Below are 82,995 nucleotides of genomic sequence, written 5' to 3'. Positions count from 1 at the left end.
AGTCCGGGATGACGACGGTGGCTGTTGGGGCGCACTGATGTCGGGCATCCCCTTGTCGTCATGCCGGCGCAGGCCGGTATCCAGTTCTGCGTTTTATACGAAGTACTGAAGTAGCTCCCGCACGGTGGTATCTGGATCCCGGATCAAGTCCGGGATGACGACCGTGGACAAATCCCCCCGTCGTCATACCGGCGCAGGCCGGTATCCATCGACCACTGAGCCTCGCAACCACTTCGCAACTGGACCCCGGATCAAGTCCGGGATGACGACGGTGGCTGTTGGGGCGCACTGATGTCGGGCATCCCCTTGTCGTCATGCCGGCGCAGGCCGGCATCCAGAAGCCACTCCCAGAAATCACTGGGGATCATGCTTACCTCCCAGCCCACCGCCCTGGTGGACGGTGCCAGAAAAACTGCGCAGAATAGGTCGATTCACTGGTAAACCGTAGCGGTGCATCCAGCGTTCAGAGAAAACAGCTGGCATTAAAACAAGAACAATTTTTATTTATCGTTATAAAACAGGGAGAGAGTGATGCCTGGCACCAATTCGCAATGGAACCCGATCAGTAAAGGCCTGCACTGGCTCATCGCTATTCTGGTGCTCTGTGCCTGGGGCTCGGTGGAACTGCATGAGTTTTATGAAAAGGGTGACCCCATGCGGGAGTGGTGGAAGACCCTGCACTTTTCCATCGGCTTCTCGATCCTGCTGCTGATCGCCCTGCGCCTGTACTGGCGCAGCACCCACCCCAGGCCGGAAATGCTGGGCAAGCCCTGGGAGCGCACTCTGGGGCAGATCACTCACGCCACCTTCTATTTTCTGCTGTTTGCGATGCCGATCCTCGGCCTCAGCATGAAGCAGTTCGCCGGTTCGGATACCACCATCTTCTGGTTGTTCGATATTCCCAGTGTTGTCGAGCAGAACCGGGATGTTGCCAAGCAGCTGGCCTTCCTGCACAAAGAGCTGGTGTGGAATATCCTGCTGGTGCTGATCTGCCTGCACGTCGCCGCGTCACTGTGGCACCACTTTGTCGAAAAGGATGCGACCCTGCGGCGGATGCTGCCGGGCCGAGAACGCAGCTAAAAACCATCCATGACGAACCCGGATCACATGGCGCCGGTGCGCCCGCCCTGCGGGTCCCGGTAAGAGGACATTAGGTAACTCCCAATCGTCATACCGGCGCAGGCCGGTATCCATCGACCACTGAGGCTATTTGCCTCTCGACAGCTGGACCCCGGATTGAGCCCGGGGTGACGACGGTGGGTGTTGGGGCGCACTGATGTCGGGCATCCCCCTGCCGTCATGCCGGCGCAGGCCGGTATCCATCGACCACTGAACCTCGCACCCACTCCGCAACTGTATCCCGGGATCAAGCCCGGGTTGACGACAGTGGGCTAGCAACAAAATCCAGCCATAAAAAAACGGGTGATCTCTCACCCGTTTTTTTGCTTACTCGCCGCGCTTCACTTTGCGGTGCCTCGGCTTACCTGCCCCGGGTTTCCCCGGGCCGCCCTTGCCGGGACCGGAGCGGGGGGGCTTGCGCTTGCCGCCTTTCGGGGGCTGGCCGCCCTTCCCTTCTTCGAAGCGGGAAATATTCAGCACACGACCAGAAACCCGCACGGCTTTCAGGTGCTGGAAGATTTCCTTCGGCATGCCCTCGGGCAGATCGACCGTGGTGAATTCCGGGTAGATCTCGATGCGGCCAATGTAGGAGCTGTCCAGCTCCACTTCATTGGCGATGGCACCAACGATGTTGCCCGGACGCACCCCGTGCTCACGGCCCACCTCGATACGGTAGCGCTCCATGCCCTCGTCCGGCGCAGGCATCTTCTTGTCTTTCTCGTAACCACCCTGCTTGCGCTGGCGCGGTTCGAAGCTGTCGTCGCGCTCGCGGCGCGGTTTCGGCTCCTGCTCCTTGATAAACAGCGGCTGGTCACCCTGGGCCATGGCGGCCAGGGCCGCAGCTACCTGCAGGGGATCCGTCTCGGTCAGGGACAGGTATTCCTCCACCAGTTCGCGGTAGGGTGCCAGGTCAATGGAGCCTTCCAGTGTGCTGGTGATGCGCTCGCGGAAGCGCTGCATCCGGGCAGAGTTCACAGCCTTGGCGCTGGGCAGTTCCAGCTGCTCGATCGGCTTCTTGGTCGCCTTCTCGATAACGCGCAGCATACGGCGCTCGCGGGGCGCCACGAACAGGATGGCATCGCCCTCGCGGCCGGCGCGGCCGGTGCGGCCGATGCGGTGGATATAGGCTTCGGTGTCGTAAGGAATGTCGTAGTTGATGACGTGGCTGATGCGCTTCACATCCAGGCCGCGCGCCGCCACGTCGGTAGCCACCACGATATCCAGCTTGCCGCCCTTCAGCTTCTCGATCACCTGCTCGCGCAGGTTCTGCGCCATGTCACCGTTCAGGGCCGCACTGGCAAAGCCGCGTGCAGCCAGCTTGTCGGCCAGCTCCACGGTACTGTTCTTGGTGCGCACGAAGATGATGGTGGCATCCACCGGCTCCGCTTCCAGGATACGGGTCAGTGCATCCAGCTTGTGCAGACCACCCACCGGCCAGTAGCGCTGGCGGATGGTCTCGGCAGTCTCGGTCTTGACCTTGATCTTGACCTCAACCGGATCCTGCAGGTGATCGCGGGCAATACGTGCAATTTCCCGCGGCATGGTGGCGGAGAAGAGCGCGATCTGGCGCTGCTCCGGCAACTGCTCCAGCACCCACTGCACATCGTCGATAAAGCCCATGCGCAGCATTTCGTCGGCTTCATCCAGTACCAGTGTCTTCAGGTTGGAAAGGTCCAGGCTGCCGCGACGCATATGGTCCATGACCCGGCCCGGGGTACCCACCACCAGCTGCACACCGCGCTGCAACTGCTTGATCTGGCCGCGGTAGTCCGCTCCACCGTAGATCGGCGCCACATGGAAACCCTTCAGGTTCTGGGCGTAGGACTGACAGGCCTCCGCCACCTGGATCGCCAGCTCCCGGGTTGGCGCCAGCACCAGCGCCTGGGGCCGCTTATTGCTCAGATCCAGCTGCGCCAGCATCGGCAGCGCAAAGGCCGCGGTCTTGCCGGTGCCGGTCTGGGCCTGGCCCAGCACATCGCGGCCGTCCAGCAGCGAGGGAATGGTCTGGGCCTGGATCGGCGAAGGGGTCTCGTAGCCCAGTTTCTGGATGGCACTGAGGATTTCGGCAGGCAGGTTGAGCTGGTCGAAGCCAATCGGCTCGGGAGTATCGGTCATTTCGGAATTCACTTGAGGCTGCAGTGGGGCCCACGAACAATCGGCTGGGGCCAGGTGCGGCGGGGGGTCAAAAGGCCGCGCAGTCTAACAGGTTCGGCTACAACTGACAGCCTATTTTTTGACCACCCCTCTGGAAGGCCCCGGATCCCGGGGCATTTGCCCACCCTGGACACCCAGCCACCCGCTCAATTCAGCAACGTTGGCGACTCCGACGGCACCGCCCGGTTGGCCAGCGCCTGGCAGACCTGGCGGATACCCCGGTTCCAGTGCGGCAACGGATGACCCAGGGCCTCCGTCAGCTTGCTGCTGTCCAACGCGGAATAGGCCGGTCGCGCGGCCAGAGTCGGGAACTGGTAGCTACTGATTTTCTTGACCCAGGGCGCCGGGTCCAGCAGGCCCGCCTCTTCCGCTTCGGCGAAGATGTGGCGGGCAAACTCATAGCGGCTGCAGGGCTCCGGCGAGCTGCAGTGGTAAAGCCCCCAGGGCAGGTCGCCGAACTCTTCATAGCGCTGCACCAGTTCGGCAATGGTGGCGGCGATATCGCCGGCATAGGTCGGGCATCCCACCTGGTCACCCACCACACTGACCGTCGTCCGCTGGGCACCGACCCGCAGCATGGTGGTGAGGAAATTACCCGGCCGTCCACTGAAGACCCAGCTGGTGCGCAGGCAGATATAGCGCGGGTGTACGGCGCGGAGCAGGCGCTCACCTTTCAGCTTGCTGGCGCCATAGCTGTTGATCGGGTTGACCGGGTCATCTTCCCGGTAGGCCCGTGAACCCTGGCCATTGAAGACAAAGTCCGTTGACAGGTGGATCACCGGGATATCCATGGCGGCACAGATCGCCGCCAGAGAACCGACGCACTCGCCGTTGACCATGGAAGCCATGTCGGGGGTCTTCTCGGCGCCCTCCACATCCGTGAATGCGGCCGCGTTCACCACCACATCCGGGCGTGAACGCTGCACGCAGGCAGTCACCTGTTCCGGGCAGGAGAAATCGGCCCGCTTGCGGGACAGAGCTGTCAGGTCCCAGCCGGGTTGTTTCAAGGCATCCCGGCAGGCGCGGCCCACCTGGCCACTGGCACCAAAGAGAAGGATCTTCACGGCGTTGCACGCTCCCTGTTTTCGTTCTTAAGTTTTTCAAGCGTCGGCCAGGCAGCGTCCTGTTCGGAGAGAACCGGCGCGGCAATGGGCCACGTGATCGCCAACTGCGGGTCATCCCACGCCACCCCGCACTGATCTGTCGGTACATAATAGTCGGTACATTTGTACTCGACGTCCGCTGACGCCGAGAGCACCTGGAATCCGTGTGCATAGCCCGGCGGTATCCACAATTGCCGGTGGTTGTCCTCACTCAGGTGCACGCCAACCCACTGACCATAGGTCACCGAGAGCGGATCGATATCCGCCACCACATCGTAGATTTCGCCGCGCACCGCGCGCACCAGCTTGCCCTGTGGGCAGCGCGCCTGGAAATGCAACCCGCGCAACACCCCCTGGGCAGAGCGGGAGTGGTTGTCCTGCACGAATTCCAGCCCGGCACTCAGTGCCAGGGCGCGCTTGTAACGGGCCAGCTGCCAGGTTTCGACGAAAAAGCCCCGCTCGTCGCCGAAGACCTGGGGTTCCACGATTTTTACGCCGGTCAGTGCCGTCTCGATGATCTCCATGACACCCCTACCCCATCAGTATTCCAGGAGATCGACGAGGTATTTGCCGTAACCGCTTTTCATCAGCGGCAGCGCCAGCGACTGCAGCTGGTCGCGGTCGATCCAGCCACGGCGCCAGGCCACTTCCTCCGGGCAGGCGACTTTGAGGCTCTGGCGATGTTCGATGGCCTGCACGAACTGGCTCGCCTCCAGCAGCGAATCGTGGGTACCGGTATCCAGCCAGGCGGCGCCACGGCCGAGGATCTCCACGTTCAGCTCGCCGTTGTCCAGGTAGAAGCGGTTCAGGTCAGTGATTTCCAGTTCGCCCCGGTGCGAGGGCTTCACTTCCTTTGCCAGGTCCACAACCTTGTCGTCGTAGAAATACAGGCCGGTGACCGCATAGCGGGAAGCCGGGTACTCCGGTTTTTCCTGAATATCGATGGCGCGGCCAGAATCGTCGAATGACACCACGCCGAAGCGGTGCGGATCCTTGACCGGATAGGCAAATACCGTGGCCCCGTGCTCCTGCTGTGACGCCCGCTCCAGCGTGGCCGTCAGTCCCTGGCCGAAGAAGAGGTTATCCCCCAGCACCAGCGCGCAGGCATCACCATCGATAAACTCCTCGCCGATGATGAATGCCTGGGCCAGCCCGTCCGGCGACGGCTGCACCGCATACTGCAGGTTAATGCCCCAGCGGCTGCCGTCACCCAGCATCTGCGCAAAGCGCGGGGTATCGTCCGGGGTCGAGATCACCAGCACGTCGCGTATGCCCGCCAGCATCAGGGTGGTCAGCGGGTAATAGATCATCGGCTTGTCGTAGACCGGCAACAGTTGCTTGCACACACCCCAGGTAATCGGGTGCAGGCGCGTGCCGCTGCCACCGGCGAGAATGATCCCTTTCATCCGCGCACCTCCTCGCTCACCGGGCTGACGCCGAGACGCTCACCGGCATAGACGGGCGTGCCGGTACGGCGCCACCAGGCCTCGTTCTCCAGGTACCAGAGCACCGTCTTGTAGAGGCCAGTCTCGAAGGTTTCCGCCGGGGTCCAGAAGAGTTCACGGGCGATCTTGCTGGCGTCGATGGCATAGCGGCGGTCATGACCGGGGCGGTCGGTGACGAAACAGATCAGGTCGCGATAACGGTTTATCCCGAACGGCCGGTGCGATGTGACCTGTTCGAGGATGTCACAGATGCGGGTAACTACATCCAGGTTGCGGCGCTCACAGTGGCCGCCAATGTTGTAGGTCTCGCCCACCTCTCCACGGGTCAGCACCCGGTACAGTGCGCGGGCATGGTCTTCCACGTAAAGCCAGTCGCGTACCTGACTGCCATCGCCGTAAACCCGCAGCGGTTCACCTGCTAAGGCATTGGTGATGGTGAGAGGGATGAGTTTCTCCGGGAACTGGTAGGGGCCGTAATTGTTGGAACAGTTACTCAACACCACCGGCAATCCGAAGGTTCGGTGCCAGGCCCGCACCAGGTGATCGCTCGCAGCCTTGCTGGCGGAATAGGGCGAGCTCGGGTCGTAGCGAGTCGTTTCCGTGAAATACCCCTCCGAGCCCAGGTCGCCGAAGACCTCATCGGTGGATACATGGTGGAAACGAAACTTCTGCCGCGCCTCCACATCCAGACCATTCCAGTAACTGCGCGTCACTTCCAGCAGGGTACAGGTGCCACTTACATTGGCACTGACAAATTCCGCCGGTCCGTCGATGGAGCGGTCCACATGGGTTTCCGCCGCCAGGTGCATCACCGCATCCGGCTGGAACTCCGCAAAGCAATGCTCCAGTAATTGCCGGTTGCGGATATCCACCCGGGCAAACTGATAGCGGTTCTGACTCATGGCGCCGCCGCCGGCCACCAGCGGGATCGACGCCAGGTTGCCCGCATAGGTCAGCGCGTCCACATTCAGCACGCTGTTGCCGGTTTCCCTCAGCAGGAAGCGCACCACCGCACTACCAATAAACCCCGCGCCACCCGTCACTAAAATTCGCATACATTCACCGCCAGTAATTCGTGCCACGCGCTCACCGCGTAGCTGGTACTCGTGTGCAACCTTGTATATAGACCGGCCCCTGCGGCGATGCCGGGGTAAAGGGGGAAGTCAGGTGGGGTGAGGTGTCGGAGAGAAAGGGAATGATTTTTCGGCGCCAGTAGCGGCTATGAGTCGAGCTGGATGACACGGCGCCAAGGCGCCTGCCCTGCGGGTCAATCACAAAACGATTGCTCACTTCGGCGTTCCCACCTCCGTGTCCGGATCAAGTCCGGGATGACGACGGTGGGTTTCGGGGAAAAGTGTGGTCGTACAACCTCAGTCGTCATGCCGGCGCAGGCCGGCATCCAGTCACCACCGGGCTCTGTCGCAACCACCGCGGCTGGATCATAACTGGAAAGGAAACAAAAACACGCGAAAGTAGAGACTAACAATCAATCCCCAAACCCAAACTCCTCACTGCCAAACGCATACCGCACCCGCTCCTGCAGCAGCAGCCAGGCAAAGGCGGAATTGGTGACCAGGTAGCGTTTCCACATGCGGCGGGGTTCCTGGATTACGCGGTAGAACCACTCCAGCCCTGCCCTCTGCATCCACTCCGGTGCGCGTTTGACTTTTCCGGCCACGACATCGAAAGTGCCGCCGACCCCCATCACAAAATCAACCCCCAGCCGATGCCTCCACCGGTTGATGAAGTTTTCCTTCAGGGGGGAAGTGATCGCCACAAACAATAGGCGCGCGCCGGATTGGCGGATTTTTTCCACCACCGCCTCTTCATCGTCCCAGAAGTAGCCATGGTGATAGCCGGCAATCTCCAGCCCAGGATGCTCCTGGCGCGCGACCGCCGCCGCCCGTTCGACAACATCCGCTTTCGCGCCGAGGAAAAACACCGGGAAACCCCGCTCCGCGCTCATGGCCAGCAATTGCTGGAACAGGTCCACGCCCGCGATCCGCTCTTCCACATGGTGGCCGAGAAAGCGTGCGCCCCAGACCACGCCCATGCCATCAATATTGATCAGGTCACAGGCGGTCACTGAGTCCGCCAGTGCCGGATCGTGGCGCGCGTGCACCAGCTTGGCCACATTCACCACCACATGCTGGGTGAAGCGTTTCTGGGCGACGCGATCGCCAATGATGGAAACCGTCTCCTCCATGGAGGACACATCCAGTGGCATCTGCAGCAGTTCAATACGCTCCAAGGCTGGCTCCCGGGTTTGCTTTTGATGGGGCTGCGCCGCCGGGAAAGCGGCGCGGCGAAAAAATCAAGGGATTGTCAGACCGCTTCCGCCACCTGCCGGGTCTCGGTGCGCACCGGGCTCTCCAGCACATCCAGGCTTTCTCCATGGGAATAAATTTCTGTCAGCCACTGGCGCAGGTTGCCCAGGGAGAACTTCGACAGTGCCTTGGGGTGCCCCATGGCGACGAAGTGGGTCTTGTCGTGATTCAGTGCCTGAAGATAGGCATCGCAGAGCAGCGAGGACTTGTATCCATCCACCGAGACCGGAATATGGCTGCTCTGCGTCAGCTTGCGGAGCAGCTCCCGGCGCCCGTTGGGCATGGCGCAACCATCCCCCAGCGGATGGTGTTGGGAAAGATCCCCGAACAGGCGGTTCAGCGCAAAGCGCCAGAAAAACATTGGCCGCACACTTACCGAAGAGATGGGCAATTCCGTAAAGGCGCCATCGCGCACCAGCCGGCAGGGCTCCGAGTCAAACTTCCAGCTGCCCAGATTGGGGGAACTGGAAAAATCGAACAGGTGCGGCGCGTGCAGGCTCAGGCCACCACTGTATACCGTGCAGTCCACAGTGATGCCGTTGTCGCGCAGGAAGCCGCCGATATGTTGCCAGGGCTGCACACACCAGCCGCCGGCGCGGAAGGCAAACACTTTGCGCTTCAGGTGCCGGTTCAGTTCCGCGGTACACTCCCCGATAATCTTCTCGGTTTCCTCGCGGCTCCAGTCACCGAGCCGGTAGCGGCGCGTATCCAGCTGCCACTCCTGGCCGTCGTAGGTGGAGTCATACCAGTGCGGGTGCAGGTGCAGCTGCATCTGGTGACCCGCCTGCTCCAGCGTGCGCAGCTGCTGGACCACGGCCGAATAATCCTGCGCGGCCTTCTCATGAATCTGGGCGTAATAGCGCAACCGCACCAGGTAAGCGGCGTCTACAAAAAAAACCGCGCGGGCATCGAACGAATTCAGGACTTCCAGTAACTGGTTGGTGGCATCGATCAGGCAGGCTCTCGCCGTGCCGGTCCGGGGGCCAAAGAAGAGTTCATAGTCCAACGTCAACAGCGTCTTCATGGGGGCAATCGTTCCTTAAAATTATCGCTTGCTTCCTGCAGGGCTTTTTGTCTGGCGTTATCGGTCCGGAATTTTCAGGTCAGGCGAATACTCCGCGCGTGTCGATGGCCGCCTTGGCACTGAACAGTGACGGATCCAGATTGCGGAATTCCCGGTGGTCCACCAGCACCACCACCACATTGGCGTTCTCCAGTGCCGCCGTCAGCCCCACCAGCCGTACGCCGCGTTCGGAAAGGCAGGCGGGTAACTCCTTGATGTTGGGTTCCACCGCGACCACATCCCCTACCCCCCGGTCCGCCAGGTTCTGCACGATGCGCATGGCCGGGCTCTCGCGCAGGTCGTCGATATCTGCTTTAAAAGACAGGCCGAGGCAGGCGATGATCGGCTCCTTGAACTGCTCCGCCACCTTCAGCACCTTGTCCACGACATAGCCGGGCTTGCTGTCATTGACGGTGCGGGCAAGGCTCAGCAGTCGCGCCTGTTCCGGGCAGCTGCTGACGATGAACCAGGGATCCACGGCGATGCAGTGGCCGCCGACACCCGGTCCGGGATTGAGGATGTTCACCCGCGGGTGCCGGTTGGCCAGGCGGATCAGGTCCCAGACATTGATTTTCAGCTGGTCGCAGATCATCGACAGCTCATTGGCAAAGGCGATATTCACGTCGCGGAAGGCGTTCTCGGTGAGCTTGGTCATCTCGGCCGTGCGCGCGTTGGTGACCACGCACTCGCCTTTCACAAACACTCTGTAGAGTTCCAAGGCCGCACGACTGCAGGCCGGGCTCAGCCCGCCGATGATGCGGTCATTGGAAACCAGCTCCTGCAATACCTTGCCCGGCAGCACCCGCTCGGGGCAGTGGGCAACGCGGATATCGGCGGCGTCGCCGCGATCATGGGGAAACGTCAGGTCCGGTCGCGCCTGTTGCAGCCAGCGGGACAGCTGCTCCGTCGTCCCCACCGGCGAGGTGGATTCCAGCACCACCAGGTTGCCCTTTTGCAGCAACGGCGCAATGGTTTCCGCCGCCGCGTGGATATACGAGAGATCCGGCTCCCGTGAATTGCCCTGCTCCGATTGGCGGAAAGGTGTGGGCACGGCAATCAGGAAGGCATCGGCGGCCTCGGGCACCTGGGTGGCGCGCAGCTTGCCGGTGTTGACCGCCGCCTGCACCACGATGTCCAGGTCCGGCTCGACGATGTGCACGCGCCCGGCGTTGATGGTTTCCACCGCGCGCTGGTTGATATCGACCCCGACAACTTCCACCCCCCGGGACGCAAACACCGCCGCCGTCGGCAACCCGATATAACCGAGGCCGATGACGGAGATTCGTTCAAACTGTGTATTCGTGGACATCCGCGAGTATTCCCTCCACTATTTTTTCGCAGGCGAATCCATCGCCATAAGGATTGTGGGCCCGGCTCATGGCCTGGTATTCATTCTCGTCATCCAGCAGTGAGCGCACCGCGCCCACGATTTTTTCCACATCGGTACCCACCAGCTTCACGGTACCGGCAGCCACCGCTTCCATGCGCTCGGTGGTATCCCGCATCACCACCACTGGCTTGCCCAGCGACGGCGCCTCCTCCTGGATACCGCCGGAGTCGGTCAGGATCAGGTAGCTCTGGTTCATCAGGTAAACGAAGGGGAGGTAGGTCAGCGGTTCGATCAGGTGCACATTGTCGAGGTCCGACAGCAAGCGGTTCACCGGCTCCCGTACCCGCGGATTCAGGTGCACCGGGTAGACCACCTGTACATCCTCGCGCATGGCAATCTCACGGATGGCGGCGCAGATGTTTTCAAAGCCCTGTCCGAAGCTCTCGCGGCGGTGGCCTGTCACCAGTACCAGTCGCTTGTCTTTGTCGAGGAAAGGAAACTGGTCCGCCAGCTTGCGGCTCAGGGTCTCCGACTGTTCAATGCGCTCCACCACTTCCAGCAGGGCATCCACCACGGTATTACCCGTGACCTGAATACTGTCACCGGGGACGGATTCATTGACCAGGTTTTCGCGCGACAACTCCGTCGGCGCGAAATGATGCTGGGCGATGGCGCCAGTCAGTCTGCGGTTGGCCTCTTCCGGCCAGGGGCTGTAGATATTGCCGGTGCGCAGTCCCGCTTCCACATGGGCGACAGGAATCTGGCGGTAGTAAGCGGCAAGAGACGCCGCCAGCGTGGTGGTGGTGTCGCCGTGGACGAACACCTTGTCGGGCAGGAAGTCGTCCAGCACTTCCCGCATTCCCAGTAAAACCCGGGCTGTTACCTGGTAGAGGTCCTGCCCCTTCTGCATGATGTTCAGATCGTAATCCGGCTCGATCTCAAACAGCGCCAGCACCTGGTCCAGCATCTCCCGGTGCTGGCCGGTAACACAAACCCTGACACTAAAGCGGTCATCCTGCCGCAGCGTCCGCACCAGCGGCGCCATCTTGATGGCCTCCGGGCGCGTACCAAAAACCATTAACACCTTCATCTATTACCACCACCCCAGGCGAAAACTCCGACACAACTCGCAATGCCGCCGACCGGTGATTTCCTTTTCAGCGGTGCGACACACGGCACAAGAATTTATATAGCTGCGGACGACGAAACGCGCCTGCGGATCGGGCAAGGTCAGGTTGGTACGGATGCCTCATTTATAAAAAGGGGACATACGACCGCATTAAGAAGAGTTTTATGACGGAATTGTCAGATGATTCTTTGGCAGGGAGTGACGAGTGCCAGAAGGGATGATTCAGCGATAAATCGCAATAAATTGTGCAGGGAAATAAAACTGGATACCGGCCTGCGCCGGTATGACGACAGGGGGAGACCGACCCCAGCGCGCGCTGTCTCCACCATCGTCATCCCGGACTTGATCCGGGCTCCACAAACCACGGAGCCCGACACACCACAGCAGGCCGATTCAAACCACAGACGGGATGCCGGCCTACGCCGGCATGACGAGAGAGGGATAACGAACCACAGTACACACCGACACACGCCAACCCCCCACCGTCGTCACCCCGGACTCGATCCGGGGTCCAATGACCACTGAGGGCGAGCACCTGCAGCACTTCGATTAAAGCGCAGAACTGGATGCCGGCCTGCGCCGGCATGACGATGGAGAGGCACGTGGCCACCGCGCACGCCAACCCCCACCTGCGTCACCCCGGCGTAGGCCGGGGTCCAGGAACCCACGGAACGCGACGCACTACAACAGTCCGATTCAAACGACAGCCTTGATGCCGGCCTGCGCCGGCATGACGACAGAGGGATAACCAACCCCAGCGCACCTCGACACCCACCGCCGTCACCCCGGCGCAGGCCGGGGTCCACAAACTACTGAGCGCGACGAACTACAGCAAGCCTATTCAAATGACAGACTGGATGCCGGCCTACGCCGGCATGACGACAGAAGGGTAACCAACCACAGTACGCGCAGACACACGCCAACCCCCACCGTCGTCACCCCGGCGCAGGCCGGGGTCCAGGAACCACGGAACACGACGCACCACAACAGGCCGATTCAAACCACAAACTGGATGCCGGCCTGCGCCGGCATGACGACAGAGGTGTAACCGACCACAGCACGCGCCGACACCCACTGTCGTCACCCCGGACTCGATCCGGGGTCCACATACCACTGAGTGTGAACACCTGCATTACTTCGCATAAAGCGCAGGACTGGATGCCGGCCTGCGCCGGCATGACGAAAGAGGGGTAGCCGGCTACTGTGCGTTGTAATACCCACCCTCGTCACCCCGGCGCAGGCCGGGGTCCACAAGCCACTGAACGTGACGTCCAGCAACAGCCCGATTCAAACGACAGACTGAATACCGGCCTGCGCCGGCATGACGCCAGCGGTGGGCCTGAGAAGCCAAACTAGAAAGGAAACACCACCGGCAACAGCAACAGCACCGTGATGGCGTAGGAAATCGTCAGCGGTAACCCCGCGCGCACAAAATCACGCAAATGGTACCCCCCCAGGTTCTGCACCATCAGGTTGGTCTGGTAGCCGAACGGCGTGAGGAAACTGGCGCTGGCACCATAGGCCACCGCCATCACGAACGGCATCCAGCTGACACCGAAACTCTCCGCCAGGCTCCACGCCAGCGGAAACGCCAGCGCCGCCGCTGCGTTGTTTGTCATCAGTTCCGTCAGTGCCAGGGTCAGCAGGAAGATCCCCACCAGCGCCACATACGGCCCGGCACCCTGCAGGGACTGGCGGAAGCCGCTGGCCATGGCATCTGCCAGGCCGCTGCCGGTAAACGCCTCGGCCAGCACCAGTGCACTGGCGATGATGGCCCAGATCTGGAACGGGAAGCGCCGCTGCAATTCGCTGGTGGAAACAATGCCAAGGGCAATCATGGCGCCCAGCAGGATCACCAGCCCCTTCAACAGCGAGAAGTAGCCCATTGCCGCGCCGGCAATGACACCGGCAAAGCCGAGCCCCAGCAGCCAGTTATCCCGCCGCGGCAACTGGCGCTGTACCTCACTGCCACTGATCACGTAGAAGTTCTTGCTGATGTTCAGGTGATGCTTGAAGTCCGGCCCCTCGGCCAGCAACAGGGCATCCCCCGCCTGCAGCTCGATTTCACCGAGCTTGCCAGAGAGCCGGTCACCTCCCCGGCGCATGGCCACCACCGCCGCATCGAAGCGGGTACGGAACTTGGCGCTTTTCAGGCTCTGGCCGATGAGGCTGGAGGTGGGAGTAATCACCACCTCGGTCAGGTCCATGTTCAGCGCTTCGTCTTCCAGCGCGAACAGGCGCAGGCCCTCGATGTCCTGCAGCCGCCCCAGGTCCCGCACATCGCCACTGAAAATCAGCTTGTCACCGCTTCTCAGAACTTCGCTCGGGGACACCGGGCTGATCACCTGCCCCCGGCGCACGATCTCAATCAGGTACAGGGTCTCCAGCTGGCGCAGCTGGTTCTCCTCCACCGTCTTGCCATCCAGCGGCGAGTCCGCCACCACCTCCGCTTCCAGCAGGTACTCGGTCAGCGGCTCGTCGGCAACCGCCTTCTCCGGCAGTAAGCGGTTGCTCACAAACAGCACCACCAGACCAACGAGCGCGATGGCAGCGCCGATGGGCAGGAAGGCAAAGAAGTCCAGCCCCGGCATGCCCCGGTCCAGTACGAAGCTGTTCACGATCAGGTTGGTGGAAGTGCCGATCAACGTCATGGTGCCGCCGAGGATGGCGGCATAGGACAGCGGCATAAGCAGCTTGGCCGCCGGGTAGCGGCGCTGTGCCCGTACGCTGGAGGCCAGGGCGGCAACCACGGCGGTATTGTTGAGGAAGGCAGAACTCAGCGCCGTGGCACCGGTGAGTTTCAGCAGGCTGGTTTTCAGGGAGCCGTTGATCAGGCCATCCGAGACCGAGCGCAACCAGCGCGCCTTTTCCAGCCCCACGGAGACCAGGATCAGGACCACCAGCGTCACCAGGCCCGGGTTTACCGCTTTTTGCAGCGCGGACTCCACTGGCACCAGCCCGGTAAGGAAGCACACACCCGCAGCAGAAGCGAATACCAGCGACGGACGCACGCGACTGAAAATCAGGGCGGCAATGACCAGGGCAAAGAGCCCTGCTACAAAAATCTGAGTGATGGTCATAAAGCGCGAATGCCGGTCCGGCCGTCCCTGTGGTTATTTTTTGCTCTCGCGTCGGAGGCTAATTATGCCAAAACTGCCAGACCGGCCCAATGTGGTTTTGGTTCTGAGGTTATTCCGCTGCCTGAGATGAGCAATGCGTCATGTTCAGGCCACGCTGCAGCCCGTTGGCTCCGAGGACTCTGGATACCGGCCTGCGCCGGTATGACGACAGGAGGTATCCCCCGGCCACAGCACGCGCCAGCCACCACCGTCGTCATCCAAACACGATCCGGGTCCACCAGCCACTGAGCGACGCTACCGCAAAGCACCCCTGACCTGTTCCGTACCCTCTGGGCCTGGAAGAATCTCTAGCGCCTTTAGACCTACTTTGGAGGTTATATGACCTACTTCTTAGGTCATGGAGATTAGAGAACCACGAGGCACCGCCTGAATTCCAACACTGGATACCGGCCTGCGCCGGTATGACGATAAGGGGAATATCCAGCCACACAAGTCCTCAACTCCCACCATCGTCATCCCGGCGCAGGCCGGGATCCAGTGGAGCGGAGTGAGAGACGCGGGGCCTCGTACGGAGTGAGCGAATGCTGGGGACTAACTGACGATCAGCTACCCCGACAAACCGCGAACGAAGGTTTCGGCTCGGGCGCCAGGGCGAGGGTGCGGCAGGCGGAGACTTTCCGGGCGTATTGCACCACCAGCACGCTGACTAGACCACAACCCTGGATACCGGCCTTCGCCGGTATGACGACAGAAGGGGCGGTCTAAGGACAGAAGGGCCAGCCCGACTAAAGAGCGACCCACACCCCTGGATACCGGCCTGCGCCGGTATGACGATAAGGGGAATATCCAGCCACACAAGTCCTCAACTCCCACCATCGTCATCCCGGCGCAGGCCGGGATCCAGTGGAGCGGAGGGAGAGACGTGGGGCCTCGTATGGAGTGAGCGAATGCTGGGGGCTAAATGACGATCAGCTATCCCGACAAACCTTCAAGACCGGCTTGGGCTCGGGCGCCAGGGCGAGGGTGCGGCAGGCGGAGACTTCCTGGGCGTACTGCTCTACCAGCCGCTGGATTTCCGGCCGGCTGCGGTGGTCGTTGAGGCCGCGTAACAGGTGGCGCTCCAGTAGCGGGCGCTGTTCGAAGGGGTATTGCTGCTTGAGGGCGTACTCTGCGCGCACGATGGCCGAGTGCACTGCGGGAATATAGGGCCCCATCTCGTCGGCCCGTTCCATCAATGTCTGCAGCTCCTCGTCCAGCTCGCCCAAATTGAGCTTTACATTGATCATCTCGGCCCAGGTATCCGGCCACAGCGGGCGCAGGGCGGCGGCTTCTTTGTACAGGGCGAGTGCAGCGCGGTAATCGGCGGTCCTGCCCTCGCCTTCCTGCAAGCCATAGGCACGCCATTCCAGTAAACGGGCTTTAAGGGAGAGCTGGTAGGGGTTGTCTTCGTGCAGGGCAATGGCGCGGCCGATGGCGGCGAAGGCCATTTCGAGATCCGGCTCGGAAGAAACCTTGCCGTTCTCGCCCCAGCGCTTGAGGGTATTCTCCACGGCCACCACCTGCAGGTGCGCCATACCCCAGGACCCGGCGCGCCAGGCGAGACCGATCAGCACCAGCAGCAATACACCGGTGACGAACAGGCGGGGCCTGCTCACATCCCGGTACCACTTCTTATACCAGGGCGTGCGCCGGCGGCGTTTGCGTTCAGCTGGCATCGCGCGTCTCCACACCGGCAAGCACAAAATGCCCGGCGGCTATACGACTAGGGTTATGGCGCACCAGGTCCCACGCGCGGGATTCACCCACTATCGATTCGGCAGCACGGCGGCCCTTGTCCAGCACCGGCGGGCGGCGGACTTCGTGGTGGGCGTCGGTGGCCAGAATGGTGACCAGATCTTCTTTCAGCAATTCCGCCGCGCGCTGCTCCGGCCCCTCACCAAAGTCCCCGGCCACTGCACCGGCTGTCACCTGGAACAGGCAGCCCAGCCGCGCCAGCGGCAGCACCTTGTTGAAGTCCCGCAGAATGTCTTTGTTGCGCTCCGGGTGGGCGATCATCGGGCGGATGTTCTGCTTCAGCAGCCAGCGGATCAGCTGCTCAGTACCGGGCGGAATATGGCTGTGGGGGAGTTCCAACAGCAACACGCGGTCACCTTCCCACTTGCCGAGGAAAGGCACCTGACCACTGGCCACCATGGAGAGGATCTCATCGGAAAGGCGGATCTCCGCCGCCATCCCCAGCTGCAGGGGAATGCCCTCTTCCGCCAGCTTTGCTTTAAAAGCCGCGAAAGTGTCGCTGATGCTGGCGAGGGTGTTGTCCCAGCGGCCGGGGTGGATATGAGGGGTGGCCACGCAGTGGGTGATGCCGTCATCCACTGCCATGCGGGCCAGTTGCAGCGCCTGCTCAAGATCCCGGGCACCGTCATCGATGCCCGGCAGCAGGTGGCAGTGCAGGTCGATCATGCCACTTCCAGATCTTTCTCACTGGCCTTGGCGGTGGGCTTGGCAACCTGCGGCTTTGCGGTGGCACTGTAACTGCCGTACTCGCCGTCGTAGCCGTAGTAGTCACCGTAGTAAGTGGCCTTGTTGGAAGTATCCAGCTGGTTCAGTACCACGCCGTCCACCTTCGCACCTACTTGCAGCAGGCGGCCGATACCGTTGGTGACCATCTTCTGACGGGTGCTGTCGGCTTTCACCACATACAGCATGGAATCCGCCACGCGGGACACGATCAGCGCATCGCTCACTACCTGCGCGGGCGCGGTATCGAGGATCACGCGGTCGTACTTGTCCATCAGCACCTGCAGCGCCTTGGTGAAGCGCGGGGAAGACAGCATCTCCTGCGGATTCGGCGGTACCGCACCGGCGGGCATCACATCCAGGCCGCTCTTCTCGTCGTGGTGGATACACTCGCCCAGGGTACTGCTGCCGGCGATCAGGTTGGACAGGCCCGGGTGGTACACCGGCAGGCCAAAGTCCTTGCCGACTGAAGGACGGCGCATATCGGCGTCGATCAGCAGCACCTTTTCCATCTGCGCCAGGGCAAAGCCCAGGTTTTCCGCCACGGTAGTCTTGCCCTCACCTGGTACGGACGAGGTGACGGAAATCACCTTGGCCGGGGTCTCGAGGTGCGAGAGCACCAGGCTGGTACGCAGCGTGCGTACCGCCTCGGCAAACTGGTGGTGGCTGCTGTCGAAGAAGGTGGCCAGGCTCAGGCGCTCGTCCTTGTCGTGCTTCACCCAGGGCAACATGCCGATCATGCGCTGGCGCAGTTTGTTTTCCACGTCGTCCGGGTTGCGGATGCCGTCGTTCAGCGCCTCGATCAGGAAGGCCAGCATCACGCCGAACATGGCGCTCACCACCAGTGCCAGGGCCACAATCAGCTTCTTCTTCGGCTTGGCCGGTTCACGCGGGGATACCGCCGGGTCCATCAGGCGCGCGTTGGCGGCCTCGAAACCGGAGGTCTCGCTGGTCTCCTTGAAGCGGGTCAGGAAGGCGTTATACAGCTGGCGGTTCACTTCCACTTCCCGCTTCAGCTCGTTGTAGCGGGTCTCCTTGCGGGAGATCTGCTGGTACTCGCCTTTCGCCTGCGCCAGCTCACGCTCCAGTGCACGTACGTCGGCCTGCGCGGTCTGGTAATCGTTCTGGATACCGCTGATCAGCTGGCGCACTTCGCTGCGCAGCTTGTCCTGTACGGATTCGAGCTCGTCGCGGGCGGCGATCATTTTCGGGTGCTTGGGCCCGTAGCGGCGCGCCAGCTCGGACACCTTGCGCGAAGCCTCGGTCTCAGCCTGCTTGATGTTGGCAATCACAGAGTGGTTGAGCACTTCCGGCAGGCTCGCCAGTGCATCGATATCCGTACCGCGGCTCTGAACCAGCGCGTGGATGCTCTCCGCCTGCTTCAGGTCCCTGCGGGCATCAATCAGCTGGGTGGTGATCTCATTCAGTTCCTGCGCCGCCAGGCCCTGTACGCCGGCCACATCCACCAGGCCCTGGGACTCCTGGAACGCCTGCAGTTGCGCTTCGGACGTTTCCAGCTTCACCCGCAGGTCTTCCAGGCGGTCGTTCAGCCAGGAGGTGGCCTGCTGGGTCATGTCCAGCTTTGCTTCCAGGTGGCTGTCGATAAAGACCGCCGCCACGGTATTGGCAATTTCGGCGGCCAGCTGGGGGGATTCAGATTCAAACGTGATCTTTACCAGCTGGGTGTTACGCACCGGGGAAATGGTCAGGTTTGCACTCACCGCATCGGTCACGCTCTCCAGCTTACGCTGGCGTGCTTCCTCTTCGCTCACGATCTCATTGGAAGCCAGGAACGGCAGCCAGCCCTTCACCTTCTCTTTAAAAGAAGGCTCTTTCTGGTCCGGGTCGAACAGCGGGTGCTCGGTCAGGTTCAGCCGTGCCACCACCTGCTCGGCAATGGTGCGCGATTTTAAAATCTCGAACTGGGTCAGGAAGTATTCCTTGCGGCTGGAATCCAGTCCGTACACTTCCTCGATGGAGAGCGCCTTGGGCTGCTCAGCCTCGATCATCAGGGTGGCGGTGGCCTGGTAGCGGGGTGTCATGGAGAACACCACCATCGCCGTCAGCATGGCCACGGCCACTGCCAGCGCGGCAATACGCCACTTGAACCGGTCCACAATGCGCCAGTACTGGCGCAGGTCTATCACTTCCTCCTGAAGTAAGCGCTCCTGCTGCATGTTGTTGTCTTGCGCGTTCATGTTTTACCTCAGAAGAAGCTCTGCTCCACGGTGATCACATCGCCGGGGCGCAGTTGGGTATTCAGGCTGACTTTGACCGGTGTCTGGCTGGGGTCATCCCCGCGCACCACAAAAATCTTGGATTCCGAGGCACGCTCGGTAAAGCCCTGGGCCAGCGCCGCCGCCTTGCTCACCGTCAGGCCCGGCTGGTACGGGTAACCGCCCGGTCTTTCCACCTCACCGTGAATATAAAAGGGGCGGTACTCCAGGATGGACACATGCACATTGGGGTTCACCAGGTAATCCCCTTTCAGGCCCTGGTGAATGCGCGCTTCCAGCTCGGCCACCGTCATGCCGTTGACCTTCAACTCGCCGAGGAACGGATAGTTCACCAGGCCGCTGTCGCTCAGCTGGGTTTCCACCGTCAGGTCATCCTCGCCATAGACGTTGATGAGGATCTTGTCCCCGGAGCCCAGGCGATAGTTGTTCTCCAATGTGTTCTCACTGATGGCCAGGACCGCCGTCGCGCCCAGCGCCAGCCAGAGAACGGAGAAAACGGGGAGGATGGGGAAAAGGGAGCGCACGGCGCGCAGTGCGCGCCGCCCCAGTGTGCTTGTGTATCCCATAACGGTTACCAATAGTTACCTCAATCGTGCCAAACCGCTGCGCGGGCTAAACCGGCTCTCACCCGAACCGGATTACAGAGTCGCCCGGAAGCCAAAGGTGGTCACAGCGCGGTCGTAGTCATAGCCGACCTCGGTGCTGTCCTGGCTGCCGGTGGCATAGCCCAGGGTAAAGGTCAGCCAGCGGCGCATTTCATAGTTCGCCTTGACGGACGCACCGCTCACATCCTCGGTGCGGTCAATGCCCTCGTAATCCATGTTCTGGTTGTACAGGGTCACGTCGGTGGACAGGCGCTCGGCCCAGTCGTGGCTCCACGAGGCAGCCAGCACTTCCACATCGGCAAAGTTGCCGGCACCGCGGGCCTCTTCAAAGCGGCTGGCGGCAGTGAATTCGAAGGTGCTGTAGCTCTTCGGCTCCCACATCACACCGATTTCCCATGCCGGCGCGGCGAAGTCCTCACGGGTGGGCTCGTCAAACTTCTTCGAGCGCGCACCCAGCTTCACGGTACCGGTGGTCTTGGCGGTGCCTTCCCAGGTCATACCGAACAGGATCTTGTTCTCGGCGCTGTCGCGGCTGGTGTCGTCCACCCGCACCTCGTCGTAACCGATCTGGCGGTGGTTCACTTCGGCCAGCAGCTTGGTCTTGCCACCTGTGTTGTAGAAGAAACGAGCCGCACCGTAATTGGCACCGTAGTCGCGGCCACTGACCAGCGCGTCGGCTGCGAAGCCGTCCACGAACTGGGTCGGGTCATAGTCACGGGCGCTGGTGCCTAGTTCCAGCTCCAGGTTGCCACGGGCGCTCTCGGCACCGAAGCGGTAGGTACCGTTCACATCGGTCTCGGAGAAACGGTCCGGCTCCGCCAGCAGCAGGCCGAAGCCCTGGGAGTAACCGGTGCCGCGGGCCTCATGCAGGTCCAGGTAGCTGGCAGCCAGGCTGAAGCGGTTGCGGTCGTTCATTTCCCAGCTGGCGTCTGCTTCCAGCGCGTGGTCGGTGTAGTTGTCCGCATCGCTGTCCTGGTAGTCGCCACGGGCCAGGGTGTAGCGCAGGTTGTATTCGGAAGTACCGTTCTCGGCAGACAGCAGGAAGCTCGGCTTCAGCTCGGTCATCCAGCTGTCAGTCTGGTTCTCGTCGGTATGGATGACGTTGTCGTCGTGCAGCAGGTTCACATCCAGAACCGGCGTGAACAGCACGCCCTTGCCCAGCTCGATCGCGCCGGCTTCACTCTCTGCCACGGCAGAGGTCGCCCCCACAGATACAGCCATGCCGATGGCCAGAGAAAGTCTCGCTTTTGTCATCGTAATTATTCCAACAGTCCCTAAAAACAAGTTATGCACCGCCGGCTGAGCCGTGCGGTGCCCCAACAATTCCAGTTTTACATGGCCGGTTTTCTGGCCGGCCTCAATCTCTGTGCGCCCACGCCGGATTCAGTAAGCATTCTTCCCGGTAAAGCCCTTGAAGATGGTCATCAGCACGATACGGATGTCCAGCCACAGTGACCAGTGGCGAATGTAATGCAAATCATGCTCCACCCGCTTGCTCATTTTCTCGAGCGTGTCCGTCTCGCCGCGCCAGCCGTTCACCTGGGCCCAGCCGGTAATGCCCGGTTTTACCTTGTGCCGCAGCATGTAACCGCTCACCAGCTGGCGGTACTCCTCGTTATGGGCCACCGCATGGGGGCGCGGGCCAACGATGGACATACGCCCCTGCAGCACATTGATGAACTGCGGCAGCTCATCCAGGGAAGTGCGCCGCAGGAAGCGGCCAATCGGCGTTATACGCGCATCACCCTTCTGTGCCTGCACCACTTTGTCACCATTGTCCTGCGTGGTCATGGAACGGAACTTCCACACCTTGATGGCACGCCCGTCCAGGCCATAGCGGTGCTGCTTGAAAATCACCGGCCCCGGTGAGGTCAGCTTGATGGCCGCCGCAAGCACCAGCATCAACGGTGAGATCAGCACCAGAATAACGGATGACAGCACCAGGTCCTCAAGCCGTTTCAGCCAGCTGTTCAGGCCCTCGATGGGCGTATCGTAAACACTCAGCAAGCTGGAATCCCCCACCTGGCGCCAGCGGGCGTGCAGCAGGTTGCTCACAAACAGGTCCGTCAGCAGGTGCACGGTGGCGGTGGTGTCTGCCAGCTGCTGCAGGATACCGGCAATGCGCAGCTCTTCCCGCATGGGCAGGGCGATATACACCAGGTCCAGCTCACCAGCACGGGCCGCGGCCACCGCATCTTCTACATTACCCAACAGCCGCACCGGCTCCAGCTCCAGCATGGACTGGCTGCAGGCATCACTGCCTTCTACCTGGTAAAAGCCCTTGATGCGGATACCCAGCTGTGGCTCATTGCCCAGGTTACGGGCCAGGCGCAGGCCGGCCTCGGTCACACCAATCACCGCCGCGCTGCGGGTGTTATAACCGTGGGAGCGCAGGTAGAACAGCAGCTGGCGCATGCCGAAGCGCCAGGCACACAGCAGCACCAGCGTTGAGCCCCCCCAGGTTCCCACGATCAGGCGCGAGTAACCCACACTGGTCTTGGTGAAATAACCCAGCACCAGCAGCACTGCCCCCAGCGCACACCAGGCAAAGGCTGTGTAGGCTACCATCTGCAGGTAAGTGTCCGCTCGCCAGGAGCGGTAGAGGTCCACAGACTCCGCCATCAGGGCAAAGCCCACGGCCGCAATCAGCCCCAGCAGCATCCACTCGGTGGTGATGCGATGGCCAAATGCCGTAATGCAGGTAAACAGCACGCCCAGAATCAGCGCGCCATCCAATAAACGGTACACAGCAGCCAGGCTACTCTGGTGGCTGCGAATCCAACCTTGCCCCACGAAATCCCCCGAAAATAATTCCCTGCCAGTATCCCTGGTCACCCCTCCAGCGGAGGTTGGCCGGGCCGCACCGCAGACAGATCAAAATCTGTACTGCCCCCCGGGTGCGGCTCGCCTCAATGACCCCTGGCTCGCCCTGATGGGCTTCTTTTTTTGCGTCCCAAATGATGCCACAGGCGCGACACCTTTCAACACAAAAATGAGAGATAGATCACTATATTTTTCTAATTTTGCTGAATACTTACCCAATCACGACATTTTTGTCGGCAGGCGACAGGACAAAATTGCTGACCAGCAAGCCCGCCATCCAGCCCAAAAGAACACCAAGGCCGTTCGCCAGCATATCCATACCATCCATGGTCCGGCCCGGCAGCATAGACCCCTGCCACACCTCGATGCCCATTCCAACCGCGACCAGCAACCCCATACCGAGCAGCGGGCGGGCAAAGCCCAAAATCCACAGCGCCCCCAGGGCCGCAAAGGCCCCAAAGTGCAGCATCAGGTCAAAGTGAGAGACCACCTGTGGTACCGGCGTAGACTTCAGCCCGGCAAAAAGCGCCACGGCCAATAAAAGTACAAACAAGCCGCGAGCAATAATTTTAATCACGCCACCCAACCTCAAGACATAGCCCTTTTGGGCTATATCGATAACAAGCCATTACACGGCCCCAGCCATGGAGCCCACATCATCACCCTCCAAAAGAGGAGGCTTACTGTGCCCTACTAATGACACAGCCGAAACTATCTAAACGCTGGTAGTAGCCTACCCACAAGCAAAACAACCACAGCGCCAGCCTCCATCCATGCCGTCACCCCGCACCTCTGTCGTCACCCCGCACCCCTGTCGTCACCCCACGCCTCTGTCATCTCCTCGCACCTCAGTCATCACCCCGACCCCTGTCGTCACCCCGGCGCAGGCCGGGGTCCACAACCCACAAGCCGCGGACACCAAACGACAACATCTACAAGCGCAGAGTGTTAACAAGAAGAGAGACGAACCCAGAAGCAATGCGTATGCCAACGCACAGCCCCTGATCAGGAAACTGACAACCTAGCGATTGTCTACCGCTGCGCAGCTCTATCCAGATACCACTTGGAATGCACATGCACCGCCGGATCAGCCAACATCTGGTCCCTGGACCACCACCGGTACCGACCATGCTGCTGCTTGGGCAACTCTTCCAACGGAATATCCAGCTCCAACTGGTACCCAAGCACCACATAATGGGTGGAAAACTCCTTAGCAGAGAAATTGTCACTATAGAAATGCTCGTATGGCCCAAGAAACTCAGCTTCAGCCAAAGGAACTCGAACGCCTAACTCTTCCTCAGTCAGGCGTTCAAAGGCCTCCGCCATCGACTCATCCTTAACGATCCTCCCACCAGGCACAAACCAGTACCCCTGCGCAGGACGGTTCAGCCGCTCACCCAGCAAAATGTCTCCTGCAGAGTTACTCACCACAAGATCAATTGAGACCAGCGGTGTCGAAGACACCACTGTCTTGAAAGTTTCTTCAGGTAGCTTCATCGACAGTGCCTAACCCCTGAAACTGTCCTGATTTTCCAGGAACCACGCATAAGTGGACTTGAGCCCCTGCTCCAGGGAAATGGAGTATCGCCAACCGAGGTCCGCCAGCCGGCTAACATCCATCAGCTTACGGGGTGTCCCGTCTGGTTTTGAGGAATCAAAGACAATCTCACCCTCAAAACCAACGACCCGCGCCATGGTCTCCGCCAGTTCACGAATCGTACAGTCCTCACCTGTCCCCACATTGATGTGAGACAACATCGGCTCAGTACAGGACTGATAAACCTCACCAGACAGGTTCATCACATGCACACTGGCTGCAGCCATATCATCCACATGCAGGAACTCCCGCATCGGATTGCCACTGCCCCAGACCACAACCTCGGCATCCCCGGCCAGCTTGGCCTCATGGAAGCGACGCATCAGCGCCGGAATCACATGGGAGTTTTCCGGGTGGAAATTATCGTTCTCACCATATAAGTTGGTTGGCATCACACTACGGTAATCCCGACCGTACTGGCGGTTGTAGGATTCGCATAGCTTAATGCCGGCAATCTTGGCAATAGCGTAGGGCTCATTGGTAGGCTCCAGCACACCGGTCAACAGTGCACCTTCGGCCATTGGCTGCTCAGCAAACTTCGGGTAAATACAGGAGGAACCGAGGAACAGCAGCTGCTGCACACCGGCGCTGTGCGCGGCGTGGATGATATTGGCCTCGATCATCAGGTTTTCATAAATGAAATCCGCCGGGTAGGTATTGTTGGCCACAATGCCCCCAACCTTCGCCGCCGCCAGATACACCTGATCTATCGCCTCGCGGGCAAAAAACTCCCCAACCGCCTGCTGGTTCACCAGATCCAGCTCGGCGCGCGCGCACAGCACCAGCTCGATGGAAGGATCATTCTGCAACTGGCGCACAATCGCCGAACCCACCATCCCGTGGTGCCCGGCGACAAAAACTCTCTTCTTATCAGCCATAAAAGAAACTCAATCTAGAACTCAAAAATACCTAACCGTCATCCCGGACTTGATCCGGGATCCAGCTCCACAAGACCTAGACAGTCTCTCTTATTCCATCGCCACACTGATATCAAAACCGTGCTCTTTCAGCAGAGCATGCCGCTTAGCCTGATCCAGGTCATGCGCAACCATCTCCGCACACATTTCCTCGACGGTGATCTCCGGCTCCCAACCCAGCTTCTCCTTGGCCTTGGAGGGGTCACCCAGCAGAGTCTCAACTTCGGCAGGGCGGAAGTAACGCGGATCAACTTTGACGATGACATCACCAACATCAACAGCTGGAGCCTTGTCGCCGTCGACCGCCACAACGGTAGCGACCTCATTTTCGCCTTTGCCAGTGAATGCAAGTTTGACGCCTAGCTCAGCGGCGCTCAAGCGAATAAATTCCCGCACAGAAATTTGCTTACCAGTGGCAATAACGAAGTCCTCTGGCTGCTCCTGCTGCAGCATCATCCACTGCATGCGGACGTAGTCCTTGGCATGGCCCCAGTCGCGTAGCGCATCCATGTTCCCCATATACAGGCATTTCTCCAGGCCCTGGGCAATGTTTGCCAGACCACGGGTGATCTTACGAGTTACGAAAGTTTCGCCACGGCGGGGGGACTCATGGTTGAACAGGATGCCGTTACAGGCGTAAATCCCGTAAGACTCACGGTAATTCACCGTAATCCAGTAAGCATACATCTTTGCCACTGCGTAGGGCGAACGTGGATGGAAAGGCGTAGTTTCCTTCTGGGGAGTCTCCTGTACCAAACCATAAAGTTCAGACGTAGACGCTTGGTAAAAGCGAGTCTTCTTCTCCAGCCCCAGGAAACGAATTGCCTCGAGTAGACGCAAAGTGCCCATCGCATCGACATCTGCCGTGTACTCCGGCGCCTCAAAAGACACTGCCACATGACTCTGTGCACCGAGGTTGTAGACCTCATCCGGCTGCACCTCCTGCAAAATACGCGTGAGATTGGACGTATCTGTCAAGTCACCATAATGAAGTTTAAGATGAGGGTTATCTTCATGCGGATCTTGGTAAATATGGTCAATACGATCCGTATTAAAGGACGAAGCCCGGCGCTTGATCCCATGGACTTCGTAGCCTTTGTCCAGCAGGAATTCAGCCAAGTAGGATCCATCCTGCCCAGTGATACCAGTGATTAATGCGACTTTGTTTTCTTTATACGAACTAGACATAGTACTTCAACTAATTAATTGTAAGATTTGTTAAAAAGCCACTGACGGCAAAAATGATAAATAAATCGAGGGTTTTGCTTTAAATAGCGTTTCCAAAGGCGCTTCGGCTCTGAGCAAAGTCGAAACAACCATTCCAAACCCAACTTTTGCACCCATCTAGGGGCATGCCGTTTGCTTCCAGCAACGAAGTCGAACGCCGCACCCACACCCAACATTACGCAATTGAGACGATCTTTATGCTTCGCCATCCACCGCTCCTGTTTAGGGCAACCAATACCAACAAACAAAACATTCACTTGCGCCAGGTTAATTCGACTAACAAGAACTTCGTCCTCCACTTCTGACAACTCCCGAAATGGTGGTGACCACGCAAAGGTAATGGAGATATCAGGATAAGTCTCGCGTAACTGCTTAACTACTTGAGTTAACACCTTGTCGGAACTTCCCCCGTAGAGACCAATATTCCAACCTTGGCGGCCAGATGACTCACAGAGCGCATTCATGATGTCTTGTCCACGAACCTGCTCGGCATCCGAATGTCCAAGCCGTCTTTGCGCCCAAGATAACGGCCTGCCGTCTGGGATCACCCAATCAGCCTCATTTACAATGGTCCGAAAATCGCTGGAATCATATGCTTCCATACACATGTGTACATTTGACACACAGACATACGCGCCCCTTCCAGCAAAGGCTAGCTCAGAAATCTTTCGAAATGACCTATTCATACAGGTCACGCGGACATCCATTGAGACTACTGAACACAATTTTCCCATTAACGCTTTCCCGACTCTTCGATTGCTGCCTGATATATATCCATTAACATTTCATAATTCTTTTCAGGTGTATACTTTTCAAGGTATTCTTTCCTTGCGTTCTCACCCATCGACCGCCTTTCATTCGGGTTATCCAACATCCATTGCACTTTTTCTGCCAAGTCAATTGGATCTCCAGCCTCAAAGTGGAGACCAGTAACCCCATCATCAACAACTTCAGCCATGGATCCCAACCTACTGCACAGGACCGGAACGCCGCACGAAAACGCCTCTACAATGGCCATCGGAAAACCCTCATAGCAAAGGGATGGCACAACCACAAAGGCACAGTTCTTTATCATCTCGATAACCTCGGGATGACTCTTCTCACCTAGCAACTCTACGCTAGATGGAATATCTGCAGGAACCGAACCGGGCCCCACGACTTTGAGAGGAAAATCGATGTGCCCCCATGCTTTCAAAGCAACATTGAACCCCTTTTCGGGACTAAGCCGTCCCACAAACAGAGCCGAATTTTCGCGCCTTTCAGACGGATCAAAGCCATAATCAATAGAAAAATTTGGCTTGACAGAAATGCGCTCACAGGGAAAACCCGCTTCAACGAATTTCCCCTTCGCGAATTCCGTCAGACAAATAAACCGACCCCCTTCAAACAACCACGTTCCCCTTTGTTTATGCAACTCAACGAGGCAGGCAACCAGTGCGGTACCTAACAAAGAATTACGATAAACTTTCTTCGGCACTGCCCAAAATGCAGATTCTCTTATACTCCGCTCGCAAGCCTTTCCCTCCAACATGAGTAATGACGTAGGGCATATGGTTCGAAAGTTATGTAGCGTGTATACAAAAGGAACTTCCTCAGCTTGCAGTGCGTCGAAGACGGAGGGTGATATCAAAGGAAACGTATTGTGAACATGTACTAGATCCAATGAACTTGATCGCAACCATTCCCTTACAATTCTTCTCCCTCTAAATGAGTAACACATTGAAACCGCTGCGCGAAGAGCCCCAACAAAACCCTTTAGCTCACAACTATCGACCAAATAGGTTCTAACCAAATTTGAATAGTCTCTTAGCAAAGCCATTTCGTTTTCGACCACAATATCCTCACCACCACGAATCTGATAGCGGTTATGAATTAAGCCAACGTTCAAGCATGCCTCCATAAATTTCCAAAGCGGCTTTCCAATAACTTCACGAGACAAGCTGCGCTGCGTCTAACCACGTATGAGGAGGCGACAAGAATTGAAATAAAATAAAAAACGTTGAGAGGGAACGGGTGTTGCGACACAATTGGATCTGAGTAAATAAAATATTGGAGCAAATATATTTCTAGCGCATGACTAGAAACAAACGCAACCGGCACAGCAAACAACGGCCGTGAAAACAGCTTGAGAAAACCATCAGCTGTAAATAAAAAATAAGCGAAAATTAAGAACGGATAGAGTATAATATGAGTCAAAAATTGAATGTAAAATACATCATACTTAATCATCCAAACCTTCAAGCCATAATAAAAGAAAATACATGTAACGACCCCAAGCGCCGCCCCCACCAGGGAAAATCTTTTCGTATAAGACCGTTCGCTAAAATATGCACCAAAAAGCATTATCTGAAAATAATGAATCCACTTGAAATACCCGGCATCTTCGATAGAAAAGCGATCTAATTCAAGACCCGAGTAAATGACGAGATATGGAATCCATAACAAAAGGATTATAAATGGTGCATAACGCAGATAATTGCCTTGCAAGACCGCATATATAACAAAATAGAAAACTATGATAGCAGATATAAACCAAAACTGAGTTGGCCAAACAAAAACCGAAAATATCGACTCGATACTAGCATCAACTTCCAATCGAGGAACAACCAATAGAAACAATATATTGACAACCAGCACAGAAGGATAGACTCGAACTATTCTACGAAGAATCCAAGGAGCAAAAGTCTCCCCCCCACGAACGCCCCAGCTAATTGCCAAACCATATCCCGACAAAAAAAAGAATATTACATTCCCAATTGCCCCACCCGTACCAAGTTGTGGCACCGGATACAAGGTGTCAAGATGAGAGTTGGTTATGAGAAAAACCGCAAAGGTCAATAGAACAGTAGTGTTACGCATTTAAACTTCTTGATTTCTTAGAGTTAATATAAGTCAACAAATACATATGGATAACAAACAATACTGCACCGGGAAATACCAATACGCCCTGTAGGCTTAACTCTGTAAGACCGGAAAATAGCAACTGAATGACTAGAGCAACAACGAACACATGCTCTCTTCGAGAAAGTAAATGCCGAGCCTTCACCAATGAAAAACCGAGGGACCCATAGATAAAGAGCGTTACTACGAGCGCGATAACTCCTCCATTCAAAAGTGATTGTAAGAGGTCGTTGTGGGCATGAGCCGCTGGAAATTCGAAGCCCGCAGTCCACGAAACCGCATCCGGAAGTGCGAACTTAGAGCCATTGATAAACCCATAACCCAAAATAGGTGATTCTTTTATCAGATCGAAAGATGCCTTCCATATTTCCGAACGGCCGGACCCAGATGTGACATTCGATACACCCTGCCCCCGGGACATAAGACTAACAATTTCGTCACTGTAAATTACTAGTACGACAATCCCAGTGAGCATCACGATCAACCCAATTATTCTTTGATATCTTCCACCGACAAGTAAGATGACCAATGGAATGGTTAGAGAGAAGATTATGATTGCGCCCCTAGAGTAGGTGAACAACAAAACCAACAATGTACAAATCATAGAGGCTGCCTTTTTCCAGCCATTCGGCAGCAGCAAGTACGAATATAAAAATGCGCAAGCAGCTATCACACCGAGCCTATTCGGATGAAATAAAAAGCCTCCTAAACGAATGTTTCCATGGGTCATACCGTAGGCGAGCTCCGGGAGTGGGATGACCGCGAGCAAAACGATAGACAAAGGCAATAGCAGCGCCGGCTTTAGGTAATTTCTGTGGAAAGAATCAAACCTAGCCTCTTCCAATGAAGAAAGCCACAACAGTGCTATAAGCATAAACAGTAGCCACTCGAACGCCCTATAAAGTGGCACTAATTTGTCCGCACCCGAAAACAGAAAAAAAGAGGAAAAAAAATAATAGGCAAAGAGGAGTATATACGGCAGCGCAAAGGCGCATACTTTTTTCTTTAATCTAATCTTACCTACTATGAAAAATATCGAAAACACTGATAAGCAAAATAGGTTTAAGAAAACCCTCAGCGCCACTTGCACAGAGGCTTCCGAATCAGCCACCTCGCCCGCGCGCGCAAACTGATCAACAACCGACAGCCCTGGGACCCCGACTGTTAGAAGCACAAGAAAAAAAAGGTATATGCCTCCCTGCCTAAAATAAATTTTCAATTCATGCCCCCCCCAAGTTCGAGGCGACTGCATTCTGCCAACTTAACTCAGAACTTCTTTTTATTGCACCTATTGACAGGCGCCGATATTTGGCTTGATCTGAGAAAAGCTCTTTCAGCGCGGAAGAGAGAGCCTCTACGACCTCACTCTCTGACCGCTGAATTACGGGCACCAAAAAACCAGACTTTTCGGTTACCGTTACACTCGGCCCACCAATATCCAAGCTAACAACCGGCAACCCACACTTCATAGCTTCAAGGACAACCATACCTCCTGAGTCATGCAAGCTGGGAAACAACAAAACGTGATGTGCCCGGTAAACTTTCTCAATCTCGTCTCTTGGCACCCAATCAATAAAATCGAGACAGTTAGACACTTCTAGCCTTTCGGAAAGTTCCTTCAGCCACGAACCATCTTTCCCCCTACCCAGTATCGTTAGCCTAGCATCAGGAATCTCGTGTTTAATTTTTGCAAATGTCTTTATTGCTAAGTGCACACCCTTCCAATACACAAGCTGTCCGGCGTACAGGATTCTTGGCCCTGATAATTTTGGCGGGTCTTTTGGGATGTTCAATCCAATTTGCGGCTCGATACCGATAGCTAAAGATATCGTCGCCTTCCCCCTAAATCGCCTCGGTACCATCTCTAGTGTTTGATCGGAAGTTACAATAATTCGCGTCGCTGTCGAATAAGTCAGGTTCATCAACGGGGAAAACCGCACCCACCAGTTCACTGAATCGCGAAATAAATCACTCAACCAGCCGCGCCATGGGTAGCTTTTTCTAAGCATCATTGGCGCGCTCTCGCCCCCCCCAACTGGACCAAATGAAAATGGCACCCCGAGCAACCCCATGAAACTAGGCTGGCGGGCCGAAGCAAAAGTAATGTGTTGTACATGATCAAAACGTACTATCCGGTGCACTCGCCTCGCCACTAAAAAAGCTCCGAACTGCCAAAGCAAATAATATAAATAGATCCCAAAGGGTACTTTTTTCCACCAAGCCAACCAACCGGGAACATCAAAATAGAAAAATTTAAGATTACTTGGCTTTCGGTTTCTCGACCAATAAGATTCAATAGCCAACCTATTATTACTTCGTGTGAGCACCCAAACATTGCAATTATGTTTGGCCGCCTCAAGCGCCCAATTCCACCCAACTGCAGGTTCAGAACCCTTATCCGGCTCGCACGCATACGCCGAAAGAAGCACATTCATAACTCTAATACCGCAGCCATTTTATTAATTAAAAATATTCTGTATTCCGCGGTTACACCATGATTTGCGCAACAGACATTGAACAAGATATACGCTATCAACAGCTGTTTTCTACCCAAGTCATCAATACCTAATTCGCCTAAATAATAATCAACGAGTTTATTGTTTATCAGCTCGGAAACAGTGTCTGGCAGCCCAAGAAGAAATTCTTGAATAAAAAAGAAATGGCACAAGTCCCAAAAAGGAAAGCCGTTTGCATCCGAATCTTCCCAGTCAACAACACCAAGTTCGCAGCCATTTTCTTTTATGTTCCATGGAGCAAAGTCGCCATGAAAAACCACCTCTGGAAAGTCTGCAGAATCAGATATCGCGGCAAAAGCTATTTTTACTAGCTGACTCTGATTATCGGTAAGTCCGCACCGAGATGAAGGCGCATATCCATCAATTTCTTGAATACAGGAATCCAACGACCTAGTTAGGCCCGTCCGCAAACTAAGCAGAAAGTCTACGTGGGACTTCCTGAGTTTTCCGCCGGATACTCGGCCTTTCAATACCGACTGCAAAGACCAACCTTGCGATTTATCGCTACCAATGTACTTGGGTACAGACTGAACACCTGCTAAGTTCAACTTTCTAAGAGCAGAAACCTCTCTCTGAATGCTATCCTTAGCACCTAACTGCAGTGGCACCTTTAAAACAGCAACCACAGAGTTCGATTGACCGCAGACCAGTGAGACCACAGCTTTTTGCTGCCTCCCCGGTGTACCAACATAGATGACGGGTGAGACCTTATTCTCAATAAAAGGCAGTTCGAGGTTAGCTCCGTCTACCGATATAACAGTTACCCTAGGTACATACCTCAGGCAACCCAGCGAATACGCTAGGCGCAGGATTTGCCATTTGATTTTCGAATAGAATCCGTAAGGGCGCCACCCTGAAATCACCGCCTTACCTATAGCTGGTGTACCTGGCAAGATCCAGCGAGGCCCTTCATTACCAGGAATCACATAAAAAGAGCTACCTACAGTATTCTCGCCAGCACTCTCAGTAACACGAGAAGCTCGATAGACCGCATTTAATACCTCTGCCGCTATTAACTGAATCATACCGCTCTCTGACGCTTCCGCTCGCGCGCCTGCATATATCGTAGGACTGCGTCACAGCTGTCACGCATTGTGGATTCAAGCGGCTTGGCCGTATTCAGCACTATGCAATCCTGTCGGCCCTTCGCGAACTTTAAATATGCTTTCCTTTGTCGATCAGTCTCGGAGTGCGGAACCTCTCTTTTCCTTAGCTGAATCATCTCAGTTGGGGCATCCAGCACTATAAAAAGGTCCGGTTTTGGCACGATCTTTGATACCAGCCTGGATAACCAACGAGGCGCGGAGTACCTATAGCGCTTGGGATCGACTAGCAAATCGTGATAGTAACGGTCAAAAATTACAAAATTGGAGTGGATCTTCAGTGGTAGGATTTTGGCAACCCAACCGATCAAATAGTCTGCTAAGAAATAAACAAGCTTCGCTATCGAGCTAAGAATCCCACGTGGCTTTTTATTGTGAGGATCAGCTACGACAGAACCCCTCTCTGGATTACCTAAACAGTAGGGCCTTAAATGGAAACGGGAGACCTTTCGAAAAGCCGGCGATAATTTTTCCACCAAGCCATCACCCACAGCTGTCTTACCCGCTCCATCGGGACCAAGCAAAGCAACTGAAATGCCCGTAGGTCGCAGCACACGACCCATCTGGCGGAAAAACTCTCTAAGGCTGTAAACAAAATGGAACTTCTTTCCTTCAGCTAACTCCCTTTTGAGGGCTGGAACCATTGATTTCAATAATTCTTGATCGCCGCTTGACAAGGACCTGGAAACCTCATTCACACATTCCTCGGACCAAAATCGCCTAAGCATTTTTTTGCAATCTTCAACCGCCAAAAGATACTGCCGGCGCAAATGATCGAACTGACTGGAGTTTACAGCCCCCTTGTCAATTTTCTTTATGAAATAATAGATAAACTCCTGATGCGGCGTTGCGACATAGAAGTTCTTACTAGAACCATCTTCGTCGACTGCGACGACCCTATCGATCAAAAGGTCTTCCGAATTGAGTAGCTTTCGGCCACGCCTAAAATAGTCACCGCAAACATCTGGATGCAGGAAGTCTAAGGTTCCACTTTTATCAACAAATGCCAAAACATAATAATATGCAGACTGCTCATGATGCAGCGTCTGAACATGAGCCAAATCGTAGTTAAGGCAGAATTCACGTATCAAACCATTTATACGGCGCAATGAATCGGATTCGACAACAATGTCAATATCGCTCGGCACCTCGACTGGCATCCTTGTAGAGTCCCCCACGACGCAATACTTAAGGCCACGGTCCTCTAGAAATTTAAAAAACGTCTTCAGGCAATCTGATTTGTCAGAAAAGGCAGCGGCTTCATTAAACATTCTTCTCGCGGCTCCTTATTAATTTCGCTGGGCTTCCAGCAATTACACTATTAGCAGGAAAAGATCTCGTCACCACGGATCCCGCGCCGATCACGGAGTTTTCGCCAACAACAACTCCGGGAAGGATGATAGCCCTTGTACCCACCCACACATTGTTCCCAATAGAAATATCGCGCTCTTCAGCTTCTCCCTGTTGATTGACCGGGATCTTCGAACTTTCCCACGCGTGAGACGTGGCCATCATCACAACATCAGGCCCCATTAAAACATCCGACCCGATAGTAATCGTGCCATTTAGGCGTGCGTTCTGCCCAATCTGACTTCTATCACCGACAGACAAACGGCTTCCATCACCGAAGTAGCATTTATTTTTTACTATTACACCTACTCCACAGTTCTTTAATAGATGTTTTGCTAACCAACGCCGGACTAAGTATCCAAACTTCCACCCAGGCATTGGCTGCATAGGTATAAATTGCGCAAATGCATAATAGACAACTAGTAAAATTTTCTTTTTCATTACTTATTTAATTTGTAATGCACCAGAGATTCTAAACTCAGAAACCCGACGCTTTGATTCAGAGTAAAATACGTAAGCCATCACGGCGTCTGATATAAAATAGCCAGACAGCAAGGCAAGCACCGAACCATAAATACTGAACTGAGAGATTAGAGGCCACACAATTCCGGCAACAACTAAAGCTGCCGATAACTGTGCGGAAAATATTGCTTTAGTGTTTTCCATGGCCCGGATACCGGAAGATAAAGGAAAAGCAAAAAACATAAATATGTAAACTACTGAAAACACCTGCAGAATTTGCTGGTAGCCACTAAATTCCTGACCATAGACAAGTAGCATTATGTCACCAGAAAAATAACCAATAATGGCCGCAGCCAATACTGTTACAGTCGCACCAACTATAGTGACTTTTGTTACATAGTTTTTTAGCCCATTAATCCCGGACTCCGCAAAGACTCGACTTGCTGCTGCCGGAACAAAATTCTCCATAGCCTGAAACAGCACATGACTTACGGCCAAAATATTTTGACATGCCTTCAAAATACCCACAGAAGCGGCGCCCAGCATCGCACCGGTAACAATGAATACCAACTGCCCCGCTCCCCATTGCACAAACACATTCGGGATAGACCAGCAAGCATATTGCCAATTGCGCCACGTAAAGGATTTGACCACTTGCAAAGTTGGTCGCGTGAGTGAAATCCTGCAAAGTGCGTATACGATACCGGCCAATGAGGTAACGGCAATCACCCTAAAAACTCCAGTAATGTCGCCACCGAAGAAAACCAACAAAAAAACCAAGGCACAAAGCTGGCCAACGTAACTAAGAGAGTCACTCACAAATGCGTGCCGCTCTTCTTTTCGACAAAAAAAGAAGCGACGCAAGAAATCCTGAGTTTGAAAAAGGGATCCCGCTATAGCTAGTGGTAAAGCGTACTGGCCAATTTCCCATTCTGGTTTTAGTTCTGAAGCCGTCGTAATTGCTGCGTACAAGATAAGTGCTGTTGCCACCAATGACACCACTTGGTGCATGGTCACGACGCTCAAATAGGAAGCCTGCTGCTCAGAGTCCAGCTTCGGAGCTATAGACATCATCGGTGCACTGATCGCTGCCATCTGGAGAGCGTTCAAGAACAGCACGGCCATCCAAAGCAAAGTAAAAACACCAAACTCTTGCATCCCCAGGAAACGTGCAATCAGCAAGCCTGTCAGAAAGTTCACACCGCTGACCATAGCTTGGTCCGCTAGCGCCCAGTTTACATGACTGTATTTATTTAATAATTCTTTCAGAAAGGCCATTTTCACCACACAATGGGACTACCCAAGTTGCTTGCTTGCTAGCTTTAGCTTCGAAACTTCAGTTACTGCGAGGACTATGAGGTCACCCGTTCTGAGCGTTGGTGCTCGACCAAAGATTCTGCTACCTGCATACCAATTTCTTTGTGGTTAAGCGCATACGCCAATTGCGCCTTCATATATCCCAGCTTGTTCCCGCAATCATGGCTATGCCCAACAATGCGGTATGCTTCCACGGCTTGCTGCTTGTGCAATTCGTCGATCGCATCGGTCAGCTGAACCTCACCGCCGGCGCCAGGCTGGGTAGCTTCTAACAGACTCCAGATTTCTGCGGGCAGTACATACCGGCCCACCACGGCCATATTGGAGGGCGCTGCATCAACTTCTGGCTTTTCTACCATTCCATCGATCTTGGCAGTACCACCGGCCTGCAGATCAGCACCCAGACAATCCACTACACCGTATTTACTGACCTCATCCCACTCCACAGCTTCTACCATGATCTGGCTGGCTCCGGTCTGCTCGAAGTTACGCACCATTTGCGCGAGGTTGGTGGTGGTGAGATCTGCTGCGTACTGGTCGATCAGCACATCCGGCAGCAGCACGGCAAAGGGGTTGTCGCCCACTACCGGGCGCGCGCAGCTGATAGCGTGTCCCAGTCCCTTAGCCTCTGCCTGACGCACGGAAATCACTGTCACGTCTTTGGGCACGATGGAACGCACTTCCTCCAGCAGCTGACGCTTCAAGCGATTTTCCAGCTGGGCTTCCAGTTCAAAGGAGGTATCGAAATGGTTCTCGATGGCGTTTTTGCTGGCATGGGTGACCAGCACGATTTCCTTGATGCCGGCCGCTACTGCCTCGTTGACCACATACTGGATCAGCGGCTTGTCCACGATCGGCAGCATTTCCTTGGGGATGGCTTTGGTGGCGGGCAGCATTCGGGTACCGAGGCCGGCAACCGGGATAACCGCTTTCTTCACTTTGTACATCTTGTTGCCTTCTTGTTCTTGCTTTGCCATCACCCGTCAACTGGGCCGAATCAATCGTTTTTTGTCGCCACGGGTCAAATAGACCACACCCAGAGCAGGCCTGGTCGAATCAGACTGTATTGGTTGGGATAGGCCGGGCACACCAAATGCAATGGCGTCCCATGCCTGGACTCGCCGTTGCGCCCATCCCCATGGGCAGCAAGCAGCGTCGATATGAGATGATTCCCCAATTCCCGCTGCTTATGGCAAGCAGCGAATCCCCTGAGCCTGCTTTACTTCCTACCGCACCTTGTTCTTTGCAGCTGGGTACTTTTCAGCTGGCTCTAGCCCATGGTGCCCGCCGCTGTTAGCGGTAGGCCCCTCTCTCGGCCAAGCTCACCAATGCGGCAGACTGTCTATTTTTTAACCCGCGCTAATGGCGCCGGCATCCCCGTGTGACAGGTCTCACACTTTATCAAAACCCAAGCCTCGTTCAAGACGAAGTGAATCCCATTTGCCGATTATTCATGACGGTATTTTGCCATCTGGTGTCACGATCAGTGGTTTCCTCTAGTCGGTCGCTGCGGGCTGACCACAATCCGCTGTTGTATTGACTTCTGATGCCAGTGGGTTGGTTTTCTTGCCCTGTCGCCCGCTCTTCAGTGGCTTCCTTGCCCTGCACTTCCAGCTCTTTCTCCACTCACTCTCTCGTCCTGAACACCAACCCGCAATTGCCCAGAGCACCATTTTGCTTTGCCGGCGCACGGCTTTACGTGAGTTTGTGCTTTTTCAGCACGTTCATTTTTTGAGCTGCCAAACTCATGCTGCCGGGGGTTGTGCCCGGTGGTTGTGGGTTTTGGTGGTGGTCTATGGACGGTCTCTTTCTCTCTTTTTTGCGATTACGTGACAGGTTCTTGAGCTGGGGCTTGCGGCTGGGGTTATGGGTTCTGCTCTGCTCTGGTTTGCTCTTCATTGGGCTGCTCTCGGCAGCCAATGCCCTGCCCTCCCACACGCCGCTGTTGGCGCCCGGATTGTTCGCGCAAATGAATGCACGTTTCGGGCCAGAGGCCAGTGAGCACCTGCAGGGCTGGCAGGAGTTTGTTTCGGGGCAGAGCAATGCCGATGAGGGTGGACGGCTGAAGCGGGTGAACCGGTTCCTGAACCAGGTGCCGTTTGTGGAGGACGCGGCCCACTGGGGCGTTGAGGATTACTGGGCCACACCGGTGGAGTTTGTGGCCTCCCGCGGTGGGGACTGTGAGGACTTTGCCATTGCCAAGCTGTTTACCCTGCAGGCGCTGGAGTTGCCCACCTCACAGTTGCGGCTGATGTATGTGAATGCCCTGGAGCTGAACCAGGCCCATATGGTGCTGCTGTATACCCCCTACCCCGGCGCCATGCCGCTGGTGCTGGATAACCTCACCAGCACCGTGGTGCCGGCCACCCAGCGCAAAGATCTGCAACCGGTCTACAGTTTCAATTCCAGCGGGCTGTGGCTGGAGCCGGATTCCGCCACGCCCCGGCAGGTGCGTGACCACAGTGGTTCCCTGCTGTGGGAGGACCTGCGCCAGCGGCTGCAGGCACAGGGGATGGACATTTAATAGCCACCTTTTCTATGCCAACTGGTAGCAGCCGCCCGAAAGCCCCTGATAACCACCTATATAAGAAGGAAGATTTGTCATGGACCGACAAAACGCCGCCGCAGCGGGCAACCTGTTGCGGTTATCGCTGTTGCTGGCGCTAATTCTGGCCGGTGGCCTGTGGCTGGCCATGGCCACCACGCGGGATTACCTGCAGGTGGAACTGCAGGGCACGGCGCGGGATGGCGCCAACACCCTGGCTCTGGCCCTGCGCCCCTACCTGATTGAAGACAACACCCTGAGCCTGGAAACCGCCGTGACTGCCTTGGTACAGGGTGGGCACTACCAGGCCATTGCCGTCCGCTCGGCACCGGGTGAAGTGCTGGTGGAGCGGCGCAGCCCCGCGCTGCACTCGCCGGTGCCGCAGTGGTTCAGTGATTGGGTGGCGATTGAAGCGCCTGTGGCTGTGGCCACCATCGACAGGGGCTGGCAGCCCGTCGGCCAGGTGCAGGTCAGTATTCACCCGGCGCCGGCGCAGCAGCAGCTGTGGCGGCTGGCCAGGGGCTTTGCGGGTTTGGCACTGGCCGGACTGGCGATGGTACTGTTGCTGGCCTGGCCACGGATCGGACTGCCAGGAACCCGGCGCTCCGGCGCCCGGCCGATGGCGGCACCCGGCAGCCGGCGGGACTTTATCCGGGCACTGCGGGATAGTACCCAACGGGCCAGCCGCGCTGGCGGCGAGTTCTGGCTGGTTCTGGATACCGGCAGCGGTGCAACGCCGGATGGCGCCATACGGCAATGGACCAATGGGGATTTGCCGGAACTGCTGCGGGCGCATCTGGAAGCCTGGGTACCCACGGTGCGGCTCTATCAGCTGAGCCCGCACGAGTTCGCACTCAACCTCAGCCACAGCCACCATGCCGCGGCCTGCGGTCTGGCCGGTTGGCTCTGTGCTGCGCTGGGATCGGTGCTGCGCGGTAATGAGGAAGGGAGCAAACCCGTGCGCAGTAACCGGAACACCTCTGGCCTGCGGGTGACGGTGGTGCCAGTCCCCGCCTCCATCAACCTGCGTGCCGCGGTGGAACGCTGCAACTGGGCGTTTGCCCAGGCACGGCAGCTGGAGGCGTTTCAGTGGTGTGTATACGGCGCGCACTCGGGGGCTTCCGACATTCCGGTGCTGAAAGTCAAAGTGCGACGCGCGGCGGCCCCGCCCGTTCCCTTTGCCGCTGATAAAGACAAGGGCCCGGACAAAAAAGCAGCGAGCAAACCCAGGCAGAACGAGCCGGCGTGAGGCGATTGGATGCAATCCGGCCTGAATGGATTGCCCGTGGATGACAATGACCCCAAATGGCTATTTGAGCGCGGTCACAGCTTTGAGAAACTGTTACCGCGTTTGTTGTGAGCTCTTCCCATTTGCGGTAAGGCCGGTACAATCAGGCGCATATTTGGGGAAATACCACAGAATCAATAAGGAGCCACCATGAAGAAGGCGGTTTGGGGGGTTGCACTGAGTGCGAGTTTGCTCAGTGGTATCGCCACAGCGGGCGTAGCCGAATACATCAAAGCCGGTTACACCATGAACCAGGTGATCGCCAATGCGGTTGCCGAGGGCACTGCGGTAGAAGCCGCAGTGACAGAGGCCCTGGCCGTTGCTCCGGAAGAAGCGGATGCGATTGTGGCCGCTGCGGTAGCAGTGCGCCCCAGCAAGGCACAGGAAATTGTCGATGCGGCCGTCGCCGCCGGCATGAAGCCCCGCGATGCGGTTGCTGCAGCCATTGCCGGCGGTGCTGACCCGAGCACGGTTTCTGCCGCGACTGCTGCAGGCCGCTCCGGACTGGCCCCGGGCCGCAGTGGCGTAGCGCCAGGCAGCCTGCGCGGCTCCCCGCCCCCGATTGCCGGTGCCGGCGGCTGCGACGGCAAGTGCCCGTCCAAGAACTGATCCATTCGGTGTACCAAGGAAAGGCCCCGCGAGGGGCTTTTCTTGTTTTGGGTTGTTGATAATCTTTGGTAGGTGGCTGGGTTTCTAGGGTTCGGCGGGCTCAGGGGTTTCTGGATGCCGGCCTGCGCCGGCATGACGACTGAGGGCAATTTCTACTTCCGTCGTCATCCCGGACTTGATCCGGACACGGAGGCGTCAACGCCGTAGTGACCAATCGCTTGCGATTGACCCGCAGGGCCGGCGCCTTGGCGCCGTGTCATCCAGCTACAGAGGTTGGAGAAACCCCCGGAGTGTGGATACCGGCCTGCGCCGGTATGACGAGAGGAGCGATTCCTCACTCTGTCGTCATCCCGGACTAGATCCGGGATCCACAGACCACTGCGCGTTTGATGGCTCGGTACTGGATACCGGCCTACGCCGGTATGACGAGTGAGGTCGATTTCTACTTCCGTCGTCATCCCGGACTTGATCCGGACACGGAGGCGTACACGCCGGAGTGAGCAATCGCTTGCGATTGACCCGTAGGGCCGGCGCCTTGGCGCCGTGTCATCCATAGACCACTGTGGGTTCTGATGGCTCGGTACCGGATACGGCACGACGATGGAAGAGAGACGCAAACCCTTTATTATTCATACGATTAGAAGAACAACAGCCACTTACGAACATCACCTGCCCCATGACCGAAGCCAGCCCCCGTATCCAGCGCCTTGAGCGCGGCCTGTTTTATGCCTTTCTGGCGTTGCTGTTCTGGCTGCCGATCCCGCTGGGCTCGCACCGGCCCTGGGCCTGGTCGCTGCTGGAAGTGTGGGCGTTTGCGCTGCTGGGTGGCTGGCTGGTGGTGAATGCCTACGCACCGCGCCTGCATTTGCTCCGGCCCTATGCGCCGTTGCTGGGACTGTTTGCGCTGTTCCAGTTGTGGGTGGGTTTGCAGGTGCTGCCGCTGCCGATCGGTTTGCTGGAGGCGATTTCCCCGGAGCGGGCGGCGCATTTTCTGGCAGCGGACCCGGCGGCTGCTTTCGGCACCCTCTCCCTGGACCCGAACCAGACCCGCATCGGTTTGATGAAAGGGCTGAGCTACTGGTGCCTGCTGTTCCTGGCCCTGGCACTGGTGAACTCGACCCAGCGGCTGAAGCTGGCCGCGCTGGTGATTGTGATTACCGGCACCTTCCAGGCGTTTTACGGTGTACTGCTGGCACTCTCCGGTTCCGAGACCACCTGGGTGCTGGGCTTCCCCAACAGAGATATTGCCACCGGCGGCTTCCGCTACAAAAACCACTTCGGCAATTTCCTGGTGCTGTGCCTGTGCTTTGGCACCGGTCTGCTGATTGCCAGCCTGTCCCGCAAGCGGGCGGGTTCCGTGCGGGAATTCCTGCGCGGTGCACTGGCCACATTAATGAACGGCAAGGCGGTGGTGCGGCTGTGTTTGGCGATGATGGTGATCGGGCTGGTGATGTCCCACTCACGCATGCCCAACACTGCGTTCTTCGTCAGCCTTTCCATTACCGGTGTGCTGGGCCTGCTGCTGATCCGCAAAAAGAGTCGCAGCCTGACGGTGTTGCTGGCGAGCCTGCTGGCCATTGATATGTTTATTGTCGGCAGCTGGTTCGGGCTGGAGCGGGTAAAAAACAAACTGGAAAACACCAGCTTTACCCAGGAAACCCGGGACGAAGTCGTTCGGGACGGGCTGGGGCTGGTTGAACAGTACCCGCTGACCGGTACAGGCGGGGGTAGTTTTTATTCATCCTTCCCGATGGTGAAGGGCGCGGATATCCAGCAATACTACGACCTGGCCCACAACGATTACCTGCAGTTCGCCATCGAGTTCGGCCTGCCGGCGACGCTGTTGCTGGGTGTGGCAGTGTTATGGAGCCTGGCACTGGCCTTCACCGCCCTGCGCCAGCGGCGCGACAGCCTGATGCAGGGCATGGCGTTTGCGGCGGTGATGGCAATTATTGCCGAGCTGATCATGCTGCTGACGGACTTCCACCTACAGGCGCCGGCCACGGCGATTTATTTCCTGTTGTGCCTGGCGCTGGCATGGCAGGCGCGGTTTATGCAGGTGGAGAAGCGGGAGCTGGCCTCGACTGCTGGCTGAAGGGCTTTGTTTCCCGCTAATTTATCGTCGTTAGGTAGTACAGTGGCCTCTGGATACCGGCCTGCGCCGGTATGACGATGAAGCAGTAGCACACCTCAGTCGTCATCCCGGACTTGATCCGGGATCCACAACCTGAGAATTTTCAGTATGGCCGGCTAAAAAATCTCCCACCCTGGTCTAAACATCCCCAACTGTTTTTTTGCCCACTCGCCCTAAAAAACGTTCCACCAATAGGCACAAGGCCACTGCCTGTGATGTAGTCCGGAACATCAAAACATGCAACACTTGCCGACAAACCCACCAACCTTATCGGTAGATGACAGCTTCAGCATGAAGCCGGCAATACTCCTTTTGTGACCTCTTTCTATTTTTATTTTCACGAGTACAATCCTGCATCTTGGGGATTTTTTCAAAGCAGAACAAAAAAGGATTCAGTATGAAGAAGGGGTTTTTCTGGGGGCCGTTGGGGGTCGCCGTGCTGGTTGCTACGGTAGCCTACACCGCCTATGAGTATTTTTATGGTGAGTCCGGTGAAGAACAGGTCGCCCAGGCCGAAGCTGTCGAAGAAGTAAAGGCTGAGGAGACCGTCGAGGCCGCAGCTGAAGAAGAGGCAGTGGCTGAAGAGCTGGCCGTCGAGGAAGCCGTAGAGGCATCCGAGCCAGAGGAAGCGAGCGCGCTGGTCGAAGAGCCCGCTGTCGCCGAGACCGCCGAGGCTGAGGCCACCGCTCCGGCTGCAACCAATACCGTAGCGCCCAAGCCTGCAGCGGCTGCACCGGTGGCTAAAGAGCCCGCACCGGTTGCTGAAAAATCTGCGCCGGCTGCTGAAGAAGAGCCTATGGTGGAGGCCCTGGCAGCGGCTATGGAAGAGGCCGAGGCCGAGTCCACCGGCGAGGAAAACCTGCAGCTGGCCATGGCGAACACCGAAGAAGCGTCTTCTGAAGAAGACCTGGTGGTAATGCCGACAGAAGAAGATACCGCGGAAGAACCGCTGAGCATTGCCGAGCAGGTGAAGCAGGACATCGCGGCCAATCCGGAAAACGCCGACGCGATCATCGCCGATGCCGTGGCTGCCAATCCGGACAAGGCAAAGGAAATCACCGATGCCGCAGTTGCCGCTGGTGTGAAAGAAGACGAAGCGATGGCTGCAGCCATTGCTGGTGGTGCCGAGCCCAGCGCCCTTGCCCCGGCCACTGCTGCCGGTGCTTCCGGAAAAACCCCGCTGGCCGTCGCCCGCACCCGAGCCGTCCCCACCCTGCCGACACTGCCGCCGGTAGTGACCGGCGCAGGCGGCTGCGACGACAAGTGCCCGTCCAGGAACTGATGTTCAGGCGGATCGCATAAAAAGGCCCTTCGGGGCCTTTTTTTATTTCCGGGGGTACCGGTTTTCGGTTGTGTTGAGGGTTCTGGCTTTAGGGGCGTCGGCTGGCTCACGGGAACTGGATACCGGCCTGCGCCGGCATGACGAGGGAGGAGTGGCCCGGACAGATGACATCGCAATAACCTCTGTCGTCACCCCGGACTCGATCCGGGGTCCAGTGACGGAGGTTGGAGAAACCCCGTGGGTGTGGATACCGGCCTGCGCTGGCATGACGAGGGAGGGGTGGCCCGGCCACGTGACACCGTAATGACCTCTGTCGTCACCCCGGACTTGATCCGGGGTCCAGATGCGGAGGTTGGAGAAACCCCAAGGCTTGTGGATGCCGGCCTGCGCCGGCATCACAACCGCGGGTCAACCAGCACCTGGCTTAAGCGCGCTGGTACTGGTCCTCGAAGCGGACGATGTCGTCTTCACCCAGGTAGGAGCCGGACTGCACTTCGATCAGTTCCAGCGGGATGGAGCCCGGGTTTTCCAGCCGGTGGGTCACTCCCAGCGGGATGTAGGTCGACTGGTTTTCGGTCACCAGCATCTCTTTATCCCCATTGGTCACCAGGGCGGTGCCGCTCACCACAATCCAGTGCTCGGCGCGGTGGTGGTGCATCTGCAGGCTGAGCTTGGCGCCTGGCTTGACGACGATGCGCTTCACCTGGAAACGGTCGCCGGCATCGACGGAATCGTAGAAGCCCCAGGGGCGGTAGACCTTGCGGTGGACCTGCGCCTCTGAACGGTTCTCTGCCTTGAGCTGGTTCACTACTTTTTTAATGTCCTGCACCCGGTCCTTGGCGGCGACGAGGATGGCATCGTCGCTCTCCACCACGACCACGTCTTCTAAGCCGACGGTGGCGATCAGCTTGCTGTCGCTCTGCACGTAGCAGCCCTTGGAGTCCTGCAGGATCACGTCACCGCGCGCGGAGTTGCCGTTCTCGTCCTTCTCGGACACTTCCCACAGCGCAGACCAGGAGCCCACATCGCTCCAGCCGCAGTCCATGGGTACCACGACGGCGTCCTTGGTCTTTTCCATCACGGCGTAGTCGATGGAGTCGTCCGGGCAGGCGAGGAAGCTGTCTTTGGCCGGGCGCACGAAGTCGATATCGATGGCGGCACCGCTCATGGCCTGCTCGCAGGCGGCGAGGATATCCGGGCGGTGGGCTTTCAGTTCTTCCAGGTAGCGGCTGGCGCGGAACAGGAACATGCCGCTGTTCCAGTAGAAATCCCCGCTGGCTACATATTGCTCTGCCGTGGCCAGGTCCGGCTTCTCGACGAACTCTTCCACAGCGAAGGCGGTGTCACCACTGGTGGCATTGCGGCGAATATAGCCGTAACCGGTTTCGGGGCCGGTGGGCACGATGCCGAAAGTCACCAGCTTGCCCTGTTCGGCGTGGGGAATGGCCTTGTTGACTGCATCCCGGAACGCGGCGACATCGCGGATCACGTGGTCGGCGGCCAGCACCAGCAGCAGCGGATCGCTCTCACCACCGGCAGTTGCGCGCAGCGCGGCCAGGGCAACCGCCGGTGCGGTGTTGCGGCCGGCGGGCTCCAGCACGATACCGCTGTGGCCCTGTTTGGCTTCCCGCAGCTGTTCCGCCACGGTAAAGCGGTGGTCGTCACCACAGATCAGCAGCGGCGGCTGGTGCTCGAGGCCATCCAGGCGTGCGCAGGTTTCCTGCAGCATGGTTGCTTCACCCGTGAGGGGCAGGAACTGCTTGGGGAAGAGCTGACGGGACAGGGGCCACAAACGAGAACCGGAACCACCGGCCATGATGACGGGCAGGATCATGCCATTACCTTCTTTTTACTTCTCTGGAAGATTGCGCTGAATTTTTTTTGACCGAAAGCGCAATTCGCGTATTAGGGCGCCTAGTTTACTGAATGGTGCGGGGATTGCACGTGCGGGTGAGGAGTTACTTCGATGGCAGCCGGGTCTGGTTTGTTCTGGCATGACAGAGAGGCTGTGGTTACCGCTGCTGTCATCCAGCACTCAAAGCGGGATCCTGTTACCCCGGTAGCAGATAGCCCTGCGGAACCTAGATACCGGCCTGCGCCGGTATGACGACGGAGGAGTGGCCCGGCCACGTGAAATGGCAATAACCTCTGTCGTCACCCCGGACATGATCCGGGGTCCACAAACCACTGAGCGACGACACCAAACAGCACGCAGACTGAACCACAACACTGGATACCGGCCTGCGCCGGCATGACGACAGGGGGGAATTTCTACTTCCGTCGTCATCCCGGACTTGATCCGGGGTCCAGACACCACCGAGCGATGACACCAAACAGCACGCAGACTGAACCACAACACTGGATACCGGCCTACGCCGGCATGACGTCGGAGGAGTGGCCCGGCCACGTGAAATGGCAATAACCTCTGTCGTCACCCCGGACTTGATCCGGGATCCACAAACCACTGAGCGGCGACACCAAACAGCACGCTGACCGAACCACAACACTGGATGCCGGCCTGCGCCAGCATGACGGCGGAGGGGTCGCCGGACCACATGACACCGAAATAACCTCCATCGTCACCCCGGGCTTGGTCCGGGGTCCAGTTACGGGGGTGACAGAAGCCTGGAGGGTTGTGGATACCGGCCTGCGCCGGCATGACGACAGGGGGGGGAATTTCTACTTCCGTCGTCACCCCGGACCTGATCCGGGGTCCAGAGTCCACTGCGCTGGAAACACGCACCGAACTCAGGGACCGTCACAGCTTATCGGCCTAGCTGCAAAAAGAATCCCACGACAGCCTCACCCCACCTGTCAGCTGGTTCTACCTGCTCTTGCTAGCGGCCTCTCAGTTCTGACGTTAACCGCTTGCGCTTGGGGCCGCATTGGAAAATTGTTTGGGAGCCGGTGTCTCTCACCGGGGCTCACCGCCTGCGTCCTCGGCCGGTGAGTGCCCGGGCAACACCAGAGGCATGGACGCCACCTGCCAACCGCGGGACCGGTGCCCCTGCCCACCACCCACTCCAATGCAAACCCAAGGAGAAGAATAAGAATGAAATCCATTCTGAAGGGGTCCCGTATCGCTGCTGCCGCGCTCGCCGCCACCCTCGGCGCTGCCGCTGCCAGCAGCCAGGCCGTGACGTCTGCGGCCACCAAGGATGTTTCCAATGTGCCGCAGCGCATCATCGTCCAGTATGCGGATACGCAACAGCGCGACTGGCCCGCACAGGCCAAGGCGTTTGGTGCCCGCGGCGGCGTGAACCTGAACCACGTGCGCGGCATGGCCCTGCGCGACCGGCAGGTATACAAGCTGGCCCAGCGACTGCCGGCGGCGCAGCTGGATCGGTTTATGGCTGCGCTGGAGGCCGACCCGAATGTGGTCTCGGTGGAGGAAGATGCGCTGATGCAGCCGCAGTTCGTGCCCAACGACACCTACTACAACGTGCAGTGGCACTACTTTGAGGCCACCGGTGGCATCAACCTGGAAGCGGCCTGGGACAAACAGACCGGCGCCGGCGCGACCGTGGCCGTGCTGGATACCGGCTATGTGTACCACTCGGACCTGGATGCCAACATGCTCGCCGGGTACGACTTTATCAGTGATACCTTCGTCTCCAACGACGGCGACGGGCGCGATGGCGATGCCAGCGACCCGGGTGATGCAGTGAGCTTCAACGAGTGTGGCTTCTTGAGCCCGTCCCAGAACAGCAGCTGGCACGGCACCCATGTGGCCGGCACCATCGCGGCGGTGACCGACAACAACAAGGGCGTGGCCGGTGTCGCATTCGATGCGAAGGTGGTCCCGGTGCGCGTGCTGGGTAAATGCGGCGGTTACCTGTCGGATATTGCCGACGGTATTGTCTGGGCTTCCGGCGGCAGTGTTGCCGGCGTACCGGTCAACTCCAACCCCGCGCAGGTAATCAATATGAGCCTGGGCGGCAGTGGCGCCTGTGACTCCACTTACCAGGCGGCAATCGATACCGCGGTGGCCAACGGTGCGACTGTGGTGGTGAGTGCGGGCAACAGCGATGCAGATGCCTCCGGCTTCCGCCCCGCCAGCTGTAACAACGTCATCTCGGTGGCAGCGACCGAACGCTTCGGCGCCCGCGCCTATTACTCCAACTTCGGTTCCATCGTGGATGTGAGCGCACCCGGTGGCGACGTGCAGTACGCCAGCGATCACGGCGTGGCTTCCACACTGAATGACGGCACGTCCAGCCCCGGCAACGAAGCCTATGTGTATTACCAGGGTACTTCCATGTCGGCGCCACACGTTTCCGGTGCCGCAGCGCTGATGTATGCCACAGACAGCAGCCTGACCCCAGCGCAGGTAGAAAGCGTCCTGAAATCCACCGCACGACCACTCCCCGGCGCCTGTAGCGGCGGTTGTGGTGCCGGCATCATCGATGCCAGTGCGGCCATCGATGCCGTTGGCGGCGGTGGTGGAACACCGACGAACCAGGCTCCCACCGCGGCCTTCAGCTTTAGTGCCAGCGACCTGTTCGTGACATTTACCGATGCCAGTTCGGACAGCGACGGCAGTATCGTGAGTTACAGCTGGGACTTCGGTGATGGCGGCAGCTCCACCGACCAGAACCCGACTTACTCTTATGCCAGTGCCGGCACCTATTCGGTGACCCTGACCGTGACCGATGACGATGGCGCGACCGACAGCGACACCCAGTCTGTCACCGTCACCGACGGCAGCGGTGGTCCGACCAGCGATGGCTTCACCCAGACCAACCTGAACTTTGGCCGTGACGAATGGCAGTACTTCACCATCGAAGTACCGGCCGGCGCCACCAGTCTGGATGTCAGTACCTCGGGCGGCAGTGGCAATGTCGAGCTGTATGTGCGCTTCGGCGCGGCACCCAACGGCTCAACCTACGACTGCAAGGACGGCGGTGGCGGTAACGACGAAGCGTGCACCATCAGCAACCCGGCCGCGGGCACCTGGCATATCGGTGTCGAGGCCCGCAAGCGCGGCGCCAGCGGTGTGCAGCTGGATGCTTACTGGAGCAGCAACTGATTCGGTGAGGTCGTGAGGTAAACACAGGGGCGCAATGCGCCCCTTTTTCATGGCGACCCTGATCTGGTACAAACTACCCAGTTGATCAAGATCAATGCCATCGATGGGTATGTCGCTACCATCACCATCATCAACCGAGGAAGATGACATGCTGAGCATCAAGAAGACTGGCGAGAACCGGCTCGATATCGAGTTTGCCGGCGATCTGAACGGCAAGGAAATGGAAAAGGCCCTGGATGAATTTGTCCTGCTGTCGCAGGGTATCGACGAGGGCAGGATGCTGTATCAAATCCGCGATTTTCACCTGCCGAGTTTCGGCGCCATGGTGATCAAACTCTCCCGCCTTCCCGAGCTGCTGCGCACCATGGCCCGCTATGACCGCGTGGCGATAGTGACGGACACCGACTGGCTGCAGACGGTTGCCGAACTTGAGGGCAAGCTGTTACCGGGCCTGGAAATCAAGGCGTTTGACCTGGACGAGGAAGACGATGCTGAGGCCTGGTTAGTTGATGGTGTTGTGCAGCTGGCGTGATGGCTCGGTGAGAAAAGCCTTCTGAAGTCATCACGAACTCAATCCCGACACGGAGGCGTAAACGCCGGAGTGAGCAATCGCCTGCGATTGACCCGCAGGGCAGACGTCTCTGCGCCGTGTCATCCTGTTGCGGAGGAAATAGAAGCTTTCGTGGTCTCTGGATACCGGCCTGCGCCGGCATGACGAGAGTGCGAGGAAAACCCTCCGTCGTCATCCCGGGCTTGATCCGGGATCCAGTTGCGGAGGTGACACAAGATTCGTGGCCTCTGGATGCGTGACCACGCCGGCATGACGAATGGAACTAGCCAAAATCCCGTTTCTTGATCTAGGGGAAGATTCCGCTCGAGCGCTTGCTCAATATATTCAAGCGCTTCAGCGGTGATCTTCAGGCATATCCGTATCAAGGATGCGTCGACGCACGCCAGCGGTTTGCAGCTCAAGGGTTTACCAAAATAGTAAACACCTCGGCTCGCTGGACAGCAGACAATCATCAATAGACACAATACGCCCTTGTTTATCAACCGTTTTCTGAGCGATGAGTGACTAGAAACAGAGAAAAACTTCAGATTTATTTCTCCTCCGGCTCTCCTTATCCCGCTATTCGTCCAAGCCTCTTCCACTCCCTTTTTCTTTAAGATTTTTATAACAATAAGCTTGGCCACTTATAACAACATAAAAAAAAGCCGCAATCGCCACAAAACCCATTGAAGTTCCGACAACCGTGAAACCATTATCTGCAAATAAAAAATCGATAAAACCGATAAAAAGCGCAATAAAACCAAATGCAATTAGCTGCCGAGATGCTTTAATTTTAATCTGAAATGCACTCAACAACTCTTTCACAAAATTGCATCCCAAAAGAAGCCCCCTTACCCACTCCAGAGAAGCCTTACGTACGCCCGGGACCTATCTCACTAAAACTTATACTCTCCCCCACTGCACACACCCCAACCTAGCGAAAGCGAAAGCCAAAGCCAAAGCCAAAGCCAAAGCCAAAGCCAAAGCCAAAGCCAAAGCCAAAGCCAAAGCCAAAGCCAAAGCCATAATAATCAAACCAAGCTTGAACAACTAAACAAAAAAAACGTGAAAATCACAACCAACTTAAAACATATAAAATAAGCCAGATTTATTAATAAACTAATACGCCAGCAAGGAATTTAAGATCAGATGAAACTTCATTTATGCTTGTTTTGACTAAGAATAGGCATCGGCAGACTTAAAAAAGGACACAGCGTCAAATCGAAAGCCTTGACTCCTACTATTCTATGTAAATGTCAGAATCTGAAAAATGTGAAAGATTAGAAGAGAGCCAATAAATAAGAAAGCTAACAAATACCCTAAACGCCTTACCTTTTCATCTATTCCATCATAGAACTCCAAGTAACTCTTCCATTTCTCACCACGAAAGAAGAACCAAAAATTAAACACAACTATAACTAAAAATGGCCAAACTCTCCCCAAATAACCAGTCCACGGTAGCGACGCGAGAAACCCAGAAGCATCAAATATACTATTCTTGGCAAAAAACATATCCAGGGTCATAAAGAAAAATGAAACTAGAACGCAAAGAATTGATACTGCCCACACATGGGGGAAACTCCTACCCCCCCCCCATTTTGATGAGCTAAATCGACAAAGCGCATAGAATAAAAATGAGTATCTAAAAATAGACGAGACATTTTTCAATCACCACCTCCTTCATACTAACCCATGAAATAAAATTCAATCAAAGTACATAGCATCGATCGCATTTCTTAAATCGTCATATCTGTCGGGGTGCGACAGTGTTGGCTGAGGTCCGATCCTAATCGCAGCATCTAAAACCTGAGGTCCAACTATTGGAGCCAAAGAGTACCCAGCACCTAACAATGGCAACCGCATCCCAATTATTGTCATTGTCTGATCAATGGCAAATATCGCCTTATCACCACCACTACGAAATGACATATAGTTTCCATACGATTCAAAGCCGAATGCTAAAGGTCCAAGACCTTTACCGAACTCAGCAATGTCATGCATTTTTACGTATTGATTTCCTGCCCAGCCCATGACGGAATACTTGAATTTTCCCGTCGCAGTAACACCGACACGACCAAGCTGACTTTTTTCAAGCGTATAACCTGCATAACCTAGCAATGCCCCCGCACTTGTGGTCGGATGTCCAGCACAGGACATTGGAACCGAGCACCCACTCCCTGGAGGATGCGCAAGTTCGTCATTGAAAGCCCGAGAAAAGGCCGCCGACAACGCCCCATTGGAAAACTTACCGCCGGAAATCTTTGTTGTCGTTCCACCAATGACAGCTGCAGCAGTAACTCTTAAGACTCTATTTGTAACACTAAAGTAGCCAGAAGTAGTTGCACTACCACCAATTCCTCCAATCTTACCCGCAAATGCTTGGGTAATCCCCGCACTAGCAAATCCATGACCAAACTTACCTCCCCGAATAATCGACATTACACCGCCTACTAGCGCATGCGCAGCCATCTTCGCGGCAGTTTGACCTGCGGTCAGACCAACAGTCTCCATCCCTGTCGCTTCGAGGAATCCGGCCCATTGCTGGTTGTTCGCGGCTTCTACTCCAGAAAAGTACTCCCCCACACCAGCAAATGCGGCCGCCGAAATACCTTGGATCACGCCAGATTTAAGCGCCTGCTTGAACGAGGCTCCCTGCGCCATAGCGTCAGTAAACCCTGCCGCCCCCATAATCAGGCCTACGGTATACCATTTGACCCCCTCTGCCGCCGCAAGCCATAGAGCGGTACCGAGAGTAAAGACGAAGTACCCACTCGGATCCGTAGCATTCAACGGATTATTCCGCACATAGGAATACCGGTTGAACATCTGCGTATCAGACGCAGCCTGCACGAACGGGTCTGCCTGCATAAGCCGTCCGAGTCGTGCGTCATAGATGCGCCCATTCATATGCACTAGCCCCACCTGGTCCAGCATCTCGTGCCCTGTGTACCCGCGGGGAGTCAGACGGGTGTCGAAGCCGGCCAGGTCGGCATTTACGAGTGCCTCCCAGCTCTGCGCATTGCGGCGCTGGCCCCAGGCGTCGAAGGACATTTCCTGCAGTACGGTGCCACTGGAATCGGTGATCATGTCGATGGAGCCCAGGTGATCCTTGTGCAGGTAGCGGCTGGCGCGGCGATTGCTGCCGTCTGAGTCGATCATCAGGGTGACTATTGCTCCGCCGGGCAGGTAGCGCTTGGTCTCGCGGAAGCCGTCGGAGCGGGTGATCTTCTCCACGTTGCCGATATAGCGGGTTTCGGTGCGGATGCCGTTGTTGTCGGTGTCGACGCGCAGGTATCGGCTGCGGTCCGGCCCGTACTTGAATTCGGTGGTATGGCCGCCCTTCTGGATCAGTACTGGCTTGTCGAAGGTGCTGTACTGAAGGCGCCGGCCGCTGGAGTCACTGATCATGTTGCCGCTGGCGTCGTAGTGGTAAGCCACTCCATCTGTAGTCTCACAGATTGCGCCAAGGCCATATCCCGTCGCGCATTCATCGCCGTAAAGGTAGTGGCCGACGTCGGACTTATACTCGATGTTGCCGAAGCCATCGTATTCCACCGTCTGAGCCACCCGGCCGCTGACTTGGGCACTGCGCAGGCGGTTGAGGCCGTCGTAGTCGAAGTCCTCGAACAGGTCTTTGTTGCCACTGCGCTCGTGCCGGGACTCCAGATTGCCCAGGTTGTCCCACTCGTAGGAGAGGTCCTGCACCTGGCTGACTCCCAGTACAGAGGCCGTCTGGCGCTCCAGACGGCCGGTGGCCGGGGCGTACTCCCGCACAGTGGTAACGCCATTGCCCTGTACGGACCGGGTCACATTGCCACGCTCGTCCATCTCCAGCACGGTGTAATAGTTCACAGCACTGGCCTGGTTGATAACCTCAGCATCGACTACCGCCTCCAGGTAACCGAAGTTGTTGTAGCGGTTTTCCGTTGCGCTGCTGGTAAAGCCGTCCCCGGCGGCATCGAACTGCTGGAAGCTGCGGCCGTACTGGTCGTAGGTTACGCGTTGCACATACTCGTCACCGGCCTCGTCCATATTCTGGTCAGTGCTGGTGATCTCGGTGCGACCATAGGCATCATAGCTGTGGTGCTGGATAAAACCGGACTCCAGCTCCATCACGTTTTCCAGGGCACCTGGAGGGATCGCCAGCCCCTCTAGCGGGTACTGCCAATCCGGGTCATTGTTATAGGTCCAGTAGGTGTCCCCCTCGACTCCCCCACCCTCGAGGTAATCGATTCGACGGACTAGCCGGCCCAGCTGATCATACTGATTGACTACCTGCTGGTTTTTGGCGTCCAGCTGCCAAGCGAGCTCACCAAAGCCGTTGTAGCCGTAAGACCACTCGCCCTTGTCCGGGTCATTCATGTACACCTTGCGACCCAGTTTGTCGTAGCGCATCTCAGTCACAGGCACGATCCCGCTGTCCGCCGACCGGCGGGTGACAAACCGCAGGTTGCCCTGCGCATCGTAGCGGTACTCAATGATGCCGTTCAGGTTGTCCTGCACGTTGACCAGCTCGCCCCGGGCGTTTTTGGTCTCAGTCTTGGTATGCCCCTCCGGATTGGTGGTAACCGTGGTGTAACCCCTGTATTCAACGTGCACGTCCACGCCATAGCCGTTATTACTCACGGCACCGGGCATATCGGTACCGGTGATCCGTCCGAGGATGTCGTATTTCATAGCGGTCCAGTATTGACCCGCCCCGGGGCTGCCCCTGTAGGGCTCTGACTTGCGCGTGACCCGGCCAAGATTGTCATACTCCGTATCTGCGTATACCCACTGGCCGTCAAAGCCGCGGGTGGCGCTACGGGTTTCCCGTGCCAGCACATCAAAGCAGGTCAGCGACTCCCCGCCGCCGGCCTTGCGGGTTACCTGCTGGTAGGCGGCACCATCGGGGCAGTGGCTGCCCGCCGCGGCCAGCAGCGTAATGGAGTGCGCACCCGTGGCACTGTAGTCCAGTACTTTGCGGCCGAATGCGTCGTATTGGTGGAAACTGGCCACGCCAGCCATATCGATGACATGCACTGGCTGGCCGAGATGATTCCGTTCCTCGACACGCTGGATTACCTGTCCGTAGACGTTCTCTTCCCTTTCCAGATAACGACCACGCCCGCCCTTGAAGAAGGAGTAACTGCTGCGGGACACTTCCCCCTCAGTCGAGCGGGTGATACTGGTCTTGTTGCCGAAATCATCATAGGTGTAGGTGGTAGTGAGGGTGAGCGTCGCATCCTCGGCATCCGGCTCTATCACCTCTTCTTTCAGCAGGCCCGACCAGTTGCCACTGGTGTAGTAGTCGAACTCACTGATGCGGAGTTCGCTGTCGGCAACCCCATCCACGGTGCGACTGTGCTCGACCTCAGTGCGGGTGAGACGGCCAAGCTCAGCGAAGGTGGACAGCGTACGCCCGCTGCCCAGAGACAGGCTCCGTCCAGGGCCATATTCGTTGGTGGTGGCAGTGACAAACGTATCGCTGCTACCAGAAGTGGTCACGACAATAGATTGTGGGTTGCCGTGGGAGTCGTACTCGTTATCGGTCACCACGGATTTCATGACGCTGCCCTTCGCAGCGCCATTTTGAACCAGCTCGTAAGAAGTCTCTTCCGTGCGTTCCAGCCAGGGCTGTAATGGCCCCAGATCCCCGCTGCCATTTTCCCGAGCCCGCGCAGGCCAGTTTTCCTGCCAGGCGGTGCCGCCTGCATTTTTCAGCCGCCAGCTATTGCGGGATTCGCTCAGGAGATGTCCCTGAGCAGACCTGACTTCAGTGCTCTGGGGGTAACCCTGGAACGGGAAGTCCTGACGATAGGTGGTTGTCGTCTCAACCCCGGTCTGCTCATCGACGGTGGTCAACTGCTCGAAGCCGAGCATGCCTCTCCCGCCCGCCTGCACCCTGGCCTGCGCGTAGTAATAACTGACTGCACTCTTGGATTCGGGGTCTCCAGCAACGGGGGCGCTGCTGTCGACGCGGGTGACCACGTACATCGGACCCATCAGCTCTAGTGTCGGCGACAGCTTGCCGAGACGGTCTTCGCCCTCCCAGGGATCGTTCAGGTAACCGTAATATTTCGCCAGGTCGGCCACAGCGTAGTCTCGACACCACTCACGGAGACTGCCGTTTCGTGGGCCCAATCGACCATCATCATAATTGGCTGACTCACACCGCTCTTCGGTCGTAGGGCTGATGTCACGACGTTTGTAATGACCACTGCTGGTCAGGGATCCATAGGCGATATCGGTCTCTGCACCCAGGCCATTGGTAATTTTCTCTACCACGTTGACCGGCACACGGAATTCCGTCGCCGGGTACAGATAGGCGCGATCGTTTTCTACGCGGATGTAGTCGTTGACCCCATCACCGTTCATGTCGACGAAAATGTGCAGGGCATTTTCATTACGGGAGGTCTGGAGAAAGGATTCCGGTTCGCCAAAGCGCTGTTCCAGGCTGTGCCAACGCCTGATCTTCAGGCGGCCGGCCTCATGGTCATGCCAGGCCAGGTCATTATCACCATCATTGTCATAGTCAAAGTATTGGCGATGCTTGGGCAGCTCCCCCAAAGAAACCTCGTCACCGAATTGCTGGCCGCTGTTGATCCGGTAATATCCGCTTTCGCCCCTGCGATATACGATATCGGGTAGACCATCACCGTTAATGTCAACTGGCTCAGCAGTAAGGACATCGCCAAGGAATGCATAGCTGCCGTAATCACCAACGCCCGAGGAGGCCATCACCATCAGGCCCCGATGGTATTCACATTCTGCATCCCCGGCGGCTCCGTCCCGATAGCAGTTGTCAGTAACCCTGAGCAGGGCTACCGGGTCAAGGATCCCATCACCGTTAAAGTCTGCGGGGCTCGTCTCACTGCTGATCCTGACAGAAAGATCCTCAGAGTCTCGCCTCTGGTAGCCCCCAAACTCTACAAGGTCCCAGTCCACATCAAGCTTCGCTACCTGGCTGTCAGAGAAACGGTAATAGGTGCTGCTCGATGGACTCGCGGAGGGTTCAAGCAGGCGATAGTTATTGCCGGCGAGATAGTCCGCCAGGCCATCGCCATTCAGGTCGAGAAACTTGGCATTGCGCTCAGTCAGTTCGGGCAGGTAACGGGGGCTACCGGAGAGTGTCCATTCACCGTCGGCATCCGGCTGTGCTACGACGATGCCCCAGTGCTTGCGGTCATTCAGGTAGGTGACCAGATCTGCACGGCCGTCGCCGTTGTAGTCGATCATCTGCCATTCGTACGGGCGAGAGGTATCGTCATCCTCACGGTAGACCGATAGTTCTGGGCCGAACCCATCATCCTCGGCAAGCACATACTTGAACCACTGATAGTCAACTTCACTACCACCATTGCCATCAGGGTCAAAATCCGGCTCCAGCCAGATCAGGTCCATACGGCCATCACCATTGATGTCCGCTGGTCTTGTGCCCACTGCAACGCGGTCCTCCTGATTGCTCAGGGTTACTGAATCACTGGCACTGGCGGCGAAACTTCCCGGCAGCGGTAGCCGCCAGTCGAAGATGGTGTCGGGCTGGCATAGCTCATCAGCGCACTGACGGATGCGTTCCAGGCGGCTCAACCGGTCCGCGGGATAATTCAAGTATCCGAGCTCGTAGCGGCGTACTTCCTGCATTCCGGAGCCACTACTGTTGTGTATGCGTACCGTGGTCAGCCGTTTTCGGGTTTCCAGTAATTCACCTGCGGTATAGCCGCGGATAGGATCGGAGCGGCTTTCGTAGTCGAAGATCACCCTTGCCCCGTAGCCGGTATCCCTGCTCCTGCCAGGACTGACATAGGCATAGCGAATTTCGCGAACCCGTTGACCACCGTCACTCGCATAAATGAACTCGATTCGATTCCCGACGCTATCCTCGAAAGTGCTGATAGCCCAGGATAGAGTGCCCTGCCCGGTGTCCTGTCGGGCGTCTCCATCGCGACCGTAGTAGCTGATGGAACCATCCTTGCGTTCCACCGTGAAATAGGCTGGGTTGCCGGCCTCACCGCCGTGCGCCTGCATCAGGGCAAAGCTATCAATCTCCGTGCGATAGCGGCTTCCCGGCTCACCGTATTCACCCTCAACCACCAGCAAGCGCTGGCCATCCAGACAGAAGCGATCCTCTGCTGTCCAAGTAATTGGCCGGGCCTGGCCATCCTGTCCCAGAGTCTGGCGGCAGCGGGTTACCGCGGATAGCCCCCCTATTCCCCAACCGTAGCCCACGAGACCATTGCCGGACTGGCTGGAATAATTCAGGGAGATATCCGGAACAACGCCGGCAGTACCGGCCGGAAGGCTGAGCGGAATACTGTAACTGGCCGCGCCCGCTTCATTGACACGGAACTTGCCCGGCAGACTGCCCGTCTGCGCAGAGATAGCCAGCTCGCCCGAATCCAGCATCGGCGTAAGTGCCGGCGAAGGCGCCTCGGCAATCACGCCATTTCGGCACAGGTTGGCACAGGGATCGATACCTGCCAGAAAGGCATCTCGGTTGCTGACTCCATCACCATCAGCATCGGAGTCACCGCGCTCTACTGAATCACTGCCAAAGTAAAGGATCTCCCAGTAGTCAGGCAGGTCGTCACTATCGCAGTCGCGGGTGTATTCATCTCCTTCATCACAGCTGAACACGGCCCAGGAGTAATCCTGTACATACATGTATTCAAAGCTGCGATTCAGTAGTTCGCTGGTTGCGGTGATATATTGCACAGATTCCGCAAACAACATCGCCACATCGGCACGACTGGCGCCCCCGGCCATGACATCCAAAAGGCTATTGCGGGTATAAAGCTGGCCCGCATGGGTAAACGCCGGCTGCCCCTGCCCGGGGAAGGCGCGCTCGTACAGCTGGTCCACGAATGCAGCGTGATTTTGGGTCGGCGGGAAGTTGGCAACCCCTGTGTCCGATGCCAGGAAAGCGCCAGCCACTTCTTCTGGGCTGGCTCCTATGACCAGGGCAGACGTCCAGAAGGTCAAAACATCCCGAGACAGTGACAGCGGCGGCTGCAGTAGTAGCCGATAAAGCCGCGTGGCCATTTTGTACTCGGGCCGCTCGCGCTCGCTGGGCTGCCAGTCGAGAGATGCCATGCTGTCTGCCAGCAGGGATTCGTCGCGACTTTCCCAGACGAGTTGGTCTGGCCCCAGGACTCCGCGCCCCAGCGCATGGATCTGGCTGCTACCGACGGTAGTAAAATAAAGAGTGCCGTTACCGGCCAGCACCGGGGTTTCGGCGATACCAGCCCCGGCGGGATAGGTCCACTGCACGGCACCGTTCTGTGCCTGAACGGCATAGATAGCCCCATCCATGGAGCCCTGATAGAGGATACGGTTCTCGTCGAGCACGGCCGAGGCCACCAGATCGCCGCCGGTTTGCACCCGCCACTGCTCCAGGCCGTTAGGCGTCAATGCGTAGAGGTGGCCATCCAGGGAGCCAACATAGATATTACCGTTAACGGAATCGATGGTGGGTGTGGCCTTTACTACGTCTTGGGTAAAAAATGGCCAACCGGATCGAACCGAACCATCCTCAGGATCCAGTGCATAGACCTTACTTCCTGAGCCTACATAAACCGTACCATCGGCACCAACCGTCGGAGATGAATCAATCTGGCTCAGGCGCTCAACGGTCTTGTTTCCATACGCGTTCACCGCCGCTCGCTCGCCCCTGGGTATTTCTACCGCGATATGCACTCCATCCTGCTCCTCAAAAGCGCGCCTCATTACGGCTGAGAACGGCAGTTCTGCATAGGTCGTCAGGTTACGTTGCTCAATTGGCCCATCGGTTACCGGCGGCTGCCAGTTGACTTTACTCTTTTCGATCAACTGCTGGTCTCCGGTGCGGAGATTAGTCAGGGTAAAGAAGGCGTCCGGATCGAGTCCGCTGCCGGCAACGCGCAGGCACTGACCCTCGCAGGCACCTTCAGCACTGAGCAGGACCGGGGGTACTACCTGAACGGTAACTATTTCACCGTCAGTGCTGCAGCTCGTTTCCGCATTACAGGCATTGACCCGGTAGCTGTAAATCCCGGGCGTACGGTCGGAGACAGCCAGGTGGGGAGCGAATTCTGCCTCCGAGCTATGAGACAGGCGACCCACCTCGGTCCAGCTCCCCGACCCATCCACACCGCCAGGCTTCTCTTCCAACAGGTAATAACGAGGTTCTGGAGCACTGGTCACCGCATTCCAGTGCAAGGCTATACGACTAGTGATATCAAATTCTGGATGTAGAGAGCCTGCCCTCAGGCCGGCGGGTGCCTGGGGCGCAATACGAACAACATCAACGCTGAATTCCGGGCCCCACTGGGGTGGCTCCAATTCGTCACTGCAACCGGCAGCATTGCAGGCAACCGCCCGGTAAAGATAGTGGCCATGTGCCCGGTTAGGCACTGTTACCACAGGCGCAAATGCGTCATATGACTCCGAGGTTTCAAAGTCACCGTCATGGACTTCGTCTAACCGGTAGTGAGTGGCTCCTGCTACCGCCTCCCAGGCAACTCGATAATAATCGCCGGTAAAAGTATCGCCATTACGCAACGAAAATTCGTTGCCACTGGTGATGCCGGTCACGTCAATGGTCGCTGGAGGCTCCGGAGGTTGCAGGGCCTCGAAGGTAACCTGTTGAAAGGTCTGGGTAGGAGCGGCCTCGCTGTCGTAAGCCCTGACACCCATTGAATAACTACCGGCCTGCGGGACGGTCCATTCCAGTTCGAATTTATGCCAGCCGTTCTCGACCCCAATGTGGGTGCCGGAACCGATGACGTTAGTGTCGCTGTCCAAGAGAAACTCAACGCGATTTGTGTCGATACTGCCATCCAGGTCTCTTGCCCTCGCCACCAGCGTTACCACCTGCCCCTGGAAGACCTTGGTCGGCAGGGCGTCTAGATCCAACCCTACTTCAGGGGGCGTATTGGTATCGACAGTAACCGGCAGTTCTTTAGTACTTTCTTTCCCTGCTTCATTCATCACCACGGCAATCAACTTATTGGTATCGGCGGCAACTGATAACCAATTGAGGCTATAGCAGTTATCGCACTGGTCCACGCTACTGTCGATATCGGTAGCGACCCCTATGTAGTAGGAGCCACTGTCCGAAACCTGATTGCGGTAGAACCTGACACTGGAAATAGCTGTGCCGCCACCATTGACCGAAACTGTCAGCGTTTTTTGCTGGCCTACGCGCAGTACTTCATTGGTGAAGGGCTTTCTCCAGACTACATCCTGTGCTGGAATCTTCTGGACGCTAACCGACTCAACCGGGCTGGGATCACCGCACTCGAGCGCATTACAAGCGAACACCCGATATCCGTATGAACCCTCTGAGCGGCTACTAACTGAGTAGCCTCTCGGAGATGAAACAGGCACTTTTTTGGCATAGCAGATTCCGAAGTGTTCTCCTGCCGTGTTATACGGGTTATCCCCCGAGCACCAACTAGCACCGCCAGTTCTCCGCTCTTGTACCAGGTAGTAGTCGAAATCTCCTGTTGTCGGTGGCTTCCAGCCAATGCTGTACGCACCACCTTCAGCCTCTATCGAATCAGGAAGGGAATTGATGATTGGATTTCCTGGCCGCTCTGGGATATCCACAATGACAGTTTTTTCTGCAGTCTCTGCACTTTCATATCCAACTTGACCAAAATGCGCACATAGAACATTATCTTCACAATATCTTTCCACCTCCCCTTTGTATTTATACTCACCATTACCTTTAGAGAGGCTAATGGAAATACTTGAGGAAACACTGGAAACCTTAGCACCTATGACACGCCATTTCGTTTCATTTTCGGCCTTTTCATAGATTCGATAAACATTTTTAACACCTGCCTCGGGTGGGACAGCAGGGGTGTTAGCGCTTAAAGCAACGTCATAATCTCCATCAAGACTATAGCCGTCATCACTCAAAATTAGACTTGGAGGCCATGCGGACGCATAATTTGCCAAGCTCAATATTACAGCGCCAAAAAGAAATACATACCGATTAGCGACGATATCCCTACCGAACATAAAATCGACCTTATTACCTTTTATAAATCAGCCTTCCCATGCTGATTTCTCAGTCTTTAAAATTATTAACAGAAATCGAAATAGCTTTTAAAATAAAGCAGATATTTTGGAAAGAAGTTACTGGCTTAGCTTTCTTTTCCAAATAATACGGTCTTCGCCAACTGAGCCACCTGTCGCAAGCGCAAAGATCTTCTGTGACTCTGTATGCACTATCAGATTCGTCCCAGAAAGCACTGGAGTGGACGATACGAACTGACCTGCCGGCAGTTTGAACCCCCAAACCTGCTGACCACTTTCGCTCTTAAGCGCATAGATATTGCCGCTGTAAGTAACGATGTAAGTCAGTGTTTGGTCGTCGTTTAATAGTGGGCTGGCTAAAACGGCTCCCTCAGTGTCGAACTGCCACAATAGCGTCTTGTCCGGAGACAGTGCGTAAACACGGCCAGCATTCTCTTGATGACCACTGCCACTGATATTGGAACCGACGATTATGCGCTCCGGACTAACTGAGGCTTTCCCCATAACCAAACCAAAATCCCTCAACACCCATTCAACCTGACCGCGGGGATCAACTTTATAGAAGTGTCCATCAAAGGTGCTCATGTAAGCACTGCCATCGCCGCCCACTGCGAGTGAGGTGGCTATCTGTTCTTTTACCGGGATACTTGGCGTGGTCCAACGCTGCGGGGGTGGTGACTGCTCCACTGTCACTGTCAGGACCTGGCGAGTCTCACCGGAAGGACCCTGCGCGGTAAGTGTGAAATTTGTGCTGATCTTCGGACTGACTACAATCGCACCCTCGGCATCCAGCTCAACTATGGGCTCTCCACCATCGTCGCGGCTCAGTTCGATTCGCTGTGCACCAATGACGCGCCAGCGTAGCTCAACGCTGCCACCCGGACCCGCGACGGTCCCGGGAGAGGCAACAAATCTCTCTATTTCGAGCTCGGGAAAGCTGCTGGGATCATCTGGATCAGTGCCCGCGGCGATTTCAGCCGCATCATCGACACCATCTCCATCGCTATCACGCTGTTCCGCGGCACAGCCATTGCTATCAGTGGAGTGGAACACGGCGGTAGCGGGGCAGGCGTCAACAAAATCTGCGACGCTATCGCTATCGGAATCTAATGCGGTCGTTACTCTTACCTCTCGATTGTTACCTGCCAGATCCCCAATACTGGCCACCAGTGAGATTTCAGTCTCGCCACTAATCGGGTTAGCCGGAATACAGGTCGCTTGCTGCCCCACTACCTGGCAGCTTTCGACTGGCGCGCTGTCCACATAAACTTGCAGGCTGTCAACATCGATAGCGAGGTTATCGGAGAAGATCAGCGTGATTTGAGGGTTAGGCTCGCTTAGCAGATCACCATCTGCCGGAGATACAAAGCTCAGCTCCGGAGCGACCTGGTCGAGACTGACTATGATCTCTGCAGACCCTGTATTTCCAGCCACGTCCGTTGCACTGCCTGTGATTGCCTGGCTTTCACCATCATCGGAAACCAACACTGGTTCGGGGCAGCTATCCATACCGCTAAGCGCATCGAAGCAGTTGAACGTCACCATAACCGGCTCCCGATGCCAGCCCTCTGCATTTGGTGGTGCTACTAATTCAGCAGTTACTGTTGGAGATGTTGTATCGATGCTAAGCAAGGTTTCCGCACTCACGCGGTTCCCGGCGATATCAGTGGCACTCGCTTTGACTGGTTGATCCGCGCCCTCGTCTTCCAGCTGTACTGATGCCGGGCATTCAGCTATACCGCTAAGGGCATCCGCACACCGGTAACTAACTGTCACCTGATCCCTGTGCCATCCAGCGCTGTTTGGCTGGGGCGCGACGGATGGCTCTAGGGAGGGCGGAGTTTTATCGAGACTGACAGCAGCCTGTATTTCTGCCCTGTTGCCGGCGACATCGGTAGCTGTGCCTGTCACCTTCTGGTCATTTCCCTCACTACTGATCGTTATCGGGTCACTGCAACTTGCGACGCCGCTCAGATCATCGGAACATGCAAAGGTCACCAGCACATCACTGCTGTGCCAACCGAACGTGTTTGCGCTTGGAGAAATCTCGGCGGTAATCTCTGGGCTCACCTCATCCACCCCGATCACCTCAACGTGAAAGCCGCTACCAGGGCTGCCACTGAGAGTTATCTCGAGTTTGTTTTGTAGCCCGAGATTCAACGGAATCTCGAAAAACTCGGAGTTGTTATTAAAATCATGATTAGCGAGTACGACGTTGCCGTTTACAGAGACACTACCGGCAGTGACAAGAGACTTCGCTCCACTACCGTTATAGATGCGCAGGTAGTAGTGTTCACCTGCTTTCGGAGCATTGAAGGGAATGATCTTGGTTGCCGGCTTACCGCGGTCGCGGACGACAGATTGCTCAGCTGAAACCGGGAACTCTCCGGCAAAAGCGCCTACCGCCATTCCAACCGAGAGCGCTATTGCGGTAACTTTGAAAAGTGACTCCACATATTTGGCACGCACGCGCCGACCCAGCCGGCCAATAATGGACCCCGGCATATCCCCCCCTAAAAAATCGAATAAATATTCTTATTTACGGAATGCAGACCCCAAGTCCGCTTCAGGGATGGATAGTATTAATTTCTAACTTTGTTTCAATGTTAAAAACAAAAATTCAGTCAAATTTTATTTTTTCCGAATAATTTTTCGATTACGGATATCAATGCACACACAAAAACTCAACGAACGTCCCATTTCTTTATATCCACGCAGACATATTTATTATTCTTATTCGAGTTTGCATAACGGACACCCAGCGGATTTCTAGCTGGAGGAATTAAACAATTGATTGAACGGCTGCCATGCATTGCCCATGCGTGGACAAGATCTGAAGTTACACGAGCCGAGTTCGCTCTAAACCATTGAGCACGCACTGGAACCATGGTCACTGGATGCCGGCCTTCGCCGGCATGACGACTGTGGAGTGGACCGGCCACATGACACCGCAACAACCAATGCCGTCACCCCGGACTTGATCCGGGGTCCAGTTGCAAAGTTTTGGGGATCCTGAGGTCTATGGATACCGGCGTGAGCTTCGCTACTCTAACGAGTCGCCGGCATGAGGACTGAGAGGTCTAGTCCGACCGCATGACATGGCAACAACCAATGCCGTCATCCCGGACTCCACCCGGGATCCATGGGCCACTACGGGTTCTGACACCTCACGGGGGCTTGGATGCCGGCCTGCGTCGGCATGACGACAGAGCGTGGAAAGCCCTCCGTCGTCATCCCGGGCGCGATCCGGGATCCACGGGTCACTACAGGTTCTGATGGCTTATTGGGCTTTGGATGCCGGCCTGCGCCGGCATGACGACTGAGAGGTAGCGGACTACTGAGGGCTGGCCCGACAACATGACACGGCAGCAACTTATGTCGTCATCCCGGACTTGATCCGGGATCCATGGGCCACCACGGGTTCCGACAACTCATGGGGGCTTGGATGCCGGCCTGCGCCGGCATGACGACACAGGCTTAGCCCCGCAACATGACAAGGAAACAACCACTACCGTCACCCCGGACTCGATCTGGGGTCCAGTTGCGAGGTGTGGGGGGAGCCTGAGGTCCATGGATACCGGCCTACGCCGGCATGACGGCTGACGGGTGGTCCGACAACATGACACGGCAACAACCATTACCGTCACCCCGGACTCGATCTGGGGTCCAGTTGCAGCCGTTTGGAGGGACCCTGAGGTCCATGGATACCGGCCTTCGCCGGTATGACGACAGAGGGGTGGCCCGGCCATATGACACTGGAACATCCAATGCCGTCACCCCGGACTTGATCCGGGGTCCAGTTCCAGAGGTTTGGCGGACCCTGAGGTCTATGGATGCCGGCCTGCACCGGCATGACGAGTGGTGCTAGCCGAAGTCCTGCTTCTCCATCCACGGAATAATCCGCTCGAACGCGCGCTCGATGTTTTCAATCGAGGTGGCGTAGCTGATGCGGATGGCGTTGCGGCAGGATTCGCCGAAGGTGTCGCCGGCGATGGTGCAGACGCCGGTTTCCCGCAGCATGCGCAGGGCGACGTTGTTGCCGTTGACCCCTTCGGGCAGCGCGGGGAATAAATAGAAGGCGCCCTCGGGGGTGTAGCCTTCCAGATACGGCGTCTGGTTGACGAGTTCCACCAATCGGTCGCGGCGCTGGCGGTAGGTTTCGATGGTGCGATCGACGAAGGAGCGATCACCGCGCAAGGCTGCAACGCCTGCCCACTGGCAGGGCGTGTTCGCTACCGTGGTGGTGAACATGTGGTAGCGGCGCAATTTGCGGATGGCGCCCTGGCTGGCGATGAGCCAGCCGATGCGCATGCCGGCCATGCTGAAGGTTTTGGAGAAGCTGCTCATGATCATTACGTGGTCGAGATCGGAGCAACAGGACAGCACGCTGGCGTAGTCGCGGTTGTCGTAGATCAGGTGATCGTAGACCTCGTCGCTCAGCACATAGATGCCGCGGTAGGCGGCCTCCTGCACGATGGCTTCCACCGTCTCGCGCGGGTAAACCGTGCCGGTGGGGTTGCTGGGCGAGTTCAGGATGATCGCGTGGGTGTTGTTGTCGATCGCGTCGATGACTTCCTGCGGGTCCAGCTGGTGATTGTTTTCCGCCCGTGTGGGGATGTATTTCACCTCGCCGCCGTTCATGCGGATCAGCGGTGCGTAGAGCATGAAGGAGGGATCCGGCACGATGAATTCCCGCCCCGGCGCCGACACCGCCGTAAGTGCCAGGTAAATGGCCTCGGTGGCACCGGTGGTGACGAGAATGTTTTCCGGGCTGATGGGCCGGCCGTAGCGCTCGCTGTTGTACTCTGCCAGCGCGTCCAGCAGTTCCGGCAGACCGGCATCCATGGTGTAACCGGTCTGCCCCGCTTCCAGCGCATCGATGGTGGCCTGCACCACGTGCGGCGGCGTCGGTGCATCCGGCTGGCCGATGGACAGGTGAATGACATCGTCCATGGTGGCCGCCAGGTTCACCATCTTGCGGATACCCGGCACCGGAATGGTCAGCAGCGCCGGGTTCCAGACCGGATCTTCCGATTCGTAGAAGTCAAAATCCAGCCGACTCACACCTGTGCTCCTTCCGTTGCGTTTGCGTAGAAGAGCTCGGGGCGCTTGTCGGTGAGCGGTGCTGCCAGCTGATAGGCCTGGCCGGCGCGCAGCACGGTGGCATCATCGAATTTGCGCCCGACGATCTGCAGGCCGATGGGCAGGCCATCGCTGGAGAATCCGCACGGCACCGACAGGGCCGGCTGGCCGGTGAGGTTGAAGGGATAGGTGAACGGCGTCCAGGACGGCCAGCGCGTGCTGGGCCAGTCTTCCGGCACCTCGCGCCCGGCCTTGAACGCAGTAATGGGCAGCGTGGGCGTGAGCAGCAGGTCGTATTTGCGGTGGAAGTTGACCATGCGCTCGCACAGCACCATGCGCTCGTTCACGGCACCGAGGTAATCGAGCATAGAGAGCTGCGCGGCCTTTTCCGATACGGCCACCAGCTGCGGGTCCATCAGTTCGCGCTGGCGCTTGTTCAGGTCGCGCAGGGCATTGGCGGCACCGCCGTAGAACAGGTGGCCGAACGGCGCCAGCGGGTCGTCGAAGCCCGGTGCCACTTCCACCACGTCTGCACCGAGGGACTGCAGCAGGTGCACGGCCTTGCGCACCGACTCTTCCACTTCCTGGTCCACCTGCACGTAGCCGAGGGTGGCACTGAAGGCGATTTTCAGGCCTTTCAGCAGTTCACCCGGTTCACCGCGGATGGCACTCAGGTAGTCGATGTTGCGGCGCGGCACGGCGTTAGTGTCGCGGTCATCGGCCTCACTGAGCACGTTCATCATCAGTGCGCAGTCCGCCACGGTCCAGGTCATGGGGCCGGCGTGGGCCAGGGTGCCGAAGGGGCTGGCGGGCCAGTGCGGCACTTCGCCGAAGCTGGGTTTCAGGCCCACATGGCCGCAGAAACCGGCGGGAATGCGGATGGAACCACCGGCATCGGTGCCCAAGGCCAGCGGGCCCATGCCCAGGGGCACGGCGGCGGCACTGCCGCCGCTGGAACCGCCGGCGGTCTTGTCCGGGTTCCACGGGTTGCAGGTGACACCGTCGATGGGGTTGTCGGTGACGCCCTTCCAGCCGAATTCCGGTGTGGTGGTCTTGCCCAGGGGCACATAGCCGTTGCGCTCCAGTGCCGCCACGGCGGGCGCGGATTTGTTCAGGGTCGACTTGGGATCGATGGTTTTGGAGCCCTTGAGGGTGGGCCACATGGGTGTGAGGAACACGTCCTTGATTGCCACCGGCACGCCGTCCAGCTGGCCCATGGTTTCGCCGCTCTGGTAGCGCTGCTCAGAGGCGCGGGCAAACTCCAGGGTGGTGTCCCGATCCACCAGGTTGTAGGCATTCACTGCGGGGTTACAGCGCTCAATCTGTTTGAGCAGCGCCTCGGTTACCTCGACGGGGGAAAATGATTTGTCCCGGTAGCCTTGCAGCAGTTCGAGAGCGGTCATGGCGACGAAATCATTCATCCGCGTGTCCTCTTCCTTATCTGTTGTCTGTTCTTTTCATTGCCCCCCTATCCTAGACCTGTGTGGCGCGATTTCGGGCCTGTTAACGTTGAATTAGACGCCCCGATTTTTTGTTGTCGACGTGGACCACGCCAGCGGTTGCAGCAAAGATGATTTATCCGCCACGCCGTCACCCCGAGTGGGCTCCCTTCCCCTGACCCTCAACCGCCCCAGTTCCGACAAATTTGTGACGAGCATCACGCTTTCCGCGATTCCTTCAGGCTGCAGTCAGCTGCAGTGCGATACCTTAGGCGCCTTAATCATCACGGTAACTGGGGAAGGGAATATCGTGAACACTGCCAAGAGCATCGCCGTCCTGGCGATCATCGCCCTGCTGCTGGGCGGCTGCGCCACCATGAGCGAAGAGGAATGCATCACCGCCGACTGGCATGCCATCGGCTATGAAGACGGCGCCGCCGGGCAGGCGGTGGCCATGCTGGGCAAGCGCCGCCAGGCCTGTGCCGACCACGGCGTGCAGCCGGATGCCAATGCCTACCGGGCCGGCCGCGATGAGGGGCTGGAACTCTACTGCACCGAGATGCGCGGCTTCCGCACCGGCCGTGCCGGTGGCACTTACGGTGGTGTGTGCCCGCGGGACCTGGAGGGGTTGTTCCTGGTGGGTTACGAATCCGGGCGCGAACTCTACGAGGCGCAGCGGGCCGTCAACGAGGTAGCCAACGCCATCCAGAGCGCCCACAACGAGCGCGAAAATATTCTCGACGACATCACCGAGATGAGTGCCCACCTGGTCAGCGACGAGGCTACCAAGGAAGAGCGCATCGAGCTGCTGGCCGACATCGCCCGCCTCAAGACCCGCCACAGCGATCTGGAGCATGAAATCGAGGACATGGAGCATGAACTGGCCCTGCGCGAGGCGGCCTTCCATGAGGTGGAGATGCGCACGCCTTACAAGTAGCGACAAGATTAAATGAGGCCGGAAATGCGCGCAGCGGCAGCTGGATTGTTTCCCACACCGTCGCTCCAGTGCTGAGTCTAGTGGCGACAACGCGCCAGGACGGGTATTTCGAAACGCTGTGAATGCATCCCTGCACGCTCCGGCGGCGACGTCCTGTCGCCGACGGTTCGAAATACCCGCCCTGCCGCATTGCCTTAGCCCCTACCCTTTGACTCTTTGAACAACCGGGTACAAAGCGCTTAATTCTTAATTACCGAGCTATTTCAGAATCCCCTCTTCCACGGCCCCCTGGAGCCGCGCTTTCAATACTTCCCACAGCGCCCGACTGCCCTTGCCGATGCGACTGTTGAGTTGCAGCACCTTCTCCTTCGGCACATTGTGATCGCGCCAGCTGTGGCCACCGCCGTGCAGGTTGTGCAGCAGCGGCGGCACCCGGTCCACGGCGCGGGCATAGCGGGAGTCCGCGGTTTCACCCGCTTCGAACTCCTGCCACAAGGCAAAGTATTCCTGTGCCTGGTTCCCGGGCAGCATAGCGAGGATGCGCTTTACCCCTTCCGCCTCGGCATCTTTCTGCTCCGGCGTTTCGCTGGCGTAGATGATGGTATCGCCCGCATCGATCTCCCCCAGGTCGTGGATCAGCAACATGCGGATCACCCGGTCGATATCGATAGCCTCATCGGCGAAGTCCTTCAGCATCAGCGCGGTCAGGCACACATGCCAGCTGTGCTCGGCGGAATTCTCGTAGCGATCCAGCCCGACCGGTCGGGTATTGCGGATGACGGCTTTGAGCTTTTCGATTTCCACGACGAAGGCGAGGGTCTGCTCGATGGCCTGAAGCGTATCGGCCCTGCTCACATCGCCTCCCTGTCCGAGGGGTGATTCACGCCGTCCATCACCGGCACCTCTCCCAGGTCAAAGGGATTCACTCCCTCCAGGCAGGCCAGGTTGTAGCCGTACTGCTCCGGGTTGGAACGGCGCTGGTGATGGGTGTAGACGCCGCAGTTGCCGCAAAAGTAGTGCTTCGCGGTATGGGTATTGAACTGGTACAGCCGCAGCTGTTCGTGCCCTTTGACGATACGAATCCCGGACAGCGGCACGGATGCCGCGATGGCACCGCGGCGGCGACAGAGGGAGCAGTCGCAGCGGCGCGGGTCGACGATGCCCTCTGGCAGGCTCAGCTCCAGTTCCACTGCGCCGCAATGGCAACTGGCTTTGTGCAGGGGACGAATCTCCGTCGGCCCGATTTTTCTGATCAAACTGTTTTCCCTTCTCAATCGAGGGGCCGCGGGGCGATCACATCGAGTTTGTCCGCCCAGGGTTCCAGGTCGTCCATGATGGACGGATACAGTTCCACGCCCTCTTCCAGCTGGCGGGCACGGTCGCTCCAGGCGCGCTGGCCGGGGACGCGCACGGCGCTGTCGCTGCCCTCGTCGGGACGGCAGGATTCCCACAGGTTGCAGAGTGCGGTGGTCTGGCGCAGGAAGTCGGCCGCCTTGCCGAAGGCAGACGGGTCGATGACCTGCAGGAATATGGAGTTGGCCTCGTCGTCGTGGGTGGACTGCTCGTCACCGCGGCCGTAACCGCTGAGCGCCATGGACAGCACTTCCAGCATGGCGCTGAGCGCGGCGCCCTTGTAACCGTGGTCGGCACCGCCCACCGGCAGGATGCTGCCGCCGTCTTCGAAAGCCGCCGGATCGTTGGAGAGCTGGCCCTGGCTGTCCTTGAGACACTCGGTGGGCAGCAGGCGCTTTTCCCGCTTGGCCCGGGAGACATAACCGCCGGCGGTAACCGACATGCTGATATCGAACAGCAGCGGGTATTCACCGGCCGGGGCGGCGAAGGCGATGGGGTTGGCGGAGAAAAGGGCATCGCGGCTGCCCTGCGGTGATACGGTGCGCTCGGCCGGGGTGGAGCAGGTGAGAATGCCCACACAGCCCTTTTCGATAATCGGTGGCAGGTAGGCGGCGAGGCAGGCGATATGCTGGCTGCGGCGAATGGTGGCGGTCACAACGCCGTGCTCTTCCACCCGTTGCAGGGCCTGACCGACCGCCTGAGACAGCACCCAGGGGCCGGGCAGGAAGTTGGCGTCCCAGTTAAAGCAACTGTCGCGATCCGAGAGCACCTCCGGCTCGCCATCTTTGCGCGTATCGCCATTGATCAGCCAGCTCAGGTTGCTGGAAACGCGGTTGAGCCCGTGGGTAGTGAACCCCAGCAGGTCGGCCTGCAGGAAGATGTTGGCCATCACGGCGGCGCGCTCTTCCGAAAGCCCCGCGCGGTGGAACAGCTGGGTGACGAAGGCGTGCAGGTCTTCGGCGGCGTAGCGGTGGCTCATGACATCCTCCTTTGCGGAATTCCAATGGGTTCTTTTGACTGCTGCTGTTTCTATTGTTGCCGAAACAGCTGTTGCGGAAACAACGCGTCGGCACGGGGCGCTCGGATCAGTGATCCTTCACCTTGCCGCGCATGGACTTGATCTGCCCGCGCCGGGTTTTCTGCTTCAGGCGGCGCTCTTTCGATGCGCGAGATGGCTTGGTGGCGACGCGCTTCTTGCGGGTGCGGGTAGCGCTGGCCACCAGTTCCCGCAGCCGCTCCAGCGCATCGCTGCGGTTCTTTTCCTGGGTGCGGAAACGCTGGGCCTTGATCACGATAACACCGTCAGTGGAGATCCGCTGATCCCCCTGCGCCAGCAGGCGCGCCTTTACTTCTTCCGGCAGGGACGACGCCGGGATATCGAAGCGCAGGTGAATCGCGCTCGCCACCTTGTTGACGTTCTGCCCGCCAGCGCCCTGCGCGCGCACGGCATTCATCTCGATTTCTTCGAGGGGAATCGCCAGGTTGTTAGTCACTTTTAGCATTTCAGATTCATTTTTTATTCAGCCGCCTGATAACGATCACCATTGTCTATGCTGAGTCCGATAGGCGCAAAATTTTACTTTTCGCGTAACAGCATTTTAAGTGGTAAACGCGCTATGACCGAGAAAAAGCCCCAGCAGCTCGCACACTTCGACCCTCCGGTTTTTTACACCGCAACCGGTGTGCTCCTGCTACTGGTCGCCTTTGCCGTGCTCTTTCCAGAAAGTGCCACCAGTTTCTTTGAACAGATGCAGACGTGGGTGGTCGATTACTGGAGCTGGTACTACGTGCTGGTGGTGGCGATCATCCTGATCAGCGTGCTGGTCATCGGCATCTCCAGTCTCGGCAGCGTCAAGCTCGGCCCGGAACATATCGAGCCAGACTACGGGTTTGGTTCCTGGTTTGCCATGCTGTTTTCTGCGGGGATGGGTATCGGCCTGCTGTTCTTTGGCGTGGCAGAGCCGGTCATGCATTACCTCAATCCACCGATAGGCGACACCGGCACGGTGGAGGCTGCGCGTCAGGCCATGGTGCTGACGTTCTTCCACTGGGGTTTTCATGCCTGGGCCATCTACGCCATTGTGGCGATGATCCTCGCTTATTTCAGTTATCGTCACAACCTGCCCCTTACCCTGCGCTCGGCACTCTACCCGATGATCGGTGAGCGCGTGCACGGGCCAATCGGCCATGCGGTGGATGTGTTTGCCATTGTGGGTACCGTCTGCGGTGTGGCGACGACGCTCGGTTACGGGGTATTGCAGATCAACTCCGGCCTCCACCACCTGTTCGGGCTGCCAGTGGGCAGCGGGGTGCAGGTGGGCCTGATTATCGTCACGACGATCCTTGCCACCATCTCCGTTGTTATGGGACTGGATGCGGGCATCAAACGGCTGTCGCAACTCAACATGACGCTGGCGGGCATCCTGCTGGTGATGGTGCTGCTGCTGGGCAGCACCGTTTACCTGTTGCAGGCCTTCGTGCAGAACTTCGGTAATTACCTTTCAGTACTCATCAACAAGACCTTCAACCTCTACGCCTACCAGCCGACGGACTGGCTCGGCGGCTGGACCATCCTCTACTGGGGCTGGTGGATGTCCTGGTCGCCGTTTGTGGGGCTGTTTATTGCGCGGATTTCCCGCGGGCGCACCATTCGCGAATTCGTGATGGGCGCGATGCTGGTGCCCGCCGCTGTGACGCTGCTGTGGATGACCTTTTTCGGCAACTCCGCCATTCACATGATCCTGAACGAAGGCCTGACAGAGCTCGGGGAGATCGTGGCCAAGGACCAGTCGGTGGCACTGTTCCAGTTCCTGGAACAGTTCCCCTTCTCCGGGGTGTTCTCGTTCGTAGCAGTGCTGATGGTGATCGTGTTCTTTGTCACCTCGGCAGATTCCGGCGCGCTGGTGGTGAATATGCTCTCCTCCCGCGGACGAGACGATACCCCGCTGTGGCAACGGATTTTCTGGTGCTTCCTGATCGGTGCGGTGGCCATTGCCCTGCTGCTGGCCGGCGGCCTGGCCTCACTGCAGACGGCGGTGATCGTCAGTGCCCTACCCTTCTCGGCGATTTTGCTGGTGGCGACTTACGGGCTGATCAAGGCACTGCGTCTGGATACGATGAAGAAAATTTCCCGCCACGCACCGGTGGCACCGATCAGTGCACGCAATCCGGTGGTCTGGCAGCGGCGGCTGAAGAATGCGCTGAAGCTACCCACCCTGGCCGAGGTGCACCAGTTTATCCGCGAGGTGGGCAAGCCCTCGCTGGAGGAGTTCGCCGAAGAGATGCGCAAAAGTGGTTACACGGCGACGGTGACCGAGGGCGAGAATCACTATGTGGAGCTGGAAGTGCTGCATGGGGAAGAGCTGAGCTTTATCTACGGTATTCAACCCAAAGCCACGCTCAAGCCGGAAACTGATGACCCCGACAAGGTGCTCAGCGACAGCCACGATGATGGTTCCAGCGATGTGTACTTCCGGGCGGATATCCATCTGTTCGAGGGTGGCCAGGACTATGACGTCATGGGCTGGACCAAGGACCAGATACTCACCGATATGGTCGCCCAGTACGAACGTCATCTGCAGTACCTGCACGCATTGCGCTGATCCTGAGAGGCAGCAGGGCAAAAAATCTCCCCTCCAGTCGGACACATCAATTGTGACCAGTTGGACACAAAGCCCTGCTGCCACCGCTTCTCCTGACTGAAACAAATCCGCTAGTATTGATCGCATTCCTAGAGGTGCAGGAATAAAACAATAACGAATTGCGCCCGGTATCAGCGAATGGACTCCCTCTCGGGGCGACTGGCAGCTCATGGGCGCGGTGAATCTGCGATCAGGAGAAAACCATGCCCAACGTAAAACGCAGCCTGGCTGCGGCCATTGCCCTTGCCTCATTTTCCACCTCATTTGCCAGCGCCCTTGCCTCCGCAGGCGAACCCGCTTTTTCCCAGGTGATAGCCTTTGGCGACAGCCTCACCGACGTGGGCAACGCCGGGGTGTTTACCAGCGGTGACAACAAGCAGGCGGCCATCAGCATCATGTCCGAGCAGCTGGGTCTCGGGCCGGTGACACCATCCTGTGGCGGCCTGGCCCTGTGCCTGCCGGAAGTGAATCCGTTACTCAGCCCGGAGGAATTGCTGGCCTCCGCCTCGGCGCAGGTGCAGGCGGCACTGCCCAATGTGGGTGGTGGCTGGGCGGTGGGCGGCCACCGCGCCGCGGATGTGCTGCTGAACATTCTCGGCACCGAGGGCTATTTCAATTACCTGGCCCAGAACGGCATGACGCTGGACGTCAACGACCACAACTTTGTCAGTGCCCTGCTGCCGGACCCGACCCGGCAGACCAGCACTGGCCTCTATGCCAACCTGGATCTTCTCGGGCTGCTGTTACAGGGACCGGCAATCGTCGCGCAGCTGCGCGAAGCTGCAGCGCAGTTCGAAGCCGCGGGCGATACGGTCACCGCTGCCGGTTACACGGCGCAAGCCGATGCCCTACAGGCACAGATCGACGCCGCTCCATCGGCCATCGTTGCCGATTCCGGTATTACGGGTAACCCGCATCCACTCGGCCTCGGCTACCTGCAGACTACTGCCGGCCGCGCTGACGGCAAGGCACTCTATTGGATCAACGGCGGCGGCAACGATCTGCTCGGTGGTTTCACCGCACTGCTGTCCGGCACCATCGACAGCGCCCAGTTCGGTGCCGAGGTGCAGACCGCGGCCACGATGCTGGCCGACGGCGCCCAGGCACTGTCCGATGCCGGTGCCAACTACATCCTCGTTTCGAACGTGCCCGACATCAGCAGCACGCCGGGCATGTTTGCGGCGGTCAGCCAGGCCGTGCTCTCCAGCCCGGAAGCGGCACAACTGGCCAATGCGGTCGCCGCCGGCCTGCTGACTCAGGAAGAGGCGGACGCACAGCTGAACGCTGCCATCCAGTCCACCCTGGCCCAGGCGGCCATGGCAGTGGACGGTTTCAACAGTGTCCTGATGAATGCGGCCGGTGATATCGATGGCGTGCTGCTGGTCGACCAGAATGGTGTACTGAAGGTTTCCCTGGCCAACGCGGCGGCCCTCGGTTTCTCCGGTGAGTTCAACCAGAGCCAGTTCTGCTACGACGGCAGTGGCAGCTGTATCGAACATCCGGTGTATGGAATCAACGGCGAAACCCCGGATGACAGCCAGCTGATCTTCAACGATGCCGTGCACCCGACCCAGGCCGCCCAGAACATGCTGGCCGATTACTACACCGCGGTTGTCAACGCCTCCCAGGTGGCGGGGCAACTGCCGGATATCGGTGTACAGGCTGCCCGCACCCATACCAATACCCTGGACGAGAACCTGCTCGGCGCCCGCTACAGCGATGCACAGACCGGCGTCTTCGTCGGCGGTGTGTTCGGCAACACCGACTACAGCAGCGGTTTCGCACCCAACCTGAGCGGCGATGGCAGCGGCGGTATTCTCGGTGCCACCTACGCCCTGCGCCCCAATGCGGAGCTGGGCTTTGCACTGAGCCGCTCGGATATCAGTCTCGACAATGCCCGGTCCATGGTGGACTCCACCTCCACCAACTACAGCGTCTTTGGCCGCTTCCACTACGATGTGCTGTTCGTGGATGCCAGCGTGACCATGACGGATACGGACTACGACAATGTCAGTCGTGCTTTCCGCCTGGGCAGTAACTTCAACACCAGCCTGGATGCCACCACTTCCGGCGAAAACCTGTCCCTGAGCATGACTGCCGGTGCCAATATCCTCGGCGGGCCCACCCGCTTCGGCCCCTTCGCCAACGTCACCCGGGCAACCGTTGAGGTGGATGGCTTTACCGAGGATGCCATTGCCGGTTTCACCTACACCGATGCCAGCGGCGCGGAGCAGGATCCGTTCGGCATGCATTTCGGCAGCCAGGAGCGCCGTTACACCACCATGCGTATGGGCGCCTTCGCCAGCCATAGCTGGGACAGTGTCAGTGCCTATGGCCAGCTCTGGTATGAGGACACCACCGGCACCGACGAGGATTCGCTGGAGGTGGGCGTGAAGTCTATGGGTGGCAACCTGAATGCCATGCCCAGTTACGCCAGCGAGGGCGTCGGCCTGTTCGAGGACGGTGCCGGTGCCATGGTGGGCCTGCGCTGGCAGGCGGCCAGCCGCCTCGCCCTCAACGCCAACTACACCGCACGGCCCACGTCGGAGACCGGTTCAGTCAGCGTGAATTATCTGTTCTGATATCCCACCAAAGAGAAGTGCCCCCATTGCGGGGCACTTTTTTGCTATTTACCCCCCTCAAAAATTTCAACGACGCATCACCACCAGCTTTATTTTCAGCAACTGTCACGCATTGCTACGCAGGTTTTCACAAGATGCTATCTTTTGATTGACAGCATTTCTCATGGGCGTAGTATCCGGAAAAATTTTTGAAGCTGGACTGACAAACAATGCAAGGCATACCAAACAGAAAGGAAAATCTGAGCGGGCAACGCAAGCGCGGGGCGCACCCGACTTGTCTCACTGCAATGGTAATGCCTATGGACTATCAGTGCAGGATTAGCTGCTATTCCTGGTCAAACCAGAAGCGCGATTGAATTACCTTCCCTGCCCGGGAAGGTGAAAACCTTTCCGGCATCCCCCCTCAAAAGAGGCCCGGAAAGAAATTTCCGGGCCTCTTTTTTTTGTGCGGCCCGATTGCAACGAGGAATCGACATTTCAGGAATAAGACTGAACTTCTGGCCAACAGATGGCCACAACCGCCTGCCGACAATGTTTTGTCAGCAGGTTTACCTCCTGTAGTTGCCGCCCGGGCGGCAACCCGCTGCCGGCTGCGCTGAAAAAACCTGCCCGGTGGCCCAGGCAGGTTTTTTATTTTGGGCTCCTGGTGGACTCAGTGTCGTGCCGCCATGATCCCAATCCCGGGTTTATCGCTCTCAGTTGTGAACTGCCGGCCTGGTTCCGTATGCCAGCCGGGTGCAATGGCCAGTGGCCCTTTGTATACCGTCCGCTGTGAATGCGATGAACGCAGCTCTCTAGCTCAGAGGGAGAGCAACGAGCTTTTAACTCGTCGGTCATGGGTTCGAATCCCATGAGAGCTCCAGTCGACTGTAAATCGACCGAATAGCGGGTCCACGTGACCGGGGTGCAACTCCCCCCACAGAAAAATTGTGCGTAAACACTGGAGCCTCACAGTCGGCCACGGACGTTGGCCGATACCGGGAGGTAATCGCTGCCGGTCACTATGCAGCCCATGCCAGATGGGACGGCGAGAGCGAATGCGACACCACGGAAGGTGTACAGCACCGAGTGTGCCAAATGCAGCCGAGTCTGCATCGCCATCGCTCACACCCAGGCCCATCCAGGCACCCTGGCAGTCAGGGTGCCGCGGCCTGGATTGCAAAAATCGGCAGCCACTACCGCGCCGGGTGGGGCTCTTACTTTTTAATGGAATAACTTGCCACGGCAAGTGCACAAGGAGGAAATCATGTTGTTGGGAAAAGTGATTGAAGTGCCTGAGAACCACCGGGCCCTGCTGTTCAGGGATGGTCGCTTCATCAAGCTGCTCGAGGCAGGCCGGCTTCGTCTGCCGTACTGGCATCAGTTTTCGGTTGAGATGTATGACCTGGATACGCTCGAAATCGAGCGCACCGGGCTCAAATCCATGATCCGTAGCCACCCGGAACTGTCGGAGTTTATGTGGCGCGTGGAAACCAATGAGTTTCAGGTAGCCCTCATTTACCGGGACGAAGAGCTGTACGACGTGCTGCTGCCAGACTCCGAAGTAACGCTATGGCAGGGCCGGGGTGCTTTGCGGGCCAGCAAGTACGATATCCGTGAGCGACTGGTATTTCCTGACACCAAACTCAAGTACCTGGTGCGGAAAACAGCACAGCTGGAACCGTTCTTCCAGCTCCTGGAGTTGGCAGACCATGAAGTGGCCCTGCTCTATCGGGATGGTCACCTGTACGACATCCTGCCGCCGGCCACAGATATCGTCCTCTGGGATGGCCCCGCCAGCAACGTGCGGGTGGAGAAAATCGACCTACACCAGAGCCAGGCGCTGCCGGAAACCCTGGCGCGGGACCTGCGATTCGACTTGCCGGCGGCCCTCGAGGCAAGGGTGAAAAAACTGGTGTTTCTGACCGAAGTGCCAGAGCGGCATCGCGGCCTGCTGGTCGTCAACGGGCGCGAGGAAGGCTGGCTCGACCCCGGTTACTACGCGTTCTGGCGGCCCGGACGCACTATCGCTGTCTCACTGGTGGACCTGCGCCTGAAGATGGTGGAAGTGAGTGGACAGGAAATCCTGACCCGGGACCGGGTCTCGCTGCGACTAAACCTCTCCGCCACTTATCGCGTGGTGGATGCAGCGCGTGTGGCTGAAGTCGGCGGTTACGAGAGCCATGTATACCGGGCATTACAGCTCGCACTGCGTGAAGCCGTAGGTACCCGCACGCTGGATGCCCTGCTGGAGGACAAAAGCGCACTCAACGGGGACGTGCGGGAGCTGCTCGATGGCGATCTCGATGCCGTTGGGGTTGAGGTCATCGACATCGGGGTCAAGGATATTGTCCTGCCCGGTGACATGAAGTCGATCCTGAACCGAGTCGTTGAGGCGCAGAAGGAGGCAGAGGCCAACCTGATCCGCAGACGTGAGGAAACCCAGGCTGCCCGCGCGCTGCACAACACAGCCAAAATGATGGAAAACAGCCCGACTGTCATGCGCCTGAAGGAGCTGGAGGCCCTGGAGCGCATCACCGCAAAGATCGATCGCCTGTCGGTCTATGGCGGACTGGACGGACTGTTGGGCGAGCTGGTGAAACTGCGCCCGCCGTCCACCTAGAATGTCGCTGCCACTGATTCTTGATTGGTGGTGGCGTCATTCCCCTGCTTCTGCTGTGAATCGTTAACACCTGCCCTCATCGGACGCATCAATTCCTCACGCGCTCAATCCGCTCAAACTGTGACACACTCGCCAGGTAGTCCTCCCAGCTGCCGGCCAGTGCCTCGGTCTGGAAGCGCTTGTATTTTTCCCGGTCGAGCCAGAATACCCTGGTGCGCACACCCCGCAGGTTGACCAGCGGCAGGTTCTCGATCGCCTTGGGACCGGCATCGAAGACCGAGCCGGCGCGGGAGTTCTGGATCATGTCGCTGACGATGGTCAACCGCACATCCCCTGCCCGCGGGTCAATGCGCCGCAGGGCTGCCACATCCGACAGCGCTTCGAAGATCGGCGACTCCTTCTGCTCGCTGCCGGCTACCACCGCGGCGACAGCGGCTTCCAGCGGAGTGGCAAACCTCTCGGAATAGAGTCGCTCGATAAAGACGCGGTTTGAGGTCAGCATGTCGGCATCGTCTGCCGAAGGCGGTTTGCACAGATCGACGACCGGCTCCGAGAGACCGCTATACTTCTCGTCCAGCACGAAAATGGAAAAGCGGTCGTTGACACCGGCATCCTGCAGCAGGCCAGAGATATGGGTCTTGAGGAAATTTGCCTGGTGGGCCGACAGCGCATCGGAGACATCGATGATCATCAGGTGGTGGGCCGCCCGCGGGAGGCGTTCGTTACAGAGGGTCACCCGGTCATACTCATTTTCCGGCGACTGCAGCACCTGCAGGATGAAAATGGCCAGCGCAACCAGGATGGCAACGCCCATGCCGAAAATGATCACACCGCGGCGGTCCTCATTGCTCATGCCACGCCGCGCTCTGCGCACCCTCCTGGTCATCAGCCTGCTCCCAGTCCGTTCTCGCGCTCGATATCAGCCACCAGCACCGCCAGTTTTTGCTGGGCCGTCTCGCACTGCTGGTTGATGCCTGCCATGGCGTCCGTGTAGGCCTGCTCCAGGTCGGCAAACATCCTGTCGAAGGCTTCAAGGTCGGTCTTGTGTTGCGCCAGGCCCGTGGTATTGAGTTTCGGCAGGGTATCCAGCTCGAATCGCAACAGCTCACCGAAATAGGCGGCACGGCGGTTCATCATGCGCGCGGAGTAGGACTGGTAATAGCGCACCAGTTCGTCCAGCAGCCCCTGGGCCTTGACGATGTCCTCCTCGTAGTGGCTGCTGATTTCCTCGCTGCGCTCGATACTCGACTTGAAGGCAATGTACTGTGAGCGGATTTCCTTCTCTTTCTCTGCCAGGTCCTGCCGCGCTTCCTCGGCCACCTCGTTGAGCTCGTCGATGGCATCGGTACAGCTGTGGGCCCACTGATCCCGCAGCGCCCTGGTGCGGCGGGTCATGGCGGTAAAGCCCGGGTAGCGGTCGTCGACGATGAAGAACTTGGCGGTGAGCAGGATCAACGCGATGGCACTCACGATCACCATGATCCAGGCATTGAAATCGTGGATGCCGAGGGGTGCACCCCACAGATTCATCACCGCCAGCTTTGACGCAACAAACGGGTTCAGCTCCAGCGCTTCCCGGTAGTGCCCGACGCCGAGCACAAACGCCGCAGCCAGGATTGCAACGCCGGTAAACAGTGAGACTGACAGCATCTTGCGCGCCGGGTTGCGATGGAATACCCCACGCAGTGAAAAAGCGGCAAACGCGGCCAGGCCCAGGTTCACCAGTGCAATGATAAAGGCCTGGAAGAAGCCACCGACAAGGCCGAGCTCACTGCCCTTGGAGAGAAAGAAAGAATTCAGGGCCGTCTCTGCAATAACGATAAAGAAGATGATCGCGTAGTGCAGGATGCGGGACTCGCGATAGATGGCCTCACGGGTAAGTCCGTTGCGGTGCTTGAAGATCTCCAGGTCCGCCCGCACTGCCGCGAACTCCCGCGCCGAACGTTTGAGATCCTTGGCAATGGTGGCGAAGCGGCTCTCCAGTTGCCGACCGACACTGCGTTCGGTGTGGGTGATCTCCTGGAACAGCTGGCGAATGTCCACTTCTTTGCGGGCTTCCACCTGCTCATCCAGCTGGTCTTGCCGGTCGGTGTGCACACGGCCGATGATCTCGCGGATCACGTAGGAGCGCAGGCTCTCCTCACTTTCCGTATGGCTGATGCGATCGACCTCGGGGATACCCGCCTTAACGTCGCGCTCGATGCGCTCTTCAAGACGGAGTGCAGAGATGGCGGCCTTGGTTGCCGGAATCGTGCTCATGACTTCACCTAAAAGACATCCACTACATTTAGGTTCTGGTCGGAATTGTGTCCTGCTGTGCTTTTCTGGCGGAGTTTTAATCCATGCCGGAAAACAGCAAAAACTTCCGTACCTCTCAGAATAGCCGCCCGGAGGGGACCGGGGCGCAGATGCGGTGAAGCGTTACGCGTATCCAGCATGCCGGCAGGAGTAACCAGACGGGACTCTGGCGCCTCTCTCAACCAGCAATTGAGGAATCGTCAGGCACAGGCGCGCACTTACCAGGAGCAGTACAGAGGGAGCGAAGCGGCGCTTTTCGGGGGGTGGGTTTGTACAGGGCAGGAGGGCGGCAGCCACGGGCTGCCGCGAACACGACGGGGATTACCGGGCTATTCGCTGTCCACCGGCGGGCGCATGGGAGCCGGAAACGGGAACTGGGTGACCTTGTCTCCCTTGACCTCGACAATCTTGCCGGTGCCCTCTTTCTCCACCTCATCGATGCGGACGATGCTGTGCATGGGGATATAGGAACGGGTCACCGAGGCGAATTCGGTCTTCAGCTTCTCCTCGCTGGGATCCACCACCAGCTGGGACTTCTCACCGAACACGAACTCCTCCACCTCGATAAAGCCGTACATCTCGCTCTGGTAGATGGCACGGGCATAGAGTTCGTACACCTGGTTCTGGTTGTGAAAGATAACTTTGTAGATCGGGTTCGCCATAGGTATCTCTGGATGGGGTAAGGCCCCTGGGAATACTAGTCTCGCCGCCCCGGAATGGCCGGGGCCGGAAAAAGCGCGGAAGGATAGCATAGCTGCGGGTGGCCTAATACCGCCGGGCGCTGCCACCGGCTAGGCAGTGCAGGGCCGGATCGCTATAATGCCCCACCTTTTAAATTGACCAGTTTTTAACCAGGCCCGCTATGTCCGAGACCCCGACCGAAAACAGGGTGAAAAAGCTCTTTATCAAGACCCACGGCTGCCAGATGAACGAGTACGACTCGGCGCGTATGCGCGATCTGCTCGGCGAGTCCCACGCCATGGTGCCCACTGATGACCCGGAAGAGGCGGACGTCCTGCTGGTCAACACCTGTTCTATTCGCGAGAAGGCACAGGAAAAATTGTTCCACCAGCTGGGCCGCTGGAAGCACCTGAAGGAAAAAAATCCCGATCTGGTGATCGGCGTCGGTGGCTGCGTGGCGAGCCAGGAGGGCGAAGCGATCGCCAAGCGCGCTCCCTATGTGGACCTGATCTTTGGCCCGCAGACCCTGCACCGCCTGCCGGAAATGATGGAGACCCGCCGCCAGGACACCGGCGCGGTGGTGGTGGACGTCACTTTCCCGGAAATCGAGAAGTTCGA

Annotated in this window: 60 protein-coding genes and 1 tRNA gene (1 of these 61 running past the window's edge); 14 read left to right on the top strand and 47 right to left on the bottom strand. The window is 57.7% G+C overall.

Translation table 11 applies throughout. The features are described 5' to 3' along the window. Positions 1-531: 531 nt before the first annotated feature. The gene (locus LVD12_RS08865) at positions 532-1,080 is read left to right on the top strand and encodes a cytochrome b (RefSeq protein WP_237067337.1); all 549 of its coding nucleotides are present in this window, start codon (positions 532-534) and stop codon (positions 1,078-1,080) included. A 366-nt stretch (positions 1,081-1,446) separates the two neighbouring features. Here LVD12_RS08865 and LVD12_RS08860 read toward each other — a convergent pair whose 3' ends face one another. From LVD12_RS08860 to LVD12_RS08705, 32 genes are all read right to left on the bottom strand, one after another. After that, the gene (locus tag LVD12_RS08860; RefSeq protein ID WP_237067336.1) at positions 1,447-3,234 is read right to left on the bottom strand and encodes a DEAD/DEAH box helicase; all 1,788 of its coding nucleotides are present in this window, start codon (positions 3,232-3,234) and stop codon (positions 1,447-1,449) included. A 185-nt stretch (positions 3,235-3,419) separates the two neighbouring features. Continuing rightward, the gene (gene rfbD / locus LVD12_RS08855; protein ID WP_237067335.1) at positions 3,420-4,337 is read right to left on the bottom strand and encodes a dTDP-4-dehydrorhamnose reductase; all 918 of its coding nucleotides are present in this window, start codon (positions 4,335-4,337) and stop codon (positions 3,420-3,422) included. After that, the gene (rfbC, locus tag LVD12_RS08850; protein WP_237067334.1) at positions 4,334-4,900 is read right to left on the bottom strand and encodes a dTDP-4-dehydrorhamnose 3,5-epimerase; all 567 of its coding nucleotides are present in this window, start codon (positions 4,898-4,900) and stop codon (positions 4,334-4,336) included. The genes rfbD and rfbC overlap by 4 nt, the downstream gene beginning before the upstream one ends. Before the next feature lie 15 nt (positions 4,901-4,915). Further along, on the bottom strand, positions 4,916-5,782 hold the full coding sequence (gene rfbA, locus LVD12_RS08845) for a glucose-1-phosphate thymidylyltransferase RfbA (protein WP_237067333.1): 867 nt from the start codon (positions 5,780-5,782) through the stop codon (positions 4,916-4,918). After that, positions 5,779-6,876: a dTDP-glucose 4,6-dehydratase gene (gene rfbB / locus LVD12_RS08840; RefSeq protein ID WP_237067332.1), complete on the bottom strand. Its 1,098-nt coding sequence runs from the start codon at positions 6,874-6,876 to the stop codon at positions 5,779-5,781. Before rfbB ends, rfbA begins: the two co-directional genes overlap by 4 nt. 431 nt (positions 6,877-7,307) lie before the next feature. Continuing rightward, positions 7,308-8,072: a WecB/TagA/CpsF family glycosyltransferase gene (locus tag LVD12_RS08835; RefSeq protein WP_305080521.1), complete on the bottom strand. Its 765-nt coding sequence runs from the start codon at positions 8,070-8,072 to the stop codon at positions 7,308-7,310. Between the two features lie 74 nt (positions 8,073-8,146). Beyond that, the gene (locus LVD12_RS08830; RefSeq protein WP_237067331.1) at positions 8,147-9,172 is read right to left on the bottom strand and encodes a polysaccharide deacetylase family protein; all 1,026 of its coding nucleotides are present in this window, start codon (positions 9,170-9,172) and stop codon (positions 8,147-8,149) included. 79 nt (positions 9,173-9,251) lie between these two features. Continuing rightward, the gene (gene wecC, locus LVD12_RS08825; protein WP_237067330.1) at positions 9,252-10,520 is read right to left on the bottom strand and encodes a UDP-N-acetyl-D-mannosamine dehydrogenase; all 1,269 of its coding nucleotides are present in this window, start codon (positions 10,518-10,520) and stop codon (positions 9,252-9,254) included. Continuing rightward, positions 10,498-11,619, bottom strand: coding sequence for a non-hydrolyzing UDP-N-acetylglucosamine 2-epimerase (wecB, locus tag LVD12_RS08820; RefSeq protein ID WP_369413375.1), 1,122 nt, complete (start codon positions 11,617-11,619; stop codon positions 10,498-10,500). Before wecB ends, wecC begins: the two co-directional genes overlap by 23 nt. 1,403 nt (positions 11,620-13,022) lie before the next feature. Continuing rightward, positions 13,023-14,750, bottom strand: a complete 1,728-nt coding sequence (locus LVD12_RS08815) for an SLC13 family permease (protein ID WP_237067328.1) — start codon at positions 14,748-14,750, stop codon at positions 13,023-13,025. Positions 14,751-15,718: 968 nt separating this feature from the next. Then, positions 15,719-16,465, bottom strand: coding sequence for a VpsP family polysaccharide biosynthesis protein (locus tag LVD12_RS08810; RefSeq protein ID WP_237067327.1), 747 nt, complete (start codon positions 16,463-16,465; stop codon positions 15,719-15,721). Continuing rightward, positions 16,455-17,210 carry a tyrosine-protein phosphatase gene (locus LVD12_RS08805; protein WP_237067326.1) on the bottom strand — a complete coding sequence of 252 codons (756 nt, stop codon included), beginning with the start codon at positions 17,208-17,210 and terminating at the stop codon, positions 16,455-16,457. Before LVD12_RS08805 ends, LVD12_RS08810 begins: the two co-directional genes overlap by 11 nt. Then, positions 17,207-19,465: a GumC family protein gene (locus LVD12_RS08800; RefSeq protein ID WP_237067325.1), complete on the bottom strand. Its 2,259-nt coding sequence runs from the start codon at positions 19,463-19,465 to the stop codon at positions 17,207-17,209. Before LVD12_RS08800 ends, LVD12_RS08805 begins: the two co-directional genes overlap by 4 nt. Before the next feature lie 8 nt (positions 19,466-19,473). Next, entirely contained in the window at positions 19,474-20,070 is a 597-nt protein-coding gene (locus LVD12_RS08795; RefSeq protein WP_237067324.1) for a polysaccharide biosynthesis/export family protein, read from the bottom strand. A gap of 72 nt (positions 20,071-20,142) precedes the next feature. Continuing rightward, entirely contained in the window at positions 20,143-21,363 is a 1,221-nt protein-coding gene (locus LVD12_RS08790; protein WP_237067323.1) for an outer membrane beta-barrel protein, read from the bottom strand. 129 nt (positions 21,364-21,492) lie between these two features. After that, positions 21,493-22,902, bottom strand: a complete 1,410-nt coding sequence (locus tag LVD12_RS08785; protein WP_237067322.1) for an undecaprenyl-phosphate glucose phosphotransferase — start codon at positions 22,900-22,902, stop codon at positions 21,493-21,495. 241 nt (positions 22,903-23,143) lie between these two features. Beyond that, the gene (locus tag LVD12_RS08780; RefSeq protein WP_237067321.1) at positions 23,144-23,509 is read right to left on the bottom strand and encodes a VanZ family protein; all 366 of its coding nucleotides are present in this window, start codon (positions 23,507-23,509) and stop codon (positions 23,144-23,146) included. A gap of 455 nt (positions 23,510-23,964) precedes the next feature. Next, positions 23,965-24,429: a GDP-mannose mannosyl hydrolase gene (locus LVD12_RS08775; protein ID WP_237067320.1), complete on the bottom strand. Its 465-nt coding sequence runs from the start codon at positions 24,427-24,429 to the stop codon at positions 23,965-23,967. Positions 24,430-24,438: 9 nt separating this feature from the next. Beyond that, entirely contained in the window at positions 24,439-25,407 is a 969-nt protein-coding gene (fcl, locus tag LVD12_RS08770) for a GDP-L-fucose synthase (protein ID WP_237067319.1), read from the bottom strand. Positions 25,408-25,497: 90 nt separating this feature from the next. Beyond that, on the bottom strand, positions 25,498-26,634 hold the full coding sequence (gene gmd / locus LVD12_RS08765; protein WP_237067318.1) for a GDP-mannose 4,6-dehydratase: 1,137 nt from the start codon (positions 26,632-26,634) through the stop codon (positions 25,498-25,500). A 14-nt stretch (positions 26,635-26,648) separates the two neighbouring features. Then, positions 26,649-27,380, bottom strand: a complete 732-nt coding sequence (locus LVD12_RS08760; RefSeq protein WP_500793317.1) for a WecB/TagA/CpsF family glycosyltransferase — start codon at positions 27,378-27,380, stop codon at positions 26,649-26,651. Between the two features lie 26 nt (positions 27,381-27,406). Further along, positions 27,407-28,612, bottom strand: a complete 1,206-nt coding sequence (locus LVD12_RS08755) for a glycosyltransferase family 4 protein (protein ID WP_237067316.1) — start codon at positions 28,610-28,612, stop codon at positions 27,407-27,409. After that, positions 28,558-29,532, bottom strand: coding sequence for an acyltransferase family protein (locus LVD12_RS08750; RefSeq protein ID WP_237067315.1), 975 nt, complete (start codon positions 29,530-29,532; stop codon positions 28,558-28,560). Before LVD12_RS08750 ends, LVD12_RS08755 begins: the two co-directional genes overlap by 55 nt. Continuing rightward, positions 29,525-30,793 carry an O-antigen ligase family protein gene (locus LVD12_RS08745; RefSeq protein WP_237067314.1) on the bottom strand — a complete coding sequence of 423 codons (1,269 nt, stop codon included), beginning with the start codon at positions 30,791-30,793 and terminating at the stop codon, positions 29,525-29,527. Before LVD12_RS08745 ends, LVD12_RS08750 begins: the two co-directional genes overlap by 8 nt. 1 nt (position 30,794) lies before the next feature. Then, complete coding sequence (locus tag LVD12_RS08740) at positions 30,795-32,009, bottom strand: glycosyltransferase (RefSeq protein WP_237067313.1); 1,215 nt, start codon at positions 32,007-32,009, stop codon at positions 30,795-30,797. Further along, positions 32,006-33,115, bottom strand: coding sequence for an aminoglycoside phosphotransferase family protein (locus tag LVD12_RS08735; protein ID WP_237067312.1), 1,110 nt, complete (start codon positions 33,113-33,115; stop codon positions 32,006-32,008). The genes LVD12_RS08740 and LVD12_RS08735 overlap by 4 nt, the downstream gene beginning before the upstream one ends. After that, positions 33,112-34,464 carry a nucleoside/nucleotide kinase family protein gene (locus LVD12_RS08730; RefSeq protein ID WP_237067311.1) on the bottom strand — a complete coding sequence of 451 codons (1,353 nt, stop codon included), beginning with the start codon at positions 34,462-34,464 and terminating at the stop codon, positions 33,112-33,114. Before LVD12_RS08730 ends, LVD12_RS08735 begins: the two co-directional genes overlap by 4 nt. Then, positions 34,457-34,984, bottom strand: a complete 528-nt coding sequence (locus LVD12_RS08725; RefSeq protein ID WP_237067310.1) for an acyltransferase — start codon at positions 34,982-34,984, stop codon at positions 34,457-34,459. The genes LVD12_RS08730 and LVD12_RS08725 overlap by 8 nt, the downstream gene beginning before the upstream one ends. A 3-nt stretch (positions 34,985-34,987) precedes the next feature. Beyond that, positions 34,988-36,283, bottom strand: coding sequence for a lipopolysaccharide biosynthesis protein (locus tag LVD12_RS08720; protein ID WP_237067309.1), 1,296 nt, complete (start codon positions 36,281-36,283; stop codon positions 34,988-34,990). 74 nt (positions 36,284-36,357) lie between these two features. Then, positions 36,358-37,299 (bottom strand): UTP--glucose-1-phosphate uridylyltransferase GalU, encoded by a 942-nt coding sequence (gene galU / locus LVD12_RS08715; RefSeq protein ID WP_305080519.1) that lies wholly within the window; start codon positions 37,297-37,299, stop codon positions 36,358-36,360. Between the two features lie 442 nt (positions 37,300-37,741). Continuing rightward, positions 37,742-37,948 carry a hypothetical protein gene (locus LVD12_RS08710; protein ID WP_237067308.1) on the bottom strand — a complete coding sequence of 69 codons (207 nt, stop codon included), beginning with the start codon at positions 37,946-37,948 and terminating at the stop codon, positions 37,742-37,744. Positions 37,949-38,017: 69 nt separating this feature from the next. Then, entirely contained in the window at positions 38,018-38,221 is a 204-nt protein-coding gene (locus tag LVD12_RS08705) for a hypothetical protein (protein ID WP_237067307.1), read from the bottom strand. A gap of 70 nt (positions 38,222-38,291) precedes the next feature. On the opposite strand from LVD12_RS08705, the gene LVD12_RS08700 reads away from it, so the two are divergent. The 5 genes from LVD12_RS08700 (at position 38,292) to LVD12_RS08680 (ending at position 44,180) form a co-directional block, all read left to right on the top strand. Then, positions 38,292-38,846: a transglutaminase-like cysteine peptidase gene (locus LVD12_RS08700; protein WP_237067306.1), complete on the top strand. Its 555-nt coding sequence runs from the start codon at positions 38,292-38,294 to the stop codon at positions 38,844-38,846. A 79-nt stretch (positions 38,847-38,925) separates the two neighbouring features. Next, positions 38,926-40,116, top strand: a complete 1,191-nt coding sequence (locus LVD12_RS08695; RefSeq protein ID WP_237067305.1) for a LapD/MoxY N-terminal periplasmic domain-containing protein — start codon at positions 38,926-38,928, stop codon at positions 40,114-40,116. Between the two features lie 189 nt (positions 40,117-40,305). Further along, positions 40,306-40,764, top strand: a complete 459-nt coding sequence (locus LVD12_RS08690) for a hypothetical protein (protein ID WP_237067304.1) — start codon at positions 40,306-40,308, stop codon at positions 40,762-40,764. 676 nt (positions 40,765-41,440) lie between these two features. Then, positions 41,441-42,859, top strand: a complete 1,419-nt coding sequence (locus LVD12_RS08685; protein WP_237067303.1) for an O-antigen ligase family protein — start codon at positions 41,441-41,443, stop codon at positions 42,857-42,859. Positions 42,860-43,295: 436 nt separating this feature from the next. After that, on the top strand, positions 43,296-44,180 hold the full coding sequence (locus tag LVD12_RS08680; RefSeq protein WP_237067302.1) for a hypothetical protein: 885 nt from the start codon (positions 43,296-43,298) through the stop codon (positions 44,178-44,180). Between the two features lie 424 nt (positions 44,181-44,604). Here the strand turns inward: LVD12_RS08680 and LVD12_RS08675 are convergent, their stop codons facing one another. Both LVD12_RS08675 and LVD12_RS08670 read right to left on the bottom strand, forming a co-directional pair. Further along, the gene (locus LVD12_RS08675; protein WP_237067301.1) at positions 44,605-46,014 is read right to left on the bottom strand and encodes a mannose-1-phosphate guanylyltransferase/mannose-6-phosphate isomerase; all 1,410 of its coding nucleotides are present in this window, start codon (positions 46,012-46,014) and stop codon (positions 44,605-44,607) included. A gap of 597 nt (positions 46,015-46,611) precedes the next feature. After that, positions 46,612-46,875 carry a hypothetical protein gene (locus tag LVD12_RS08670; RefSeq protein ID WP_237067300.1) on the bottom strand — a complete coding sequence of 88 codons (264 nt, stop codon included), beginning with the start codon at positions 46,873-46,875 and terminating at the stop codon, positions 46,612-46,614. Between the two features lie 357 nt (positions 46,876-47,232). On the opposite strand from LVD12_RS08670, the gene LVD12_RS16170 reads away from it, so the two are divergent. Both LVD12_RS16170 and LVD12_RS08650 read left to right on the top strand, forming a co-directional pair. Beyond that, positions 47,233-49,209: a S8 family serine peptidase gene (locus LVD12_RS16170; RefSeq protein ID WP_305080517.1), complete on the top strand. Its 1,977-nt coding sequence runs from the start codon at positions 47,233-47,235 to the stop codon at positions 49,207-49,209. 148 nt (positions 49,210-49,357) lie between these two features. After that, on the top strand, positions 49,358-49,741 hold the full coding sequence (locus LVD12_RS08650) for a SpoIIAA family protein (RefSeq protein WP_237067299.1): 384 nt from the start codon (positions 49,358-49,360) through the stop codon (positions 49,739-49,741). Positions 49,742-50,338: 597 nt separating this feature from the next. On the opposite strand, the gene LVD12_RS08645 is transcribed toward LVD12_RS08650, so the two are convergent. The 5 genes from LVD12_RS08645 to LVD12_RS08620 all read right to left on the bottom strand — a co-directional run bounded on the left by LVD12_RS08645 (position 50,339) and on the right by LVD12_RS08620 (position 68,265). Further along, complete coding sequence (locus LVD12_RS08645; RefSeq protein WP_237067298.1) at positions 50,339-50,584, bottom strand: hypothetical protein; 246 nt, start codon at positions 50,582-50,584, stop codon at positions 50,339-50,341. An 879-nt stretch (positions 50,585-51,463) separates the two neighbouring features. Next, positions 51,464-61,039 (bottom strand): RHS repeat-associated core domain-containing protein, encoded by a 9,576-nt coding sequence (locus LVD12_RS08635; protein WP_237067297.1) that lies wholly within the window; start codon positions 61,037-61,039, stop codon positions 51,464-51,466. An 822-nt stretch (positions 61,040-61,861) separates the two neighbouring features. Continuing rightward, complete coding sequence (locus LVD12_RS08630) at positions 61,862-64,267, bottom strand: outer membrane protein assembly factor BamB family protein (RefSeq protein WP_237067296.1); 2,406 nt, start codon at positions 64,265-64,267, stop codon at positions 61,862-61,864. 1,359 nt (positions 64,268-65,626) lie between these two features. Continuing rightward, positions 65,627-66,826, bottom strand: a complete 1,200-nt coding sequence (locus LVD12_RS08625; protein ID WP_237067295.1) for a pyridoxal phosphate-dependent aminotransferase — start codon at positions 66,824-66,826, stop codon at positions 65,627-65,629. After that, positions 66,823-68,265 (bottom strand): amidase, encoded by a 1,443-nt coding sequence (locus LVD12_RS08620; RefSeq protein WP_237067294.1) that lies wholly within the window; start codon positions 68,263-68,265, stop codon positions 66,823-66,825. The genes LVD12_RS08625 and LVD12_RS08620 overlap by 4 nt, the downstream gene beginning before the upstream one ends. A gap of 328 nt (positions 68,266-68,593) precedes the next feature. On the opposite strand from LVD12_RS08620, the gene LVD12_RS08615 reads away from it, so the two are divergent. Beyond that, on the top strand, positions 68,594-69,220 hold the full coding sequence (locus LVD12_RS08615) for a DUF2799 domain-containing protein (protein ID WP_237067293.1): 627 nt from the start codon (positions 68,594-68,596) through the stop codon (positions 69,218-69,220). Positions 69,221-69,478: 258 nt separating this feature from the next. Here the strand turns inward: LVD12_RS08615 and LVD12_RS08610 are convergent, their stop codons facing one another. From LVD12_RS08610 to arfB, 4 genes are all read right to left on the bottom strand, one after another. After that, positions 69,479-70,075, bottom strand: a complete 597-nt coding sequence (locus LVD12_RS08610) for an HD domain-containing protein (RefSeq protein ID WP_237067292.1) — start codon at positions 70,073-70,075, stop codon at positions 69,479-69,481. Next, complete coding sequence (locus tag LVD12_RS08605; RefSeq protein WP_237067291.1) at positions 70,072-70,476, bottom strand: GFA family protein; 405 nt, start codon at positions 70,474-70,476, stop codon at positions 70,072-70,074. The genes LVD12_RS08610 and LVD12_RS08605 overlap by 4 nt, the downstream gene beginning before the upstream one ends. A gap of 14 nt (positions 70,477-70,490) precedes the next feature. After that, positions 70,491-71,552 carry an Ldh family oxidoreductase gene (locus LVD12_RS08600; protein WP_237067290.1) on the bottom strand — a complete coding sequence of 354 codons (1,062 nt, stop codon included), beginning with the start codon at positions 71,550-71,552 and terminating at the stop codon, positions 70,491-70,493. A gap of 106 nt (positions 71,553-71,658) precedes the next feature. Next, entirely contained in the window at positions 71,659-72,075 is a 417-nt protein-coding gene (gene arfB / locus LVD12_RS08595) for an alternative ribosome rescue aminoacyl-tRNA hydrolase ArfB (RefSeq protein ID WP_237067289.1), read from the bottom strand. A gap of 114 nt (positions 72,076-72,189) precedes the next feature. Here arfB and LVD12_RS08590 point away from each other — a divergent pair, with 114 nt between their 5' ends. The 3 genes from LVD12_RS08590 (at position 72,190) to LVD12_RS08580 (ending at position 77,656) form a co-directional block, all read left to right on the top strand. Continuing rightward, the gene (locus LVD12_RS08590) at positions 72,190-74,175 is read left to right on the top strand and encodes a BCCT family transporter (protein WP_237067288.1); all 1,986 of its coding nucleotides are present in this window, start codon (positions 72,190-72,192) and stop codon (positions 74,173-74,175) included. Positions 74,176-74,417: 242 nt separating this feature from the next. Beyond that, complete coding sequence (locus tag LVD12_RS08585; RefSeq protein WP_237067287.1) at positions 74,418-76,796, top strand: autotransporter outer membrane beta-barrel domain-containing protein; 2,379 nt, start codon at positions 74,418-74,420, stop codon at positions 76,794-76,796. Positions 76,797-77,584: 788 nt separating this feature from the next. Next, positions 77,585-77,656 (top strand) — tRNA-Lys (locus LVD12_RS08580). A gap of 88 nt (positions 77,657-77,744) precedes the next feature. Here the strand turns inward: LVD12_RS08580 and LVD12_RS08575 are convergent. Then, positions 77,745-77,897 carry a hypothetical protein gene (locus LVD12_RS08575; RefSeq protein ID WP_237067286.1) on the bottom strand — a complete coding sequence of 51 codons (153 nt, stop codon included), beginning with the start codon at positions 77,895-77,897 and terminating at the stop codon, positions 77,745-77,747. 145 nt (positions 77,898-78,042) lie between these two features. On the opposite strand from LVD12_RS08575, the gene LVD12_RS08570 reads away from it, so the two are divergent. After that, complete coding sequence (locus LVD12_RS08570) at positions 78,043-79,398, top strand: slipin family protein (protein ID WP_237067285.1); 1,356 nt, start codon at positions 78,043-78,045, stop codon at positions 79,396-79,398. Between the two features lie 88 nt (positions 79,399-79,486). On the opposite strand, the gene LVD12_RS08565 is transcribed toward LVD12_RS08570, so the two are convergent. The 3 genes from LVD12_RS08565 to LVD12_RS08555 form a co-directional block, all read right to left on the bottom strand. Next, positions 79,487-80,251, bottom strand: a complete 765-nt coding sequence (locus tag LVD12_RS08565) for a hypothetical protein (RefSeq protein WP_237067284.1) — start codon at positions 80,249-80,251, stop codon at positions 79,487-79,489. Positions 80,252-80,283: 32 nt separating this feature from the next. Next, positions 80,284-81,657 (bottom strand): hypothetical protein, encoded by a 1,374-nt coding sequence (locus tag LVD12_RS08560; protein WP_237067283.1) that lies wholly within the window; start codon positions 81,655-81,657, stop codon positions 80,284-80,286. A 368-nt stretch (positions 81,658-82,025) separates the two neighbouring features. Beyond that, positions 82,026-82,358: a DUF1820 family protein gene (locus LVD12_RS08555; RefSeq protein ID WP_237067282.1), complete on the bottom strand. Its 333-nt coding sequence runs from the start codon at positions 82,356-82,358 to the stop codon at positions 82,026-82,028. A 200-nt stretch (positions 82,359-82,558) separates the two neighbouring features. On the opposite strand from LVD12_RS08555, the gene miaB reads away from it, so the two are divergent. After that, positions 82,559-82,995, top strand: partial view of a tRNA (N6-isopentenyl adenosine(37)-C2)-methylthiotransferase MiaB gene (gene miaB, locus LVD12_RS08550; protein WP_237067281.1) — the 5' portion only. It continues 943 nt past the right edge of the window; the window shows 437 of its 1,380 coding nt (coding positions 1-437); it begins with the start codon at positions 82,559-82,561; its stop codon lies off the right edge, out of view.

The organism is Microbulbifer guangxiensis, from assembly GCF_021729075.1.
Classification (GTDB): domain Bacteria; phylum Pseudomonadota; class Gammaproteobacteria; order Pseudomonadales; family Cellvibrionaceae; genus Microbulbifer; species Microbulbifer guangxiensis.
This window is presented reverse-complemented; position numbering and strand designations above follow the sequence as displayed.

Coding starts and splice junctions, on each gene's coding strand:
- LVD12_RS08865 (WP_237067337.1), top strand. CDS start 532: ATGCCTGGCACCAATTCGCAATGGAACCCGATCAGTAAAGGCCTGCAC.
- LVD12_RS08860 (WP_237067336.1), bottom strand. CDS start 3,234: ATGACCGATACTCCCGAGCCGATTGGCTTCGACCAGCTCAACCTGCCT.
- rfbC (WP_237067334.1), bottom strand. CDS start 4,900: ATGGAGATCATCGAGACGGCACTGACCGGCGTAAAAATCGTGGAACCC.
- rfbA (WP_237067333.1), bottom strand. CDS start 5,782: ATGAAAGGGATCATTCTCGCCGGTGGCAGCGGCACGCGCCTGCACCCG.
- rfbB (WP_237067332.1), bottom strand. CDS start 6,876: ATGCGAATTTTAGTGACGGGTGGCGCGGGGTTTATTGGTAGTGCGGTG.
- LVD12_RS08830 (WP_237067331.1), bottom strand. CDS start 9,172: ATGAAGACGCTGTTGACGTTGGACTATGAACTCTTCTTTGGCCCCCGG.
- wecC (WP_237067330.1), bottom strand. CDS start 10,520: ATGTCCACGAATACACAGTTTGAACGAATCTCCGTCATCGGCCTCGGT.
- wecB (WP_369413375.1), bottom strand. CDS start 11,619: ATGGTTTTTGGTACGCGCCCGGAGGCCATCAAGATGGCGCCGCTGGTG.
- LVD12_RS08815 (WP_237067328.1), bottom strand. CDS start 14,750: ATGACCATCACTCAGATTTTTGTAGCAGGGCTCTTTGCCCTGGTCATT.
- LVD12_RS08810 (WP_237067327.1), bottom strand. CDS start 16,465: ATGCCAGCTGAACGCAAACGCCGCCGGCGCACGCCCTGGTATAAGAAG.
- LVD12_RS08805 (WP_237067326.1), bottom strand. CDS start 17,210: ATGATCGACCTGCACTGCCACCTGCTGCCGGGCATCGATGACGGTGCC.
- LVD12_RS08800 (WP_237067325.1), bottom strand. CDS start 19,465: ATGAACGCGCAAGACAACAACATGCAGCAGGAGCGCTTACTTCAGGAG.
- LVD12_RS08795 (WP_237067324.1), bottom strand. CDS start 20,070: ATGGGATACACAAGCACACTGGGGCGGCGCGCACTGCGCGCCGTGCGC.
- LVD12_RS08790 (WP_237067323.1), bottom strand. CDS start 21,363: ATGACAAAAGCGAGACTTTCTCTGGCCATCGGCATGGCTGTATCTGTG.
- LVD12_RS08775 (WP_237067320.1), bottom strand. CDS start 24,429: ATGAAGCTACCTGAAGAAACTTTCAAGACAGTGGTGTCTTCGACACCG.
- fcl (WP_237067319.1), bottom strand. CDS start 25,407: ATGGCTGATAAGAAGAGAGTTTTTGTCGCCGGGCACCACGGGATGGTG.
- gmd (WP_237067318.1), bottom strand. CDS start 26,634: ATGTCTAGTTCGTATAAAGAAAACAAAGTCGCATTAATCACTGGTATC.
- LVD12_RS08760 (WP_500793317.1), bottom strand. CDS start 27,380: ATGGATGTCCGCGTGACCTGTATGAATAGGTCATTTCGAAAGATTTCT.
- LVD12_RS08750 (WP_237067315.1), bottom strand. CDS start 29,532: ATGCGTAACACTACTGTTCTATTGACCTTTGCGGTTTTTCTCATAACC.
- LVD12_RS08740 (WP_237067313.1), bottom strand. CDS start 32,009: ATGAATGTGCTTCTTTCGGCGTATGCGTGCGAGCCGGATAAGGGTTCT.
- LVD12_RS08735 (WP_237067312.1), bottom strand. CDS start 33,115: ATGATTCAGTTAATAGCGGCAGAGGTATTAAATGCGGTCTATCGAGCT.
- LVD12_RS08730 (WP_237067311.1), bottom strand. CDS start 34,464: ATGTTTAATGAAGCCGCTGCCTTTTCTGACAAATCAGATTGCCTGAAG.
- LVD12_RS08725 (WP_237067310.1), bottom strand. CDS start 34,984: ATGAAAAAGAAAATTTTACTAGTTGTCTATTATGCATTTGCGCAATTT.
- LVD12_RS08720 (WP_237067309.1), bottom strand. CDS start 36,283: ATGGCCTTTCTGAAAGAATTATTAAATAAATACAGTCATGTAAACTGG.
- galU (WP_305080519.1), bottom strand. CDS start 37,299: ATGGCAAAGCAAGAACAAGAAGGCAACAAGATGTACAAAGTGAAGAAA.
- LVD12_RS08705 (WP_237067307.1), bottom strand. CDS start 38,221: ATGAAGAGCAAACCAGAGCAGAGCAGAACCCATAACCCCAGCCGCAAG.
- LVD12_RS08700 (WP_237067306.1), top strand. CDS start 38,292: ATGAATGCACGTTTCGGGCCAGAGGCCAGTGAGCACCTGCAGGGCTGG.
- LVD12_RS08695 (WP_237067305.1), top strand. CDS start 38,926: ATGGACCGACAAAACGCCGCCGCAGCGGGCAACCTGTTGCGGTTATCG.
- LVD12_RS08690 (WP_237067304.1), top strand. CDS start 40,306: ATGAAGAAGGCGGTTTGGGGGGTTGCACTGAGTGCGAGTTTGCTCAGT.
- LVD12_RS08685 (WP_237067303.1), top strand. CDS start 41,441: ATGACCGAAGCCAGCCCCCGTATCCAGCGCCTTGAGCGCGGCCTGTTT.
- LVD12_RS08680 (WP_237067302.1), top strand. CDS start 43,296: ATGAAGAAGGGGTTTTTCTGGGGGCCGTTGGGGGTCGCCGTGCTGGTT.
- LVD12_RS08675 (WP_237067301.1), bottom strand. CDS start 46,014: ATGATCCTGCCCGTCATCATGGCCGGTGGTTCCGGTTCTCGTTTGTGG.
- LVD12_RS16170 (WP_305080517.1), top strand. CDS start 47,233: ATGAAATCCATTCTGAAGGGGTCCCGTATCGCTGCTGCCGCGCTCGCC.
- LVD12_RS08650 (WP_237067299.1), top strand. CDS start 49,358: ATGCTGAGCATCAAGAAGACTGGCGAGAACCGGCTCGATATCGAGTTT.
- LVD12_RS08630 (WP_237067296.1), bottom strand. CDS start 64,267: ATGCCGGGGTCCATTATTGGCCGGCTGGGTCGGCGCGTGCGTGCCAAA.
- LVD12_RS08620 (WP_237067294.1), bottom strand. CDS start 68,265: ATGAATGATTTCGTCGCCATGACCGCTCTCGAACTGCTGCAAGGCTAC.
- LVD12_RS08600 (WP_237067290.1), bottom strand. CDS start 71,552: ATGAGCCACCGCTACGCCGCCGAAGACCTGCACGCCTTCGTCACCCAG.
- arfB (WP_237067289.1), bottom strand. CDS start 72,075: ATGCTAAAAGTGACTAACAACCTGGCGATTCCCCTCGAAGAAATCGAG.
- LVD12_RS08590 (WP_237067288.1), top strand. CDS start 72,190: ATGACCGAGAAAAAGCCCCAGCAGCTCGCACACTTCGACCCTCCGGTT.
- LVD12_RS08585 (WP_237067287.1), top strand. CDS start 74,418: ATGCCCAACGTAAAACGCAGCCTGGCTGCGGCCATTGCCCTTGCCTCA.
- LVD12_RS08575 (WP_237067286.1), bottom strand. CDS start 77,897: ATGGCGATGCAGACTCGGCTGCATTTGGCACACTCGGTGCTGTACACC.
- LVD12_RS08570 (WP_237067285.1), top strand. CDS start 78,043: ATGTTGTTGGGAAAAGTGATTGAAGTGCCTGAGAACCACCGGGCCCTG.
- LVD12_RS08565 (WP_237067284.1), bottom strand. CDS start 80,251: ATGAGCAATGAGGACCGCCGCGGTGTGATCATTTTCGGCATGGGCGTT.
- LVD12_RS08560 (WP_237067283.1), bottom strand. CDS start 81,657: ATGAGCACGATTCCGGCAACCAAGGCCGCCATCTCTGCACTCCGTCTT.
- LVD12_RS08555 (WP_237067282.1), bottom strand. CDS start 82,358: ATGGCGAACCCGATCTACAAAGTTATCTTTCACAACCAGAACCAGGTG.